Raw genomic sequence first — 114,357 nt, forward strand, 5'->3', positions numbered from 1 at the left:
ACGCTGGAGCGCCTCTCGGACGCCCAGCGCCACGGCCGCCGCGTCCTCGCGGTGATCCGCGGCTCGGCGATCAACCAGGACGGCGCCAGCAACGGCATGACCGCGCCCAGCGGGCCCGCCCAGGAGCGGGTCATCCAGCAGGCGCTCGCCGACGCCCAGCTCGACACCCTCGACGTGGACGTCGTCGAGGCGCACGGCACCGGCACGACCCTCGGCGACCCGATCGAGGCGCAGGCCCTGCTCGCCACCTACGGCCGGGCCCGCGGCGGCGACCGGCCGGTCTGGCTGGGATCGGTCAAGTCGAACATCGGCCACACCCAGGCCGCGGCCGGCGTCGCCGGGGTGATCAAGATGGTCAAGGCCCTGGAGCACCGCCGCCTGCCGCGCACGTTGCACGTGGAGGAGCCGACGCCGCACGTGGACTGGGCGTCCGGCGGGGTGCGCGTCCTGACCGAGCCCGTCGAGCTGCCCGCCGACCGGCCGGTGCGGGCGGGCGTCTCCAGCTTCGGCGTCAGCGGCACGAACGCGCACGTCATCCTGGAGAGCGCCCCCGACCCCGCGGAGTCCGTGAAGCTCGCGGAGCGCCCCGACCCCGCGGAGTCCGTGAAGCACGCGGAGCCCCCCGGCGCCGGGCCGATCGTGTGGGCCTTCTCCGCCAAGACCGCCTCCGCGCTGCGCGCCCAGGCCGGCCGGCTGCGCGAGCACGCGAGCCGCGTCACGGGCGCGGACCTCGCCGCCACCGGACGGGCGCTGGCGGGCCGGGCGAGGTTCGCGCACCGCGCCGTGGTCGTCGCCGCGGACCGCGAGGAGCTGACCGCCGCGCTGGAGGCCGTCTCCGCCGGGACCCCCCACGCCGCCGCCGTCACGGGCGAGGCGCCGGCCGAGGCCCGGCCGGTGTTCCTGTTCCCCGGCCAGGGCACCCAGTGGGCCGGCATGGCCGTGGACCTGCTCGACTCCAGCGACGTGTTCCGCGCCCGGCTGCGCGAGTGCGACGCGGCGCTGCGGCCGTACACCGGCTGGGCGGTCGAGGACGTGCTGCGCGGCACCGGCGGCGCGCCCGAGCTGGAGGGCACCGACGTCATCCAGCCGGTCCTGTTCGCCGTCATGGTGTCGCTGGCCGCGCTGTGGCGCTCGTACGGCGTCCACCCCGGCGCCGTCGTGGGTCACTCGCAGGGCGAGATCGCGGCGGCCTGCGTCGCGGGCGCCCTGTCGCTGGACGACGCCGCGAGGATCGTCGCCCTGCGCAGCCGCGCCCTGACCGGGCTGAGCGGCACCGGCGGCATGCTCGCCGTCGCGCTGCCCGCCGCCCAGGCCGGGGAGCGGATCGCGCCGTGGGCGGGACGGCTGTGGGTGGCCGTGCACAGCGGCCCCGCCTCCTGCGTGGTGGCGGGCGAGGCCGGCGCGCTCGACGAGTTCGCCGCGGCCTGCGGTGACGCCGTACGGGTGCGCCGCATCGCGGTGGACTACGCCTCGCACACCCCGCACGTGGAGGCGCTGCGCGACGAGCTGCTGGCCACGCTCGACGGCGTACGGCCGCGCCCCACCGAGACCGTCTTCTGCTCCTCGCTGGCCGGCGCGGTCGTCGAGCCGGCCCGCCTGACCACCCGCTACTGGTACGACAACCTGCGCAACCCGGTGCTGTTCGAGGAGGCGATCCGCTCGTTCACCGGGACGCCGCTGTTCGTCGAGGTCAGCCCGCACCCCGTGCTCGGCGGCGACACCGGCGACATCTGCGACGACGCCGGGGTCAGTGCGGGCGTCTGCGCGACCCTGCGCCGCGGCGCGGGCGACCGGAGCCGCTTCCTCGCCGCCCTCGGCCAGGCGTGGGTGCTGGGCGCCGACGTCGCCTGGTCCGACGCGCTCGGCCCCGCGCCGCACCCGCGCGTGGACCCGCCCACGTACCCGTTCGAGCGGCGCCGGTTCTGGCTCGGCGACCGCGAGCGGGCCGGCCGTGTCGCCGGTGCGGGCATCGACGACGCCCGGCACCCGCTGCTGACGGCGGTCGTGCCGGTGGCGGACGACGGCTGGGTGCTGACCGGCCGGCTCTCGCTCAGCGGCGCGCCGTGGCTCGCCGACCACGCGGTGCAGGGCGGCGTCCTGCTGCCGGGCGCGGCGTTCGTGGAGCTCGCGCTGGAGGGCGGCGTCCACGCCGGGGCGTCCGTGCTGGAGGAGCTGGTCATCGAGGCGCCGCTCCTCCTGGCGGAGTCCGGGGCCGTCACCGTGCAGGTCACCGTGGAGCGTCCCGACGCCGACGGCCGCCGCGCCGTGGCCGTGTACTCCCGTACCGCCTCGTCGGACGGGGACGGCTGGCGGCGGCACGCCTCGGGCGTGCTCGCCGACTCCGCGCCCGAGCCCGGCTCCGCGTCGTGGGCGGCCGTGTGGCCGCCTGCCGGTGCGGTGCCGGTGGAGGTGGAGGGTGGTTATGAGCGGCTGGCGGAGCGTGGTTACGAGTACGGGGCGGCGTTCCAGGGGTTGCGGGGGTTGTGGCGGCGCGGGGACGAGCTGTTCGCCGAGGTGACGGCCCCCGAGGGCGTCGAGGTGGCCGGGTACGGGATCCATCCGGCCGTCCTGGACGCCGCCTTCCACCCGCTCGTGCTGGCCGCCGACGGCGACGAGCTGCGGCTGCCGTTCGCCTTCGGCGGGGTCCGGCTGCACGCCACGGAGGCGTCGGCGCTCCGGGTCCGGGTGTCCGGCTCCGGGGACGACGCGGTCGTCGAGGCCGCGGACGCGGCGGGCGAGCCGGTGCTCTCCATCGACGCGCTGCGCGTCCGCGCCGCCGCCGCCCGGCCCGCCTCCTCGTCCTCGCCCGTGTCGTACGGGGTGGAGTGGGTGGAGGCTCCGGCTGGTGGGGTCACCGGTGTGGTGCCGTCGGTGGTGTGGTGCGTGTCCGAGGGTTCGGATGTGCCGTCGGCGGTGCGTGCTCTGACGGGGCGGGTGCTGGAGGCGGTGGCCGGTCAGGCTGCTGAGCTGGTGGTGTTCGCGACGCGGCCGGGTGATGTGGCGGCGGGTGCGGTGTGGGGGTTGGTGCGGTCGGCGCAGTCGGAGCAGCCGGACCGGTTCGTGCTGGCCGAGGTGGAGGAGGGGTTCTCGGACTGGGCGCGCGTGGTGGCGGTCGGTGAGCCGCAGGTGCGGGTGGCGGGGGACAAGGTGCTGGTGCCCCGCCTGGCTCGCCGCGGTCAGGAGACGGCGTCCCACCTGGAGCAGATCGCGGGTGCAGTGCTGGTGACGGGTGGCACCGGCGGGCTCGGTGCTTTGGTGGCGCGGCGGCTGGTGGAGCGGCATGGGGTGCGGGAGCTGGTGCTGGTCTCGCGCCGCGGTCCGGATGCTCCGGGAGCCGGTGAACTGGTGGCGGAGCTGACGGCGTTGGGCGCCTCGGCACGGGTGGCGGCTTGCGACGTGGCCGACCGTGAGGCGGTGGGTGCTCTCCTGGAGGGGGTGCCGTCGCTGGCTGGGGTGGTGCACACGGCCGGAGTGCTGGACGACTCGGTGGTCGAGGGGCTGACGCCGGAGCGGATGGACACGGTTCTGGCTCCGAAGGCGGACGCGGCCTGGCATCTGCACGAGCTGAGCGGGGATGTCTCCCTGTTCGTGCTGTTCTCGTCGCTGGCGGGGGTGCTGGGGAACGCGGGTCAGGGCAACTACGCCGCGGCCAACGCCTTCCTGGACGCCCTGGCCGAGCACCGGCGCGGGCTGGGTCTTCCGGCGGTGTCCATCGCCTGGGGACTCTGGGACACCGACTCCGGGATGACCGGCGGCCTCACCGCCGCCGACCACGCCCGCCTCGCCAGGGCCGGCGTCGCCCCGCTGACCGCCGAGCAGGGCCTGGAGCTGTTCGACTGCGCCCTGACGGGAACCGAGGCCCGGGTGGTCGCCGCCCGCTGGGACAACGCCGGGCTCCGGGCCCGCGCCGAGGCCGGGAACCTGCCGTCCGTGCTGCGCGGCCTCGTCCGGGCGCCCCGCCGTACCGCCGGGAACGCCGCCGCCGCCACCGGAGGACCCGCGGCGCTCGTCCAGCGCCTCGCGGCCCTGCCCCGCACCGACGCGCAGCGGCTGCTCACCGACACCGTACGCGCCCACGTCGCGGCCGTCCTCGCCCACGGTAGCGCCGATCACATCGAGGTGGACCGGGCCTTCAACCAGCTCGGCTTCGACTCGCTCACGGCCGTCGAGCTGCGTAACCGGCTCAACGCCGACACCGGCCTGCGCCTGCCGCCGACGCTCGTCTTCGACCACCCGACCGTCAGCACGCTGAGCGACTACCTCTTCCGCACCCTCGCACCCCCGTCGCCGTCCCCCGAGGACACGCTGCGCACCACCCTCGACCGGGTCGAGGACATGATCGCCGCGGCGAACGGCGAGGGTGAGGCCCTGCGCGAGCGGTTCGTGTCGCTCCTGCAGGCCACCCTCGACCGGCTCGGCGCCGGGCCCAACGCCGCCGGCGACGTCATCGAGAAGATCGACTCGGCTTCGGACGAGGAGATCTTCGCCCTCATCGACAACGAACTGTGACCCCGTGACGCCCACGACCGGAAAGGCACGCCCGATGGGGACCGAGGACAAGCTCCGCGCCTACCTCAAGCGCGCCACCGTCGAACTCGCCCAGGCCCGCCACCGCCTCACCGAGGCCGAGGAGCGCCGCCACGAACCCATCGCGGTCATCGGCATGGCCTGCCGCTACCCCGGCGGCGACACGGTCGAGGACTTCTGGCGCCTGCTGCGCGACAGCGCGAACGTCGTGCGCGAGGTGCCCGCCTCCCGCTGGGACCTCGACGCCTACTACGACCCCGACCCGCGCGCGCCGGGCGCCATGTACACCAGGTACGGCACGTTCCTGGACGACGTCACCGGCTGGGACGCCGAGTTCTTCGGCCTGTCGCCGCGCGAGGCGCTGCGCATGGACCCCCACCAGCGGCTGCTGCTGGAGCTGGCCTGGGAGGGCCTGGAGAACTCCGGCATCGCGCCCGCCCGGCTGGCTGGCAGCCGCACCGGCGTGATGGTCGGCTACATGGACACCCTCCAGTACGGCCGGCTGCAGATGGAGCGGCAGGGCGCCGACGCCGTCTCCGACCCGTACCTGGGCCAGGGCGCGGTGTCGAGCGTGGCGGCCGGGCGGATCGCCTACCAGCTCGACCTCATCGGCCCCACGATGACGATCGACACGGCCTGCTCCTCGTCGCTCATCGCCGTCCACCTGGCCATGGAGAGCCTGCGCCGCGGCGAGTGCGAGCTCGCCATAGCGGCGGGCGCGTCGCTGACCCTGCACCCCACCACGTACGTCCAGGCGTGCGCGGGGCTGATGATGAGCGCCGACGGCCGGTGCAAGACGTTCGACGAGCGGGCCGACGGCTACGTCATGGGCGAGGGCGGCGGCCTGGTCGTGCTGGAGCCGCTGTCCAGGGCCGTCGCGAACGGCCGCCGCATCCGCGCCGTCCTGCGCGGCTCGGCGGTCAACCAGGACGGCCGCAGCAACGGGCTCACCGCGCCCAGCCGCAAGGCGCAGGCCGACGTCATCACCCGGGCGCTCGCGGCGGCCCGGGTCGCCCCCGACGACGTCGACTACGTCGAGGCGCACGGCTCGGGCACCCACCTGGGCGACGCCATCGAGCTGTCCGCGCTGCACGACGTCTTCGGCGGTCGCGGGCCCGGCCGGCCGCTGCGGGTCGGCGCCGTCAAGACCAACATCGGCCACACCCAGGCCGCGGCCGGCATCGCCGGGCTGATCAAGACGACGCTCATCCTGGAGAACGGGCTCATCCCGCCCAACCTGCACATGAGCACCCCGGCGGCGGCCATCCCCGAGGACGGCAGCGTCCAGCCGGTCACCGAGCCCGTTCCGCTGCCGCGCGAGGACCGGCCCCGGCTCATGGGGGTCAGCTCGTTCGGCCTGTCGGGCACGAACGCCCACGTCGTCGTCGAGGCCGCCCCGGACAGCCAGGCTCCGGCGCCCGCCCTGCCGATCCCGGAGAGCGCGCTGCCGTCCTCTTCCTCGGAGACCGGCTCTCCCGCGGCCGCGTACGTGCTGCCCGTGTCGGCGGCCACCCGGGAGGCGCTGGGCGAGCAGGCCGGACGGCTCGCGGAGTGGCTCGGCGAGCGGCCCGAGACGCCGCTCGCCGACCTCGCCCGCACCCTCCAGGCCGGACGCGCCGAGCTGGACCACCGCCGCGCCCTCGTCTGCACCGGCACCGGCGAGGCGCTGGAGCGGCTGCGCGCCGCCGCCCGGCAGGGCGACGGGCACCGCGTCAAGGGCCGCCCCCGCGTCGCGTTCCTGCTCCAGGGGGTCGGCGACCAGTACGCGGGCCTCGGCAGGGAGCTGTACGCCAGGGAGCCCGTGTACGCGCAGGCCGTGGACACCTGCGTCGAGCTGGTGGCCCGGCGCTCCGGCGTGGACCTGCGCCCGCTGTTCTTCCCGGCCGGCGACACCGCCGCCGAGCCCGCCCAGGCCGACCTGGCCGCGCTGCTCGGCCGCCGCCCCACCGGCGCGGGCGACGCGCCGCCGCCGGAGCACGACCCGCTGGACCAGGCCGCCATCGCGCACCCGTTCCTGTTCACCGTCGAGTACGCCCTGGCCAGGCTGCTCCAGCACTGGGGCGTCACCCCCGACGTGCTCATCGGCTACAGCCTCGGCGAGTACGTCGCCGCCTGCCTGGCCGGCGTCTTCACCCTGGAGGACGCGCTGCACGTGGTCGTCGAGCGGGCCCACCTCATCAGCGCCGTCCCCGCGGGCCGCATGGTCGCGGTCGCCGCCCCGGAGGACCGGATCACCGCCACGCTGTCCGGCGCCGGGATCGAGGTGGACGTGGCCGCCCGCAACGGCCCGGCGATGACCGTCCTGAGCGGTCTGCCCGGAGACATCGAGGCGGCCACCGCCGCGCTGACCGCGGCCGGCCTCGCCTGCCGTCCGCTGCGCTCGGCGCACGCCTTCCACTCCACGCTGCTCCAGCCGGCCCGCGAGAAGCTCGCCGCGGTGCTGGAGGCGGTGCCGCGCCGCGCTCCGGCCATCACGATCGTCTCGAACCTCACCGGGCGGCCGCTCACCGCCGAGCAGGCGACCGGCACCTCGTACTGGGCCGACCAACTCGTCAGCACGGTGCGCTTCGCGGACGGCGTGCGCCACTGTGTGGAGCAGGACGTGGCGGCGTTCGTGGAGCTCGGGCCGGGGCAGACGCTCGGCGGCCTGGTCCGGCAGAACCTCACCGGCGGCGCCGCCACGGCGGTGCTCGGCACGCTGCCGCCGCGCTGGAGCGCGGGGGAGCGCCGCGACCCGCACCACGAGCTGCTGGCCGCCTGCGCCGCCCTGTGGGAGCTCGGGGCCCCCGTCGCGTGGGACCTCACCCGCCCCGGCGACGGCCGGGTGCTCAGCCTGCCCACGTACCCGTTCCAGCGCACCCGCTTCTGGCCCGACCTCGCGACCTCGGCCCCGCAGCGACCCACCGTCTCCGAGGAGGGCGTGGCGGGCCCGGACGGGGACCACGTGTTCGTCCCGGCCTGGCGTCAGGACCCGGCGCGGGCCGCCCTCCCGGAGTCCGTGCGGCTGCCCGGCCCGCTCGTCGTCTTCGCCGACTCCGGCGGCGTCGGCACGGCCCTGGCCGACCTGGCGGAAACGGCGGGAACGCGGGTCGTGGAGGTCCGCCCCCGGCCCTCCACCGCCGATCCGGCCGCCGGGCCGGTCCGCGACGGCAGGCGGCTCACCATCGACCCGGACGCGCCCGCGCACCACGCCGAGGTGTTCGCCGGGCTCGGCGACGGACCCGTCCACGTGGCGTACCTGTGGGGCCTGACCCCGGACGCGCCGGGCACTTCTCCCGGGGTCTTCGCGGGGGACGCGGAGCTGCGCGCCGCCGTGGAGCACGGCTTCACCGGGCTCCTCCTGGCCGTCCAGGCGCTCGGCGACCTGCCCGGCCGCCAGGGCGTACGGCTGCTGACCGTCACCGCAGGCGCCACCGAGATCCTCGGCGGCGACACCTCCGCGCCCCACCAGGCGCTCGCCCACGGCCTCGGCCGCGCGGTGCGGCACGAGTACCCCGGCCTGACCTGGAGCGGCGTCGACCTCGACCCCGAGCCCGACGGGCGGGCGGCGGCGCGGCTGGCCCACGAGCTGATGGCCGAGCCGCCCGACGGCAAGGACCCCGGCGCCCGCGACCCGCTGACGGGCTGGCGGCGCGGCCGCCGCTGGATCCGCGAATGGGCGCAGGTCCCCGACCCGGACGGCCCCACGAGCGCGGAAACGGTGTGGAGAGCCGACGGGGCGTACCTCATCACCGGCGGCACCCGCGGCCTCGGCATGGCGCTCGCCAAGCACCTCGTGCGCTCCGGCGTCCGCCGCCTCGCCCTCGTCGGCCGCACCCCCATCCCGAGAGACGCCGGCATCCCGCGAGAGGCCGGCATCTCCAGCGAGACCGGCATCCCGCGAGAGGCCGGCATCTCCAGCGAGACCGGTCCCGGAGAGCAGGCGGGGGAGGCCGGCGACCGGGTGGCGGCCACACTGCGGGACGTGGCCGAGCTGGAGGCGGCCGGCGCCGAGGTGCTGCTGCTCACCGCCGACACCGGCGTCCCCGCCGAGCTGCGCGCCGCCCTGGCCCGCGCCCGCGAGCGCTTCGGCCGGCTGCACGGCGTCGTCCACGCCGCCGGCCTGCCCGCGGGCGGCCTGACGCAGCGCCGCACGGTCGCCGACGCCACCGCCGTGCTCGCCCCCAAGGTCCTCGCCATGGGCCCGCTGGCCGAGCTGGTCGGCCCGGACACGCCCGCCGGCGAGCGGCCCGAGCTGCTCGTCCTCTACTCCTCCGCCGTCACCGCGTTCGGCGGCATCGGCGAGGCCGACTACTGCGCCGCCAACACCGTCCTCGACGCGTACGGGCAGGCGCTGGCCGCCACCGCCCCCTCGACCCGGGTCGTCTCCGTGGCCTGGGGCCCGTGGCGGCACGACGTGTGGCAGGCCGAGAACCTCAAGAGCACCGGCGGCCTCGCCGAGCGGGTGGCCGCCTACCGCGCCGCCCACGGCTTCACCGACGAGGCGGGCTGCGCGCTGCTCGACCGCGTCGTGGCCGGCGGCCACGGCGGCGTCATGGCCGTGCGGCAGCCGCTGCGCGCCGTGCTGGACGCCTGGTCGAGCATGCTCGACCTGGACGACCTCGTCGGCGCCGCAGCGGCGGCCGGACCGAAGGGCGAGCGGTTCCCGCGGCCGCGGTTGCGCGCCGACTACGTACCGCCCCGCTCGGACGCCGAGACGCGCATGGCCGACCTGTGGGGCGCCTTCCTCGGCATCGACGCGGTCGGCGTCCACGACCCGTTCTTCGACCTCGGCGGCAACTCACTGGTCGGCATGGCGATGGTGCTCGCCATCGAGAAGGAGCTCGGCCGGCCGGTGCCCCCCGCGCTGCTCTTCGAGCACGCGACCGTCGCGGAGTTCACGGCGGCGCTCGCCGCGGCCGGGGGCGACGGCGACGGCAGCGGCGGGAGCGGCCAGGAGGCGCTGGCCGGCAGTTCGGCACGGGGGGAACGGCGGCGCAGGGCCCGTTCCGGCAACCGGAGATGAGGACGATTGACGTGATCGACGACATCGACGAGATCGACGGCGAGAGCTCCGGCACCGACATCGCGATCGTCGGCATGTCGGGGCGCTTCCCGGGAGCGTCCGACGTGGCGGGGCTGTGGTCCGCGATCCGGTCCGGCCGGTCCGGCATCACCCGGTTCACCGACGACGAGCTGCGCGCCGCCGGCGTCCCCGAGGAGCTGATCGCCGACCCGTCGTACGTGAAGGCGAGCCCGGTGATCGACGGCGTCGAGCTGTTCGACGCGGGCTTCTTCGGGATCGGCCCGAAGGAGGCGCAGATCCTCGACCCGCAGCACCGGCTGTTCCTGGAGCACGGCTGGACGGCGCTGGAGGACGCCGGGTGCGACCCGACGCGCTTCGACGGGGCCGTCGGCGTGTTCGCCGGCTGCGCGCACAGCTCGTACATGCAGAACAACCTGCTCCCCAGCGGCATCGGCGCCGTCATGGGCGAGCTGGCGGTCGGGCTGGCCAACGACAAGGACTCCCTCACCACCCGCGTCGCGCACACGCTCGGCCTGTCCGGCCCCAGCTACGGCGTGCAGAGTTACTGCTCGACGTCGCTGGTGGCCGTGTGCGCCGCCGCGACCAGCCTGGCGAGCTTCGAGTGCGACCTGGCCCTCGCGGGCGGCGTCGCCGTGAACGTGCCGCACCGCGTCGGCTACCTCTACCAGCAGGGCGGCATCGCCCCGCCCGACGGCGAGTGCCGCGCGTTCGACGCGGGCGGCCTCGGCGCGCCGCTCGGCAGCGGCGTCGGCGTGGTCGCGCTGCGGCGGCTGGAGGACGCGCTGGCCGACGGCGACCAGATCTACGCCGTGCTGCGCGGCTGGGCCGTCAACAACGACGCCGGGCGCAAGGTCGGCTTCACCGCCCCCGGCGTGCAGGGACAGGCCGCGGTCATGGCGGAGGCGCTGGCGAGCGCCGGGCTGACCCCCGCCGACATCGACTACGTCGAGGCGCACGGCACCGGCACCGCGCTCGGCGACGCGGCGGAGCTGGCGGCGCTCCAGCAGGTGTTCCGGGACGAGTCCGTCCTCATCGGCTCCGTCAAGACGAACCTCGGCCACCTTGACCGCGCCGCCGGCGTCACCAACCTCATCAAGGTCGCGCTCTCCCTGCGCCACGACGAGATCCCGCCGACCGTCAACCTGACCGACCCCAACCCGCAGCTCGCCTCCGGCCAGGCCCGGCTGGAGATCGTCACCGGGCTGCGCCGCTGGCCGCGCGAGGCGGGCCGGACCCGCCGCGCCGGGGTGAGCGCGTTCGGCATCGGCGGCACGAACGCGCACGTGGTGGTCGAGGAGGCGCCGCTGGTGCCGCGCACCGAGGAGCCGCCGCGCCCCGAGCTGCTCGTCTGGTCCGCCCGTACGGCCTCCGCCGCCGACGCGATGACGGAACGCCTGGCCGCGCACCTGGCCGCCGACGGCGCCACGCACCGGCTGGCCGACGTCGCCCACACGCTGCAGACCGGGCGGCAGGTGTTCGCCCACCGGCGGATGGCGGTGGCCTCCTCCACGGCCGAGGCGGCCGGGCGGATCAGGTCCGGGGCGGTGCTCGGCGGCGCCGGGAGCCGCGCCGACCGGCCCGTCGCCTTCCTCGTCGCCGGGACCGGTGAGCAGTACCCGGGGATGGCCGCCGAGCTGTACGAGAGCGAGCCGGTGTTCCGGGCGGCGCTCGACAAGTGCCGCGCCGAGCTGCGGCGCCGGACGGGCGGCGAGGACCCGCTCGCCGAGATGGTCGGGCCGCGGCGGGGCGGCGAGGGGGACGCGCTCGGCCGGTTGCTCGGCCGCGCCTCCGCGCCCGCCGCGGCGCCCCCCACCCGGATGCTCCAGCCCGCGCTGTTCGCCGTCGAGTACGCGCTGGCGCGGCTCGTCCAGTCGTGGGGCGTCGAGCCGGCCGCGCTGGCCGGCTACAGCCTCGGCGAGTACGTCGCGGCGTGCCTGGCCGGGGTGATGTCCCTGGAGTCGGCCGTCGCGCTGGTCGCCCACCGGGCCGCCCTCATCGACGAGCTGCCGCCGGGCGAGATGTGCGCGGTGCCGCTGGCCGCCGCCGACCTGCGGGAGCGCCTGAGCGGCGTGACCGGGGTGGACGTCGCCGCCGTCAGCGGCCCCGAGCTGACCGTGCTGGCCGGCGAGCCGGCCGCGATGGCCGCGGCCAGGGCGCTGCTGGAGGCCGACGGTGTGCCGTCCCGTCCGCTGGCGACGAGCCACGCCTTCCACTCCCGGATGATGGAGCCGCTGCGGGAGCGGCTGACCACCTGGATCGCCGGGAACATCACGCTCCACGCGCCCCGCGTCCCCGTCATCTCCAACGTCACCGGCGAGGTCGCCACCGCCGCGCAGCTCACCGACCCGGCGTACTGGGCCGAGCACATGTGCGCGACCGTGCGCTTCGACGACGTCCTGGGCACGCTGCTGCGACTGGACGGCGACGCGGCGCTGCTGGAGATCGGGCCGGGCCAGTCGCTGGGCGCGATGGCGCGCGGCCACCGCGACTGCCCGCCGGACCGCTGGCCGCTCGTCGTCGCCACACTGCCGGGGGCGGACGACCCGCGCCCGGCGGGGGAGGTGCTGGCGGAGGCGGCCGGGCGGCTGTGGCTGGCCGGGGTGCCGATCGACTGGTCCGGCTACCGGCAGGACCGGCCGGTGGCCAAGGTGGGGCTGCCGACGTACCCGTTCGAGCGGGAGCGCTACTGGATCGACCCGCCGTCCCAGGCGTCCGCTCCGGCGGCCGTGGGGGTCGCGGCCGGTCGGCGGACGTCCGAGGGCGGCGTCACCCCGCAGGGCCTGATCGGCGCCAGGCCGTCCTTCGATGCCGATGTCGCCGGGGTTGCCCGTGTCGCGGGTGTCGGTGGCGAGGTCCCGGCCGGGCGGCCGCACGTCGAGCTGCTGGCCCCGGAGTGGATCCGGGTGGAGGCCCCCGAGAGCGGGGCACCCGCCACGGTGGGACGCTGCGTGCTCGTCGCGAGTGGCGCGGCCGGTCAGACGGTCGCGGGTGGCGCGGGAGGCGAGGCGGTCGCGGGTGACGCGGACGGCCGGGGCACCGAGGCCGCCGCCGCTGGTGCGGACGCTCAGGTGGCCGAGGCGCTGGCGCGGTCGTTACGCGCGCACGGCGTGGACGTCGTGACGGTCACCGGGCGGGACGACCCCGCGGCGCTCACCCGAGGCCCGGACGCCTCCGCCCCGGCCACGGTCGTGGACCTCCGCCTCCTCGCGCCGGCATCGGGCACCTCGGGGGCCGGGGACGGGCTGGTGCCCGTGGCGCGGCTGCTGGCGGCGATCGGCGAGCGGGGCGGGGACGGGACCCGGGTCCTGCTGGTCACGCGCGGCGCTCAGGCGGCGGCGGACGGAGAGGTCCCCGACGCCGCGCACGCGGCCGCGGCCACCCTGCCGATGGTCGCCAACCAGGAGTACCTCAGCCTCGACTGCGCCGCCGTGGACCTCGACCCGGACGCCGACGCCCAGGCCGTGGCCGCCGCGCTGAACGGCGAGATCCTGAACCCGTCCGGCGAGGTCTTCGTCGCCTACCGCGACGGCGCCCGTCTCCTCCGCGCCTTCACCCCGGCCGAGCCCCCCGCCCCCGAACCGCCCGCTGCCGCGACCGGGCGGACGTACCTGGTCACCGGCGGGCTGGGCGACGTGGGACTGATCGTCGCCGAGCACCTGGCTCGCGCCGGCGCCGCCCGGCTGGTCCTCACCAGCCGCGCCGGCCTCCCCGCCGAGCCGGGGGACCCGCGCCGCGAGGCGGTCGAGCGCATACGCGCCCTGGGCGCCGAGGTGCTCACCCCCGCCGTGGACGTGACGGACGCCTCCGCCATGCGCGCCACGCTCGCCGGCCTCGCCGACGACGGCGCGTACCGGCTGGACGGGGTGGTGCACGCCGCGGCCGACACGCGGCCCGGCGGCTTCCGGCCGCTGCGCGACCTCGACGACGAGGCCGTCGCCCGCCACTTCGCCGCCAAGGTGACCGGCGCCCAGGTGCTGGAGCAGGTGCTGGGCGAGCTGCCGGCCGGCCGGGCGCCGCGCTTCTGCCTCGTCTTCTCCTCCACCTCGGCGGTCCTCGGCGGCATCACGTTCGGCAGCTACGCCGCCGCCAACGCCGCCCTGACCGCGCTCGCCCACCGCGGTAACTCCGCCTGGGCGGAGGGCCGTACCCCCACCCGGTGGGTGGCGGCGAGCTGGGACACCTGGGCCGTCACCCTCGACCGGCTGGAGGGCGGTATGGGCGCGGCGATGGCCGCGCACTCGATGAGCGCGGCGGAGTCGCTGGCGGCCTTCGACCGGCTGACGGCCGCGACGCGGCCCGGGCTGGTGGTCGCGGCGGGCGGGCTGGACGACCGGCTGCCCCGCTCCGTGCCCGCCGCGACGGCCCTGCTCGCCGGGTCCGCCCCGGGGGCCGACGAGGAGGGGCCGTCCGGCGACCGGTTTCCGCGCCCCGAGCTTCCCCAGCCCTACACCCCGCCGCAGTCGCCGGTGGAGCACGCGCTCGCGGGGCTCTGGTCCGAGGTGCTGGGCGTCGAGCCGGTCGGCACCCGGGACAACTTCTTCGACCTCGGCGGCAACTCGCTGGTGGCGCTGCAGATGCTCGCCCTGGTGAAGCAGCGGTTCGGGGTGGCGGTGCCCACCGTGGCGCTGTTCGAGGCGCCGACGGTCGGCACCCTGGCCGTCATCCTGGACGAACGCGGCGCCACGGCAACGGCGACGGCGACGGCACCGAGCGTCATCGAACCCGCGCCCCTGCCCGCCGTCCGCGTCGTCGGCGAGCGGGCCCGAACCGCCACCGACGACGACCGCCGCATCGCGATCATCGGCATGGCCGGGCGCTTCCCCGGCGCCCCCGACGTGGCCACGTTCTGGCGCAACCTCAGCGACGGCGTCGAGTCCATCAGCTTCTTCTCCGAGGAGGAGCTGCTGGCCGCCGGGGCCGACCCCGGGCAGATCAAGGACCCCGCGTACGTGCCGGCCCGGCCCGTCCTGGACGACGTCAGCGGCTTCGACGCGGCCTTCTTCGGCATGAGCCCCCGCATGGCCGCCATCACCGACCCGCAGCAGCGCGCCTTCCTGGAGGTGTGCTGGGAGGCGCTCGAACAGGGCGGCTACGCGGCGCCGGCGCACCGGGGCCGGGTGGGCGTGTTCGGCGGCGCCAACATCAGCACGTACCTGCTGCGGATGACCGACCACCTGCTCGGCGGCGGCCAGAAGGAGTTCAGCGGGTTCGAGGTCATCATGGGCAACGACAAGGACGCCCTCACCACGACCGTGTCCTACCTGTTCGACCTGTACGGCCCGAGCGTCGCGGTGCAGACGTTCTGCTCCACGTCGCTGGTGGCCGCGCACCTGGCCGTGCAGAGCCTGCGGGCCGGCGACTGCGAGCTGGCGCTCGCGGGCGGCGTGTCGATCCGCGTCCCGGACCGGGTCGGCCACCTGTACGGGCCGGGCGGCCAGGAGTCGCCCGACGGCCACGTGCGCGCCTTCGACGCCGCCGCCAAGGGCAGCATGTTCGGCGACGGCGCCGCCGCGGTGCTGCTGAAGCGGCTGCCCGACGCGATCCGCGACGGCGACCACGTGTGGGCCGTCATCCGCGGCTCGGCCATGAACAACGACGGCGCCCTCAAGGTCGGCTACACGGCGCCCAGCGTTGTCGGCCAGTCCCGGGTGATCGCCGACGCGATGGCCGACGCGGGCGTCACCGGCGAGGACATCAGCTACGTCGAGGCGCACGGCACCGCCACCGAGCTGGGCGACCCCATCGAGGTGGCCGCCCTGACCCGGGCCTTCGGCGCGACGCGGGAGCGGCGGTACTGCCCGATCGGTTCGGTCAAGACCAACGTCGGCCACCTCGACCGGGCGGCCGGGGCGAGCGGCCTCATCAAGACCTCGCTCGCGGCGCATCACGGGGTCATCCCGGCGAGCCTGCACTACACCAGCCCCAACCCGGAGATCGACTTCGACGGCAGCCCCTTCTACGTCAACGCCGAGCTGTCCCCCTGGCGCACCCGCGACGGCAGGCCGCGCATCGCGGGGCTCAACTCGCTGGGGATGGGCGGCACGAACGTGCACATGGTCGTCGAGGAGCCTCCCGCCCGTGACGCGGGCGCCGCGGGGACCGGGCGCCGGTACGAGGTGGTGGCGGTCTCGGCCCGTACGGCCGCGGCGGCGGACGAGGCGTGCCGGCGGCTCGGCCGGCACCTCGGCGCCGAGCCCGGCACGCGGCTGGCGGACGTCGCGTACACGCTCCAGGTGGGGCGCAAGACGTTCGAGCACCGCAGGGCGGTCGTGGCGGGCGACGTCGCGACGGCCGCCGCGGCGCTCGACGGGCGGCGGGCCGACGACCTGCTCGGCCGGGTGGAGACTGTGCAGGGCCGGCAGGTGGCGTTCCTGTTCGCGGGCGTCGGCGAGCAGTACCCGGGCCTGGCGGGCGACCTCTACCGGCACGAGCCGGCCTTCCGCGCCGCGCTGGACGAGTGCCTGGCCCACCTGGCCGGTGCGCTGGACGGCGTCGTGGACCCGGCCGAGCTGATCGACCTGCTGACCGGTGAGCGCGGCGAGAGCGGCGGCCTGGCCGCGCTCCTCGGCCGGGCCGTCCCCTCGGGGAACGGGCGGGAGGCGGCGCTGCGGCGGACCGAGGTGGTGCAGCCCGCGCTGTTCGCCGTCGAGTACGCGCTGGCCCGCACGCTCATGGCCTGGGGTCTGCAGCCGCGGCTCATGCTCGGCTACAGCCTCGGCGAGTACGTCGCCGCCTGCCTGTCGGGCGTGCTGTCCCTGCCCGACGCCGTCGCCCTGGTCGCGCACCGGGCCCGGCTCATCGCCCGGATGCCCGCCGGCTCGATGCTGGCCGTCTCGCTGCCGCCCGACCGGCTGCGCACCCGCTTCCGGCTGGACGGGCGCGGCCTCGACGTGGCCGCCGTCAACGGCCCGCAGGTCACCGTCGTCGCCGGCCCCGTCGAGGACGTCGAACGGCTGGCGAAGGACCTGCGCGCCGCCGAGGTGCCGTGCCGGCCGCTGGAGACCACCCACGCCTTCCACTCCCGCATGCTGGAGCCGCTGGCCGAGGAGCTGACCCGCTGGGTCGCGGCCAACGTCCGGCTCAACCCGCCGGCCCTGCCGTACGTGTCGAACCTGACCGGCGCCGTCGCGGACGCCGCGCTCGTGCAGGACCCCGGCTACTGGGCGCGGCACATGTGCGGCACGGTCCGCTTCGCCGACGGCATCGGCACGCTGCTGGCCGACCCCGGCCTCGCGGTGGTGGAGATCGGGCCGGGCCAGTCGCTCGGCGCGATGGTGCGCGGCGCGGGCTGCCCGCCGGAGCGGTGGCCGCTCGTCACGCACACGCTGCCCGCCGCGGGGGACACGCGGCCCGGCGACGAGGCGCTGGCCGGCGCCCTGGCCCGGCTGTGGCTGTGCGGCGTCACCCTCGACTGGGACGCCTACCACGGCCGCACCCCGGAGGGCTCTCGGGAGGGACTGCCCGGGCGGGTGCCGCTGCCGACGTACCCGTTCCAGCGGCAGCGCTACTGGATCGACCCGCCCGCCGGAGCGCGCGGACCGGCCGGCGAGCCCGCGGCCGAGGCGCCCGCCGACCTGTTCGAGGCGATCACGAGCCTGCCCAAGCTGCCCGAGGAGCAGTGGCTGTACCTGCCGGTGTGGCGGCAGACCGCGCCCCCCGCGGCCGCGGAGCGGCAGCCCGGGTCGTGGCTGGTGTTCACCCGCGACGGGCTCGCCGACGAGGCCGCCGACCGGCTGCGCGCCGCCGTCGCCCCCACGGGCGCGGCAGTGACGGTGGTACGGCCGGGCGACGCCTACGCCGCGACCGCCGACGGCTACACGATCCGGCCGGGCGACGTGGCCGACTCCCTGGCCCTGCTGCGCGACCTGCGCCTCACCGGCCGCCCCCTGGACCGCGTCGTCCACCTCTGGACCCTGGACGCCCCGGGCACCCCGGGCGCGGACGCCTCAAGCGCTCCTGCGCAGGCCGTGGACCTCGGTCTGCGCACGCTCGTGGCGCTCGCCCGCGCCGCCGGCGAGTCCGGCATCGGGGCCTGGTCGCTGGACGTGGCCGTCGCCGGGACCCAGCCGGTGCTCGGCGACGAGGTCGCCGACCCGTACGGCGCGACGCTGCTCGGCCCGTGCGCGGTGATCCCGCTGGAGTACCCCGGCGTGACCACCCGCCTCGTCGACCTGCCCGCCGCACCCGGGACGCGCGACCTGGACGGCCTGGCCGCCGAGCTGGCCCGCCCGCAGACCGACCGGACCGTGGCGCTGCGCCGGGGCCGCCGCTGGATCCCCGGCTACGACCCCCTCCCCGCACCGCCCCCGCTGACCGACCCCCTGCGGGAGGGCGGCGTGTACCTGGTCACCGGCGGCCTCGGCGGCATCGCCCTGGGCCTGGCCGAGCACCTGGTCCGCGCCTGCCGGGCGCGGCTGGTGCTGCTGGCCCGCCACGGCCTGCCGCCCCGCGCCGACTGGGCCGGCATCCTGTCGGGCGACACCCACGCCGGGGAGACCACCCGGCGGCGGGTCCGGGCCGTCGCGGAGCTGGAGGCGCTGGGCGGCGAGGTCGAGATCGTCACCGGGGACGTCTCCCGGCCCGAGGACGTGCGCCGCGCCGTGGACACGGCCGTCGCCCGGTTCGGGGCCCTGCACGGCGTCCTGCACGCGGCCGGCGTCCCCGCCATGGGCCTCATGCAGTTCAAGCGCCCCGAGGAGCTGGACGAGGTGCTGGCGCCCAAGCTCGCCGGCACCCTGGCCCTCGCCGAGGCGCTGCGCCTCGGCCGGCCGGACGAGGCGGAGCTGGACTTCCTCGTGCTGTTCTCCTCGATCACCTCGGCCACCGGCGGCGGCCCCGGCCAGGTCGACTACTGCGCCGCCAACGCCTTCCTCGACGCCTACGCCCACCGGCTCGCCGCGACGGGCCGGCGCGTGGTGTCGGTCGGCTGGGGCGAGTGGACGTGGAACGCCTGGGAGGCCGGGCTCGCCGGGTACGAGGAGGCGCTGCGCGACTTCTTCCGGCAGAACCGGGCCCGCGTCGGCATCGCGTTCGACGACGGCTGGCGCTCGCTGCTGCGCGCCCTGGCCACCGGCGAGCCGAGGGTCGTCGTCTCCACCCAGGACTTCCCGACGCTGGTGCGCGGCAGCAGCGAGTTCACCGTGGACGTGGTGACCTCCCCGGCGATGGGCGGCGCGAGCGGCGAGCGGCACCCGAGGCCCGAGCTGCTCACCGCCTACCAGGAGCCGGACGGCCACGCCGAGGAGACCATCGCCGCCATCTGGGGCGAGTCGCTGCGCCTCGACCGGGTCGGGGTGCTGGACAACTTCTTCGAGCTCGGCGGCAACTCGCTGCTCGGCGTCGCCATCGTGGCCGCCGTGCGGCGCGCGTTCGAGCTGGACGAGCTGCCGCCGCACGTCCTGTACGAGGCGCCGACCGTGGCCGCGCTCGGCCGGACCGTCGAGGCGCTGGCCTCGGGCGCGGCCCCGGCCCTGGCCGGCTCGGGCGGCGGCAGCCAGGTGCGCGCGCAGCTGCGCCGCTCGGGCCTGGAGGCGTCGGCGGCGCGCAGGCGAGGACGGTGATGGCCGCCCATGACCCGCGACCCCTACCCGGTGCCGGACGACTTCAGGACGGAACCCCTACCGGCGGCCGGACGACTTCCGGACGGCGGATCCTACGAGAAAGCCCACAGAGCGATGCGAGAGACCAACGATGAGCGGAACGGAGCGGACATGACCCTTATCGGCGTGATCGGCGCTGGCGTCATGGGAGTCGGGGTCGCCCAGAACCTCGCCCAGACGGGACACGACGTGGTGCTGGTCGACAAGGACGAGCGGATCCTGGCGGACGCGCTGGCCACCGTCGCCCGCAACACCCGCATGAGCCGGCTCATGGGCGGCCCCGCCCTCGACCCGGACGAGGTGCTGGCCAGGATCTCCACGGCCGTCGGCGCGGCGGGCGCGGCCAAGGCCGACCTGGTCATCGAGAACGTCACCGAGAACTGGGACGTCAAGCGCGAGGTGTACGAGACCCTGGATCGCGAGTGCGGCCCGGACACCGTCTTCGTCGTCAACACCTCCGCCATCCCCATCACCAAGGTCGGCGCCGTCACCAAGCGCCCCGACAAGGTGATCGGCGTCCATTTCATGAACCCCGTCCCGGCCAAGCCCGCCGTGGAGCTCATCCCCGGCTTCCACACCTCGCCGGACACGATCCAGCGCACCCGCGACCTGCTCACCGCCATGGGTAAGAAGTCGGTGGACGTCAAGGACTCCTGCGGCTTCATCTCCAACCGGGTGCTCATGCTCACCGTCAACGAGGCCGCCTACCTCGTCCACGAGGGTGTGGCCGACGCCGAGTCGGTGGACGAGGTCTTCCGGAGCTGCTTCGGCCACCCGATGGGCCCGCTGGAGACGGCCGACCTGATCGGCGTCGACACGATCCTCTACAGCGTCGAGGTGCTCTACGAGCACTACGCCGACAGCAAGTACCGCCCCTGCCCGCTGCTGAAGCAGATGACCGACGCCGGGCTGCACGGCCGCAAGTCCGGCCGCGGCTTCTACACCTACGCCCAGTAACGATCCGAAGGAGCATCGCATGACCGACACCAAGGGCCAGATCCTCGGCTTCGTCCGCGACCGGTACCCGCAGGCCGAGATCACCGAGTCGCAGGACATCTTCGCGCTCGGCTTCGTCAACTCGCTGTTCGCGATGGAGCTGGTGATGTTCGTCGAGAAGACGTTCGGCGTCACCATCCCCAACGAGGAGCTGCGGATCGACAACTTCCGCACCGCGAACTCCATGTCCGAGCTGGTGACCCGGCTCCTGGCCGAGCCGGCCGTCGCGTGACCGTCACCGGCGTGGCGCCGCCCGCCGCCGCTCCGCCGGTCCCGGCCGCCGGCACGGCGCGGGTGACCGACCGGCGCTCCGCGCGGGCGTTCGTCGACACCCACGTGGCGCCGTACGCCGACGCCTACGACCGGGCGGGACGCGTGCCGGAGGAGCTGCTGCGGCGGGTGGCGGAGGCGGGCCTGTGGGCGCCGTTCCTGCCGCCCGGGGCGGGCGGGACCGGCATGGACTGGGTGACGCTCGGCGAGGTCCACGAGGAGGTGGGCCGCGGCTGCTCCTCGCTGCGCAGCCTGCTCACGGTCCACACCATGGCGGCGTGGACGGTGCAGCGCTGGGGCAGCCCGGAGCAGCGCGAGCGGTGGGCGCCCGCCTTCGCCGCCGGGGAGCGGCTGGGCGCGTTCTGCCTGTCCGAGCCGGGCGCCGGCAGCGACACCTCGGGCATCACCACGACCGCCGCCGAGTCCGGCGGCGGCTGGGCGCTGAACGGCGTCAAGAAGTGGACGACCGGCGGCCAGCGGGCGGACGTGTTCCTCGTCTTCGCCCGCACCGAGGCCAGCATCGGCGCGTTCCTCGTGCCGAGGGACACGCCCGGCGTGGAGGTGCGGCCGATCGACGACATGCTCGGCACCCGCGCGTCCATGCTCGCCGAGATCAGCTTCACCGACGTGGTCCTCGACAAGGACGCGCTGCTCGGCCCGAGCGGTTTCACCGCCGGCATGGTGCTCACCGGCACCCTCGACCTCGGCCGCTACAGCGTGGCGGCCGGGTCGGTCGGCATCGTCCAGGCGTGCCTGGAGGCGTCGGCCGCCTACGCCGCGAGCCGCGAGGTGGGCGGCACGCCGCTGGCGAGGTTGCCACTCATCCAGGCCAAGCTCTCCGACATGGTGACCGACGCGCGGGCGGCCCGGCTGCTGCTGGCCGAGGCCGGCCGCCTCAAGGACGCCGGCGAGGCGTCCACGATCATGGCGACGTGGGTCGCGAAGTACTTCGCCTCCACCGCCGCCGCCCGGCACGCCTCCGAGGCCGTGCAGATCCACGGCGCCAACGGGTGCAGCACCGACTACCCCGTGGCGCGCTACTACAGGGACGCCAAGGTGATGGAGATCATCGAAGGCAGCAACGAGATCCAGCGGACGACCATCGCTGGCCAGGCCGATCGGGAGAGGACCGGATGAGCGTCACCGCCGAGACCCCGGACGCCGGCGTCGCCCTGCTTCCCCGCAAGCCGGCGCGGGGCCGCATCAAGTGCATCGTGTGGGACCTCGACAACACCCTCTGGAACGGCGTGCTGCTGGAGGACGGCGAGGTGCACGTCCGCCCGGCCGTCGTCGAGCGCATCCACGAGCTGGACCGCAAGGGCATCCTGCACTCCGTGGCCAGCAAGAACGACCGCGACACCGCGCTGGCCCAGCTGCGCGCCCTCGGCCTGGAGGAGATGTTCCTCCACCCGCAGATCGGGTGGAACCCCAAGTCGGAGTCGATCCGCAGCATCGCCAAGGCGCTCAACCTCGGCCTGGACGCGTTCGCGTTCGTCGACGACCAGGAGTTCGAGCGGGCCGAGGTGGCGCACGGCGTGCCGGAGGTCACCTGCGTCGACATCCTCGACCTGGAGGAGGCGCTGGGCCGGCCGGAGTTCCAGCCCCGGTTCGTCACCGACGAGTCGGCGCAGCGGCGCCACATGTACCGGGGGCAGATCGCCCGCGACGAGCTGGAGCAGGACTTCGTCGGCACCAACGAGGAGTTCCTGGCGAGCCTGGAGATGGACTTCACCATCGCCCCGGCCGCCCGCGAGGACCTCCAGCGGGCCGAGGAGCTCACAGTCCGCACCAACCAGCTCAACTCGACCGGCCGCACGTACTCCTACGACGAGCTGGACGAGCTGCGCGAGTCGGACGACCACCTCCTGCTGGTCGCCTCGCTCACCGACAAGTTCGGCAGCTACGGCAAGATCGGGCTGGCGCTGGTGGAGAAGGGCGCCGACGCCTGGCGGCTCAACATGATGCTCATGTCGTGCCGGGTGATGTCGCGCGGGGTCGGCATGGTGCTGCTCAACCACATCATGCGGCTGGCCGCCGCGGAGGGTGCGGCGCTGCGCGCCGACTTCGTCGAGACCGGGCGCAACCGCATGATGCAGGTGACGTACGCGTTCGCCGGCTTCAGGGAGGTGGAACGGGACGGGGCGCACGTGGTGCTGGAGGCCGACCTGAGCGCGGTGCAACCGCCCCCGCCGTACGTGCGGCTCGAAGTGAGGACGACATGACCGTCGGCGAGCTGGTGAGCGACGAGGCGCTGGCCCGCTGGCTGCCGTTCCGGGGGCTGACCGGGACCGAGCCGGGCGCGCTGCCGATGTACTGCCTGCCGCACGCGGGCGGCGCCGCGTCGGCGTTCCGGGTGTGGCAGCGCAAGCTGCCGGGCGTCGCCGTGCAGCCGGTGCAGCCGCCCGGCCGGGAGAGCCGCCACAAGGAGCCGCCGTACCTGCGGATGGCGCCGCTCGTGTCGGACCTCGCCGACGTGGTGCTCGCCGACGTGGAGCTGTCGGCGGCCGGCCGCAGGTACACCCTGTACGGCCACAGCCTGGGCGCCATCGTGGCGTTCGAGCTGGTCAGGGAGATCCGGCGGCGCGGCGGCCCGGAGCCGGTGCACCTGTTCGTGTCCGGCTCCGACGCCCCGCACGTCACGTACGAGTCGGGGCCGCCGGTCGGCGGCATGAGCAGGCCCGAGCTGGTGGCGCTGCTGCGCGGGCTCGGCGGCACCCCGGAGTGGCTGCTGAACGACCCCGAGGCGCTGGACATGGTGCTGCCGTCGGTGCAGGCCGACTTCACCGTCAAGGAGACGTACGTCTACCAGGAGGAGCCGCCGCTGGACGTGCCGATCTCGGCGCTGTGCGGGGAGACCGACCCGCGGGTGTCGCCGGTGAAGCTGGCCAGGTGGGTGGACCAGACGGCCCGCGAGTTCCTGCTGCACGGGTTCGACGGCGGGCACTTCGCGGTGTTCGAGCAGGCCCAGCGGACCCATCGCATCCTGGCGGAGGCGCTGCGGCCGTGGGTGTGACGGCTCGTCCGGTGACGGTGCGGGAGTGGCTGCCACTCCCGCACCGTCCGCGTGTGGAGCCCCTCGCGGGGGCCGAGGTGTGGAAGGCGCGGCTCGACCGGCCGGTGCGCGACGGGTGGCGGGGCTGGCTGTCGGCCGCCGAGCGGGAGCGTGCGGCGGGCTTCGCCGACGCGGGGGAGCGCCGCCGGTACGTGGTGGCGCACGCCGCGCTGCGGTCCGTGCTGGGCGGGCTGTGCGGCGTGCCGCCCGCAGACGTCCGGATCACCGCCGAGAAGTCCGGCCGGCCGTGCCTGGAGGACCACGACGGCGTCGACTTCAACCTGTCGCACTCCGGCGAGTGGGCGCTGGTCGCCGTCGCCCCGCCCGGCACGCGCGTCGGCGTGGACGTCGAGCGGATCCGCGCCGACCTCGACCACGTGGAGCTGGCCCGGCGCATGTACCAGCCGGAGGAGGCCGAGCGGGTGCGCGAGCGCGGCCTCGCGGAGTACTTCCGGCTGTGGACCGCCAAGGAGGCGTACGTCAAGGCCACCGGCGCCGGGCTGGCCGGCCTGCGCGGCTGCCTGGTCACGGACACGGTGACGGGCTGCTGGGTCACTGACATGGGAGAGGGGAGCGCGACGGTCTCGTCGCGCTCCCCCGACCAGGAGGCGTGGCCGGTGCGGTTCCTCGACGTGGCCCCCGGCTACGCCGCCGCCCTCGTCACGACCGCTTGGACACCGGCACCACGTACCGGGTGAACACCAGGTCCCGCAGCACGTCGTCGCCGCCCTCGACGATCGAGACGTACCTCATGTCGCGGGCCAGCTTGCCGATGACCGACTCGTGCGTGTACCCCAGCCCGCCGAACATCTCCGACGCCGTCGAGGCGATCTGCCAGCCGGTCTGCCCGCAGAACATCTTCGTCGTCAGCGCCTGCTTCAGCGTGCCCGTGCGCAGGAACTCCTCGCCCGCGTCCGGCCGGGCCGCGATCGCGTCGTACGCCCGCGCCGCGGCCAGGCACTGGTTGGTCATGACCTCGATCTGCATCTCGAACTGCCCCAGTCGGGAGGCGAACACCGCGTTGGCCGTCAGCGGCGCCCCCTTCACCGACTTGGCCTTGCCGTAGTCCATGCACACGTCGCGGATGCGGCGGGCGACGCCGAGCGCCGTGGTGGCGATGAGGATGCGGCTGGCGTTCAGCCCCACCTCCAGCAGGCGCAGCCCGTTGCCGCGCAGCACGTTGGCCGCCGGCACGCGCACGCCCGACAGCGACACCTGGTAGGTGGCCGACGAGCGCAGCCCGATGACCTCCCACCGCTTGTCCACGGTGACGCCCGGGGTGTCGCGCGGGACGAGCACCGCCAGGTAGCCCGACGGGTCCTCCTGGCTGCGCGCGATCACCACGAGGAACTGCGCGAAGCCCGTGTTCGTGGAGAACGCCTTCTGCCCGTCGAGGACGACCGTGTCGCCCTCGACCCGGGCCGTCGTCGTCATGCGGGCCAGCTCGCTGCCCGCCGCGTGCTCGCTGCCCAGCGTGGCGGCGAAGCCGTTCTCCGCCACCAGCCGGCCGAGATGCCGCTCCTTCAGCTCCTCCGAGCCGTACCAGGTCACCATGCTCGTCGTCAGGATCGGGATGAACAGCGTGAACGCCACGCCGGCGTCGTGGTAGGCCAGCTCACTGGTGATGCGGACGCTCTCCTCCAGGCCGAGGCCGAGCCCGCCGTGCTCCTTGGGCAGCCACCAGTTGGCCAGCCCCGTCCCGGCGAAGCGCTCGTACAGGGGCAGCGGCGCCTCGGCCAGCGAGTCGAGGTAGGCGTCGTTGCCGGTCAGCTCGCGCCGGGCGAAGCCCTGGACCGCGCGCAGGTACTCGGGCTGCTTCATCGGCTCACTCCTGCTCGTCGCGCGCGTCGAGCAGCTCGGCGAGCTGGCGCACCGTCGGGCACTCCAGCAGGCCGGTGACCGGCACGGACGCGTTGAGTTGCTTGCGGACCCGGGTGGTGAGCTCGATCGCCAGCAGCGAGTGGCCGCCGAGCTCGAAGAAGTTGTCCAGCGCGCCGATCGGCTCGATGCCGAGCACCCGCGACCAGATCGCGGCCAGCGTCGCCTCGGTGCCCTCGCGCGGCTCGACGTAGGCGTTGTTCAGCTCCGGCCGCGGGTGGCGCTCCTGGTCGTCGTCATCGTCGCCGGCCTCGTGGATGTCGCCGGTGACCCACTGCGCCAGCCGCGCCTCCAGCGGGCCGGTCGAGATGACGAAGTGCCCGGCCCGGTCGGCCGCCGACAGCGCCCGCTCGAACACGCCCACACCCTCGGCCGGGGTCATCGCGTAGTCGATGACCGCGCCGCTGTGCCCGGCCACCCGGTCGGGGTCGATGTTCCAGGTGTCCCAGTCGACGGTCACCCACCGCCCCGCGCCGGCCGTGCGGGCCGCGCGGACGTAGGCGTCCAGCGCCGCGTTGGCCGCCGCGTACGGGGCGAGCGTCATGCCGCCCAGCACCGACGCGATGGACGACAGCGTGATGCGCCGGTCGGGGCACTGCTCGCCGAGGACCTTCTGCAGCACGTGGAAGCCGGTCACCTTGGCCGCCAGGTGCGCGTCGCACTGCTGCCGGTCCATCAGGTGCGCGAAGTTGAAGTACGCGCCGTCCTGCACGCCCGCGCCGTGGACCACCACGTCGATCGCGCCGAAGCGGGCCACCGCCTCCGTCACGACCGCGCGCATCGCCTCCTCGTCGGCCACGTCGGCCGACAGGGCGAGCACCGTCGCGCCGCGCGCCTCCAGGTCGCGGACGTTGGCGATGTGGCGGGCCGTGCGGTGCGCCCCGGGCGGCACGTCCGCGAGGAAGGCGTCCCACTCCTCGCGCGGCGGCAGCGCCGAGCGGGCCGTGAGCACCAGCCGGCAGCCGTACGTGCTCGCCAGGTGCCGGGCGAGCACCAGGCCGACGTCGCCGAGACCGCCGGTGATGAGCACGGTGTCGCCGTCGCGGAACCCGCGCTCCTCGGGGGCGGGCTCGTCCACCGGGTACTGCCGGTAGTCCCGCAGCCACGTCTCGCCCGCGCGCAGCGCCACCGGCCCCTCGTGCGGGCAGACCGCGGCCGCCAGCACCTGCTCGGCCAGCGCCGCCGGGTCCCGGCCCGGCTCGCCGCCGTCCACATCGACGCTGCGGCAGCGCAGCCGCGGGTTCTCCTGCTGGAGGCTCGGCGCGAGGGCGGCGAGCGTGGAGTGCTCCGGGTGGCGCAGGTCGGCGCCGGAGACGCCCACCGCGTACGAGGTGAGCAGCACCAGCTCGGCCCGCGGCGCCGAGCCCGTGTTGTCCACCAGCTCCCGCGCCAGCGACAGCGCCGAGTAGAAGCCGCGGGCCTGCTCGGCCGTGAAGTGCTCCACCGGGTCGGCGCCCGGCGCGGCCTCGGGGCTCGCCAGGCTGAAGCCGTGGACGATCGCGCGCGGCGCGGCCACCAGGGAGTAGAACAGCTCGGCCACGTCGTCGGCCTTGCCCGGCCGGATCGTGAAGTCGCCGCGGTCGTCCTGGCCGAACCGGTCGCCGGCGCGCACCGCCGTCACCTCGGCGCCGGCCCGCGTGAGCCGCTCCACCAGCGCCTCGCCGCGCTCGTCGCCGGAGAGCACCAGCCACGGGCCCGCCAGGCGCAGCCGCTCGTCCAGGCCCGCGAGGGGCAGCGGGTGCGGCCGCCAGGTCGGCAGGTACGTCCAGTGCCGCAGGTCGAAGTCCTTGCCGGGGCCCTGCCGCTGGGCCTGGGCCTGCGCCGCCGGGTTCGGCTTGATCCAGAACCGGCGGCGCTGGAACGGGTAGGTCGGCAGCTCCACGCGGCGGCCTTCGCCGCCGTGCAGCGCCGGCCAGTCGATCGCCGCGCCCGCCAGCCACAGCCGCGCCACCGCGGCCAGCAGCCACTCGGCGGCCGGGGCGTCGCCGTCCGGCGCGACCACGACCTCCTCGACGGCCTGACCGGCGCCCTCGCCCTTCAGCACGTGGACGCCCACCCCGGCGAGCCCGTCGGCCAGCGCGCCCAGCGCCTGCTCCCGGTCCCCGCCCGCCGCGGACACCGGCGCACCGGCCGACGGCGAAGCGACCTTCGCCGGGCTTGACGGGGAGGCGGCCCTCGCGGCGCCCGACGGGGACGCGCCCGGCCGCAGGACGGCGTCCACGGCCGCCCGCAGCTCCGCCCACCAGGCGTCCGGCACACCGGAGTCCGGGACGCTCAGCCGCACCTTCGGGTTGCGCCGCTGCGTCTTGCCGCCGATCCACCGCGACGGGTCGCCCAGCGCGGCCACCGCGTCGTCCCGGTCACGGCACACCACCGCGCGCCGCAGCGCGAAGCCGCCCCGCGACACCTGCAGCGTGAACGCCACGTCGGCGAGATCGTCGCCGCCCTCCTCCGCGAGCTCCGCCAGCTCCGCGAGCTCCGCGAGGTGCGCCCGCAGCCGCTCGCCCACGTCCGTGAGCGCCTGCTCGTCGGCCGCCGAGAACACCAGCAGGTGCGGCCCCGGACGCGCCGGACGGTCCGGTCGCGGCGGCGCCTGCTCCAGGACGACGTGCGCGTTCGTGCCGCCCAGCCCGAACGAGCTGACGCCCGCCCGGCGCGGATGCGGCCCCGCCGTCCACGGCCGGTGCTCCTTCAGCACCGTGAACCGGTCCTGCGCGCTGGCCAGGGCGGGGTTCGGCGTCTCGTAGTCGGGGGTGCCCGGCAGCAGCTCGTGCCTGAGCGTCATGGCGGCCCGCATCAGCCCGGTCACGCCGGAGGCGCGGTCGAGGTGGCCCAGGCTCGGCTTCAGCGAGCCCAGCACGCACGGCGTCTCCCGCGTCTGCGCGAACACCCGGTTCATCGCCGCCAGCTCGATCGAGTCGCCCAGCATCGTGCCGGTGGCGTGGCACTCCACGTAGCCGACCGTGTCCGGTTTGACCCCGGCCACGCCCAGCGCCGACTCGATCACCTCGGCCTGGCCGTCCACGCCCGGCGCGGTGTAGCCGGCCCGCAGCCGGCCGTCGTTGTTGGCCGCCGACCCCAGGATGACCGCGTGGATCACGTCGCCGTCGACCAGCGCGTCGGACATGCGCTTGAGCGCCACCACGCCGGCGCCGCTGCCCATCACCGTGCCGCTCGCCTCGGCGTCGAAGCTGCGCACCCGTCCGTCGGGCGACATGATGCCGCCCTGCTCGTACAGGTAGCCGGACGGTTGCGGCAGCGGCGTGAACGCGCCGCCCGCCACGGCGATGTCGCACTCGTACGTCAGCAGGCTCTGGCATGCCAGGTGCACCGACACGAGCGAGGTCGAGCAGAACGTCTGCACCGACACCGCCGGCCCGCGCAGCCCCAGCTTGTACGACACCAGCGACGCCAGCGAGTCGCGCTCGTTGCCCACGGCCATGAGCAGCGCCCCGCCCGGCTGAGCGGTGAGGTGCTGGATGTTCTGCACGATGTAGTCGGGGAACCCGCAGCCGCCGAAGACGGCCACCTGGCCGGGCACGTCGGTCGGGCAGTAGCCGGCCGCCTCCAGCGCCTCCCACGAGCACTCCAGGAACAACCGGTGCTGCGGGTCCATCGTCTCGGCCTCGCGCGGGTTGATGCCGAAGACGGTCGCGTCGAAGCGGTCGAGGCCGTCGAGCGGGCCGCCGACGCGCACGTACCGGGGGTCGGCGAGCCGGCCGGGCTCGACCCCGGCCTCCCGCAGCTCCTCGTCGGTGATCGCGCGCAGGCCCTTCACGCCGGCGAGCAGGTTCCTCCACAGCTCGCCGACGCTCGCGGCGCCCGGGAAGCGCCCGGACATGCCGATCAGCGCGACCGCGGAGTCGTAGTCGGTTCCGTTGTCGGTCATGAGGCCCTTCCTCTGAGCATGGTGCGGCGCTGGGCGATGCGGGAGCGCTGCTGGTCACGGGCGTCGGCCGGTTGCTCCTCGGGCTCCTGGCCGGCGCGGGCCGCCTCCGCCAGGGAGGCGATGGTGGGCGCCTGGTAGAGGATGTGCGGCGGCAGGTAGGCCAGCTCCAGCGCCCGCCTGACCTCGGCGATGATCTCCATGCCGAGCAGCGAGTTGCCGCCGAGCTCGAAGAAGTTGTCGTGCACGCCGACCTGCTCCAGGCCGAGCGCCTCGGCCCACACGCCGGCGATGGTCTCCTCGGTGGGCGTCTGCGGCTCGACGTACGCGGTGGACAGGTCGGGCCGGGGGTGCCGGCCGAAGGCGTCGCGGATCTTCTTGACCGTGGCCTGGTGGCTCTCGATCGACGACCTCCGGCTCATCGCGACGAGCGGCGCGAAGTCCTGCGTGGAGGCCACCACGTGCCGCTCGCCGCTGGCCAGCACCCGCAGCAGCGTCTGCCAGCCCTGGTCGAAGGTGAGGCCGAAGTTCTCCCGGTACCACGTGAAGTACTGCTTGGAGCCCTCGTCGTAGTTCTCCAGGCCGTCGGTCCAGCCGTTCCACGTCCACTCGCACCAGTCGACCGAGGTGACGTGGACGCCGGGCAGCTCGTCGCTCAGCGCGAACGCGTCGAGGAAGGCGTTGGCGGCGCAGTAGTCGACCTGGCCGGCGCCGCCGCCCGTCGCCGAGGTGGTGGAGGAGTAGAGGGCGAGGAAGTCGACCGGCACGTCCCGCAGCACCTCGGCCAGGGCCAGGGTGCCGCCGACCTTGGGGGCGAGGACGCGTTCGACGTCGGCGGCGGTCTTGAACTGCATGAGGCCGACCGCGGGCACGCCCGCGCAGTGCAGGACGCCGTTCAGCTCGCCGTACCGGTCGAGCGCGGCGTCCACCGCCCGGCGCGCGTCCTCGACGCGCGACACGTCGCCCGCGACGGTGACGACCTCGGCGCCGGCCGCCTCCAGCCGGAGCAGCCCTTCCAGGCGGCGGCGCACCTCGGCGGCCGTGCCGTCGGAGGCGAGGATCGCGTTCCACTGGTCGCGGGGCGGCACGGGGGTACGGCCGAGCAGCACGAGCCGGGCCTGGAACTGCTCGGCCAGCCGCTCGGCCATGGCCAGGCCGATGCCGCCGAGCCCGCCGGTGACGATGTACGCGCCGCCGGGCCTGACCCGGGCGACCGGGGGGTTCTGTTCGATGACGGAGGCGTCGAGGGCCTCGTAGTCGGGGATCCAGCGCCCGCCGCCGCGCAGGGCGACGACCTGGTCGGCCGGTTCGGCCCGCAGCTCGGCGAGCAGCGCCCCGCCGGACAGCCCGTCCGGCTCCACGTCGATGAGGCGGGTGGTGACGCGCGGGTACTCGACGGGGATCAGCCGGGTCGGGCCGAGCAGCGTGCCCCGCGCCGACGCCACCCGGTCGCCGGGGTGGACCTTCTGGCTGCCGGTGGTGACGATGTCCAGCGACCAGCCCGGCAGGCCCAGGTCGCCCGCGGCCTTGGCCAGGCCGACCAGCGTGTGCAGGCCGCGCTGGAGGCAGTCGGGCGTGGACTGGCCCGGGTCGGCGCACCACAGGTGGACGATCCGGTCGGGCACCCGGTCGGTGGCGGCCAGCTCGCGCAGCGCGGCCAGCGCGTCCTCGGGGGAGCCGGGCCGTACGGTCAGCCCGTCCGGGCCGGCGGAGAACGCCTCGCCGGGACGGACGGTCACGACCTCACGGCCGGTGTCGCGCAGGTGCGCGAGCAGCGGCGCGGCGACCGCGTCGGCGGCCCCGCCGGAGGTGTAGAGCAGCCAGCGGGCGGCCTCGTCCTCGCGGGGCGGCCGGAGCGTGGTCTGCCGCCAGACCGGGGTGTGGATCCAGCGGGTGTCGGGCAGCCGCGGGTACGCCCTGGCGATGCTGGTCGGGTCGCTCTCGTCGAACACCGGCGTGCCGCCGGAGGAGCCGAGGGCCGACTCGTCGATCTCCAGCCAGTACTCCTGGTGCTCGAACGGGTAGGACGGCAGCGGCACGCGGCCGGGGGCCCAGCCGGTGTCCTCGTGCAGGGCCGCCCAGTCGACGGCGACGCCGGTCAGCCAGAGCCGGCCGACGGCGGTGGCGAGCGCCGCGCCCGCGTCCTGCGGGTCGTTGGCGCCGGGCAGCGTGGTGACGATGAGCGGCCACTGCGCGCGGTCGCACGCCGGGTGGCCGCGGGTCAGCGCGCCCAGCGACTGGCCGGGGCCGATCTCGGCGAGCGCGAGGTCGGCGATGCCGAGCACCTTCTCCAGCGCCGCCCCGAACTCGACGGTCTCGCACATGTGCCGCGCCCAGTAGCCCGGGTCGGTGACGACCTCGGCGGTGGCGAGCTCACCGGTGACGTTGCTCAGGTACGGCAGCGCGGGCGGGTTCAGGGTGATGTTGTCGCTGATCCAGGCGGTCAGCTCGGCGGCCACCGGCTGGAGCATCCGCGAGTGGAAGGCGTGCGTGGTCTCCAGCCGCCGGTGGCCGATCTTCAGCTCGCGCAGCGTGGCCATGGCCGCCTCGACGTCCTCGGCCGGGCCGGCGAGGACCGTCTGGGAGCCGGTGCGCACGGCCACGTCCAGCCGCCCGCCGTACAGGTCGCCGAGGACCGTGCGCAGCCGCCGCTCGTCGGCGGAGATCGCCAGCATGGCGCCCTCGGGCTGTGAGGTGATGAGCTTGGCCCGGTAGGCGACCAGCCGCAGCGCGTCGGGCAGCGACAGCACGCCGGCCAGGCACGCCGCCACGTACTCGCCCAGGCTGTAGCCCACCATGATCTCCGGGGTGACGCCCCAGCGGATGAGCTGCCGGGCCAGCGCGTACTCGGCGACGAACACGGCCGGCTGCACCAGGTGCGCCTCGGTCGCGGAGAGCGGCGCGGCGGGCGCGGCGCGGCCCAGCAGCCGGGCCAGGTCGCCGGCACCGGCCCCGGCGCCCCGCTCGGCCGGGGTGAACACGTCCGAGAGCTGCGCCGCCTCGGTCAGCCCGAGCACGGCCAGGCACTCGTTCACGTCGGCCCGGAAACCGGGCTCCTCCGCGTACAGCTCGGCCACCATGCCCGGGTACTGCTCGCCGACCCCGGCGATGAGGAACCCGGTCCGGCGGCCCACGGTCGCGTCGTTGCGGCCCAGCGCCGCCGCCGGGTCGGCGAGGCGGGCCGCGGCCTCCTCCGTGGTGCCCGCGACGACGAACCTGCGGTGGTTGAACACCTTCCGCCCCACCTGCAGCGTGTACGCGACGTCGCCCAGGTCGTCGGCCGTGTCCGTGAGCCGCTCGGCGAGCCGGGCGGCCGAGCGGTCGGCGGCCTCGGCCGAGCGGGCCGAGAAGGGCAGGATCTGCCACCGCCGCGCGCGGGGCCGGCGCGGCTCCGGCTCGGGCGCCTCGGTGACGATGACGTGCGCGTTCGTGCCGCCCATGCCGAGGGAGCTGACCCCCGCGATGCGCGGCCGTTCGGCGGCGCGCGGCCACGGGGTGACGTCGGCGGTGACGCGGAACGGGCTGTTGACGAAGTCGATCTCCGGGTTGGGCGAGCGGTAGTGCAGGGTGCCGGGGATCAGCTCCTTGCGCAGCGACTGCACCACCTTGATCAGGCCGGTGACGCCGGAGGCGCGGTCGAGATGGCCGACGTTCGGCTTGATCGAGCCGAGCACGCAGTACTGCCGGTCCGGGGTGGCGCCGAACGCGCGGGTCAGCGCGGCCACCTCCATCGGGTCGCCGACCTCGGTGGCGGTGCCGTGCGCCTCGACGTACGAGATGTCCGTCGGGTCGACGCCGGCCCGCTTGATCGCGGCGGAGACGCAGCGGCGCTGCCCGTCCACGCTCGGCGCGAGATAGCTGAACTTCATCGCGCCGTCGTTGTTGATGGCCGAGCCGCGGATGACGGCGAGCACGGTGTCGCGGGCGGCCAGCGCGTCGGGCAGCCGCCTCAGCATGACCACGGCGGCGCCGTCGCCGAACATGCTGCCGCGCCCCTCGGCGTCGAACGTGCGCACGTGCCCGTCGGGCGACTCCTGGCCGCCCTCCTCCCACAGGTAGCCGATCCGGTCGGGGATGCGCACCGACACGCCGCCCGCGATCGCCATGTCGCACTCGCCCCGCCGCAGGCTCTCACTGGCCAGGTGGACGGCCACCAGCGAGGTGGAGCAGAACGTCTGCACGGCCACGCTCGGGCCGTCCAGGTCGAAGCGGAAGGAGACGTTCGTGGCCAGCGCGTCCTTGTCGTTGCCGATCATCAGGGCGGAGGTGTCGATGCCCATCTCGAACGCCCTGAGCCGGGTCAGCAGGTAGCCGCTGATGTTCATGCCGGCGAACACGCCCACGCTGCCCCGGCCCTCGGATGTCGCGTACCCGGCGGACTCCAGGGCCTCCCAGACGCACTCCAGGAAGATGCGCTGCTGCGGGTCGGCGAGCGTGGCCTCGCGCGGGTTGTAGCCGAAGAAGCCGGCGTCGAAGCCCCGGATGTCGTCCAGGATGGGCCGCGAGCGGACGTAGTTCGGCTGCTGGAAGGTGGCGGGGCTCACGCCGGCGCTGATCAGCTCGTCGTCGGTGAACCTGGTGAACGACTCGACGCCGGTGCTGATGTTGCGCCAGAACGTCTCGACGTCGGCCGCGCCGGGGAAGCGGCCGGACATGCCGATGATCGCTATGTCGGCCTCGCCCGCTGGATGGTGCTGGTCCATCAACATGCCCCTCTTCACTGGAGTTGCCTTGCCGTTCGCTTCATGGGGGCCGCCTCGTGTCACATGGGCCCGCCGCGGCCCCAGCCGCGGGCGAGCCGGCGGGCGGCGAACGCGCCGGCCACCAGGCCGATCGCCAGCAGGACCGCGGCGGGCGGCACCGCGCCCGCCGCGTCGCCGCGTACCGCGGCCTGCATCATGCTCAGCGCCCAGTAGCCGGGCGAGACGTGGGCGGTGAGCTGCGCCCACTCCGGCATGATGCTGAGCGGCACCAGCGCGCCGCCCAGGGAGCTGAGCGTGAGCGCGCCCACGTCCGAGATGACGCTGAGCTCGCCGTGGCTGCGCACCACCGTGGCCAGCAGCGCGCCGATCGCCAGCAGCGCGAACGCCCAGATCATGATGGCCAGCAGCACGTACACCGGGTTGGGCGGCACGGGCAGGCCGATGGCCAGGCAGCCGTAGACCAGCAGGACCGTCTGCTGGACGACCATCACCACGAACAGCGGCAGCGTCTTGCCGACGAGCAGCTCCGCGGCCCCGGCCCTGCTCACCTTCAGCCGGTCCCAGGTGCGCCAGGTGCGCTCCGACAGGATCGAGTTGCCGACCAGGGAGATGGCGAACACCGAGAACATCACCATCAGGCCCGTCGCGACCTGGGCGGCGCCGCCGTCCACCGCCCGCACGTAGAGCGGCTTGAGCACCAGCATCAGCACCATCGGCATGACGATGTAGCTGATCATCTGCCCCGGGTCGCGCAGGCGCAGGGTGGCGTTGTGCCGGGCCAGCGCGCCGATCCGGTACGCGGCGTCGAGCAGGCGCGAGGTGCGGGCCGGGGCGCCGGCCGGGCGGGTGGAGTCGCGGGGCGCGGAGTCAAGGAGCATCGTGGACCGCCAGGGAGCGATAGAGGTCGTCCAGGGACGGGTTGCGCACGTCCACCGCGCTGATCGGGCGGTCGATGCGGCGCAGCAGATCGATCAGGGTGACGGTGGGCTCGGAGGTGGAGACGCTGACCTCCTCCCGGTCGGCGAGGGTCACGCGCACCTCGCCCGGCAGGTCCTTCAGCAGTTCCTCGCCGGTGCCGCGGGCGATGACCCGGCCGCCGCGCGCCACGGCGATCGTGGCCTGCAGCTCGGTCAGCTCGGGCAGGTAGTGGGTGGTGTAGACGACGGCCGCGCCCTCGCCGGCGCGCTGCTTGACCACGTCGAGCATGGCCTGCCGGGTCTCCAGGTCGGCGCCCGCGGTCGGCTCGTCGAGCAGCAGGAGGGCCGGGCGGTGGACGAGCGCGCTCGCCGCCTGGGTGCGGCGCTGCTGGCCGCCGGAGAGCTTGCCGGCCCGCCGGTCCATGATGCCGCCGAGGCGCAGCACGGTGCTCAGGTCCTCGACGGCCTCGCGCAGCGCGGCCCGCCGCAGGCCGGCGAGCCTTCCGTACAGCTCCAGGTGCTCGCGGACGGTGGCCGACGGGTACAGGGCGATGTGCTGCGGCGCGACGCCCACCTCGCCGCGGGTGGCCGAGGGCGGCCTGCCGTCGATGGTCACGTGACCGCCGTCCGGGCGGATCAGGTACGACACGATCTCGACGAAGGTCGACTTGCCCGCGCCGTTGTGCCCGACGAGCCCGACGATCTCGCCGGCGGCCACGTTCAGACTGAACCCGTCCAGGGCCTGGATGGTGCCGTACCGTTTGACGAGATCGGTTGCGACCAGCAACGTGTCACCTCCTCAGCCACCCCACAATTGATGGAGTTAGGCGGATAAGTGCGGCAAACCTATGTTCCCTTGCACGATAGCGACGGATATCGCGGCGCCTGATGGCCAGTAATGACCGGCAAAACCGGCCAATTACCAGACGCTTCGCGTATTCCATTTGACGTTCTAATCTGACTGATATGCACGCAGGCTCGTTGATCGCGGCCGGACTCGACTGCGACATCTTCCAGGCTGGGCCCGGTAAGATCATCCGGCGCGCCCGCGAGGGCCGCAGCCTCGAACGCGAGGCGTCGGTCATGAGGCACGCCTGGCGCAACGGCTTCCCCGTGCCCCGGGTCTTCGACGCCGACGGTCCCGACATCCTCATGGAGCACGTCGAGGGGACGAGCATGCGGCAGGAGGCGGCCGAGCGGCCGGAGCGGATGCCCGAGCACGGGCGGCTGCTCGGCGAGCTGCTGCGGCGGCTCGCGGCCGTGCGCGCGCCCGGCTGGCTCCAGGCCGCCGACGGCTGCCCCGGCAACCGGCTGCTCCACCTCGACCTGCACCCGGCCAACGTCCTGCTCACCGCCGACGGGCCCCGGGTCATCGACTGGGCCAACGCCGCGCGCGGCGCGTCCGGCGCGGACACCGCCTGCACCTGGCTCATCCTGGCCGCCGCGCCCGTGGACGACCCGGCCGTGGCGGCGGGGCGCGAGGGGCTGCTGGCGGGGTTCCGCGACGCCGCCGACGTCGAGGCCGCGCGGCCGTACCTGCGGGTGACCGGTGAGCGACGGCGCGCGGACGGCAACGTCACCGCCGAGGAGCGGGCGGCGATCGATCGCTTCCTGACCCGCGAGGCCCCCGAGCCCGCGGGGGAGTAGACGGGCAGCACGACAGGCGACACCCGGGAAGGCGGGGACGATGGACGAGCGGCGCGAGGCATGGACCTCCGACGGCGACCATGAGCGCGGCTTACGGACCTCCGACGGTGACCGGGAGCGGGGGGTGCGGTCCTCCGACGGCGGCCGGGAGCGTGGCGTGCGGGCCTCCGACGGCGATCGGGAGGCGGCCGCCGAGCGGCTGCGCGTGGCGGTGGAGGAGGGCTGTCTCGACCTGGGGGAGTTCGACGAGCGGATCGGGCTCGCGTACCAGTCGGTGACCCGCGGCGACCTGGCCGAACTGCTCGCCGACCTCCCGGACGCGTCCGCGTCCACGTCCGCATCCGTGCCCGCCCCCGCGGGCCGCCCGCCCGGACGGGCTCCCTTACCCACCCTGCTCAAGGTCCTGTGGGGCATCTGGAGCGTGGCCCTGGTGGTGAGCGTCGTGAGCTGGGTCGTGGAGGCCGTGTCCGACCCGTGCCCGGTGGACTTCTCGCCCGGCGGGCTGGTGGGGCCCGGGATCGTCCTGCTCATCGCGACGGTGGTCACCCGCCGCCGCGCCACCCCTCCTCAGACGGGCTGACCCTTGACCGAACGCCACCCCACCGCGGCTTCCGGCTCCTTCCCGGCCTCCCGCGCCCCCTCGGGGCTCGGCTCCTTCCCGGCATCGCGCGCCCCCTCGGGGCTCGGCTCGTTCCCGGCTTCCGACGCCCCCTCGGGGCTCGGCGCCGCGCGGCCGTCCGGCTCACGCCGGGCTCGCGCGGCGCGACCGGCTCCGGCGCCGCGTCCCGACCCGGCGCCGCGCCCCGTGCCGGCTCCTCGCCCCGCCCCGGCGCCGCGGCTCACGCCGCTGTCCGGCCCCGCGCCCGCCTCCCCGCCCCTTCCGCGTCCGCGCACGGCTTCGGAGGCGCCGCGCGTCCTCGATGCGGTACGCGGTCCCGAGGGGCAGCTCGCGCCAGCCCCCGGGGCGGCGTCCCGAGGCGAGGGCACCGGGCGGCGGGCGGAGTTGGACTTCGTGCGGGTGCTCGTGGTGGTCGGCCTCGTGCTGTTCCATTCGTCGCTCGTCTTCGACGCCAGCGACGACTTTTACGTGAAAAATCCGGAAACCACTGGTATAACCACAATTTTCGCTGGATTCGGCGTTTTATGGGCGATGCCGCTGCTGTTCCTCATCGCCGGTTTCGGCGCCTGGCACTCGCTCCGCCGTCGCGGCCCCGGAGGGTTCGCCCTGGAGCGGCTGCGCCGCATCGGCGTCCCCCTCGTCTTCGGCACGACCGTGCTCGTGCCCGTGCCGCAGTGGCTGCGGCTGCGCGCCGACCCGGCGTACCACGAGTCGTACCTGGAGTTCCTGCCGCGCTTCTTCCACATCCGGGTGGAGCCGTGGGAGTTCCCGTTCGTGCTCCAGGGCGACAGCTTCGAGACGGGTCACCTGTGGTTCCTCCTCCTGCTGCTCACGTTCGCGCTCATGCTCGCGCCCGTGGCGCGCTGGTTCCCGGCCTCGCGGGCGCGCGCGCTCGGCGAGAGGCTGGCGGCGGTCGGGCGGCGGCGCGGCGCGGCGCTGCTGCCCGCCCTTCCGCTGGCGCTGGTCAGCGCCGTGCTGGGGCTGGAGGAGGAGTACGCCGGCTGGAGCCGCTGGGCGTACCTGCTGTTCTTCTGCTACGGCGTGGTGCTCGCCTCGGACGGGCGGCTGCGGGACGCGCTGCGCCGCGACACGCGCGCGGCCGTGGTGTGCGGGCTGCTGCTGCCGGCGGTGGGGCTGCCGTTGTTCCTGGTCGCGGAGGGTGACGCGTTCACGGAGCTGACCCCGATGGCGATGACGGCGCGCGCCCTGTACGGGGCGGCGGGCTGGTGCTGGCTCGTGGTGATCATGTCTCTCCTCCAGCGCCGCCGCCCGGCCTCCGGGGACGTGACGTCCGGCGGCGGGTCGGGGCGGCGGCTGTACGCCTACCTGTCGGAGGGGGTGCTGCCCCTGTACGTGCTGCACCAGCCGATCGTGGTCGTGGTGGCGTTCTGGGTGGTGCGCTGGCCGGTGCCGGGGCCGGTCAAGTTCGTGGCGATCGTGCTGGTGTCGCTGGTGCTGATTCTGGCGGCGTACGACCTGCTGGTGCGGCGGGCGGAGGTGACGCGCTTCCTGTTCGGCATGCGCCCGGCCCGCCGCCGCGCGAGCCGGCCGTCATAGGGGCCCCGGCTCCGCCGATCGGAGCGGCCTGCCGGTGGCGTACCGGTAGGACGAGGCGACGACCGTCTTGGCCACCTCCAGCTCGCCGGCTGTGCGAGGGCCGTAGAGCATCACCACGTTGACGGTCGGCGAGTACAGCGGATGCCGCTCGCCCCAGCCCTTGGCGACGAGTTCGTCCTGGTCCTCCCGCGACAGGGCGACGTGCAGGCTGCCGTCGCGGTGGATGTGGGCGAACTCGGCCACCAGGCGCGGGGGCAGCAGCACCGCGCCCTGGGGCGGACGGGCATCGCGGGCCAGGAAGAAGGCGGTGGATCCGGGCTCGGAGATCTCGCTGGGCCTGATCTCGGTGGACGGGAGCGCGGTGGCCATCCACCGCTCGAGCTGCCGGCGGATCTCGTCGGGGCTGTTCTGGGTGAGCTGGACGTGGGGCACCGAGGGGCCGGTGCGCGGGCGGTCGCCCGCGCGGGCGGGCAGGGTCATGACGGTCATCGGAAGGCTCCTCTCCGGGAAAACCGGCGGCGGCTCGGGGAAAACCGGCGGCGGCTCCGGGAAAGCCGGCGGCGGCGGACGAGGTCAGCCTGCTCGTCCGGGCCCGCCGTGCTCACCGTCCGTTCGAGCTGTTCCGGGCTGCCCGGACGAGCAGGGCCCCACCGGGTCAGGGGCGCTTAGCATGCGAGGCGTGGAGCTGTCCGATCCCCGTGCCGTGCTGGCCGCCGTGACCTCGGTGCTCCGGGCGCCGATCGGCGGCATCCTGGAGCCCCTGTCCGAGGTCCTGGCCGAGTTCCTGCCGCACCGGGCGCTGGCGATGCTCACCGGTGACTGCGCCAGGCATCCCCTGAGAACCCATGGCGAACAGCCGCTGGCCGGCCGGATCACCAGCGGCGAGCTGGCCCGCGCCGGCGCGGGCGTCGAGGTGGGCGAGCCATGGTTCGGCCACGCGCGGCTGGCGGGGGAGTCGCGCCTCGCGCTGATCGTCGCCTCCCGTCCGGCCGGTACGTCCGGCGCGCTCCTGGCCGTCGTGACGGACGGCGACGGCGTTCCCGGCCCGATGGCCCGTGACCTGGTCCGGCTGCTGTGGGAGCTGCTCGCGGGCCACGTGTCCGACCGGGGCGCGCGGTTGCCTCCCGCCGACCTCGCCGGCAGCCGGGTGGCGGCCGGTGAGCGAGCGCGGGTCATCGCCGAGCTGACCGACGCCCACGCCGCCACGCTCGCGTCGCTGCTGGCGACGTTGCGCAGCCGTACGCTCGGTGACGCCGCCGCCCGCGCCGCGGCCACGGACCTGGCGGTGTCGGCGCTGATCGAGCTGCGCGCCACCGGAGACCTCGACCGGTCGCTCAGCGAGCAGAGCGCCGGCGCGGCCTTCGACCGGCTCGCCGGCCGGCTCGCTCCCCTCACCCGGCACAGCGAGGTGGCTCTGGAACTGGTCGGCCCGCGCGCGGCGGAGCGCTCCATCCCGGCGGACGTCGCCCACGCCGCGCAGGCCGTCGTGCGCGGCTGCGTGGTGTCCATGCTCGAACACGAGGGCGTGCGCAGGATTCGCGCCGCCTGGGAGCTGGAGGAGGCGGCGCTGCGGGTCGTGGTCCGGGACGACGGACCTGGCGTGGCGACGGCCGACGACCCGCCCATGCGCCGTCTCACCGAACTGGCCACCGCCCTGGGCGGTCGCCTCACGCTCGACGCCGTCCCGGGCTGGGGCACCACCGTGACCGCCGCGCTGCCGCTCGCGCCGGCCGTCGCGGCCGGGCGCGCGCAGGGGCCGCTGAGCGCGCTCAGGCCCCGGGAACTGGACGTGCTGGAACGGCTCGCGCGGGGCCTGCGCAACCGCCGGATCGCCGAGGAGCTGAGGATCAGTGAGCACACCGTGAAGTTCCACGTGGCCAACATCCTCGACAAGCTGGGCGTCACGACCCGTACCGAGGCCGCCGCCCTCGCCCACGCCTCCGGCTTCCCCTCCGTCGCCTGATCGCCGACGGCCTCGGCCCCAGCCGCCCCTCAGGGGGCGACGGAGCGCACCCGAGCGCCGTCGGTCCCCAGCGGTTCCGCCAGCGCCGGGTGCACGCGTCCCGGATCGACCGTGATGATCGTGTACGCGGCGACCCCGGCCCGCACGAACGGGTCGCCGGCCGCGACCCGCTCCACGGCCGCCCGCTCGCCCCGCGCCAGGATGACGCCGCCGTCGTCCGACGGCACGGTCTGTCCCGACAGCAGGAAGATGCCCTCGCGGTGATGCCGTTCGAGGTAGGTCACGTGCGCGGCGACGTGCGGGGCGGCGTCGTCCTCGGTGCCGAGGTAGCGCAGGACCAGCAGGTGCAGCATGGTGTTCCCCTCTGACTCAGGTGGCTCGGGGGCGGCTCAGGGTGGACATGCCCCACAGCTCGGCGATGCGCCCGTCCCGTACGTGGAAGATCTCCAGCATCGCGGGCGGCGGCTGCCCGTCGCCGTCCGGTACGCCGCGCAGCGTGCTGCGCACGGCGACCCGGTCGCCGTCCACGAGCATGTCCTCGACCTCGGCCCTGATGCCGGGGAACCTGGCGCGCATCCCCGACCAGGCTCGCTTGACGCTCTCGGCGCCGACCGTGCCCAGCGGGTGGCTGACGAAGTCCGCCGCGAAGATCTCGTCGGCGGCGCTCACGTCCCCGGTGTTGAACGCCTCGTACATCCGCCGCGCGACGGCGCGCACCTGATCGGTCATCTCAGCCACTCCTGTCGTCGTACGTCCGGACGTTGGCGCGCAGCCGGGCCAGCACCCGCAGGACCGTCTCCTGGTCCCGTGGAGGGATGCCGTCGAGGAGCCGCGCCTGGTAGAGCCGGTGCGCGTCGGCGAGCCCGGCGGCCGTGCGCTCGCCCGCCGGGGTGAGGCGGGCGAGCGTGTAGCGGTTGTCCCCGGGGTCGAGGCGGCGGGCCACCAGCCCGTCGGCCTCGAACTCCTTGACCAGCCGCGTGACGCTCGCCCCGTCGAGCCCCAGGAAGCGCCGCAGGTCGCTGTGGCTGGTCTCGCCGTGGCGCCACAGCCGCATCAGGATCTGGAGCCGGGGCCGGCTCATGCCCACGTGGTCGGCGAACGCCTGGCGCACCTCCGCGTAGGCGCCAGTCAGCTCACGGAAGAACACGTCGTCCGGGGTGTCGTCGCTCTCCGCCATCGGCCGGCCCTCCCTTGGTGTCGCCAACTATTGTCAGCGTCAAGGGTTGCGATGTCAAAGAGAAATCAGCGGCGGGCGAGCCGGGCGCGCAGGCCGAGCAGGACGTCCAGCAGCAGGAACGCGGCCGGCGAGATCCCGGCAGCGGCACGAACAGGCCGGCCGCCACCGTCAGCGCCGCCGGCGGGACCAGCGCCCCGAGAGGGACGCCCTTCCAGGCCCCGCGCCGGTACGGCCGGCCGAAGCCGCGCGTGGGACGCCGCTGCGACCACATGAGGTAGCCGTACCCGATGAGGAGCATCAGCCCGGCGGCCAGGGCGGCCAGCACGATCTGGTTGGCCAGGCCGAACAGCCGGCCCATGTGCGCGTCGATCCCCCAGCTGGCCGGCTTGGCCGCGCACCGTGAGCCCTGGCACCGTGAGCCCTGGCCCCCGCGAGACCCTTGGTCGTGATGGCCCGGTGGGTCGGCTTCAGCCCGGGTCGGCGGCGAAGGCGAAGGCTGCGGCCCGGTCCCGCAGCAGGCCGGCGAGCTCGGGAGAATCGATCACCTCGAAGGGCCATCGCACCCAGAGCAGGCCGCCGGCGAGGACTTCGAGACGGACGTCGGCGATGCGCCAGTATGTCGCTGCCTGACCGGTGGGGGTCGTCGCCGGGGCGAAGTCGGTGGCGAAGCCACCCATGTACGCCTGTACCTGTTCGATCGGCGCGTGGATCAGGATCGTCGCTGTATGTTTGCGAGGCGGAGCCCCGAGCCGGCTGGTGACGAACGCAACCGGGTCGCCTCCGGGGACCTCCTGCGGCTCGAAGCGCACGCCCGTCGCTGATGCCCGCGTGATCCGATCGACGCGCAACACCCGCCAGCCACGGTCGAGGTCGCGGCACACGAGGAACCACCGGGTCTGCCGGGGCACCAGGGCGGCAGGCTCGACGTGGCGCGGGGACTCCCGTCCGGTGTCGGCACCCTCGGTGCTCATCACGAGCAGCTGGACCCGCTCCGCATCCCGGCACGCCAGCGCCAGGACTGCCAGCACGTCGGCGTTCATCGGAGCCGGATACGCGCCGGCCACCGCGTTCGGTGTGCCGCCGAGGGCGATCGAGGAGCGCAGCGCCCGTACCCGCCGACGCACCGCCGAGGGCATCACCTGCTCCATTTTGGCCAGGGCGGTGAGCGCGACCTCGCCCCCGCCGGCAGCGCCGTTGGCAGCCGACGAGGCGAGGGCGGCGGCCACGGCGAGCGCCTCATCCGGGGTGAACACCAGCGGCGGCAGGTCGCTGCCCGTGGACAGTCGGTAGCCGCCATCGGGACCGCGACGTGCCTCGATGTGATAGCCGAGGCCCCGCAGCCGCTCCACGTCCCGCCGGAGTGTGCGGCCGTCGACGCCGAGGCGGTCGGCGAGCTCGCGGCCGGTCCAGGACCGGCGGGCTTGCAGCAGCTCCAGCAGGCGCAGCGCCCGCTCGGTCGTGGTCTGGTCCGACATACTCGTCAAGCTAGCCGAAATGCGGGCAGAAAATGACCTAAACCGTCCCTAGGTTGGAGTTCGAGCCGGACCGACCGGCACTACTTACCTAAGGTGCGCCATCTTGACCATCCTTGTCACCGGCGCGACCGGCGCTGTCGGTCGTCACCTTGTCACGACCCTGCTCGCCCGCGGCGCCGCCGTACGCGCGCTGAGCCGCAAGCCCGATGACGCGGACCTGCCGGCCGGGGCCGAGGTCGTCGCCGGCGACCTGGCCGACGCCACCACGCTCGGGTCGCAGGTGTTCGACGGTGTCGATCGCGCCTTCGTCTTCCCCGCTCAGGGTGTCGAGGCGTTCGTCACCGCGGCCAGCGCGCATGGCGTCCACCGCTTCACCGTGCTGTCCTCCCTTGCTGCCGCGAAGGAGTTCCCGCGTGACCACGGGTCGGCGAGCCAGCTTCACCACAGCGCGGTCGAGGCCGCCGTGACCGGCCGCACCGATACCTGGACGATCCTGCGGCCCGGCACCTTCGCCAACAACCTGCTCTCCTGGGCCTGGCAGATCCGCTCCGGCGCACCGATCCGGGCGCCGTACCTGGCATCGGCACAGGCCCCGATCCACGAGTACGACGTCGCCGAGGCCGCCGCCGAGACCCTGCTCTCCGACGAGCATCTGGGTGAGGCGATTCCGCTCACCGGCCCGCAAGCTCTGACCCGCTCCGAGCAGGTGGCGATCATCGGCGAGGCCCTGGGGCGGGAGATCCCGCTGGTGGAGATCGCACCCGAGGAGTTCCGCACCGAGACCGCACAGTTCATCCCCGAGCCGGTGATGAAGATGCTGCTCGACTACTGGCACGACACCCTCACCGTCCCCGACGTCCCGCGTCCCGTCACCGTGGTGACCGGGCGGCCGGGCCGTACTCTGGCGGAGTGGGCCGCCGACCACCGGGCCGACTTCGAGGCCGCCTGACGGGGCCGGGCAGAGCCGAAGTTGCACGGTCCCGTACGGGTGCCGTGGTAGCGGACGTGGTCAGACTATGCGGGTGCGGAGGGTGCGGCCTCGGACCTCCCAGTGGACCCTTCTGCCGCCCGGCGGCCAGGCACCGCTGGTGAACGCGGTGATAGCAGGTCCGCGGACTCGCTCACCGTCGCATCCGCAGCCAGGTGCCTCTTGACGAAGTAGACGACCGCCTGAAAGTCGTTGGACCGTGCGGGCATCCCCTCACGGTAGCGGCGGGCAGCGACAAGGTGCCGATGCAGCGACCCGACCGTCCGCGAAGGGCGGCGAGCTGTTCGTCACCGGCGAGGTGGCCTACTGCACGGACGGGGACAAGATCTACAAGCTCGACCCGTGGTCGTTCACGGCGAGGACCGTCGTCGAGGGGCTGGCGCGGCAGTGGTTCGGCGGGGAGCCCGAGCTGGCGCTGGATCCCTCGCGTCGCGCCCTGTACGGGGTGCGCGGCCGCAACCTGGTCCGCGTCGCCATCTCGGGCCGCCCCGGACGCCTCCCCCGCGCCGCCTCACGGCGCGGTGTCGAGGGCCAGGTACTTGGTGGACACGTACTCGCCGATGCCTTCGAAGCCGCCCTCACGCCCCAGCCCCGACTGCTTGATCCCGCCGAACGGGGCCGCCGCGTTGGACACCAGGCCGCGGTTCACGCCGACCATGCCGGCCTCCAGGCGTTCGGAGACGCGCAGGGCGCGGGCGAGCGAGCCGGTGTACAGGTAGACGACGAGACCGTACGGGGTGGCGTTGGCCAGCGCCAGCGCCGCGTCCTCGCCGGCGAAGGGGGTGACGGGCGCGACCGGGCCGAAGATCTCCTCCTGGTGGATCCGCGCCTCGGCCGGGACGCCGGTCAGGACGGTGGCCGGGTAGAACGGGCCTTCGGCGTGCCCGCCGGCGAGCACCCGCGCCCCGTGGGCGACGGCGTCGTCGACCAGTCCGGCGACGCGCCGCCGCTGCCTGGCGTTGATGAGGGGCCCCAGTTCGGACGCCGGATCGGTGCCGGGGCCGAGCCGCACCCGCTTCATCCGTTCGGCGAGCCGCCCGGCGAACTCCTCCGCGACCGGTTCCTCGACCAGGAAGCGGTTGGCCGCGACGCACGACTGGCCGCCGTTGCGCAGCTTGGCCAGCACGGCGCCGTCCACGGCCGCGTTCAGGTCGGCGTCGGCGAAGACAAGGAACGGGGCGTTGCCGCCGAGCTCCATCGAGGTGCGCAGCACGTTGCCCGACGCCTGGGCGAGCAGGAGCCGGCCCACCTCCGTGGAGCCGGTGAAGGACAGCTTGCGCAGGCGGGGGTCGGCCAGCAGCCGCTCGACGAGGGGCGCCGGCCGGCTGGTGGGCAGCGCGTTCACCACGCCGGCGGGCACTCCGGCGTCCGCGAGCACCTGGACCAGCAGCAGGCACGACAGCGGGGTGTCCTCGGCGGGCTTGAGCAGCGCCGTGCAGCCCGCGGCCAAGGCCGGACCCACCTTCCTGGTGATCATCGCGAGGGGGAAGTTCCACGGCGAGACGAGCAGGCAGGGGCCGACCGGCTGCCGGGCGGTCACGATGCGGAAGTCGCCGCCCGGGCTCACCCGGTACTCGCCGGAGATCCGTACGGACTCCTCGGCGAACCACTGGAGGAAGTCGGCCGCGTAGCCGACCTCGGCGCGCGACTCGGCCAGCGGCTTGCCCATCTCGCGGGTGATGAGCAGCGCGAACTCCTCGCCCCGCGAGACCAGCCCGTCGTGGGCGCGGCGCAGGACGGCGGCCCGCTCGCGGGGCGGCGTCGCGGCCCACGCGTCCTGGGCGGCGACTGCCGCGTCCAGCGCCGCGAGGGCGTCGGCCGGGCCGGCGTCGGCCACCTCGGCCAGCGTCTGTCCCGTGGCGGGGTCCGTCACGGGAAAGCGCCGGTCGGTGTCGCGCCACTCGCCGCCGATGAAGCAGCCTGTCGGAGTCATGATCCCTCCATCGCGCCGACGATCAGGTCGCGCAGCTCGTCCTCGCCGGGAAGGCGCGGGGTGTTGGCGGTGACGGGGTCGGCGAGGGCGACCGCGGCCAGGCCGGCGGCCATGTCGGGCGTGCAGCCGAGCTCGGCGAGGGTGGTGCGGGCGCCGACCCGGGCGACGAACTCCCGGACCTCCTCCACCATCGCCCGGCCGTCGGCCCGGCCCAGCCCCAGGTCGAGGGCGATGTCGGCGTACTGCTCGGCGCACGCCGGCAGGTTGAACTCCAGCACCGCTCCGAGCACGGAGGCGAGCGCGAGGCCGTGCGGGGCGCCGGTGCGGGCGGTGACGGCGTGCGCGATGCCGTGGACGAGCCCGAGGCCGGAGATGCTGAGCGCCCGCCCCGCCAGGTGGGAGCCGAGCAGCAGGTTCCCCCGGGCCTCCAGGTCCGCGCCGTCCTTCACGGCGTCGGGCAGCCGGCGGTGGACGAGCCGCACGGCGTGGTGGGCGTACGCCTCCGAGACCGGGTTGCGGCCGCGGGCGGTGAGCGACTCGATGCCGTGGACGAGGGCGTCCACGCCGGTCGCGGCGGTGGCCCGCGGCGGCAGGCCGGTGGTGAGCTCGGGGTCGAGGATGGAGGTCACCGGCTGGGTGGTGCCGTTGCCCAGGTAGATCTTGCAGGCGGCGGCGGGGTCCTCGATCACGCCGAAGCCGTTGGTCTCGGCTCCGGTGCCCGCCGTGGTGGGCACGGCGACGATCGGCAGCCCGGCGTTCAGGCCCGGCGCGCGGTAGTCGAGTGCGGCCACCTCGACGCCGGGGTTGGCGGCCGCGAGCGCGACGGCCTTGGCCGCGTCCAGGCTGGACCCGCCGCCGAGCGCGACGATCGCGGCGTCCCCGAAGGCGGTCGCGGCGCCTGCGGCGGCCGCGATGGTGGTGGTGGAGGGGTTGGGCTCGACCTCGGCGAAGACGCCCGCGCCGGGCAGCAGGGCGAGCACCCGGTCGAGGATGCCGGCGGCGCCGATGCCGGGGTCGGTCACGACGAAGGCGCGGGTGCGGCCGGTGGCGGCGACCGCGCCGGGCAGTTCGCGCAGCGCCCCTTCGCCGAAGTGGACGAGGCCGGTGGGGGTGATGGTGAAGGTCATCGGGCTCCTCCGGTACGCAGTTCGACTCCGGCCAGCTCCTCGTACAGCCGCATCGGGCTCATCTCGCCGGCCAGGTCCCCGTAGCGGGCGCGTCCGCGCCGGTAGATCTGCTCCACGAGGGCGGACAGCTCGACGGGCACGCCCACGTCACGGCCCACGTCCACGGCCAGGCCGAGGTCCTTGCAGGCCAGCGCCATCGCGAAGGAGTCGTCGTAGTCGCCCTCGCGCAGCACGCCGAGCACGTCGCGCTCCAGGAAGGTGCTGGCGGCCGGGCTGGCGACCAGGGACGTGCGGAGCGTCTCCAGGTCCACGCCGGCCTTCACGCCCATGGTGAGGACCTCGGTGCTCGCCACGAGATGCGTGAACCAGAGCAGGTTGATCATGAGTTTCACGGTGTAGCCGGCGCCCTCGGGGCCGACGTGGAAGATCCTCTCCGGGTCTCCCATGGCCTCCAGGATCGGGCGGTGCCGCTGGTAGAGCTCGGCGGGGCCGCCGACGAAGATCTGCAGGGTTCCGGCCTGTGCCCCCCTGGCCATGCCGCTGACGGGCGCGTCCAGCTTGGGGACCTGGAAGCGGCGGGCGGTCTCGGGGGCCGAGGTGGACATGTCGATCCAGGTCGCGCCGGGCGGGAGGGTGACCTGTCCCATGACGGCCTCGACCTGGCGCGGGCCGGGGAGCATGGTGATGAGGACGTCCGACGCGGCGGCGGCGCACGCGGCCGCCGAGTCCGCCCAGGTGGCGCCCTGGCTCACGTGCCCGGCCGCGGCTTCCTGGCGCGTGTCGTGGACGGTCACGTCGTAGCCGGCCTTGAGCAGGTTGCGGGCCATCGGGCCGCCCATGTTGCCGAGGCCGATGAAACCGATGGTCATAGCTGGATCCAAGTCGTCTTGAGAGCGGAATAGGCGTCGAGGGCGTGCAGGCTCTTGTCCCGCCCGGTGCCGGTGTCCTTGAAGCCGCCGAACGGGGTGATGACGTCGCTGGCGTCGAAGGTGTTGACCCACACGGTGCCGGCGCGCAGCCGCCGGGCCACGCGATGGGCCCGGGTCACGTCGCTGGTCCACACGGCGGCGGCCAGGCCGTACCGGGTGTCGTTGGCCAGCCGGACGGCTTCCTCCTCGCCGGAGCAGGTGATCACGCACAGGACGGGGCCGAAGATCTCCTCCTGGGCGACGCGCATGTCGTTGCGCACGCCGTCGAAGATCGTGGGCTGGACGTAGAGGCCGTCGGAGTCGCCTCCGGCGACCAGTTCGGCGCCCTCGGCGCGGCCCAGCTCGATGTAGCCGAGCACCCGCTCGGCCTGGGAACGGTCCACGAGCGGGCCCATGGTGGTGTCCGGGTCGAGCGGATCGCCCACGGTGAAGCGCACCTTGAGCACGGCGTCGAGCAGCTCGTCCTTGACCCGTTCGGAGACGATGAGGCGGGAGCCAGCGTTGCAGGTCTGGCCGGCGTTGTAGAAGATGCCCCAGGCGATCGCCGAGGCGGCGGCCTCGATGTCGGCGACGTCGTCGAGGACCACCTGGGGCGACTTGCCGCCCGCCTCGATGGAGACGGCCTTGCCGTTGGACTCGGCCGCGTAGCCGAGGAAGAGCCGGGCCACCTCGGGGGAGCCGGTGAAGGCGATCTTGTCCACGTCGGGGTGCCGGCCGAGCGCGGCTCCGGCGGTCGCGCCGTACCCGGTCACCACGTTGAGCACGCCGTCCGGGATTCCGGCCTCGGCGGCCAGGCGAGCCATGAGCAGCGCGGACAGGGGTGACTGCTCGGCCGGCTTGAGCACCACGCTGTTGCCCATGGCCAGGGCGGGCGCGATCTTCCAGGACGAGATGATCATCGGGTAGTTCCACGGGACGACCGCGCCGACCACGCCCAGCGGCTCCCGGGTGACCAGGGCCAGCGCGTCGGGACCGGCCGGGGCGACCTCGTCGTAGGTCTTGTCGACGGCCTCGCCGTACCACTGCAGGCAGGTCGCCGCCCCCTCCACGTCGACGCGCCGCGACTCGCCGATCGGCTTGCCCACGTCGAGAGTCTCCAGCCGGGCCAGCTCCTCGCGATGCTCGCGCAGGAGATCGGCGAAGCGGAGCATGACGCGCTTGCGCTCGCGCGGCGGCAGGTTGCGCCAGCGGCCGTCGTCGAAGGCCCGGCGCGCCGCCCGGACGGCGCGGTCGACGTCCTCGGCCCCGCCGGCGGCCACCGGGGCGAGCACGGCTCCGTCGCGGGGGCTGACGTCGTCGAAGGTCTCGCCCGAGGCGGCCTCGACGTACGCGCCGTCGATGAACATCAGATTCTCCATCGTCGCACCGCCTCCTCGTCCAGGATCGCGCCGAGGCCGGGGGCGTCCGGCACCTCGACGTACCCGTCGGGCGTGATGTCCACGGGACGGGTGAGCATGAAGTCGCGCCGCTCCGGGGTCCAGCCGGGCGGGTCGTAGGGGAACTCGAAGTACGGCCCGCCGCCCACGCCCGCGGCGACGTGCAGGTTGGCCAGCACGCCGACGCCGTTGGTCCAGCTGTGCGGGGTGAACATGCGGTGCCGCAGGTGGGCGAGCTCCGCGAGCGTGCGGGCCCGGTGCATGCCGACGGCCAGCACCACGTCCATCTGGTAGACGTCCAGGGCGTCGTGTTCGAGGTAGCTCAGCAGGTCGCTGGTGGAGGGCAGCATCTCACCGGCCGCGATCCGCACCCCGGTCTCGGCGCGGAGCGTGCGCAGGCCGGCCATGTCCTGGTACGGCAGCGGCTCCTCCACCCAGAAGACGCCCAGCTCGCCCAGCCGTTCGACGGTCCGGCGGACGGCGGCGAAGTCCAGGGCCGGCTCGACGTCGCCGGCCATGCGCCACGCCTGGTTGAGGTCCACCATGATCTCGAAGTCGGGGCCGAGCGCGTCCCTGACCAGGGCGACCGTCTCGATACCCTGCTCCAGGCCGGCGCGGTCGATCCGGATCTTCATGGCGGCGAAGCCGCGCTCGCGGGCCGCCAGCGCGGACTCCACCCGTTCGGCGGGGCTCTTCAGCTCGCCGCTGGAGGCGTAGGCGCGCACCCGCTTGTGCACGTTGCCGAACAGGGTGGCCACCGGCAGCCCGGCGACCTTGCCGACGATGTCCCACAGGGCGACCTCCAGCGGCCAGTAGCGGCCGGCGTGGAAGTTCATCGTCTCGATCGTGCGGACGTGGCGGATGATGTCGAGCGGGTCCGTACCAAGGAAGAGGTGTTCGAACGCCTCGAAGCCGTCCATCGTGTCGCCCGAGCCGACGCCGGTGACGCCCTCGTCGGTCTCGACGCGCACGATGGTCGCGTCGAAGTGGCGGCGCGGCACGGGATCCCAGGCCGCGCGGAAGGGCGGGTCGAGATCGAGCCTGAGCCGGTCCAGCCGGATGTCGGTGATCTTCATGGGGTGTAGAAGGGGTTGGCGGGGCTGTGGCGGGCGGCCAGCACCTCGTCCCGGGCGGGCGGGGCGTCGACCAGGGCGTTGCGCGTGGCGGCGCGGTTGTTGGCGTAGACGGCGTCGGCGTCCTCGGCCGCGGGGTTGACCCACACGGCGGCGATGAGCACCTGGTCCTCGTCGACGGCTCCCTCGGCGAGGGCGTCGGCGACGCCGGCGGCCACGCCCGCCTGGGCCGCTCCCCAGGTCAGCGTGCCGTGCCCGTCATCGGTGATCGCGGCCTTGTTGACGAACAACGTCAGGGGCCTGACCGGCAGGCCGGGCCGCAGCACGGCCACGAACGGGGTGTGCCCCTGGCTGGGGGTGGCCAGCGCGGTCGCCCAGGCGGTGCCCACGGGGCCCTCGCGCTCGCCGAGCACGGTGTTCACGTGGGCGGCCTCGGCGCCCTCGCCGACGAAGCTCTCGCCGATGCGCGTCACTTGAGCAGTCCTTCCTTGTCGAGCCAGTCCTGGGCTACGTCCGACGGGTCCTCGCCGTCCACGTCGACCTGCGCGTTGAGGTCCTGCATGACCTCCGTGGTCAGCTTGCGGGTGAGCGGCGCCAGGACTTCGGCGATCTTCGGGCTCTTGGCCAGGGTGTCGGTCTTGACCGTCGGGGCGCCCTGGTAGACGGGGAAGAACTTCTTGTCGTCCTGCAGCGCCGTCAGCCCGAGCGCCTTGACGCGGCCGTCGGTGGTGAAGACCTCGCCGAAGGTGCAGGTCTGTCCCTTGTCGGTCTCGGTGTAGATGACGCCGGTGTCGAGCAGCTTGACGTTGTCCTTCGGCACGTTCACGCCGTACGCCTTGAGCAGGCCGGGCAGGCCGTCGTTGCGGGCGGCGAACTCGCTCTCCACGCAGATCGTGGCCTGCGCGGGCGGTACCTTGGCCAGGTCCGACAGCTTGGTGACGCCCAGTTCGGCGGCCTTCTCGTCGCTCAGCGCGAGCGCGTAGGTGTTGTTGAACGGCGCGGCCGGCAGCCAGGTGATCCCGTTCTTCTCCTTGTCCGCCTTGGCCACGGCGTCGTACTGCCGGGCGGCGTCGACGATCGGCTCGTCGTTGCCCAGGTAGGTGATCCAGGCGGTGCCCGTGTACTCCCAGTAGAGCTGGATCTCGCCCGCCTCCAGGGCCTTGCGGGTGTTGGCCGAGCCCTTGATCTCCTTGGTCTCGACCGTGGCGCCGGCCGCCTGGAGCAGGTCGGCGGTGAGGTGGGCCAGGATGTTCTGCTCGGCGAAGTCCTTGGCGCCGATGACCAGCTTCACGCCGTCGAGGGGCGCGCCCCCCGCGGCCGCCGGTGCGGCCTCCCGCGATGCGGAGCCGCAGGCGCTGAGGACCAGCAGCGCGCCCGCGGCCAGGGCCAGGGGTTTGAACATGAGCTTCTCCACTCGGGTACGAGGGGTGGTGGGTGAGATCAGATGCCGTGCGGGCGGACGTACTTCTCGGCCAGCCCGGCGAGCCAGTCCAGTGCGAGGGCGATGACGGCGGTCAGGACGCCGCCCGTGACGAGGATCGAGGTGCGCTGCAGCTTGATGCCGGCGACGATGATGTCGCCGAGCCCGCCCGCGTTGATGAACGTCGCCACCGTCGCGATGCCGACGCAGATGACGATCGTGGTGCGCAGCCCGGCCATGACCACGGGCACGGCCAGGGGCAGCTCCAGCCGGCGGAGGATCTGGCCGCGGCTCATGCCCATGCCCCGGCCCGCCTCCAGCAGCGCGGTGTCGACCTGCTGGATGCCGGCGATCGTGTTGCGCAGGACGGGCAGGGTGGCGTGCAGGACGAGGGTGACGACGGCGATCCTCGTCCCGATGCCGAACAGGATCGACAGCAGCACCAGCACGCCGAGTGCGGGCGCGGCCTGGCCGGCGTTGGCGGCGGCCATCACCCACGGCGCCAGCCGCCGTGCGAAGGGCCGGGTGAGCAGCACGCCGAGCGGAATCGCGATCACCACGACGAGGGAGGCGGACACGGCGGTCACCGTCAGGTGGGTCAGCGCGGCGTCGCGGATGAAGGCGGCGCTGAGCACCCTGGCCTCCATGCTGTCGAGCTGCCGCGTGGAGACCCACAGGTAGAGCAGGACCAGCGTCGCCGCGAGCACGGCAGGGGTCGCGAAGCTGTGGCCGCGGCCCTTGCGGGTGGCCGCGCCGAAGGCGCCGCCGAGCGTCTCAACGGCCATGCTCGTCCTCCAGCAGCGCGCAGATCATCGCGAAGTCCACGGTCCTGTCGCCGACGGCGACCCTGGAGGTGCCCCGGCGGACCATGAGGTCGAGGGCGTCGCGCGCGCTGCCGCCCCGTTCGAGGACGGGCAGGCCGTCGCGCTCGTCGAGCGGTTCGCCCGGCAGCCGTACGGCGGGGATGAGCGCCAGTCTCTTGATCGCCGTGGCGGATCCGGCGAAGCTCGCGACGTAGTCGTCGGCGGGCGCGGCGAGGATGCGGGCGGGGGTGTCGTACTGCGCCACGCGCGAGCGCTCCTTGAGCACCGCGATGCGGTCGCCCAGCTTGACGGCCTCGTCGAAGTCGTGGGTGACGAAGACGATCGTCTTGCGCAGTTCGGCCTGCAGGCGCAGGAACTCCTTCTGCAGGCGCTCGCGGGTGATGGGGTCGGTGGCGCCGAACGGCTCGTCCATCAGCATCACCGGCGGGTCGGCGGCCAGAGCCCGCGCCACGCCGACCCGCTGCTGCTGGCCGCCGGACAGCTGCCGGGGGTAGCGGTCGCGGTAGGCGGCGGGGTCGAGGCCGACCAGGTCGAGCAGCTCGTCGGCGCGCCGGCGGCTCCGGTCGCGGTTCCAGCCGAGCAGGCCCGGCACGAGCTGGATGTTCTCGGAGATCGTCATGTGCGGGAACAGGCCGATCTGCTGGATCACGTAGCCGATGTGGCGGCGCAGCTCGTTCGGCTCGATGCTCATCACGTCGGCGCCGCCGAGCAGGATCTGCCCGGACGTGGGCTCGATCAGCCGATTGATCATCTTCATCGTGGTGGTCTTGCCGCAGCCGGACGGCCCGACGAAGACCACCAGCTCACCGGCCGCGATGTCGAGGCTGACCGCGTCGACGGCCGGCTGGGGCTGGCCCTCGTACTGTTTGGTGACGTCGACGAGCTTGATGTCAGACACGGAGCCCCCTCGGGGTGGTGACGCGGCGGAGGCCGACGAAGGCCAGGTCGAAGGCCAGGGCGAGCAGCACGACCCCGGCGGTGCCGGCGACGGCCTTGTTCAGCGCGTTGGCCGAGCCGAGCCCGGCCAGGCCGGAGAGGATCTCGTTGCCCAGCCCGGGACCGGCGACGTAGGCGGCGATCGTGGCGATGGCGAACAGCATCTGGGTGGAGACGCGCACGCCGGTGAGGATGATCGGCCAGGCCAGCGGGAGCTGGATGCGCCACATCGTCTGGCGGCCGGTCAGCCCCATGCCCCGGGCGGACTCCAGGATCGCGGGGTCCACGCCGCGCAGCCCCGCGACGGTGTTACGGATGATCGGCAGCAGTGAGTAGACGACCAGGGCCACGACCGTGGGCGCCCAGCCGAGGCCGAGCAACGGGATCAGCAGGGCCAGCAACGCGAGCGAGGGGATGGTGAGCAGGGCCGCGGAGACCGAGATCGCCGCCCCGCTCGCTCGCGCGCTGCGCCATGTCAGAACGCCGACGAGCACCCCGATCGCGGTGGCGAGCAGGACGGACAGCGCCACCACGGCGGCATGCTGGACGGCCTGCTCCAGCAGATCGTCCCACCGGCGTTCCAGGTATCTGGAAAAGTCCATTTCCCCTCCTGGTTGGTGTCGCCGACGTTAAATGTGTGCCAACCTTGATTGCAACACCTGTTGCTCATATGGCACCTAGGAGAGGGATGTCCCGGACGAACTCCTCCGGCCTGCGCCGCGACCTCGAGCTCCTCGACGCGCTCGCGACCCACGGAGAACTGGGCGTGACACGCGTGGCCCAGCTCGTGGGCCGGGAGAAGACGCAGGTATCCAGGGCGCTGGCGTCACTGGCCGACGAGGGCCTGGTCGAGCGCGACCCCGACACGCAGGGCTACCGGCTGGGGTGGCGGCTCTACGCGCTGGCGGCCCGCACCGGTGAGGCGCGCCTGGTCGCCACCGCGGGGCCGTACCTGCGCAGACTCGTGGGCCAGATCCACGAGACCGCGCACCTGTGCGTGCTGCGCGGTGGTGACGTCCTCACCCTACTCAGCGAATCCCCTGCTCACGCCTTCCGCGGGGTGGGCTGGGAGGGCGTCAGTGTCGCCGTTCCGGCGACCTCCGCCGGGCGGGTGCTCATCTCGGACTGGGAACCGTCGGTGATCCGCGACTGGTTCCCCTCGGAACGCCTGGCCACGGCCAGAGCCGTACGGCTGGCGGACACCGACGCGCTGCTGGAGGAGATCGGGCACATCAGGGCCCGGGGTTACGCGACGGTGGACGAGGAGTTCGAGGTGGGCGTGGTGGGCTGTTCGGCCCCGGTACGGGATTTCCGTGGCCGGATCGTGGCGGCCATCAACGTGGCGGCTCCCAAGGGGCGTCTCGGTGACAAGCTGGACGCGGCGGGACGGCTCACCGCGAAGGTCGCCGCCGAGCTGACCGCCCGCCTCGCCTGCCCGCCGTCCTCATGACGCGCGCCGCCGGGCGCGGCCGCGATGGCGCACCACCCGCGCGCGCTCCCCGGCGGGCAGCGGCGGGCCGTCCGGGTCGTGGGCGGTAACTCCTACAACGATGGCTGACCACAACGTCTCGAGGCACCCGCCGCCGGCGGGCCCGCTCCTGCTCGCGCTCGCGCATCGCCGCTGCCGCCCGGGGCGAGAGCCCTGGCACCGCGAGCCCTGGCGGACGGGACGGGCGCCGCTTCCGCACCGTGGAAGCCGCGCCCGTCCCGTCACCGGTCCGCTCCTTTCTCGGCTGTACGCCCGAACCGAACGCCCGAAGACACGACCCCGGGGGACCGCCGCCTCGCCCGAGAGGTCGCCGGGCCCCATTGGCGGGATCGTCTTCGCGTGGAGATACGGCCACGATCGCGTCCCGGCTCAATCCAGGAGAAATTTCCCGAGAAACCTCACTCCGGCGGGGCCGGGAGGCGCTCCAAGCGGTTGCGCACCCCCTCGAAGTGCGCTTGGACCGCGGCCGTGGCCGCCGCCCGGTCGCCGGCCGTGACCGCCGTCAGGATGTCGCGGTGCCGCCTGGCCACGTCCTCGGGCGTCTCGTCGGGTGTGCCGAGCTGGTCGCGGAGCTGGTGGTAGACGTCCCAGAACGCGCCGAGGAGCTGGCTGACCAGCGGGTTGCCGAGCGGCCGGTAGAGCAGGTCGTGGAAGAGCCGGTCGGTCTCCGGCGGGACCTCGCCGACCTCGGCCTCGGCCTCCATGCGTGCCATCACCTCGGTCACTGGCCCGAGGTCGGCCGCCGCGCCGAGGTCGATGAGGCGCAGCACCAGACCGCTCTCCAGCACCTCGCGGATGTCGGTCAGGTGGCCGAGGTGGTTGCGCCCGTCCTGGAGCGTGATGCGGCTGTGGAAGGCCAGCTCGTCCACCAGCCCGGCCAGCGACATGCGCCCGACGAACATGCCGAAGCCGTGACGGATCTCCACGATGCCCACGGCCTGGAGCGCCTTCAGCGCCTCCCGTACGGAGTTGCGGCTGATGGCCAGCTCCTCCATCAGCTCCGACTCGGTCGGCAGCGGGTCGCCCGCGACCAGCCCACGCCTGAGAATCAGGTCCTTGACGCCCTCCTGGGCCTCCACGGCCCGGCTGAGCCGGGAGCGCGGGACAGTCGTCATGAAAAATCCCTCTCTGGTAGGCGCTTAGGTAACATTCCGGAAATCTCCTGTTGACCTCAAGCGGCTCCCGCCTCTAGCGTCCACGTTACCCACAACATAGGACATGGGATGTCCCACGTTCTACCCATCGAGCCGCATCCAGCAAAGTGCGCGCTCACCTGTACCTCCAGGAGGCATCCGTGAGCCCTGACCTCAGCCGCCGCGACTTCCTGCGTTACAGCGGGGCAACGGGGGCCGCGGCGTTCGTCGCGGCCACCCTCTCCGCCTGTTCGGGAGGCCCGGCCTCCACCGGCTCGGTCGGGGCGGGCTCGAACAAGGATCTCATCACCGCCGTCATCGGGTACGGCAACGACCAGAGCTGGGACCCCACCCAGACCGCCTCCGCCTTCGCCATGGCCGGCATCACCCACATCTACGAGGGCCTGCTCGACACCGACCCGATCACCCGCGAGCCGTACCCGGCGCTGGCGACCGCGCTGCCGTCCGACCTGAACGCGACGAGCTGGAAGTTCACCCTGCGCGACGGCGCCAAGTGGCACGACGGGCAGCCCGTCACCGCCGACGACGTCGTCTTCACCTACCAGCGCGTCCTCGACCCCGAGGCCAACGTCCTCGTCGGCAACTTCTTCCGCTCCTGGCTCCAGGAGGTCAAGAAGATCGACGACAGGACCGTCGAGCTGGTCTTCAAGTTCGCCTTCCCCGACGCCGCCCCCCGGCTCACCATCGCCAAGATCATGCCCAAGCACGTCTTCGGCCAGCCCGGTGCCTGGGACGCGGCCAAGGGCGGCAAGGCCGTCGGCTCCGGCCCGTACAAGATGACCGCGCACAACCCCAAGTCCAACACCACCTTCGAGGCGTTCGACGGCTACAACGGCCCCCGCCCGGCCGCCGCCAAGAAGATGAACTGGCTGAGCATCGTCGACGCCTCCGCCCGCGTCGCCAAGATCTCCGGCGCCTCCGCCGAGGCGCAGATCGCCGACAACATCCCGTACGCCAACGTGGACCAGCTCAAGCAGCAGGGCCGCACGGTCGAGGGCGGCGCCGGCATGAACCACCTGTTCCTCATGTTCAACACCGGCGCCAAGCCGTTCGACGACGTCCGCGTCCGCCAGGCGCTGCACTACGCCATCGACAAGAAGAAGCTCATCGACGTGGCGCTCAAGGGCCACGGCACCGCCTCCAGCTCGTTCCTCAACGAGGGCCACCCCGACCACAAGCGGGCCGCGGTCGTCTACGACTACGACCCCGACAAGGCCAAGGCGCTGCTCAAGGAGGCCGGCGTCGCCAACCTGACGATCAACCTCATGTCGGTGAACGTGAGCTGGCTCGTGGACTGCCTGCCCACCATCGCCGCCTCCTGGGAGGCCATCGGCGTCAAGACCACGCTGGAGCCGCAGGACACCGCCGCCCTGTTCGCCAAGATGGACCAGTTCCAGGACTACCAGGTGGTCGCCGCCGCCTCGAACCCCAACCAGTTCGGCATGGACGCCGACCTGATCATGCGCTACAACTACGTCTCCGGCGGCCTGTGGATGAAGTACAGCCACTTCGAGGGCAGCAAGGCGGCCAAGGCGCTGTTCCCCCTGATGGACGAGGCCACCAAGGAGCCCGACAAGGCGAAGAAGAGCGAGCTGCTGCACAAGTACCTCGACCTGATCGCCGAGCAGGCCGTCGTCTACCCGGTCGTCCACACCGAGCTGATGACCGCCTGGGACCCCAAGAAGCTCACCGGTGTGCGCGCCCAGCCGTACCCGGGGATCAACCTCCTCCAGACCAAGCGCGTCTGAGCCGCCATGGTCCTCATCGCCCGCCTGCTCGCCCGGCGCGTCCTCATCCTGGTGCCCCTGGTGCTGGGGGTCGTCGCGTTCGTGTTCATCGTGATGCGCTTCTCCAACAACAAGCCGGAGTACGCGTACTTCCAGGGCGCGAACCCGACCCCCGAGCAGATCCACCAGTTCCAGCTCGAGAACGGCCTGCTCGACCCGCTGCCGCTGCGCTACCTGCGCTTCGTCGCCGACCTGGCGCGCGGCGACATGGGCACCAGCGTGCTCACCCGCAAGCCGGTCATCGAGTCGGTGACGACGGCGCTGCCGCTGACGCTCCAGCTCACGTTCCTCGGCCTGGCCGTGGCCGTCGTGCTGGGGCTGGTCTTCGGCGTGACCGGCGCGCTGTTCCGCGACCGCTGGCCGGACCAGGTCATCCGCGTCGTGTCGCTGGTGGGCGTCGCGGCGCCGGCGTTCTGGCTGGCGCTGCTGCTGATCCAGTGGCTGGCGGTCGGCGAGGGCCTGTTCCCGACCGGCGGCTACATCAACCCCGCCGACTCCTTCACCGGCTGGCTGCGCTCGATGACGCTGCCCGCCCTGTCGCTGTCGCTGCCGGTCGCCGCCCAGCTCACCCGCGTCATCCGCACCTCCATGGTCGAGGAGCTGGACCGCGACTACGTGCGCACGGCCATCGGCAGCGGCCTGCCGCCCGTCGTCGTGGTCGGCCGCAACGTGCTGCGCAACGCGCTCATCAACCCGCTGACCGTGCTCGGCCTGCGCATCGGCTACCTCATCGGCGGCACCGTCGTCATCGAGCAGATCTACGGCCTGCCCGGCATGGGCCAGCTCATGATCAACGCGGTGCGCGACGGCGACCCGGCCGTGGTGCAGGGCGTCGTGCTGACGATCGCGGTCGGCTTCATGGTCGTCAACCTCGCCGTCGACATCCTCTACCTGCTCGTCAACCCCCGCCTGAGGAGCGCCGCATGAGACGTGCCCTGGGGGAGCGCCTGTCCAGGCCCGGCATCGGCTTCCGCCGGCTGCGCCCGCTGTCGTGGGCGGCCGTCGCCGTCATCGCGCTCGTCGTGCTCGCCGCCCTGTTCGCGCCCTGGATCGCGCCCCACTCCCCGTACGTCCAGGAGGCCGCCGGCGGCGGCCCGTCCGCCGCGCACTGGATGGGCCTCGACAGCGCCAACCGCGACATCCTGTCCCGGCTGCTGTACGGGGCGCGCTGGTCGCTGATCATCGGCCTCGGCGCGACCGGCCTCGCGCTGGTCGCCGGCGCGCTCGTCGGCGCCGTCGCGGCCACCTCCCGCCGGGCCGTGGACGAGACGCTCATGCGGGTGCTCGACGTCATCATGGCCTTCCCGGGCATCGCGCTGGCCGCCGTGCTGGTCGCCGTGTTCGGCGGCAGCATCCCCGTGCTGGTCATGGCCATCGCGTTCCTCTACATGCCGTCCGTGGCCCGCGTCGTGCGGGCCAACGTGCTCGCCCAGTACGGCGAGGACTACGTCGCGGCCGAGCGCGTCATCGGCGCCCGCACCCCGCACATCCTGCTGCGGCACGTGGCGGTCAACTGCGCGGCGCCCGTGCTGGTGTTCTGCACCGTCATGGTGGCCGACGCGATCGTGCTGGAGGCGTCGCTGTCGTTCATCGGCGCCGGCGTCCGCCCGCCGAACCCGTCGTGGGGCAGCGTCATCGCCGACGGCAAGAACCTCGTGCTGCTCGGCGGCTGGTGGGCCACGGTCTTCCCCGGCCTGCTCATCCTCGTCACCGTGCTGGCCCTGAACATCCTGTCCGAGGGCGTCTCCGACGCCTGGGCCGCCCCCGCCGCCACGCGGGCGGCGCCCGTCGCCGACGACCCCGTCGAGCGCGCCGAGCCCGGCTCCGGCGAGCCCGTCGAGCTGCCCGGCCTGGCCGAGGCCGCCCGCCGCCTCGCCGAGCGGGCCCGCCCGCTGCCCTCCGGCCCGCCCATCCTGTCGGTGGAACGGCTGCGCATCGGCTTCACCGAGGGCGTGGACATCGTGGACGGCATCGCCTTCGACGTACGGCCCGGCGAGGTGCTCGGCCTGGTCGGCGAGTCGGGATGCGGCAAGTCGCTGACCGCCCTGACCATCATGGGCCTGCAGCCCCGCGAGGCCCGCGTCAGCGGCCACGTCCGCTTCGACCAGAAGGAACTGCTCGCCCTGCCGCGCAAGGCCCGCCGCCGGCTGCTCGGCCACGACATGGCGATGATCTACCAGGACGCCCTGTCGTCCCTGAACCCCGCCATGACCATCAAGGCCCAGCTCCGGCAGGTCACCCGCCGCGGCGGCCGGCGCACCCCCGCCGAGCTGCTGGAGCTGGTCGGCCTCGACGCCGGCCGTACCCTGTCGGCCTACCCCCACGAGCTGTCCGGCGGGCAGCGGCAGCGGGTGCTCATCGCGATGGCGCTGTCGCGCGAGCCGAAGCTGATCGTCGCCGACGAGCCCACCACCGCGCTCGACGTGACCGTGCAGGCCCAGGTCATCGAGCTGCTGCTGCGGCTGCGCGAGGAGCTGGGGTTCGCGCTGATCCTCGTCTCCCACGACCTCGCGCTCGTCGCCGACGTCACCGACCGGGTCGTCGTCATGTACGGCGGGCAGATCGTCGAGACCGGCGCCACGCCCGCCCTCGTCGGCGCGCCCGCCCACCACTACGCCCGCGGGCTGCTCGGCTCCGTGCTGTCGCTGGAGTCGGGCGCCGAGCGGCTCACCCAGATCCGCGGCGTCGTCCCGCCGCCCTCGGGCTTCCCCGCCGGATGCCGCTTCGCCGACCGGTGCCCGATGGCCGGCGCCAGGTGCTGGACCGACGCGCCGCCGCTGGAGGGCGACGCGCACCGGCACGCGTACGCCTGCCACCATCCGGCGACCGGACAGCCGGCCGACCTGGAGACCGCGGGGAGTGACCAGCGTGCTTGAGCTCAACGACGTCCACGTCGTCCACAAGGCGCGCACCGGCGGGCTGTTCTCCCGCGACCGCGTCCACGCCCTGACCGGCGCGAGCCTGACCGTCGCCCCCGGCGAGACCGTGGGCGTGGTGGGGGAGTCCGGCTGCGGCAAGTCCACCCTGGCCCGGGTCCTCGTCGGGCTGCAACGGCCCACGTCCGGCACCGTGTCCCTGAACGGCCGCGACCTGTGGGCCATGAGCGACGCCGAGCGCCGCGCCGCCGTCGGGACCGGCGTCGGCATGGTGTTCCAGGACCCGTCCACGGCGCTCAACCGGCGGCTGCCCGTCCGGCAGGTCCTGCGCGACCCGCTCGACGTCCACCGGCGCGGCACCCCCGCCGAGCGCGACGCCCGCGTCCGCGAACTCCTCGGCCTCGTCGGGCTGCCCGCCTCCGTCGCCGACGCCCTGCCCGGCCGGCTGTCCGGCGGCCAGCGCCAGCGCGTCGCCGTCGCCCGGGCCCTCGCGCTGGAGCCCGCCCTGCTCGTCGCCGACGAGCCGACCAGCGCCCTCGACGTCTCCGTCCGGGCCCAGATCCTCAACCTGCTGCTCGACCTCAAGGACCGGCTCGGCCTGGCCATGGTGTTCGTCTCCCACGACATCCAGACGGTCAGGCGCATGAGCGACCGGGTGGTCAGCATGTACCTGGGACGGATCGTGGAGCAGGCGCCGGCCCGGGCCGTGCCCCGCGGCGCCCGCCACCCGTACACCCGGGCCCTGTTCTCCGCGACGCCCGGCCTGATCTCGCCCATCACGCCGATCCCGCTGACCGGAGCCGTGCCCTCGGCCACCCGGCCGCCGAGCGGGTGCCCGTTCCGTACCCGCTGCTGGCGCGCGGACGACACGTGCGCGGCGGCCTGGCCCGAGGCCACCCCCGACGGCGACGACCACCTCTTCCACTGCCACCACCCGGTGGCGGCGGGAGCGACCGACCTCGACCTGATCCAGGAGCGCTCGTGACGATGCCCGACCCCGCCGGACCCGCCTCGACCCCCGCCGCCGGCGGGCCGAGCGCCCTGACGGGGGTGATCCCGCCGGTGTGCACCCCGATGACCCCCGACCACGAGGTGGACACCCGCTCCCTCACCCGGCTCGTCGACCACCTGCTGGCCGGAGGCGTGGACGCGCTGTTCGTGCTCGGCTCGTCGTCCGAGGTGGCCTACCTGCCCGACGCCCACCGGCGCGCGGTGCTGGACACCGTCGTGGGGCACGTGGCCGGGCAGGTGCCGGTGCTCGCCGGGGTCATCGACATGACCACGCCCCGGGTCCTCGACCACGCCCGGACCGCGCTGGACGCGGGCGTGTCGGGGCTGGTCGCCACGGCGCCCTTCTACACGCGTACGCACCCGGAGGAGATCCGCACCCACTTCCGGCTCATCGCCGCGCGGACCGGCCTGCCGCTGTACGCCTACGACCTGCCGGTGTCGGTCCACACCAAGCTCCCGGCCGCGCTGCTGCTGGAGCTGGCCGCCGAGGGCGTGCTGGCCGGGGTCAAGGACTCCAGCGGCGACGACGGCGGCCTGCGCGAGGTCATCCTGGGCCGGGTCCCCGGCTTCAGCGTGCTGACCGGGTCGGAGGTGACGGTCGACTCGGCCCTGTGGATGGGCGCGGACGGGGTCGTACCGGGCCTGGGCAACGTGGACCCCCACGGCTACGTCCGGCTGGCCGCCTGCGCGGGCCGCGGCGAGTGGGAGGCGGCGCGGCAGGAACAGGAGCGACTGGTACGGCTCTTCGAGATCGTCCGGGTGGGGGGCGCGCGCATGGGCGGCAGCTCGTCGGGGCTGGGCGCCTTCAAGGCGGCGCTGTACCTCCGGGGGATCATCGACTGCCCGGTGACGGCGCCCCCGCAGGTGCCGCTGAACGACGACGAGATCGCTAGCGTGGGCAAGCACCTGGCGGCGGCCGGACTGCTCTGACCGCATTCCCGAAGGTCGCAGGCTTCAAAAGCAAGGTCCTCCCCAGGGCGCGCTTCGCGCGACGGGGCTCGGGCTGTGACAGTGGGGGAGCCGAGCTCCCCCACACCCCCTGGCCGGGGGCCTCCGGCCCCCGGACCCCCGAGCGCCGGCCACTTCGACGGCGGACGGCGGGTCGCTGACGGCGTCACTGAACCCGAGAGTCGGCTGGGGAACGGCAGAGTAAGGGGGCAAGCGGGAGCTGAAGCTTTCAGAGAGCCGGCCCGACTGAGCACACCGAGAGCCGGGCGGCGCTGACCGGATCGTTCCGCAGCCTGACCGGTTCACGCCTTCAGTCCTGGCCCCGCACCGCTCCACCCTTGAGGGGTGAACAACGCACTCGTCGTCATCGACGTCCAGGAGTCCTTCCGGCAGTTGCCGGACTGGGAGTTCGTGTCGCAGCCGGACATCGTCGGACAGGTCAACCGCCTGGTCACCGCAGCCCGTGACCAGGGCGACCTGGTGGTGTGGGTGCTCGGCTCCCGGCCGGGGTCCGGCACCGTGTTCGATCCGGCGCAGGGGCACGTCCGCCTGATGGACGGGCTCGAGTCGCACCCGGGCGAGCCGCTCATCACCAAGACCGCGCACAATGCCTTCACCACCACGAACCTGCACCAGATCCTCACCAGTCGGGGCATCCGGCAGTTGACCGTGTGCGGCATCCGTACCGAGCAGTGCTGCGAAACCACCACCCGGATCGCCTCCGACCTCGGCTTCGACGTCGTCTTCGCCACCGACGCCACAGCGACCACCCCCATCCCGCACCGCGACGCGCGGCAGGACCTGCCGTTCTCGCGGCTGGTGAGCGACCCGCGGACGCTGGGCGTCGCCGAGATCGTCGCGCGCACCGAGTACGCGCTCGCGGGCCGGTTCGCCGCCATCCGCACCGTCGACGAACTGGTCGGGGCATAGGCTCGGCGGCTATGCCCCGGGTCGTCTTCCTGCTCATCCCACGAGTGCACCTGCTCGACGTGGCCGGGCCGGCCCAGGTCTTCTCCACGGCGGCCGACCTCGGCCACGAGCACGCCCTGTCGTACGTGGCCGAGGACACGCCCGTCGCCACCGTGCAAGGAGTGCCCCTGCACGCCGAGCGGGCATGGCCCGACCTGGAGCCGGACGATCTCGTCATCGTGCCGGGCTGGCGCGGCCCGACCCGCATGGCCGGCGCGGACACCTTGCACCGGCTGCGCGAGCATCACGCGGCCGGCGGCACCGTGGCGGGCATCTGCGCGGGCGCCGACGCACTCGGCCGGGCCGGCCTGCTCGACGGCCGCCGCTGTACGACCCACCACGCGACCCAGGACGAGCTCGCCCGCCTCTATCCGAGGGCCGAGGTCGTGCGCGACGCGCTCTACGTCGAGGACGAGCGGGTGGTGACCTCGGCGGGTGTGGCCAGCGGCATCGACGTGGCGCTCCACCTGCTGAGCACCAGGCGCGGGCCGTACGCCGCCAGCCAGGTGGCCCGCGCCATGGTGGTGTACGGCCGCCGTCAGGGAGCCTCGCCACAGATCAGCGCGCTGCTCCGGCACCGCGGTCACAATGACGACACCGTGCATCGCCTTCAGGACCTGATCGACGCGCGTTTCACCCAACGGCTCACGCTCTCGACGCTGGCCGACGCCGTCGGGTGCAGCGAACGGACGGTCACCCGGCTCTTCCGGCATGCCACCGGCCTCACGCCTCTGGCCTACCAGACCGCTCTGCGGCTGGAACGGGCCGAACACCTCCTCGGGCAGGGCGCGACGACCGAGACGGCCGCCCGTGAGGCCGGCTTCGGCGACCCACGGATGCTGCGTCGCCTGCGCGCCCGCATGTAGGAGGCCTTTGAGAGCTCAGTCGTCGCGGTGCCCGGGATCGCCGGTGCCGCGTGCGGCCGCGATCACCCGCATCAGCGCCTTGTGCAGGTCCTGCAGCTCCTCCAGGCTCATGCCGAGCCGGGCCACGATCGCCGGCGGGATCTTCTCCGCCTCCGCCCGCAACGCCCGGCCGGCCGGGGTGAGGGTCACGCACAGCGCCCGCTCGTCCTTGCTGTCGCGTTCGCGGTTGATGTAGCCGAGGGCCTGGAGCCGTTTGAGCAGGGGCGACAGCGTGCCCGGGTCGAGCTGGAGCAGTTCGCCCAGCTCCTTGACCGACAGGGGTTCGTACTGCCAGAGGGCGAGCATCGCCAGGTACTGCGGGTGGGTCAGCCCGAAGGGCTGCAGCAGTGGGCGGTACAGGCCGATCACGCTCCGTGAGGCGATGCTGAGCGCGAAGCACACCTGCCGGTCCAGGGCCAGCAGGTCTGTGGGGTCTGTCACAGGCTCCATCTGTGGCGCCTCCGGGCACGCATGGTAACTTAGTTGGTGTACAAACTATTATCGCCCCAACAGATACCGCGCAAACCGTGTGGAGGGACGCCGCCGTGTTCTATCGCAAGCCGCTGGAGGAGCGCATCGCCGAGCGCCAGGCCCAGATGCGGCCCCTGAAGGAGGGCAAGCACTTCGAGCACGGTCCGGCCAAGTTCATCTTCATCACGCTGATCGTCGTGGTCGTGCTCATGCACACCGTCGGGCTGGCCATCGCCATGCACTTCGCCTGAGGAAGGCGGCTCGCACGCGGCGACGCCGACCCGGCCCCGTGAAAGGAAAATGGCAAGGAGCGGAAATGATTCCCCTTGCCATTTTCACTGTATAGCACAACTGGGGGCTTGCGGCAAGACCCGGGTCGTCCCGCAGAATGCACCAGCCGGAGCCAGGACCAGGCCCGGCGGAACGGGGGACTCGTGATCGACGTGATCATCGCCGGCGGTGGGCCGACCGGTCTGATGCTGGCAAGTGAGCTGCGGCTGCACGGTGTGCGCACGCTCGTCCTGGAGAAGGAGGCGGCGCCGGCCCCCTACGTCCGCGCGCTCGGCCTGCACGTGCGCAGCATCGAGGTGATGGACCAGCGGGGCCTGCTGGAGCGGTTCCTCGCGAACGGCAGGCAGTTCCCGGTCGGCGGCTCCTTCGCCGGCATCGACAAGCCCATGCCCGAGGGGCTGGACACCGCGCATCCCTACGTCCTCGCCATTCCGCAGACCACCACCGACCGCCTGCTGGCCGAGCGCGCCGCCGAGCTGGGGGCGGAGATCCGGCGCGGCTGCGAGCTGGTCGGGCTGGCCCAGGACGAGCACGGGGTGACCGCCGAGCTGGCCGACGGCACGTCCCTGCGCTCGCGATGGCTCGTGGGCTGCGACGGCGGCCGCAGCACCGTGCGCAAGCTGCTCGGCGTCGGCTTCCCCGGCGAGCCGACCCGGGTCGAGACGCTGCTGGGCGAGATGGAGGTGACCGCGCCGCCGGAGACGGTGGCCGCCGTGGTGGCCGAGATCCGCGCCACCCAGAAGCGGTTCGGCCTCGGGCCCATGGGGGACGGGGTGTACCGCGTCCTCGTGCCCGCGGCGGGGGTGGCCGGGGACCGCTCGGCCCCGCCGGCGTTCGAGGAGTTCAAGCAGCAGCTCCGGGCGATCGCCGGCACCGACTTCGGCGTGCACTCGCCGCGCTGGCTCTCCCGCTTCGGCGACGCCACCCGGCAGGCCGAGCGCTACCGGACCGGCCGGGTGCTGCTGGCCGGCGACGCGGCGCACATCCACCCGCCGGTCGGCGGGCAGGGGCTCAACCTGGGCATCCAGGACGCGTTCAACCTCGGCTGGAAGCTGGCGGCCGAGGTCGCCGGCTGGGCGCCGGACGGACTGCTGGACAGCTACCACTCCGAACGCCACCCGGTGGCCGCCGACGTGCTGGACAGCACCCGCGCGCAGATGGAGCTCCTGTCGCCCGAGCCGGGCGTCCAGGCGGTGCGCCGGCTGCTGGCGGAGCTGATGCGCTTCGACGACGTGAGCAGGTACCTGACCGAGAAGATCATCGCGATCGGGGTCCGCTACGACTTCGGCGCGGGGCACGAACTGCTCGGCCGGCGGATGCGCGACCTCGATCTGAAGCGGGGCCGCCTCTACGAGCTGACGCACGCCGGCCGCGGGCTGCTGCTCGACCAGACCGGCCGGCTCTCGGCCGCGGGATGGGCGGACCGGGTCGACCACGTCGTCGACGGCAGCGAGGAGCTGGACGTGCCCGCCGCGCTGCTGCGGCCCGACGGCCACGTCGCGTGGGTCGGCGAGGACCAGCGAGACCTGCTCGACCACATGTCCCGGTGGTTCGGCGCCCCCGTCGCCTCCTGACGCCACGAGGTTCGTGGACGTCCTGGTCCCCGCCGCGGGGCGACACAGCGGTGTCGCCCCGCGGTGACCGACGGCGGCTCCCGTGCGCCTTCGGCCGACAATGTGGAAGCAGGCGCGGTCAGGACACCTTGACGCCAGCGATGATCTTGTCGAGGTCGCCGAGGTGCGGCCGGCCGGCCATCACGGTGACGACGACTCCCTCGCGCTCCACCCAGCCGGTGTAGCGCCCGGCGCCGAGCGCGCCGTCGCCGAGCTTGGTCAGCACCTGGCGACCGCCGATCGTCCTCGTCTTCACGCCACTCGTGAAGGTCCCCAGGGTGACGGGGAGCTTCTTCAGGTCCGCGAGTTCGCGGGCTCCCGGCCAGCACACCACGCGCACCCACAGGAACCGGCGCTTGAGGTCGATCTCGCTTCGGTCATCCGTCCACTGGTAGCCGTACTCGGTGACGCCGTGGTGCTTCTGAGCGACGACCTGGCCGTGGGTGAAGCCCTTGGGGATGTACCCGACGTGGACTCCCTTGAGGGCGGTGGCGCCCTTCGCGGGCTTGTCCTCCTTGGCGTCGTAGGAGCGCTTGATCTCGGCCTTGCTCGGGGCAGGGCACCCGGTCGCGGTCATGGCGGCCGCCGCGTGGGCCGACGGGGCGTGGAGTGTCGCCGCCGCCACGAGGGACACGGCGGCCAGCGTCAGAGTCTTGTTGATCGCTTTCATGTAGGAGTTGGATGCACCAGGGGCGGCTGAGGTTCGCCGGGGAGAGCGAGTCGCGGGTCATCGGCCGAGGAAGGCCAGGAGCCGCCGGTGGGCGGGGGCGTCGCCGGCCACCGGGACCGCGGGGCCGAACATGCCGGGGCGGCGGAAGGCGTCGAAGTCCATGCCGCGCATGACCGTGAGCAGCTCGCCGCACAGCTCGTCGTCGGCGAGGTGTTCCTGGCCGGTGGCGAGCGCCAGGTCGACGCCGTGCACGAGGACCTCGGTGAGGTGGATGAGCGCGGCCATCGGCCCCGGCACCTCGCCGAACCCCAGCCGCACGGTGGTGGCCAGGGCGTCCGGGCGGTGCCAGGCGGCGCGGTCGAGGCCGGCCGCGACGGCGTAGGCGGCCCGCGGGTCGGCGCCGAGCCAGTCGTCCTCGTGCGCGCCGCCGGCGTCGGTGCCGGTGAGCTCGGCGGCGAAGATCCGCATGCCGCCGACCAGATGGTTGAGCTCGGTACGCACGTCCCACCCGGGGCACGGGGAGGCGGCGGTGAGCCGGTCGTGGGCGATGCCCCCGACGACGGCGGCGGTCATGTCGAGGGCGCGGTCGATCTGGTCGATCACGGTGGTCATGGCGGGGTCCTCCGATGGGTGCGGGTCAGGGTGCTGCTCAGAGAGCCGGGGACCGGCGGGTCAGGGTGCTGCTCGGAGAGCCGGGGCCCGGCGCGTCAGGGCGTCGTCGAGCCAGTCGTAGACGCGGGCGAAGGCCAGGCGCTGGGCACCGGACTGGCAGTGGGCGTCGGCGCCCTGGCCCGCGGTGAACCCCAGCAGCGTCCTGGGGCAGGTCAGGTGCTCGTACAGCTGCTCGGGCTGGCCCCGGAAGAAGCCGTCGTCGGCGCCCGCGCACACCAGCGTGGGGCAGGAGATCTTCTCGGCGACGCCGTCGCGCAGGTGGTAGTCGAGGTAGGCGGCGCCGAACGCGCGCGGGGTGGTGACGTTCAGGGCGAACATGCCGTGCTCGACGGCCCAGCGCAGCATCGGGCTGCCGGCCATGGCCTCCGCCAGCATCGCGTCCAGCTCCGGGTCGTGGTCGGCGCGCAGCCGGCGCTCGGCCTCCGCGCGCGGCAGCGGGATGCCGGCGGTGGCGATGTCCCCGAGGTCGTAGACGCCGTCCAGGCAGACGAGCGCGGCGACGCGGTCGTCGAAGGCGGCGGCGCGCGGCGCGAGCAGCCCGCCCATGCTCGCGCCGAGCAGGGCGACGCGGGACGGGTCCACCTCGGGACGCGTCACGGCGTGATCGATGACGGGGCCGACGACCTTCTCCCAGTCGGGACGGAACCCGAGGCCCTGGCGGTGCCGGGTGCCGGGCTGGCCGGGGCCGTCGAAGGCGAGGACGGTGTGGCCGCGCTCGGCCGCCGCCGCGGCGCCGAAGAAGTGCATCTCCTCCACGGTGCCGTCGAAGCCGTTGAACATGACCACGGTCGGTCGGGCGGTTCCGGAGTCGTCGGCCCGGTACAGGTAGCCGGGCAGGACGGTGCCCTCGTACGGGATCTCGACGGGCTCGACGGCCGGGGTGAACAGCGCGGCGGCCTCGCGGAAGCAGGCGACCGAGGCGTCGTAGGCGTGCCGGATGCGCGGGTCGGCGGGGTCGCCGTGCAGGAAGAACTCGGCGGAGCGGTAGTAGTTCGACGCCCGCAGGAAGGCGTCGCGGGCGCTGACCCGGTGCCCGCCCTCCAGGGCCGCCCGGCCCTTGCCGGCCACGCTGTCGGCGGTGGCCAGCCACGCGTCGTGCCAGCTGTCGTAGTCGCCGGGGATGATCCGCTCGCACGTGGTGACGACCTCGCCGAAGTCGGCGCCGCCGTACGCGATGTGCCCGAAGCTGCGCAGGGTCTCGTACCAGAAGCTCGGGTTGCCGGGGAAGAGAAGAGGCTCCATGTCCACTCCTAAAGCAGTCGGTGGCTGCGTTTAGGACTGTAGGACGGCGCGGTACGTAAACGCAAGTCAGAGCTGCGTTAAGGTGGGAGGCATGGTGGAACAGCAGCGAGCCCGGCGACCCGGCGGGCGCAGCGCCCGCGTCCGCGCGGCGGTGCACCAGGCGGTCACCGACCTGGTCGCCGAACGCGGCTACGGCAGCTTCACCGTCGGCGACGTCGCCGCCCGCGCGGGCGTGGCCGACACGAGCGTCTACCGCCGCTGGGGCACTCTGGAGACGCTGCTCATGGACGTGGCGATCACGCGGCTCACCACGGCCTCTCCCGTCCCCGACACGGGGAGCCTGGAGCAGGACCTGCGGGTCTACGCCGCCGGCGTGGTCCGCGACGTCGCCGGCCCGGACGGGATGGCCGCGCTGCGGCTGGTCATCGCCCTGGCGACGGCGGGGGAGGACGGGGTCAAGGCGCGCGACGCGTTCCTGGCCGAGCGCGGACGCCAACTGCAGGGCATGCTCGACCGCGCCCGGGAGCGGGGCGAGCAGCCGCCGGAGGTCCTGGACATCCTCGACCACCTGCTGGCCCCGGTGTACGTGCGCGGCCTGTTCGGCGTGGGCCCGCTCACCCCTGCCTACGCCGACACGCTGGTCGACCGCCTGCTGGCCCTGCGCCGGGAGCCCTAGGCGTGCGGCCCTGCGCCGACAGCCCTAGGCGTGCCAGAGGGCGGCGAGCTGCCGGGCGGCCAGCCGGGACGGCACCGCCCGCAGCAGCGTGTCGCGCAGCCACGCGCTGATCCCGGTGCGGGACGTCATCCGCGACTGCCGGGCCGCCGCCAGCAGGATGCGGTTGGCGCGCGGGCGACGTTCGGCGTCGTAGCGCAGCAGCCGCTCGGCCGCCTCCGCCGGCCCGGCGCCGCTCAGGTGGCGGGTCAGCGCGGCCGCGTCCTCGAACGCCTGGCTGGAGCCCTGGCCGAGGTCGGGCGACATGGCGTGCGCGGCGTCGCCGAGCAGCGCGATCCGGCCGGCCGCGTACGAGGGGAGGGGCTCGGCCAGGCGGGCGATCGGGTCGACGTGGATGTCGGCGGGCGGCGTGGCCTCGATCAGCGCCGTGACGAGGGGATGCCAGTCGGCCATCAGGGCCAGCATCTGCCGGCGGGCCTCCTCCGCACCGGGCGGCGTACCGCGCAGGAGGGAGTCGGTGAACCAGTACAGGCGGTCGTCGCCGATGGGGAACAGCCCGAACATCGCCCCGTTGCGCCGGTCGACGAGCTGGCTGAGGAGCAGGTCCGGCTCCAGGCCGGGAGGCCGGGGCAGCATGCCGCGCAGGTCCATCCGGCCGGTCCGCCGTAACCCGGGGTGGCCGGGGAAGAGCCGCGCGCGCAGCACGCTGCCGCTGCCGTCGGCCGCGATGACGGCGTCGGCTCGCGCGACGGGCTCGCCGGCGCTGATCACGGTCACGCCGGCGGGGTCGGGGTCCAGGCGCTCGACCGGGGTCGCGGTCCGCACGAGGGCGGCCGGCAGCGGGGCGCGCAGGATCCTGTGCAGCTCCGCGCGGTCGATCATGGCGGGCGTCCCCATCTCCCGCTTCACCTGCGCCATGTCGGTGATCAGCAGCGGCCGTCCATGCCGGTCGCGCAGCCCTCCGTGGGTCGCGTGCATGACCCGCCGGCGGACGTTCTCGCCCAGCTCCAGCGTGTCCAGCGCGCGGAGCCCGTTGGGCATGACCACGATCCCCGTGCCCTTCTCCCTGAGCTCGGCGCCTCGTTCGAAGAGCGTCACCTCGTGGCCCTGGCGATGCAGCCCCACCGCCGCCGCCACTCCTCCGAGCCCGGCTCCGACCACCGCGATCCTCATGGGACCTCCCGCATTCACTACGATCGTACTAGTACGGGTATTGGTAACATGGGCGCATGCCGCCCACGAATCCGGCCCGCCGCCAAGCCCTCGCCGACGCCGCCATCGACCTGCTGGCGTCCTCAGGCGTGCACGGGCTGACCCACCGGGCGGTGGAGAAGGCGGCGGACCTGCCGCCGGGCACGGCCTCCAACTACTTCCGCAGCCGGGAGGCGCTCCTGGTGGCCGCCGCCGAGCGCGTCATCGAGCTGCACCACGCCGACACCGAGCGGGCCCTCGAACGGCCCGCGACGCTGGCCGACATGCTCACGGAGTCGCTGTTCACCGCGGCGACCACCCTGCGCCGCCGCTATCTGGCGATCTTCGAGCTGCAGATGGAGGGCGCCCGCCGGCCGGTGCTCGCCGCCGCGCTGGCGGGCCTGCAGGACGCGGCGATCCGCGTCACGGCCGGGCACCACGACCAGCTCGGCCTCGCCATCCCGCGCGAGCGGATCCCGGCCATGATCACTCTCTACGGGGGCGCGCTGTTCACCCTGGTCAGCGGGCCGCCGGGCAGCGTCACCAGGGACGTCGTACGTGACGTGGTTCAGGTCATCGTGCACGGCTGCACGGGACACTCCGAGCAGCGGCCGTGACCCGCCGGCCCGGCCACGCCGTGGCGGGAGAGCTCCAGCAGCTCCCGGTGTGACCTCTGCATGCCCTCGGGCAGCTCGTCCGGCGGGAACCAGCCCGCCTCCAGCACCTCGAAGCGGTCGATCGTGAGGTCGCCGCCGACGAGGACGGCCTCGTAGGCCACCTCCGCCCGCAGCCGGTAGCCGCTGACCAGCCGCACGAGCCGGCCGACCCGGACGGTCAGGCCGGTCTCCTCGCGGACCTCCCGCACGACGGTGTCCTCGAACGCCTCCGACCTGTTCGCGTAACCGGTGGGGAACCCCCACTGGCGGCCTTCCGGCCACAGCCGGTGCCTGAGGAGGAGCAGGCGGCCCTCGCCGTCCCGGACGATGCCCGTGACGCCGACCATGAACGTGGCGTGCTTCAGCCACATGAGGCGCCACTGCAGGCGTCCTCCCAGCGACCTCCACAGGCGCGCGACCAGCTTCATGGCTCGCCTCTCCTTCACGGCCCCCTCCTTCACGGCTCTCCCCTCCGGACGGCGCGGACCCGCCGCCGGGCCCGCTCGTCCCGGTCCGGCATAGTGGTGAACGGCCGCCTTCCGGCGCCGTCCCCCTTCGCAGCAAGGCTTCCAGAGAACGGAGACGCTCGGTGCCCCGTGACGTCAAGATCCCCGGCCCCGACCACCCGATCACGGTCGCGGCGACCTCCGCCCACGTCGTCGTCCGCGTCGGCGAGCGGGTCGTCGCCGACACCACCCGCCCCCTGGTCCTGTCCGAGGCTGCCTACCCTCCGGTGCACTACGTCCCGATCGAGGACGTCGATCCCGAGCTGATCCGCCGCAGCGACACGCGTACGTACTGCCCGTACAAGGGCGAGGCGTCCTACTACAGCGTCGTCACCCCCGAGGGCGAGGTGGGCGACGCCATCTGGACGTACGAGGAGCCCTACGAGGCGGTCGGCGAGATCAAGGGCCACGTCGCCTTCTACCCCGACCGCGTCCACATCACGATCGACCCGTCCTGAGCGGACGTCGAGGAAGCGCTTCTTCCTCAATGCCTCGTAGCGTTCCCGTCGCAAGGCCCGGCCGCAGGCACGACGAAGGGACCCCCATGCCGCGAGGATCCGCCACCCCGCCCCCGTCCGGCGAGGAGATCATGACGTTCGAGGACGCCGCCCAGTGGGAGGCGTGGCTGGCCGAGCACCACGAGACGCCCGGCGGCGTCTGGCTGCGGATCGCCAAGAAGGGCTCGGGCGAGGTGTCGGTGACGCGGGGCGAGGCCCTCGACGTCGCGCTCTGCTACGGCTGGATCGACAGCCACACCCGGTCGTGCGACGAGGCGTCCTACCTGCAGAGGTTCTCGCCGCGCCGCGCCCGGAGCGTCTGGTCGAAGGTGAACGTGGCCAAGGTCGAGGAGCTCGTCGCCGCCGGGCGCATGCGTCCGCCGGGCCTGGCCGCGGTGCTGGCGGCCCAGGCCGACGGGCGCTGGGAGGCCGCGTACGAGTCGCCGAGGAACGCCACAGTCCCCGAGGACCTGGCCGAGGCGCTGGAGCGGGACGAGCGGGCGAAGGCGTTCTTCGACACCCTCGGCAAGAGCGACCGGTACCTGGTCATCCTGCGGCTCATGACGGCGCGGACACCGCGGACGCGCGCGGCCCGGCTGGGCCGGATGATCGCCGGCCTGGCGGCGGGGGAGAAGGTGCGCTGAGGCGCGGGAAAAAACATCGAGGGGTCGTGTCCATCCGGCCGGGGGCCGTTCGTGGTGATGGTGTGCGGCGGCCCGCCGTACGACGACTCCACCCGAGAGGGGATCACCGTGAAGTACATGCTGCTGATCAACGCCGGCGCCTCCGCCCAGGACGACGACGCCTGCACCGTCGAGGACTGGATGGCCTACGACCAGGCCGTGCGGGAGGCGGGCGTCTGGGTGTCGGGCGAGTCGCTGGCCGACCTGGTGACCGCGACGACCGTGCGGGTGAGCAAGGACGGCAAGCGGAGCGTGACCGACGGGCCGTACGCCGAGACGCGGGAGGTCCTGGGCGGCTTCTACGTGATCGACGTGCCGGACCTCGACGTAGCGCTCGACTGGGCCGCCCGCTGCCCCGGCGCGCGCGGCGGCGGGTCGGTCGTGGTCCGCCCGGTCGCCGACTTCGGCGCGTGAGAGGACGCGGATGCGTGAGGGGCGGGCGATCGCGGATGCGTGAGGGGCGCGTGGTCTCCGATGCGTGAGATCGAGGCGGTCTTCCGGGAGGAGCGCGGCCGGCTGCTGGCCGCGCTCGTCCGCCGCTTCGGCGATCTCGACCTCGCCGAGGAGGTCACCTCGGACGCCGTCGAGGCGGCGCTGAAGCACTGGCCGGTCGAGGGCGTGCCGCCCAAGCCGGGCGCGTGGCTGATGACGACGGCGCGGCGCAAGGCGGTCGACCGGCTCAGGCGCGACCGGGCCCTGGCCGCCAGGCTGGCCATCCTCCAGGTGGAGGCCGAGCGGACCGCGTACGCCCCGCCCGCCGACGCGCACGACGACCTGCGCGACCTGCCGGACGAGCGGCTGCGGCTGTTCTTCACCTGCGCCCACCCCGCGCTGCCCGCCGAGGACCGGGGGGCGCTGATGCTGCGCTGCCTGGCGGGCCTGAGCACGCCGGAGGTGGCGCGGGCCTACCTGGTGCCGGTCGAGACGATGGCCAAGCGGATCGTCCGGGCGAAGAAGAAGATCCGTGAGGCGCGCATCCCGTTCCGCGTGCCCGGAGCCGACGAGCTGCCGGAGCGGCTGCCCGGCGTGCTCCAGGCGATCTACTCGATCTTCACCGAGGGGTACGCGGCCAGCTCCGGTCCCGCCCTGCAACGGCCGGACCTGGCCGAGGAGGCGATCCGGCTGGCGCGGATCCTGCGCCGGCTGCTGCCCGCCGAGCGGGAGGTCGCCGGGCTGCTCGCGCTGTCGCTGCTGGTCCACGCGCGCCGCGACGCCCGTACCGGTCCCGGCGGCGAACCGGTGCTGCTGGACGAGCAGGATCGCGGCCGCTGGGACCGGACCATGATCGAGGAAGGGGCGGCGCTGGTGGTCGTCGCGCTGAGCGGCGGCCCGCCCGGTGTGTACGGCGTGCAGGCGGCGATCGCGGCGCTCCACGACGAGGCGGCCGACCTGGCCACGACCGACTGGCCGCAGGTCGTGGCCCTGTACGACGTGCTGCTGGCGCTGGACCCGTCCCCGGTGGTCGCGCTGAACCGGGCGGCGGCCGTGGCCATGCGCGACGGGCCGGAGGCGGGGCTGGCGCTGCTGGAGGAACTGGCCGGCGAGGCGCGGCTGCGCGGGTACCACCCGTACCTGGCGGCGCGCGCCGACCTGCTGCACCGGCTCGGCCGCCGCTCCGAGGCGGCCGCCGCCTACCGCGCGGCCCTGGAGGCGGCGGGGAGCGAGCCCGAACGCGCACACCTGCGGCGCCGCCTGGCCGCCGCCGAGGAAGGCCGATGAACGGGTGATTCGTCGCGGCGGGCGGGAAGGGAGCGGCCGGTCCGGCGGTTGGTTCAGGCGACACGTTATGGCCATGCTTTGAAGAGGAGCCCCTCATGACCGCCCCCGAAGGCACCCCGTCGCCCGTCCGCCAGCTCCGTCTCGTCGTCGAGGCCGAGGACTACGAGGCCGCGCTCGCGTTCTACCGCGACGTGCTGGGGCTCCCCGAGCAGGCCGCGTTCTCCAGCGACGGGGGCGCCCGGGTCGCGATCCTCGACGCCGGCCGGGCCACCCTGGAGATCGCGAACCCGGCCCAGAAGCGGTACATCGACGAGGTCGAGGTGGGACGGCAGGTGGCGCCCACGATCCGGGTCGCGTTCGAGGTGGACGACGCGCAGGCCACCACGGACCGGCTGGTGGCGGCCGGGGCCGAGCAGGTCGCGCCGCCCACCCTCACCCCGTGGCAGTCCCTGAACGCGCGGCTCGACGCGCCGGCTGACCTGCACATCACGGTCTTCCAGGAGACGCTCAGCCTGGAGGAGCGCGAGGCGCTCGACGGTTTCGGCACCGAGGGCGGCGAGTAACCCCGTCCCCTGGCGGTCGGCCTCGATCGGTAAGGCGGCTTGCAGATTTTCGGTAAGGCGGCTTACGATCTCCGGGTGTCTCCCCATGACCTGGCTCCCTCCGTGACCGCTGACCTCGTCGCCCGGTTCGGCCCGGCCCTCGGAGTCGAGGAGGCCCGGGTCCACTGGGGCCGGTTGACGCGTGCCGCCCAGGACGGCGCCACCACGCTGATCACCCGGGAGCGCTGGGAGTGGGCCGCGCTGATCCCGGTCACCGGGGTGTCCGGGCCGCTGACCGGCCTGGCGGCCCTGCCGCTGTCCACGGCCCGCCGCAAGCTCGGCGACCTCGTACGGCTGGCCACCCTCCCGTACGAGGACGGCCCGCTGCTGCTCACCCGCCACCGCACCCCGGTGGCGGCCCTGGTCGCCGCCCGGACCCTGGCCGGCCAGGACGCCCGCCGGCACCGGCTCGTTCTGGAGGATCTGCTGCCTGACGGCCACACCGTCGTGCTGAGCCGCCTCCAGGGGGTCTTCTCGGCTGTCGTACGGGACCCCGACGGCGCCGCCGTGGCCGAAGGGAGCGGCGAGTCCATCGACGCGGCGCTGCGACGCCTGCGCCGCGCGGGGGAATGACGCCGCAGGGGACAACGCCGCCCGGAGGAGCCACGTGGGGAGGCGCGGACCGCGGTGCCGGCCCGCGCCCCGGCCTACGAGGCGTTCTCGTCACCGCACAGTGCCTGCCGGTGGAAGGCCGCCATCGCGCCGTCGATGGCGTGTGGCTGCGGCTCACCGGAAGAATCCGGCTTGTTCCACCGCGCGAGGTTCACCGCGACGGACATCTGCCGCTTGCCGTCCGCGCTGCTCCACGACGCCGTTCCGGCGCCCCAGACGGAGCCTTCGTGGCCCCAGAAGGTGCCGCAACCCGTGGACATGACCTGCAGGCCCAGACCGTAGTCGATCTTCTCGCCGGTCTGGGAGTAGACCTTGACCGTGCGCTGCATCTGCGCCAGCGACGACGGCTTGACGATCTCGCCGGCGAGCAGCCTGCCGTAGAAGCGGTTGAGATCCTCCATGGTCGAGACCAGGGCGGCACCGGTGCCCACCCAGGACATGTCGTACACGCTGTAGTCGCGCGGCGGGTCGAGCAGGCCGAGCATCGACTCGTACATCCGGGGGTGCGGCCCCTTGATGCGCGGCCCGCTCGGGAACGAGGTGTGCCGGAGCCCGGCGCGCTCGATGACGTTCTCGGTGATGTACTTCTCGGCTGGGGTGCCGGTCACCCGCTCCAGGAGCAGGCCGAGGATGAGGTAGTTGGCGTTGGTGTACGTCCCCGGGGTTTCTCCGGGAGCGCCGGCGGCGGGCGCCTTGAGCGCCATGTCGATCAGCTCCGCCGGGCTGAACCGCCTGAACCGGTTGTCGTCCAGACTCTTGGGCGACATGTCCGACACGGAGGGGAACTTCGCAAGGGACGGGAACGCGTAGGGCAGGTACTCCGGAAGGCCGCTGGTGTGGTTGAGCAGCATCTTCACCGTGATCTTCTTGCCGCGTTCGCCCGGCACCAGCTTCGGCAGGTAGCGGCTGATCGGGTCGTCCAGCCGGATCCGGCCCTTCTCCACCTGCTGCATGACCGCGGCGGCGGTGAACGTCTTGGTGACGCTGCCGACCCGCTGCAGCATGCCGGGCTTGACAGGACGGCCGGTCTCGAGGTCGGCGACCCCGGAGGCACCGCGCCACACCCGCCCGGAATCGCGCACCTCGGCGTACACGCCCGGCACTCCCGCGCGGTGGACCTCGTCCAGCGCGGACTTCAGCGACGCGGGATCGAGAGTGCTCGGCGGGCTCGTGTCGGCGGCCGGCACGACCCCCGTCTCCCCGGCCGCGGGACCCGCTGTCACCATTCCCGCCAAGGCACTCAGCGCGGCCACGCTCGCACAGGTCACCAGCCGAATCCTCACGGCATCCGTCCTTCATGATCAATCACTGCGACGGGACTCCGCCCGCGCGACTCCGACATCGCGTGCCCCCTGATGTACCGACCGGGGACCCTCACGATCGGCAATCATCGCCGGGCCGCCGCCCGGGGGGCGTCCGTCGGGCGAAGTCATCTGCCGCTACCGCCGCGAGAGCTCCGGCCCGCCGGACTACGACGTGAGGAGTAGCCCGCGGGAAGGAACGGATGCCGCGGGGCTTCCCTCGGGCGGGGCGAATTCGTCGGACGGAGGCGAAGGGGAACGGCTAGTTCGGGGTGCCCGCGGCGTACAGCACGTCGCGCAGCCCCGGGAGCGTCGCCTCGCGGTCGGCGTGCCAGACGAGGCGGAGGCTGAGGCCGGGTGCCGGGAACGCGAGCCGCGCGAGCGTGCCCGCCCCCAGCGCGGCCGACACCGCGAACCCCGGCAGCAGCGCGATCCCGAGCCCCTGCTCCGCCCAGGCACGCATCACCTGCACCCCGCCCACCTGGAGCCGTTCCGGACCGGGACCGATCAGCCGGTCGGCGGCCATGAGGAACGAGCAGCTCGGCGCGTTCACCAGCAGCCGCTCGCCCGCCAGGTCGTCCGGGGACACCTCGGACCGGCCGAGCAGCGGATGGCCGGGCGCGGCGACCAGCACGAGAGGCACGGAGTCCACGTCGAGGAACGTCAGCGGCGCGGGCGGCGGCGCGAAGCCCAGGCCGCCGAGGGCCTCGCCCGTGTCGAGGAGCAGCGCCGCCTCCAGCCGTCCGGCGATCACGTCGGCGAGCAGGTCGTCGCGGCTCACGCTGGGCAGCACCTCCACGCGCAGGCCGGGACGCCGCTCCGCCAGCCTGGCCAGGACGCGTGGCACGCAGGCGGCCACGATCGTCTCCAGCGCACCCAGCCGGACGTCCTCCGGCTGCCCGGCCACCTCGCGGCGCGCCTGCTCCGCCTGGTCGAGCAGGCGCCGCGCCCAGCCCTGCAGCCGCCGCCCGGCCCCGGTCAGGACCATCCCCCTCGGCGTCCGGTCGAACAGCGCCACGCCGAGGGACTTCTCCAGGACGCGGATCTGCTCGGAGACGCTGGACGGGGCGAGGTCCAGGGCGTTGGCGGCGTCCGTCACCGTCCGGTGCCGCACGACCGCCTCGAAGGTCCGCAACTGACGCAACTCCACGCCCATGCCAACCAGCCCGGCCGCTGACGGCATTCCGCCGCGCGTGCATGCAACTTGCATGCTAGTGTGGAGGCATGGCGATCATCCAGATCAGAGACGTCCCGGAGTCCACTGAACGGACGCTCAAAGCGCGCGCCGAGCGCGTGGGCAAGTCTCTGGCGGCGTATCTCCGTGACCTCCTGAACGAAGAGGCCGCCCACCCCACGCCCGACGAGGTGATGGCCAAGATCGCCGCCGACGAGCCGGTGCCGTACGACCCCGACTTCGTGCGCGAGACGTTGCGCGAGGGACGCCGGTGAGCCTGGTCGTCGACGCCTCGATCGTGTTCCGCCTGCTGGCGAACGTGAAAGGCGACGATCTGCTCCGCAGGCGGCTGGCCCGCACTGTGCACGCGCCGGCCCTGATCGATGTCGAGATCGCCTCGGTGGTGCGCGGTCATGTGATCACCGGCAAGCCTGAGAAGCGCATCTCCGCCGGGCGGGGCCACCTCATGCTGGACCGGTTCGCCGAGCTCAAGATCGTGCGGCATCCCATGCTGCCGCTCCAGCCCCGGGTGCTGGAACTGCGCCACAGCCTCACCACCTACGACGGGATGTACGTGGCGCTCGCCGAACTGCTGGGCGTGCCGCTGCTCACCGATGACGCGAAGTTCGCCGGCTCGACGGGGCACCGGGCGGAGATCCACCACTACCCGCCGCCCTCCGACGACTAGCGTTCGGAAAATCCGAACGCTGCCTGCGGTCCGGCCGGTGGAGGGAGCGTGGGGGCGGGACCGACAGTGGGCCGCATGACTTCTTCCCCTGCGCTCTCCCTTGAGCTGCCGAGCCGTCGCGGGCGGGCCGCGGCGCTGCTCGGCGTGTCGCTCGGGTACTTCATGGTGCTCCTCGACATGACGGTGCTCTCCGTCGCCGAGCCCGACCTGGCCGCGTCGCTGCGCACCTCGATCGCCGGCCTCCAGTGGGCCACCACCGGCTACACCGTCGTGTTCGGCGCGCTGCTGCTGTCCGGCGGCGCGGTCGCCGACCGTTACGGGGCCGACCGGGTGTTCCGCGCCGGTGTGGCGGTGTTCGCGCTCGGCTCGCTGCTGTCGGCCCTCGCTCCCGGGCTGGGGGTGCTGGTCGGGTTGCGCGCGGTGCTGGGCGCCGCGGGGGCGGCCTGCGTGCCCGCCTCGATGGCCGTCATCGCGCGGCTCTACCCCGACCCCGGCGAGCGGACCCGGGCGGTGGCGGCCTGGGCGGCCATCAGCGGCGCGGCCGTCGCCGCGGGCCCCGTCGCCGGAGGCGCGCTCGTCGACCTGGCCGGATGGCGGGCGATCTTCCTGGTGAACGTGCCGATCGGCGTGCTGGTGCTGGCGCTGACCGCCGGGCGGGGACCGCGGGCGTCCCGCGGCGCCGCGGCTTCCGGCGAGGCGGGACGCCACGGACTCGCGGCTTCCGGCGAAGAGGGACGCCACGGACTCGCGGCTTCCGGCGAAGGGGCCCGGCGAGGGGAGCGGCGGATCGACTGGGCGGCTCAGCTCGCCGCCTGCGCGGTGCTCGCGCTGCTGACCGACGCGCTCATCGCGGCGGGCTCGCGCTCCTGGGCGCACGCCGCCGGAGCAGTGGTGGTGACGGCTCTGGCGGCCCGCGGGTTCGCCGTCCTCGAACGGCGCAGCGACGCCCCCGTGCTGAACCGGGCGCTCCTCGGCAGCGGCGGCGTGCGGGCCGGCCTGGCCGCCGGGGCGGCGGTGAGCTTCATCCTGAACGGCGGCCTGTTCGTGCTGCCGCTGCTGCTCCAGCAGGGCCGCCACCTGAGCGCGGTGGCCAGCGGCCTTGCGTTCCTGCCGCTCACCCTGCCGTTCGTGGTCAACCCGCCGCTGACCGGCCGGATCGTCGCCCGGGTCGGCCCGCGCCCCCCGATCCTGGCCGGGCTGGCGCTGCTCGCCGCGGGCGGCGGCGGGCTGGCGTGGGCGGTCGGCGCCGGCGCCGGGTACGGGTGGCTGGCCGTGGGGCTGCTGCTCACCGGGACCGGGGTCTCGCTCGTGCTGCCCGCACTGGCGGCCGCCGTCATCGCCGCCGCGCCCGCCGGCACGGCCGGCGCGGCCGGAGGGCTGCTCAACGCCGTGCGCCAGACCGGGGCCACGCTCGGGGTCGCCGTCATGGGGGCCTGCGCCGGGCTCGGGACGGTGACCGGCACCGCGCTGTCGCTCGTCGTGGCGGCCGGGCTGTGCGGGCTCGCCGCGGCCTGGTTCGCCCTGCGCAGCGCGCCCCGCAGCTCCCGCGCCGAGGCTTCGCGCTGAAGGTCGGCGTCGCGGTCCCGCGCCGGGTTCCTCGCTGGGGCGACCGTGGCTACGGGGCGGCGACCAGGCTCATCAGCCGCTCCCAGGCCGGGGAGGACGCGGTGAGGTGGGCGTCGAGCAGGGCGCGCGTGCCCGGCCCGACGTCCTCGTGCTCCTGCTGCCGGGCCGCCCACGCCTTCATGTCGGCGGCCAGCCGGACGAGCCGCGGATCGCGGGGGTCCCAGTCGAACGCCTCGTCGCAGGTCAGGTAGAGGCGCATCAGCTCGGCGTCGTCGAAGGAGGCGTTCTTCACGGCGAGCAGCTCGGGAAGCAGCTCCGGCGACTGCGCCGCCATCATGATCCACATGTCGCGCTCGATGCGGATCGTCCGCTCGCTGACGCCGAGGGCGCGCAGCCGTTCGAGGACGGCGACGACCTCCGCGGGCAGGAACAGCCGCTCGCCCCCGACCAGCTCGGCGATGCGCCGCCGCTGCCGGGTCAGGTCACGGATCCGCGCGCGCAGGTCGTCGTCGATGGCGGCGACGGCCTCGGCGAACTCCTCCTGCCCGGCGTGGAGGAGCTCGTCGATGCGGGCCAGCGGCACGCCGGCGTCGGCCATGGTCTTGATCCGGATCAGGTCGACGACCGCGGCGGCGTCGTAGCGGCGGTAGCCGGAGGAGTCACGCTCGGGCTCGGCGAGCAGACCGCAGTGATGGTAGTGACGGACCGCGCGGACCGTCACCCCGGCATGGGCGGCGAGCTGGCCAATGGTGAGCAATGAGAGCCCCTTCAGCACACGCGTTGCCAGAGATCGCGGACGCCCTGGACGACGGCGTCCGGTTCGTCCGTGCAGATCGTACTGTGGCGGGCGTTCTCCAGCACGCGGTGCTCGCCCCCGGGCACCGACGCGGCCAGGGCCTCGCCGAGGCGGACCTTGCCGTCGCTCATCGCGGTCAGGGTCCGCTTCGGCATCATGAGCCTCATCGCGGGATCGACGCCGAGCGCGGTGAACGCGATGAGCGGCCTGCCCGGAACGGGCCCCGCGGCCTTGATCTCGGCGGCCAGCGCTGGCATGTCGCCGCGTTCCTGGGCGCCGGCCCGCTGCGACTCGACGGTGAGGTGGCGGGCCAGCAGCGCCTCGCGGACCTCGCGCGGCCAGGTGGCCAGCATCTTCCTGTACTGGCCGCGCGCGAGGAGGGTGACGAGGCGCAGCATCAGGGTGCCCGGCACCGGCTGGGGCTTCAGGCGCAGGCGCTCGTCGCCCATGTGGACGTCCCAGTCCTCGTTGAACGCGTCGAGGTGGACGACCCCGGCCACCTCGCCGGGGAAGAGCTGGAGGAAGCGCCGCGCGTAGGCGCCGCCGAGGGAGTGCGCCACCAGCACGTACGGTCCCGGCACGTCCGCGGCCCGCAACAGGTCCCGCAGCTCGGTCGCGACGTCGGCGGCGGTGCGGGGCAGCTCGGCCGGGCCGCTCCAGCCCGTGCCGGCGCGGTCGTAGAGGACGGAGGTGGTGAACGCGGAGACGCGCTCATGGATGTTGAGGTAGTCCAGCCCGAAGGCGCTGGCGCCGGGCAGGAACACCACGGCCGGCCCGCCCGCGCCCGAGCGGTGGAGGAACAGCCGGCGGCCGTCGACCTGGTGGAAGTGCCCCAGCGGGGGCTGCTGCGAAGTGCTCATGAGGTGATGGTGCAACCCTGACGCAGGGTCAAGGTCAAGCCGCGGATCCGGCGGGCGTCCGGGCTCACTAGGATCGCGCGCATGGAAGATCGACTCACGGCCGGGCAGGGTCCGCTGTGCCTTCTCACGGGCGCGCCGGGCGCGGGCAAGACGTACCTGATGCCGTACCTGCTGGGCGCGGCCGGCGGACTGGTCGTCATGGACATGGACGAGATCCTGGAGGACGGCGCGCTGCTCGGCGTGCCTGTCGCCGAGCCGGAGGCCGCCCCGGTGTGGCCCGCCTACGACCGGCTGTGGGGGCGGATCGTCACCATGGTGCGCCGGGTCGGGCATCCCGTGCTGCTGCTCTGCCCCGTTCCGGACGCGGAGGAGCTGGCGCCGGGCGCGAGGTGGGACGGGCCGCTCCGGTGGGCGCTGCTGGACTGCCCCGACGACGTCCGGCGGCGACGGCTGGAGGCGCGCGGCTACGGGGAGGAGGAGATCGAGGACGCGCTGGCCGACGCCCGGCAGGGGCGCGCGCTGATTCCGGAGACGTTCGGGTCCGGAGGCTCGCGCGACGGGGGAGCGGCCGGGGACCCCGCCGCGCTGGCGGGCCGCGTGCTGGCCTGGGCGCGAGGTGAGGACGTGACGCCGAGGTGATGGCTCATGCCGCCACCAAGCTGACGGCGCATGACGCCGAGGTGGCGGCGCATCAGGTGGCTCAAGGGTGTCATGTCCGTTAGCTGGGGTTCCGTGGGGTATCGGCGGCGTTGGGTGGGCTTGGAGGGGGCATAAGTGAGATTGATGAGGAAGCTGGGGATTGTCGGGATCGTGGGCTTGGGCCTGCTGGTGGCAGGCACCGCCTTCGCCCAGACACGTCCGGTCCCCCCGGTCGTGTCCCGGAAGCCCGTGCCGGCGCGTCCGGTCGCTTCCGACACGTGCTCCTCCGGCGACCTGGAGCTCCGCTTCGGCCGGATCGACCCAGGCGCGGGCAACCGGTACGTCCCGCTGACCTTCACCAACATCTCCGGCGCCCCTTGTGTCGTGTCCGGCCATCCCGGCGTCGCCCTGCTCGACGCGGACGGCGCGGCGCTCGCGGTGACCGTGCGGCACGTGGACGGGCCCGGCGCGGTGGCGACGCTGAAGACCGGCGGGAGCGCGCGGTCCGTCCTGCACTGGACGGTCGTGGAGCCCGGCTGCGTCAGCCCGGCCGGACTGCGCGCCACGCCCCCGGACGGGGGGACGGGCGTGACGCTCCCGCTCCCCGAGGGCAGGGTGTGCGGCGGCGTGGACGTCACCCCGATCGGCTGACGTCGGCTCCCCTCCCATGGAGGTCCTCAGGGACCTAGGCTCGACATGGAAGGGATGCCGTCATGGACATCAACATCATTCTCACCGTGATCGCCTTCTTCGTCATCCTGGTGGTCCTCAGCAGCCTGCGGGTGGTCAACCAGGTCGAACGGGGCATCATCTTCCGCTTCGGCCGGGCCCAGAAGGAGATCCGGCAACCCGGGCTGACGGTGCTCATCCCGTTCGCGGACCGGATGAAGAAGGTCAACATCCAGATCGTCACGATGCCCGTGCCCACGCAGGAGGGCATCACCCGTGACAACGTCTCCGTCCGCGTGGACGCGGTCGCCTACTTCCGGGTCAAGGACCCGATGCGGGCGGCCATCGAGGTGCAGGACTACGTGCACGCGGTGGAGCAGGTGGCGCAGACCTCGCTGCGGTCGATCATCGGCAAGAGCGAGCTGGACGACCTGCTCACCAACCGCGAGGAGCTGAACCGCGGCCTCGCCCTGATGATCGACAGCCCCGCGCTCGGCTGGGGCATCCACATCGACCGGGTCGAGATCAAGGACGTCCAGCTCCCGGACACCATGAAGCGCTCCATGTCGCGCCAGGCCGAGGCCGAGCGCGAGCGGCGGGCGCGGGTGATCGTCGCGGACGGCGAGCTGCGGGCCGCCCAGAAGCTCGCCGACGCCTCCGGCATCATGTCGCAGACGCCGGGCGCGTTGCAGCTTCGCCTGCTGCAGACCGTGGTGGAGGTCGCCGCCGAGAAGAACTCCACTCTGATCATGCCGCTGCCGGTCGAGCTGCTGCGCTTCTTCGACCGGGCCGCGCAGGCCGCCCCCCAGGCCGCCGAACAGACGGCCGAACAGGGCGGGGAAGCGCCGGCGGCGGAAGGGCCGTCCGGGCCCGGGGAGCTCGAAGGGGGCGATCAGCCGAGCCTGGAGCAGGCGCCCGCCGAGGAGACGCCCGCGCTGACGGAGGCCGTCACACGAGAGGCCGTCGCACAGGAGACCGCCGCACGCGAGAAGGCCGTCGCACAGGAAACCGCCGCACGCGAGAAGGCCGTCGTGCCGGAGCCCGCGGCCTCGGAGTCGCGCGACGCGCACCCGAACGGCCACCCGCTCACGTGACGCCCTCCTGCGGGGCGGCGAACGCCGCCGGGTTGTTGCGGGCCGCCGCGGCACGGCTGCGGCGCCCGTAGGCGATGGTCCAGGTGACCAGCGCGGCGGTGACGGCGATCGGCAGCACCGTGGAGATCGTGACCATCGCCGCGGTGGACAGCACGTACGACAGGGCGAAGCGGACGACCGCCTCGGCCAGGTAGACGACGCCCCAGACGACGGTGAGGATCCGCTGCACCCGGCGGAAGCCCGCGTACTGCCAGAGATCGTTCCACCGGGCCAGCCCCTCGTCGGTGCCGTCCGTGCCGAACTTGCGGCCGAAGTAGAACATCAGGGGCCGGGGCGTCAGCAGGGAGCCGAGCAGCACCAGCCCGAACAGCCCGGTCACCGCGGACTCCTTGACCAGCGCCAGCCGCTCGTCCTGGAACACCAGCGAGCCGAGCACGCCGAGGCCGACGACGATCAGCGCGAGCACGCCGAAGTCGTCGAGGCGGCGCCGGATCAGCAGGATGCCGAGCACCTCGACGGCCGGCCAGACCGCCGAGACGGCCAGCGCCGCGACGTCGGACATGCCGCGGTCGGTCAGCAGCGTGTACGTCAGCCAGGGCAGGACGACGTTGAACGCGATCGTCGGGCCCCAGTTCAGGGCAACGGCCCGTAACTTCGCCAACGGACCCTCCTCATTCCGTCGAAACAAGATCACGTTCTTGATGTGTCGAATAGACTCACGAACGTGAAACAAAACGTATCACCGCCTCGCTTGACCGCAAGACCCTCCCGGGGACGTTCGGTCTCGCTGGTGCCGTTCCTGTTCGGGGCGGCGGGCCGGGAGGAGCTGTCCGGCACGACGCTGACCAGGCTGCTGGGTGACCTCGGCCTGACCGAGGCCGCGGCCCGCGCGCTCATCGCCCGCATGCGCAAGGAGGGTTACCTGACCGGCGAGCGGCGCGGCGGCGGCACGCGCTACCGGATGGCCGGCGACCTGGCCGCCGGCTTCGTCCGGATCCGGCAGGGCTCCGCGGCCGCCGTCCCGGAGTGGGACGGGCGCTTCCACGCGCTGCTCTACCAGGTGCCGGAGGGACAGCGCGCCTACCGCGACGCGCTGCGCCGGGCCGCGCTGCTCACCGGGTACGGGCTGCTCCAGCAGGGGGTGCTGATCGCGGTCACCGACCGCTCCGCCGGGCTCGGGTCGCTGCTCACCCCGCCGGAGGGGGTGCGGCTGCACCGGGCCACGCTCGCCATGGAAGCGGACGAGGCCGCCCGCGCCGCGTACGACGCCTGGGGTCTCGGGGCGCTCAGCGACCTGTACGACCGGCAGGCCGAGGTCCTGGAGGCGGCGGTGCGCTCGGCGCCCGACCGGCCCGCGGCCGACGCGGAGGCGCTGCGGACGTTGAGCCGCCTGCTGGGCAGGACCATGGTCGACACCCTGCGCGCGCCCCAGCTACCGGAGCCGCTGCGACCGGCCGGGTGGTCACTGCCCCGGCTGCAGGCCGCGATCGCTCAGGTCATGCGGGTCTACGGCCCGCCGGCGGTCGCGTACGTACACCGGGTCCTCGGCGACGAGTGACGAGCGCCGGAGTGCCGAGCGGCGAGCGCCGAGCGGCAAGCGGCGAGTGACCAGTGGCGAGCGGCGAGCGGCGAGCGACGCGCGGGGAAGGCCCGGCCAGGGCGGCTACCTGCTGACGCCGTCCGCCGCGCGCCGCTGCACCAGGTGCAGGTCGGCGGAGCGGGGCAGGCTCTCCCAGTCGCCCTGCGAGGTGACCGCGAACGCGCCCGCCGCGCAGGCCGTGCGCAGCCGTTCGTCCGGGTCGCAGCCCGACAGCCACCCGGCTAGCCAGCCCGCCGCGAACGCGTCGCCCGCCCCGACGGGGTCCACCTCCGTCACCCGGTACGGCTCCGCGTGCCGTACGACGTCGCCGGACAGCTCCAGGGCGCCCGCCGAGCCCGCCTTGACCAGCACGTGCCGTGGGCCGAGCGCGGCCAGGGCGCGGGCCAGGTCGGCGGGCTCCTCGACGTCGGCGATCAGCCGGCCCTCGGGGCCGGTCACGAACAGCGCGTCCACGTCCGCGACCGCCTCGCGCAGCCACGCCCCGGCCTCGGCGGGCGACCAGAGCGCGGCCCGGTAGTTGACGTCGAGCGACACCAGCACGCCCGCCGCGCGGGCCAGCGTCATCGCGTGCCGGACGGCCTCGCGGGCGGAGGCAGACAGGGCGGGCGTGATGGCGGAGACGTGCAGGACGCGGGCCCCCGTGACGAGCTCCGGGTCCAGGTCGCCGGGCGTCAGGCGGGAGCCGGCGCTGCCCGCGCGGTAGTAGCGGACGTCGACCAGCTCGGCCGTGCGCCTGCCCTTGATCATCAGCCCGGTCGGTGCGGCGGGATCGGTGATGACGCGGGCGTCCACGCCCTCGCCCAGCAGCGTGGCGCGGATCAGGTCGCCGAACTCGTCCGCGCCCACCCGGCCGACCCAGGTCGCCCGGTGCCCGAGCCGGGAGACGCCGATCGCGACGTTGGACTCCGCCCCGCCCATGCCGAGGTCGAAGTCGCGGGCGAAGCGGAGGGGGCCGGTGCGGCGGGCGGTGAACAGCGCCATGCTCTCGCCGAACGTCACCAGGTCGGTCGGTGTGGTCATCAGGTCGTCGCACCCAGCTTTCCGGAGATCCGTGCCGCCGCGGCGGCCACCCGCGGGCCCAGCTCGCGCACCCGCGCGGCGGTGACGCGCGAGGTGAGCCCGGAGACCGAGATGGCGGCGACCACGGTCCCGGTGTGGTTGAAGACGGGCGCGCCGACGCAGCGCACCTCGGGCTCGTTCTCGCGGTCGTCCACCGCGTAGCCGCGCCGCCGGACGCCGGCCAGCTCGCGCCGCAGCCGGTCGGGGTCGGTGATGGTGTGCCGGGTACGGGCCTCCAGCTCCAGCCCCTCGACCGGGTCGCCGGGCTGGAACGCCAGGATCGCCTTGCCCACGGCCGTGCAGTGCGCGGGCCCGCGGCTGCCGATGCGCGAGGCCATGCGGACGTTCGTCTCGTTCTCCACCTTGTCGACGTAGACGACGTGCGGCGGGTCGGGGACGGCGAGGTGGACGGTCTCCCGCGCCTCGGTCATCAGCCGGTGCGACTCCTCGGCGGCCACGGCGCGCAGGTCGAGCGTGGCGAGGTACGCCTGGCCGAGGCGGAGCGTGCCGTGGCCGAGCCGGTAGACGCCGCTCCGGTGGTCGCGTTCGAGCAGCCGGGCCTCGATGAGCGGCGCGGTCAGCCGCAGCACGGTGCTCTTGGACAGGCCCACGCCCTCCGCGAGCCGGGTCAGCGTGAGGCCGCTGTTGTCGCGGACGTGGTCGAGCACGGCCAGCGCCCGGCGCAGCGAGGTCGACTGGTTCCGCTCCGGCACGCCGCCACCCTACGGTCAGTGCCGCCCGGAGTTCAGCACATGCAGCACATCGTTGTGCTATGCAGAACGGATGGAGGGTCCGTCGAGGACCGCGACCCGGTGCGCGTCACCCGGCGCCAGGAACTCCAGCAGCCGCCGCGCCTCCGCCTCCGCCTCGTCCAGGCGGGCGGTCGGCTCCCACCGGTGCAGGGTGAGCGTGGTGACGCCCCTGGCCCGGGAGACGGTCCAGTCGCCGGCCGCGAAGCCGTCCACCAGGATGAGGCGCGGCACCACGTTCGTCCCCGTGAACGCGCCGAGCGCGGCCCGGCCCCGTTCGGTGATCACGCGCGTGCGGTCGGCGTGCGACAGGAACAGGTTGTCGAAGTCGTACATGAGGCGGACCGGCGCCGGGACGTCCTCGCCCGGCCGGGTCGCGTCCGGCAGGTCGTAATACGTGCGGCCGTCCTCGTCGCGGAAGCGCACCAGGTCCAGCCCCTCCACGACCTCGGCCAGCCGGGTCAGCCCCGACCAGGTCTGCGCGTCCTTCACCGTCGCCGGGCCGAACGCCGCGAGGTAGCGCGTCACCAGCTCGGCGGCCGTCATCGCGGGCACCTCCGGGCCGCCCAGCCACGTGTCGGCCGGGGCGTGCGCGACCGGGCCGCTGCGGCCCCACAGCCCGCGCGGCGGCACCTGCGCCAGCGGCACGAGCCAGCGCACGCCCTGCCCGAGCGCGTTCGGGTCGTTGTCCGGCCACCGCTCGGCCAGCGCGCGGCCCAGCTCGGCGAACGTCATCGGCCCCTCGCTCAGCAGTGCCCGGCCGGTCGCGGCCAGCTCGTCGAGGTCCACGCCCGCGAGGCGCCGCCCGAACGCCGAGCGGGTCATCCGCTCCGTGACCACCTGGAGGAGGGGCCGCATCGCCAGGCAGTCGCGCGCGCTCACCAGGTGGATCGTCGAGCGCTGCAACGCGACGCGCACCAGGGCCCGCGACTCCAGCAGCCCGGAGGCCACGGCCGGGTCGAAGTCCTCGACGCGGTTCCACAGGCCGGTGTACCAGGTGTGCGGGGTCTGCGCCTGGAGGCCGCCGAGGCGCTCCACCACGTCCACCACCGGCAGGGCGGCGCGGCGCAGCAGGAGCTGCCGGTCGAGGGTGGCCCGGTTGAGGGCGCGGCGGCTGATCAGGGGGTCCATGCCGGCAAAGGTAGAGGCCATCGCGGAAGATCTGCTTCCGCGATGGCCTCCGATGGTGCCCGGGGGAGCCGGTCAGCGGACGGCGGCTCGCGACGCCGTCGTCCCGCCGCCCGGAGCCAGCCACCCGGCCACGACCGCCGGGTCGGCGCCGAGCGCCCGCGTGACCGGCACGCTCACCGTCGTGACGCCCTTGCCGCCGACCTTGACGACGCGGCTGCCCGCCGTGCCCTGGCCGTCGCGGACGAACAGGTGCGCCTCACCGGGACCGGCCGCCCGCAGCGTCACCTTGACCGCCGCCTGGCCGCCCGTGGCGGAGGTGACCCCGCCGCTCTCCGACGCCTTCGCCGCCGGGCCGCCCGCCAGCGGGAGCCCGAGCCGCACCGCCTGCTCCAGCGACTGCGGCGAGTCCAGGCTCGACAGGCCGGTGGCCGGGATCACCGGGTCCGGCGGCGTGGTGGGCCGGCCCGCCGGCGGCTGGTAACCGGGCAGCGTCGCGACGCCCCACCGGTACGGGTCGCCCTGCACGCCGCCCCACGTCGACCAGCCGATCCGGGTCTGGCCGGTCTTGTCCTGGGTGTCGGAGTCGTACACGAGGATGTTCAGCCCGAGGTGGGCGGGATCGACCGCGCCCGGGAGCTGCTCCATCGGGATCGCCAGCTCCACCGCGTACGCGCCGGACGACACCTTGGACGCGATCCGCACGCCCGTGGCGGCCCCCTGGTGGTTGTCCGCGTCGCGCAGCGCGCACGGCGGCCCCTCGGCGGTGACCGGCAGCACGGCCGTCTTGAACGTCGTGGAGGTGTTCTCCGACGTGCCGCGCGGGTCGATCGTCACCTCCACCGCGTCGGTACGCCAGTGCCGCTTGCAGTCGGAGGCGGCCAGCCGGGTGCCGAGCACGTCGTCCTTGACCTGGACGAGCAGGTAGAGGGTGTCGTCGTGCCAGGTCACCTTGGCCGTGCCCGAGCAGTCGGCCGCCGACGCGCAGGCGGTGCCCTCCCACAGGCGCGAGATGTCCAGGGCCGGTCCGGCGTACTCGCCGTCGCCCTCCGCGCCGTCCACGGCGGGCGCCGCGGCGGCCTTCGGGATGACCGCCGTGGGGACGAGCTCCAGGGCCGGCTTGCTCACGCTGGAGCCGTCGCCGCTGGTCGTGGTGATGGTGTAGGCGTAGTCGCCGCCCTCGTTGGACGTCTTGAGCGAGGTGTCGGTGTTGGTGACGGTGAACGTGACCGTCGCCGACGCCCCGGCGGCGAGCCCGCTGTAGGGCGCCTCGGCCCGGTCGGCGGTGAAGCCCTTGGGCAGGTCCAGGCGCACGGTGCCGGACTGCGTCGTGGCGCTCACGTTGGTGACGACCACGCCGACCTGGCGCGAGCCGCCGGACGGCAGCGTGAGCACGGGCGTGACCAGGCCGCGAAGCTGCGGCACGCCGACCTCGGCGGACCACTTCTCGTACTGGCCGACCTGCGGCAGGAGCTGCTGCGTCCCGCGCACGGCCGGGCTGACCTCGACCTGCCGGTCGGTGTAGCCGGAACCGCGCTCGGTCGTGAGCGCCGCGGCGAGCCGCGCCCGCTCGCCGGGAGCCGCGCCCTGCGGCGGGGTCACGGTGAACGTGGCCGTCCCGGTGCGTCCGGGCGCGAGCCGGCCCAGGTCGCCGGAGCCGGTGACCTGCCAGCCGTCGGGCACGCGCAGCGCCGCCGACGAGCGGCCCAGCGGCTCGCGGGGCGGCGCGGTCGCGGTCACCTTGACGCTGAACGCGGTGCCCGGGCGCACGTCGAACGTGGCGGGCCGCACCGTGAGCTGCGTGCCCAGCGGCACCGCGCCGTCGGCCCGGACGAGGGCGCCGTCCAGGACGGCCGTGGGCGCGGCGGCCGCCGCGCTGCCCGGCTCGGGGAAGGGCACCCGCGCGTCCACCTGGGTGAAGAAGTCGCAGCCGAGCTGGGCCGGGTCGGTGGGCACGTCGCCGAAGACGGCCCAGCCCTGTGAGGCGTAGGCGCGCTGGGCCTCGCGCTCGATCGCCGCCCACGTCCGGCCGCCCTGCCGCGCCGAGGGCCGCCCGCTCCAGACGCCGTAGACGTTCTGCGCCGGGTTGGCGGGCCGGAAGGTGGCCGCGCAGTCGGGGCCGGTGCGCGAGGTGCCGCGCGCGCCGCCCTGCAGCAGCCGGGACGGCGCGAACGGCCGCAACCCCTCACGGGTGATCTGCTCGGGGTAGGCCGCCGGGTCGGCCGCGGCGTAGAACGCCTGCACGGCCAGGCGGGCGGCCTGCTGGTGGTTGCCGTGGTTACCGGGGGAGGGCGCCGGGTCCATGGTCAGCAGCACCTCGGGCCGGGTCTGCCGGACGATCCGGACGACCTTCTCCAGCGTGTCGCCGCCCCAGATCTGGTCGGTCAGCGGCGCGCTGACCGTGTAGTAGAAGTCGACGTCGTCGAGGTTGAAGACGTCGCGGACGCCGGCCTTGCCGACGGCCGTGCGCTCCTCGGCCTCGCGGATCAGGCCGAGCGCGGGGCCCTCCTCGGGGCCGACGGCGTTGCCGCCGCCCTCGCCGCGGGTGACGGTGACGACGCCGGTGCGGATCCGGTGGTCCTCGTTCCACTGACCGAGCGTCGAGAGCGTGAACGCCTCGTCGTCGGGGTGGGCGCCGACGAACAGCACGTCGAGGTCGGCGGGCGAGGTCGAGGTCGAGACCGGGGTCGAGACCGGGCTCGTCGCCGGGGTGGTGGCCGAGGCCGGGGCGGGGAGCGCGGGCAGGGCCGCGAGGGCGAGCGAGGCCGCCGCGGCGGCCACCGCCCATCTCCGCGACGTGGGGGGTGAGGGTCTGCGCATGAAACCTCCGGTGATTACTCGCGGACCGCGCCCTGGAGCAGCCCGCGGACGAAGTGACGCTGGAGGAACAGGTAGAAGACCACGACCGGGGTGGCCACGATGACCGACCCGGCCGCGAGGAGCGTGAAACCCGAGGTGTACTGGCCCTGGAAGAAGGCCAGGCCGAGCGGCGCGGTCCGCAGCGACTCGCTGGTCACCATGATCAGCGGGATGAGGAACTCGTTCCACGTCCACATGAAGACCAGCACGGTGAGCGTGACGATCGCGGGCCGGGCCGGCGGCACCAGCACCTGCCACAGCGTGCGCCACGTCGAGGCGCCGTCGATGCGGGCGGCCTCGACGATGGCCCGGCTGCTCGCCCGGAAGTAGGCCCGCATCCAGAACGTGCCGAACGCCACCGACAGCGCCACCTGCGGCAGCGCGACCGACCAGAACGTGTCGATGAGGCCGAGCGTGCGCAGGTCGAAGTAGAGCGGCACCGCGATGGCCTCGCTCGGCATCATGATCCCGAGCATGAACAGGTAGAACAGCACGGTGTGGCCGCGGAAGCGCATGGTGCCGAACGCGTACCCGCTCATGATCGACAGCACGACGCTGACCACGACGACGAACGACGACACGGCCAGACTGCTGCGCAGGTACGTGCCGAAGTGTCCCGCCTCCCAGGCCGCCGCGAAGTTGCCCAGGTGCGGCCCCCACGCCTGCCCGGCCGGGCCGGCGTCGTCGGGGCCGAGCGCGGCGCCGAGGATGGTCACGACGGGGAAGAGCGCGAACGCGGCGAACGCCGACAGGATGACGTAGTTCGCCACCCGCTCCGCACGGGAGATCACGACATCCTCCTCTGGGACCGGCCGGGGACAGCCGTGCTCACGTCGTCCCCTTGTCGGCCAGCCGGTTGATCGCGAACGAGATCGCGAAGATGACCACGGTCAGCGTCACTCCGATCGCCGCCGCCGAGCCGACCTGGCCCAGCCCGAAGGCCCGGTGGTAGACCTCGAACGACGGCACCGACGTCGAGTCGCCGGGCCCGCCGCGCGTGGTGACGTACACCAGGTCGAACGTCCGTAACGCGGCGATCACGGTCAGCGTGAGCGCGACCGCGATCTCCCCGCGCACCGACGGCAGCGTGACCGCGAAGAACTCCCTGACCGCGCCGGCCCCGTCGAGCCGGGCCGCCTCGTACAGCTCCATCGGCACGCGGCTCATCCCGGCCAGCAGCAGCACGGTCACCAGGCCGCTCTCGAACCAGGTGCCCACGACGCCGACCGCCGGCAGCGCGAACGTGTGGTCGCCCAGCCAGCCCCGGGTGAGCCCGTCGAGGCCGAGCGCGCCGAGCAGCGCGTTCAGGGTGCCGTCGGGCGCGTACACGCGCCGCCAGGCGACGGCCACCACGACCATGGCCACCACCTGCGGCAGGAACACCACGGTCCGGAAGAACCCGAGCCCGCGCACCTTGGCGTGGTTGAGGATCGCCGCCAGCGTCAGCCCGATCGCCAGCGGGATCACCGCGTAGAACACGATGAGCACCAGCGCGTGGCCGAAACCCGCCCGCAGCCGCTCGTCCGACAGGATCGCGGTGTAGTTGTCCAGGCCCGCCCACCGGCCGAGGGTGAGACCGTCCCAGTCGTAGAGGGAGATCTGCACCGCGCGGCCGATGGGGTAGAGCAGGAACACCGCGTAGACGACGAACGCCGGCAGCAGGTACAGGTAGGCGACGCGGCCGGGCTCCCCCGGAGGTCGGCCCATGCTCACCCGTTGCTCTCGGCGAAGGTCTTGTAGTCCTTCTCCAGCGTGTCCAGGAACTCCTTCGGCGTGGCCTTCTTGGCCAGCAGGTCCTGCAGCGCCGCGCCGAGCGTGTCGGCGAAGGTCGGGGTGGCGTAGTCGAGGTACGGCACCAGCCCGTCGTCCTTGGTCGCGGCGCCGAACGCGGTGAAGACGTCCTGCTGCGGCCCGGCCTGCACGGACTGCTGCGCCGTGTCGGCGACCGGCAGGTTGCCGGTGGAGGTGAGCACCTTCATGGCGTCGGCGTTGGTGATGAAGTCGATGTAGGCCGCCGCCGCGTCGGGGTGCGGGCTCTTCGCCGTGATCGCGAACGGCAGGCCGGTGCCGCCGGTCGTGACGGGCGGGGCGCCGGCCGCGGCGCCGGGCGGCAGCATGAACCCGAGGTCCTTGCCGAGCGCCTTCTCCAGGTCGGCCAGCAGCCAGGTGCCCGCGATGAGGAAGACGCCCTTCCCCTTGCCGAACGCCTGCCAGGCCGGGTCGTAGCCCTGCCCGTTGAAGCCCGGCTCGAAGTAGCCCTTGTCCACCCAGCCGACCAGTTCCTCGGCGGCCTTGACGTTCTCGGGCGTGGTCCAGGAGGCGCCCTTGCGGCCGAAGGCGAGCGTGGAGATCTGCTCGGCGGGCACGTGGCGGCCCTGCACGGTGCCGAACACGTGGATGGCGGGCCACTTGTCGAGGTTGCCGAGCTGCATCGGCACCTCGCCCCCGGCCTTGGCCTTCTCCAGCGCCGCCTGGAAGTCGGCCCACGTCTTCGGCGGTTCGAGGCCGAGCTTGGTGAGTTTCGCCCGGTTGTAGAAGACGCCGACGACCTCGCCGACCTGGGGCAGGCCGTACAGGTTGCCCTCGCCGAACACCTTGCCGTCGGCGCTGTAGCGGGAGTAGCGCAGCACCGTGTCGGGGTAGCGGGTCTTCCAGCCGTACGCCTCGGCGTAGGCGTCCAGCGGCAGGAGCTGGCCGGCCTTGACGAACTGGCCCATCGACGAGCGCCCGTTGTTGGCCTCCACCACGTCCGGCGGCTCGTTGCCGCTCAGCGCCAGGCGCAGCGTGGTGTTGAGGTCGTCGAACGAGCGCGACACGCGCTTGAGTTTGATGTTGGGGTACTTGGCCTCGAACGCGGCGTTGAGCTGCTTCATCTGGGCGGCCTGACCGCCCCGCACCTCCTGGTCCCAGACGGTGAGCGTCACGTCGCCGAGGGAGGCGGCGTCGGTGCGCACCGCCGAGGCGGCGGTCTTCGCCGGGGAGGGCGCGGGCGGGGCCGACGACCCGGGCGCGCACGCGGTGGCGGCGAGGGCCAGGACGCCGGCGGCGAGCACGGCGAACGTCCGCGGACCGCGGGGGCTACGGCCCATGATCATGGTGTTACTCCTTCTGGGCGGGCACGCGCTGCGCGGCCGGTACCTCGGGCTCGGTGGGGACCGCCGGGGCGGGCGGCTCAAGGTCGGCGTGCCGGGCGATCGTGGCGGCGGCCCGGCGCACCGCGCCCACCGGCACGGTCGGCACGAGCCGGTCGAGGAAGGCGTAGCGGCGGGCCAGCGAGTCGCCGTAGGCGCCGCCCCGCCCGGCCGCGCCGCGCACCTCGTGCCACCAGTCGGCGATGTCGCCCCAGCCCGGCGCGGCCAGCGACCCGCCGAACTGCTGGACGGCCAGCCCGGCGCACACCCCGGCGAAGGCCAGCCGGTCGGCCAGCGGCCACCCGGACAGCGTGCCGAGCACGATGCCCGCGCCGAAGACGTCGCCCGCGCCGGTCGGGTCCAGCGCGCGCACCCGGGGGGCGGGCACGTACGCCTCCTCGCCGGTCGTCGAGTCGATGGCCATGGCGCCGTTCGGGCCGTCGGTGACGACGGCCAGCGGCACCTTGTCGGCGAGGACGTAGAGGGCGTCGCGCGGGTTGTCGGTGCCGGTGTAGGCCATCGCCTCGACCGCGTTCGGCATGAACGCGTGGCAGACGGCGAGCTGGTCGAGCACCGAGGGCGACCAGGCGCCCGACGGGTCCCAGCCCACGTCGGCGAAGATCATGGCGCCGTCGCGCTGGGCCAGCTCGGCCCAGTTGCACGTGGCGCCGGGCGGCGCGCCGAGCGGCTCCTCCGTGGAGAGCGTCACGATCACCGCCCGGGACCGGGGCGGTTTGCCGATCATCTCCGAGGCCGACATGGGCGCGGGATGGCCGTGGGTCACCATGCTCCGGTCGCGGTCGACGGCCATGGAGACCGTCACCGGCGTGTGCCACTGGTCGAAGCGCCGCGACTTGGACAGGTCCACGGCTTCCTGCTCGGCCAGCGTGCGCCAGCAGAAGTCGCCGTAGTCGTCGTCGCCGAACGCGGCGGCCAGCGACGTGCGCAGGCCCAGCCGGCTGGTGGCGATGGCGAGGTTGGCGATGCCCCCGGGGCAGGAGCCCATGCCATCGGCCCACGTCTCGGTGCCGGCGGCGGGCATGGCGGGCAGACCGGTGAACACGATGTCGAGGAACACGGTGCCCGCGAGGAAGACGTCGAACTGCGGGGCCTCGGGGCTTCGCAGATCGGCGAGAGGGTCGTAGGCCTGGGCAGACACGGGTAAGAGACCTCCTCGACAGTACGAGATGTGCGCAATCTTGCACGTTTACTCGCGGACATCAAGTGTTTCGTGTGAGCAATTGGTAGAAGATGCTCGTTCATGCGCGCGTTTGACTGTTAGAATCCGATCGTGCTCCAGCACCTCAGGCATGCGGAGATCATGCGCCGAGTCCGGCTCTCGGGGGCGACCAGCGTCCGTGACCTGGCGGCCCAGTTGGGCGTGAGCCCGTCCACCATCCGCCGCGACCTGGAGGTGCTCGACCGCGACGGCACGCTCAGGCGTGTGCGCGGCGGCGCCCTGGCCGGCGCCGACGCCGACACCGACCGGCCCTTCGCCGAGGTGGCGGGCGTGGACGAGCAGGACAAGGAGGCCGTGGCGGCGCGCGCCGCGCGGCTCGTCGGCGACGGCGACGTCGTCCTGCTCGACATCGGCACGACCACCATGCGGCTGGCCTGCCGCCTGCGCGGTCGCCGCGTCACCGTGGTCACCTCCAGCCTCGCCGTCCTCGACGTGCTGCGCGACGACCCGGTGGTCGAGCTGCTGCTGCTCGGCGGCATGCTGCGCCGGCCGTACCACTCGCTGGTGGGCGTGCTCACCGAGGAGGCGCTCGGGCAGGTCTGCGCCGACCGGGTGTTCCTGGGGGCGAGCGGGGTCCGCGCGGACGGCCAGCTCGTCGACACGACGCTCGCCGAGGTGCCGCTGAAGCGCGCCATGATCGCCGCCGCGGGCCAGGTGGTCCTGCTCGTGGACCGGCACAAGTTCCCCGGGACGGGCGCCCTGCGGGTGTGCGGTCCCGAGGACATCGACGTGCTCGTCACGAACGAGGGCGCCGACGCGTCCACGCTGCGCGCCTGCGCGGACGCCGGCGTCGAGGTCCTGCTCGCGTGAGCGCCGGAGCGAGGTCCGGCGGTGAGGAGATCGGATGAGACTGGCCGTTCTGGGAGGCGGGGGCTTCCGGGTCCCGCTGGTGTACGGCGCGCTGCTGCGCGACGCCGCCAAGCCCCGCGTGGAGGAGGTGGTGCTGTACGACGTGTCGCCCGAGCGGCTGGAGGCCATCGGCCACGTCCTTGAGCAGCTCGCCGCGGGCCACGACGACCCTCCCGTGGTGCGCGTCACCACCGACCTCGACACCGCGCTGCGCGGGGCCGACTTCGTCTTCTCCGCGATCCGGGTCGGCGGCCTGGCCGGCCGCACCGCCGACGAGCGGGTCGCACTCGACCTCGGGGTGCTCGGCCAGGAGACCACCGGGCCGGGCGGCGTCGCCTACGGCCTGCGCACGATCCCGGTCGCGGTGCGCGTGGCCGAGCGGATCGCCGCCCTCGCCCCCGGCGCGTGGGTCATCAACTTCACCAACCCCGCCGGCATGGTCACCGAGGCCATGCGCCGGGTGCTGGGCGAGCGGGTGATCGGCATCTGCGACTCGCCGATCGGCCTGGTCCGGCGGGCCGCCTCCGCCCTCGGGCTCGACCCGGCCCGCGTGTCGCCCGACTACGTGGGGCTCAACCACCTCGGCTGGCTGCGCGGGCTGTCGCACCAGGGCCGCGACGTGCTGCCCGAGCTGCTCGCCGACGACGGGGCGCTGCGGCAGGTGGAGGAGGCGCGGATCTTCGGCGCCGACTGGGTGCGCACCCTGGGCGCGCTGCCCAACGAGTACCTGTACTACTACTACTTCACCCGCGAGGCCATCGCCGCGACCTCGGGCCGCACCCGCGGCGAGTCGCTGCTCGGCCAGCAGGACCGCTTCTACGCGGCGGTCCGCGAGCGGCCCGGCCAGGCGCTGGCCGAGTGGACGAGGGCGCGCAGGGAGCGCGACGAGTCGTACATGGCCGAGGCCCGCGACGTCACCGAGGCCGGCGAGCGCGACGCCGCCGACCTGGAGGCGGGCGGGTACGAGGGCATCGCGCTCGCGCTCATGGCGGCCATCGCCCGCGGCGAGCCCACCAGCATGATCCTCAACGTGCGCAACGGCGCGGCCGTGCCCGGGCTGCCCGCGGACGCGGTGGTCGAGATCCCGTGCGCGGTGGACGGCTCGGGGGTCAGGCCGCTGGCCACCCGGCCGCTGCCCGGCCGCTTCCTCGGGCTGGTCCAGCAGGTGAAGGCGGTGGAGCAGACGGCCATCGAGGCCGCCCTGTCGGGCTCGTCGCGGCTGGCGGTCGAGGCGTTCGCGCTGCACCCGCTGGTCGACTCGGTGAGCACGGCCCGCAGGCTGCTCGACGGCTACCGGGCCCGCGTCCCGCAGCTCGCCGAGGTGCTGGACGGCGGCCTGCTCTAGCGGGCGGCAGGGGGACGCGTCACAAGAGAGCCACAAGTGGCCTCCAAGACGCGTCCCTCATGATGGCTCCCTTTCCGACAGAGAAAGTGAGCCCTGATGAAACGGACAGCGTTGCTGCTGGGCGTGGTCATGCTCAGCGGGCTGCTGGCCACACCCGCCACCGCCGCGCCCGGCCCCGTCACGGCGGCGCAGCGGGCCGGAGGAGCCTCCGCCGCCGCGCCGCTCGTCACGACCGCCGTGGCCAAGGTCAAGGCCGTCCCCGCCCGGCAGTCGATCGCCTGCCCCACCACCGTCGCCTTCTCCGCCGTCGTGGCGGCCAAGGGCCGGGGCACCGTCCGCTACCGGTGGGTGCGCGGCGACGGGAGCAAGGGGGCCGTCAAGAGCTTCCGCGTCGCCGGCAGGCGCAGCGTCGTCGTCAAGGACCGCCAGACCTTCGACCGCACCGCGTCCGGATGGCAGGCCGTCGAGATCCTCGGCCGGCGCGGGCTGTCCGGCAAGGCCCGCTTCAGCGTCACCTGCGCCGGACCGGTCAAGGTCTACGACGTCGCCACCCCGCTGCCGGCCGAGCCGGACCGGCCGCTGGTCGCGGCGGCCGACGTGGACGTCCGCCCGGCGTCCTACACGGGCGCCTGCCCCACGAACGTCGTCTTCACCGCCACCGTCCAGGTGTCGCGCACCCCGGCCAGCGTGTCGTACCAGTGGATCGACTCCGCCACGGGCGAGGGCCGTCCGCAGACGCTCACGTTCGCCGCGGGCGGCCCGCGTGTCCGGCAGGTCGTCCTCCCGCTGAGCGTGGGCTCCTCCACCGGCGGCTGGAAGGCCGTCCACCTGCTCGGCCCGAACGGCCACGACTCGGCCCGCGCCGCCTACCGGGTGACCTGCCGGCGCACCCCGCCGACCGGCCCGTCGCCGACCCCCTCCACCACGCCCACATCGACCCCCTCGACCACTCCCACCTCGACCCCCTCGACCACTCCCACCTCGACGCCCTCGACCACTCCCACGTCGACGCCCACCACGACGACGACGCCGACCCAGCCGCCCGCCCAGCGCCCGGCGACGCAGATCACCGCGGTCACCCCCGGAGACTACGAGGGCTCCTGCGCCGAGCCCGTGGCCTACCAGGCGGCCGGTCGCGTCACCCTGCCCGCGGGCGCGGCGCAGCAGGTCACGTACTGGTGGACGCTCGACGGCACGGCGTGGCAGCGCCAGAGCGTCGACTTCCCGGCGAGCGCCCAGCCGCGTTCGCAGGAGGTCAGCGCCGGATGGAGTCTCGGCTCCACCGACACCGGCGCCCACACGCTCGCCCTCCTCGCCGAGGGCGCCACGGCCACCGGCACACGCGCGTTCACCTTCACCTGCGGCGCCGACCCGGGCGCCGCCGACCTGAAGCTGAAGTACGTGCTGACGTCCCAGTACAAGGGCGTCTGCGACGGCTCCTTCCCGCTGCACGCGAGGGCCCTCCTGTCCACGGACCGCGAGGCCGAGGTCAGGTACCGCTTCGTCGTGGACGGCAAGCCCGGCGACACCAGGACCGAGCTGCTCAAGCCGGGCGTCCAGCAGACGATCAGCGACGTCTGGTACAGCAGGGCCACCGCGAGCGGGTCCGGCGTCGTCCGCCTGGAGGTGCTGAACCACAACAGGATCGTCAAGGAGAACCCCTACACCTGGACCTGCGTGCCCAAGAACCCCGCGCCCGGCACGGTGGACCTCGTCTCGATCACCACCACGCCCTACTTCGGCGACTGCGTCGAGGCGCCGTACGTGACCGCTCACGGCGCGTTCCGGGCGGCTCCCGGAACCGCGATCACCTGGCGGTGGGTCATCGACGGCCGGCCGGACTCCGAGCACACGGCCACCGTCGAGGCGGGCGGCCTGCTCCAGGTGCAGTCGGCGTACTGGCACCGGACCACGAAGACCGGCGGGACGGTCCGCCTGGAGGTGCTGAACCACAACAAGCCGTCCGCCGAGGAGCCCTACCCGGTCACCTGCAAGAACTAGCCGGTCAGCCGAAGGCCAGCCGCTCGCGGCGCCGGTAGCCGGGCCGGGTCAGCGCCAGGAACATCCTGGACGAGCGGCCCGACCCGGCCAGGATCCGCTCGGTCTCCTCGCCGGTGGCGTGCCGGTCCAGCCACGGCACCCGGAACGCCATCTGCCGCACAGGGACCTGACCGGCGACCCGCCTCTCGGCGCGCGCCCAGGCCGCGGGCGGCACCCGTTCCGTGATGATCGGGAACAGTTCGGCCTCCTCACCGGCGATGTGCTCGGCGAGGAGGTCGAGCACCGGCTTCAGCTCGCGTCCGAGGCGGGCCAGATCGCCGTCCACGGCCGCGCGGCAGCGCTCCATCAGCGGGCCGAGCGCCTCGTGCCCGCCGGCGTAGGGGGACAGGTCGAAGGCGTCGCCCGCGGCGCGGGCGACGAGCGGCCACAGGGCCTCGTCCCCGTGGACGTGATGGTGGATGGCCGACAGCAGCGACCTGGTGTACCAGCGGGTCGCGGCCTCCCGGGCGGCGGAGACGGCTCCGGCCTCGGGCAGGAGCTCGGTCAGGCGGCCCAGGTCGGCGAGCATGGCCCGGTGGGCGACGTACGACGCGGTGAGGTCGGGCGACGCGGTGAGGCCGGGGGAGGCGGTGAGGTCGCGCGACGCGGTGAGGCCGGGCAGCGCCGCGGGGCCGGGGCCGCGCCTCTCGCCCGTCCTGGACGGCCCGTCGCCGAGCGGACGGCCCGGGGAGACGGCAGGACGGTCCGGGGAGACGGCGGGACGGTCCGGGGAGACGGCGGGACGGTCCGATGAGACGGCCGGGCCGCCGCGGTTGTCCGCCACGGCCGCGTCCCTTGTGGCAGGGGCGCCCGGCGCGGGGCCGCGTTCGGCGTCCCAGGCGCGTAAGCGGGGCCAGGCGCGGGCGAGCGCGGCGCTGGCCGGCTCGACGCGTTCGCCGCTGACGGCCACGAGCGTCCCCGCCTCGGCCGGGACGGGCCGCACCGCCACGCTCGGCCGCACGAGCAGCCCGGCCTCGGTGAGCCGGTCGAGCACCCCGTGCTCGTCGCGGCACACGGTGTCCCCGTCGATCAGGCGCAGCAGCAGCACGGGAGCCTCGTCCCGCTGGAGCGGCGTCAGCGACGCGTAGACCCGCTCGGCCACCTCGCCCAGCGACGGCGGCCCCGCCAGCCCCTCGGGCGCCCCCAGCGTGTACGGCGGCTCCGGGAAGTCCCCCAGGAGCTCCTCCGACGACGGGCGGTCCGCCGGGTCCTTGGCCAGGGCACGCCCGACCAGGGAGCGCAGCGGCTCCGGCAGCGCGTCCAGGTCGGGGTCCACGGCCAGCAGCCGGTGCATCACGCCGCCCAGGCTCTCCCCGCGGAACGGGTCGTGCCCCGTGGCGGCGAACAGCATCACCCCGCCCCAGGCGAACACGTCCGCCTCCGGCCCCGGCCGCCGCCCGGTGAAGACCTCGGGCGCCAGGTACGTGCAGGTGCCGACCGCGCCCGGGACCGTCACACCGGCGTCGATCACGGTGGGCCCGTCGGGGGAGAGCAGCACGTTCTCGGGCCGCAGGTCGCGATGGGCGATCCCCACGGCGTGCAGGGTGCGCAGCGCCGCCGCCATGCCCGCCGCCAGCGCGGCCAGCTCCCCGCCGGCGTACGGCCCGTGCCGCTGCACCGCCTCCCGCAGGTCGGGCCCCTCGACGAACTCGCTCACGATGTACGGCACCGCGCCGTCCATCCCGACGCCCACCACCCGGGCCAGATGCCGCGGCGAGACCCGCCACACGGCGTCGGAGAGCTGGCCGTCGACCTCGCCCCGGGGCACCTTGACCGCGAAGCGGCGTCCTTCGTCGTCGTAGGCGTCGTAGACCACGCCCCGCCCGCCGGCACCCAGCCGTCCGGCCAGCCAGTAGCCGCCGAGACTCGTGGGGTCGCCCGGCACCAAGCGCATCGTCACTGATGCTTAGATGCGGCCGGGGCGGGTTTGGTTGTGCCCGTTCGGGGTGTTCCGCGGCCGGGTGCCGGTTCGGTGGGGGCACCGGGTGGAGAAGGGGACGTCACAGGCCCTCCGCGCGCCTCGGAGGACCCGTGCGTCATGATCATTATGCCAGCGTCCCGGACGGGGACGGCCACACCGTGGTCAGCCGCCGTCACGCGCGGCTGATCCCAGCGCCCGCAGCGTGCCCTCGGCCACCTCCTCGGGCGTCGCCGTGCTCACGTCGAAGGTGATGTCGGCCACCTCGCGGAAGAACGGCTCGCGCCGCGCCCGCATCACCGACGGCGCGAAGTCGGGCCGGTGGGCGCCGGAACGCATCCGCTGGGCCAGGACCGCGTCGGGCGCGTCCACCCACACCACGAACGCCCCGCGCAGCGCCTCCCGCACCCGGGGGTCCTCGACGGCGCTGGCCGCCGCGGTGATCACCTTGGGCGGGCCGGCGAGCTCGGCCAGGACGTGCTCGGCCTCCCGCCGGTGCAGCACGTCCGCGCCCTCGCTCGCCGCGATCTGCGCCGCCGTGGCTCCGTACCGCTCGCGCAGGAACGGGTCGCTGTCGCTCAGCGGCAGGTCAAGGGCCTTGCTGATGAGGCGTCCCGCGGACGTCTTGCCCGCGCCCATAAGCCCGACCATCACTACTGGTTTGTTTTTTGCCATGTGGATAGAGGTTCCTCTTGTCAAGGAGGTACTAATGACCATCGCCGGAAGCATCATCCTCATCATGCTTGGCGCGATCCTCACCTGGGCCGTCGAGTTCGACCTCGCCGGTCTCGACATCAACGTCGTCGGCGTCATCCTCATGCTCGGCGGTCTGATCGGGCTCCTGTTCGGCATCTACCGGATCCAGGTGACCCGCCGGGCGGTCGGCCCGATCGACGAGCCGGTGACCCGCCACGAGATCTACGAGGAGCCCGAGGCGCGCCGCACCACCGTGTACGAGGAGCGCCGCCGCTACGACGAGCCCCCGCTGTAACCCCCACCACGACGCCACGCGTGGGACGAAGCCATCGCAGGAGGTGAACCGACATGCCCGCCAAGGACGAACTGCCGTCGACGATCCGGCGCTCGCCCAAGAAGGCGCAGGACACGTGGATGAAGGCGCACGACTCGGCCGTGCAGACGTACGGCGAGGGACGCCGCGCCCACATGACGGCCTTCGCGGCGCTGAAGCACTCGTTCGAGAAGGTCGGCGACCACTGGGAGCCCAAGTCCGGGAAGGGACCCTCGGACCAGGGCGCCAAGGACCGCTCCGGCCGCACGGCCGAGGGCGTGGACGCCAACGCCAGCAAGGAGCACCTGCAGAAGGTGGCTTCCCAGCTCGGCGTCACCGGCCGGTCGAAGATGACCAAGCAGGAGCTGGTCGACGCCATCAAGAAGGCCAACCGCCGGGCCACCGCCAAGGCCCGCGGTTAGTCCGTCCGAGCTCGTCAGGCCCGCCAGGCTCGCCCGGCGGGCCTTCGTCTGCGCCCCGGCGTCTTCATCGAGACTTCAGAGCAGGCGGAGACTTCAGAGCAGGCGCTTGACCGCCTCGACGATGGCGCGCCGGTCGATGCGGGCGTCGGCGAGCTGCTCCGCCGGCGTGGCCGAGCCCGGCAGCCCCCGCACGGCCAGCTTCACCACCCGCGGCCCCAGCTCGCTCACCGCGTCCGTCACCGCGTCGCCGAGCCCGCCCTCCGGCCGGTGGTCCTCGACGGTGATGAGGTTGCCGGTCGTGGTGGCGGCGGCGGTCAGGGCGGCCTTGTCGACGGGCTTGACGGAGTAGAGGTCGATGACGCCCACGGGGATGCCGCCGGCGGCCAGCTCGTCGGCCGCCGCCAGCGCCTCGTGCACGGTCACCCCGGCGGCGACGATCGTGGCCCGGTCGGCCGGCGTGTGGCGCAGCACCCGCGAGCCGCCCACGGGGAAGCGCTCGCCGGGCTTGTAGATGACGGGCGTGTCGCCGCGGGTCGTCCGCAGGTAGGACACGCCGGAGATGCCGGCCATCTCGGCGGTCAGGGCCGCCGCCTGGTTGGCGTCGCAGGGGTAGAGCACCGTGCTGCCGTACACGGAGCGCAGCATCGCCAGGTCCTCCAGCCCCATCTGGGAGGGGCCGTCCTCGCCGATCGCCACGCCCGCGTGCGAGCCGACGAGCCTGATCGACGCCTGGCTCACGGCGGCCATCCGGATGAAGTCGTGCGCCCGGGTCAGGAACGCCGCGAACGTCGCCGCGTACGGCACGAAGCCGCGCGCCTGCATGCCGACGGCGGCGGCGACGAGCTGCTGCTCGGCGATGTACAGCTCGAAGAAGCGGTCGGGGAACGCCTTGGCGAACTCCTGGGTCTTGGTGGAGTCGGCCACCTCGCCGTCCAGCGCGACCACGTCGCCGCGGGCCGCGCCGAGGGCGGCCAGCGCCTCGCCGTACCCGGTGCGGGTGGCGACGCGGGTGCCCGGCTCGTACTCGGGCAGCGTCAGCGGACCGTCGTCGAACCGGTACGGCTGCGGCATGAACTCCGGCCGGTGAACGTCCACGGTGAGGGTGCGCACGCCGCCCAGCTCGGCGACGGCCGTGTCCGGGTCCTTCAGCGCCTTGCCGTGGGCGCCCTCGCGGTTCTCCACCTCGACGACGCCCTCGCCCTTGCGGGTCTTGGCCAGGATGACGGTGGGCCGCCTGCGGGTGTTGCACGCGTCGCCCAGCGCGAAGTCGATCTGCCCGGGGTCGTGGCCGTCGATCTCGACGGTGTGCCAGCCGAACGCGCCGAACCTGCGCGCGTACGCCCCGGTGTCCCAGCCGTGCCGGGTGGGACCGCGCTGGCCGAGCCGGTTCACGTCCACGATGAGCGTCAGGTTGGCCAGTCCCTCGTCGCCGGCGTGCTCGGCGGCCTCCCACACGGAGCCCTCGGCCAGCTCGCTGTCACCGCACAGCACCCACACCCGGTACGGCAGGCGCTCCAGCCGCCCGGCCATCGCCATGCCCACGCCGACCGGCAGCCCCTGCCCCAGCGACCCGGTCGCCACGTCCACCCAGGGCAGGCGCGGGGTCGGGTGCCCCTCCAGCCGGCTGCCCCGCTTCCTGAAGGACAGCAGCTCCTCGTCGGTGATGGCGCCCGCCGCCTTGAACAGGGCGTACAACAGCGGCGAGGCGTGCCCCTTGGAGAAGATCAGATGGTCGTTGGCCGGGTTGTCGGGGTGCTCGAAGTCGTAGCGCAGGTGACAGGCGAACAGCACCGCCATCAGGTCCGCGGCCGACATCGACGAGGTGGGATGGCCCGATCCCGCGGCGGCCGAGCTGCGCACGGAGTCCACGCGCAGCTGGCCGGCCAGTTCGGTCAGGTAGTGCAGGTCGCGTTCGGGCATGGTCAAGGCCTCCTCTGGTCGTCCGCCGCCTACCCCTTCTCGGCCGCTTAACGCGGGGGCGCGCGCTCGCGGAGGCCCTGACCGGTCAGCGCGAGCGCCGCAGGAGCGCCACGGCCGCGGCGGCCCCCGCCGCGAGGCCGAGCAGGACCGGCCGGCGGTGCTGGGACAGCCAGAGCTGCGGGCTGCGCGCGTGCGAGCGCCCGTCGAAGCTGCCGTGGGCGCCGTAGTCCTGGTCCTCGTCGGCCGGCTCCCACAGGTTGGCCACGCCGGTCGGCGTCTTGTCGTCCGTGACCTGGGACTTCGTTCCCGTACGAGCCAGGTAGCGGTCCACCAGGGCCGGGGCGATCCGCTGCGCGACGAGCGTCGCGGCGGTGGTCGAGCCGACCCAGTACTCCTTGCGCTCCGGGTGCTCGGCCGCGTAGACGATGCCGTTCGCGGCGACCTCGGGCTGGTAGATGGGCGGCACCGGCTGCGGGTGGCGGCGCAGCTTGGACAGCACCCAGTCGAACTGCGGCGTGTTGACCGCGGGGAGCTGCACCATGGTGATCCTGATGTCGCTGCCCTCGCTCATCAGCTCGGTGCGCACCGACTCGGTGAAGCCCTTGACGGCGTGCTTGGCGCCGCAGTACGCCGACTGCAACGGGATGCCGCGGTACGACAGGGCAGAGCCGGTCTGCACGATCGTGCCCCGGCCCCTGGGCCGCATCAGGTCGAGGGCGACGCGGGTGCCCCACACGTAGCCGAGGTAGGTGACGGCGGTGGTGCGCTCGAACTCCTCGGGGGTGATGTCGGTGAACTTGGCGAAGACCGACGAGAACGCCACGTTGATCCACACGTCGATCGGGCCCATGTCGGCCTCGACCTGCTCGGCCGCCCGCCGGAGCTGCTCGTAGTCGGCCACGTCGGCCTCGAACACCTTCCCGCTGCCGCCGGCCACGCCCACGTCCACGGCGGCGGCGCCGAGCCCGGTCGTGCCGCGGGCGATGAGCGCGACCTTCGCGCCCTTCGCGCCCAGCTCACGGACCACGGCCCGGCCCACGCCGCCGCTGGCGCCGGTCACCACGACCACCTTGCCGCGCAGGTCGTGGGGGCGCAGCCCCTCGGCCGTCTCGGCGACGGCCCCGGCGAGGGACCCCGTCGGGGTCCCGGAGCTCACGTCGGTTCGCTGCGGAGTCATGCTCACCCTGCCTCTCCCACGTTCCTGCGCTTCTGCCGCCGTACGGCGAGCACCATGTCGATGACCGTGACCACGGCGACGACGACCGCGATGCCCGTCAGCACCGGGAAATGCCCGATCAGGCCCAGCACCGCCATCGCGAAACAGAAGACGAGGATGAACGACCCCGCCCTGATGTGGACCACGTCTCTCGGCGTCGCCGGCACCATGGGTTTGCCCGTCGCCGAGCGTTCCTCCCACTGGTTGTTCTCAGACATGGGTCCTCACCTGCCCGTGCCGTTTGGGGCCTAACGTTCGGGGTAGCCGCGCTGCCGTGCCCGAGCTGCATCCCAGTGACCGCACCGAGGCGGGGATCACACGCCGGCGCCGCGGGCGGGGCTTCAGCTACCACCACGCCGACGGCGCGCCCGTGGACGCCGAGACGCTGGCGCGGATCAAGGCGCTCGCCATCCCGCCGGCGTGGACGGACGTGTGGATCTGCGCCTCGCCGCACGGTCACCTGCAGGCCGTGGGCACCGACTCCGCGGGACGCCTCCAGTACCGCTACCACGACCTGTGGCGCCAGCAGCAGGACCGGATCAAGTTCGACCGGGTGCTGGAGCTGGCCGACCGGCTGCCCGGCTTCCGCAAGGCGGTGGACGAGGGGCTGCGCGGCAGGGGCCTGACCCGGGAGCGGGTGCTGGCCGCCGCCGCGCGGATGCTGGACGTCGGCTTCTTCCGCGTGGGCGGCGAGAGCTACGACACCTACGGCCTGGCCACCCTGCGGATGGAGCACGTGGCGTGCACCCGCGGCGCCATCACCTGCCGCTACCCGGCCAAGGGCGACATCCAGCGGGAGGTGGCGATCGCCGACTCCGACGTGTGCTCGGTGATCAGGGCGCTCAAGCGCCGCCATCCCGAGGGGGAGCTGCTGCGATACCGACAGTGGGGCCGCTGGGTCGACGTGCGCAGCGACGACATCAACGACTACCTGCGCGAGACGATCGGCGACGACTTCACCGCCAAGGACTTCCGCACCTGGCACGCGACCGTGCTGGCCGCCGTCGGCCTCGCGGTGTCCACCCACGCCGGGGAGGGCGCCGGCGGCGCGAAGCGCAAGGCGCCCGGGAAGAGCGGGAAAGCGCCCGGGAAGAAGGAGAAGGGGCCCGGGAAGACGGCGCGCAAGCGCGCGGTCGCCCGGGTGATGCGCGAGGTGTCGGAGTACCTGGGCAACACGCCGACGGTCGCGCGGGAGTCGTACGTGGACCCGCGCGTGGTCGAGGCGTACGAGCGGGGCAGCACGATCGCGCCGGTGCTGACGGAGCTGGGCGCCGAGGCGGACTTCGGCCAGCTCGCCACCCACGGCGCCGTGGAGCGCGCCGTTATCGACCTGATACGCGCCGTTTGAGGGATTCTTCCCCGGGCATGCGGCGTCAAGGAAGGAGGAACCCATGGAAGCTCCGCAGTACGTCGCGGCCCGCATCCAGCAGGCGCTGGCCGAGGACGCGCGGACCCACGAGCTCGGCATCCACGTCGACGTCAGAGGCGACCAACTGTTCCTGCGCGGCCAGGTGAGCGGGAACGACCAGCGTGTGCGGCTCGGCGAGGTGGCGCACGAGGCCGCCCCGGACCTGAAGATGCACAACGAGATCAAGGTCGTCGTCGTCAACGAGCCGGGGGAGGATGAGCACCTTGACTGAAGTGCGCATAGCGGCCGTCGGCGACATCCACCTGGGCGAGGACGTCCGGGGTGAGTACCGCAAACGCCTGGAGGGCATCGAGGAGCGCGCCGACGTCCTCATGCTGGCCGGCGACCTCACCCGGCACGGCACCCTGGAGGAGGGCCGGGTGGTCGCCGACGAACTGCGCGACCTGCCGATCCCGGTCGTCGCGGTGCTCGGCAACCACGACTACCACTCCGACCTCCAGCACGAGATCGCCGGTGAGCTGCGCGACGCCGGGGTGATGGTGCTGGACGACGACGGCGTGGTCGTCGAGTGCGGCGGCACCAAGCTGGGCGTCGTCGGCGGCAAGGGCTTCGGCGGCGGGTTCGCCGGCAAGTGCGCGAGCGAGTTCGGCGAGCGCGAGATCAAGGACTTCGTGGCGCACACCCGGTACATCGCCGAGAGCTGGAAGATGGCGCTGAAGGAGACGCAGGCCGACCGGCGGGTCGTCCTGTCGCACTACTCCCCGATCAAGGAGACCCTCGAGGGCGAGCCCCTGGAGATCTACCCCTTCCTCGGCAGCTACCTGCTGGCCGAGGCCGTGGACACGGCCGGGGCCGACCTCATCCTGCACGGCCACGCCCACAAGGGCACGGAGAAGGGCCTCACCCCCGGCGGCATCCGGGTCCGCAACGTGGCGCTGCCCGTGCTGGGCAAGGCGTACGCGGTGTACTGCCTGGAATGCGGCGAATAACGCCATACGCCCAGAAATACCGAGAGGGCGGTCGCTCCGGATGGGAGCGGCCGCCCTCTCGGTGGTGCTGCTAAACGATAGATGATCTTTTTCTGCTGGTTTTCTGTCGGTTCGATGACATTTCAGCTCACGCCGCATAAAGCGGCGAAGCGGGTAACACGCGATGACACAGCCTGACGGTTTGGTCCACCGGGCCGGCGTCCACCGGCCCGGTGGGGGTCGAAGGGGGCGTTCGCGGCGCCCCTAGACATTGAAGATGCTGACACCGCCGGGGCCCACGAGGAAGCCGAGGACGATCAGGACGATCCCCCAGAGGAGATCGCGACGGGCCAGAATCACATAGATCCCGGCGATGACGAGAACGACCGCGATGATCCACAGCAAAGTAGCCATGGCCCGCTACTGCCCGTGCCGAAGGACATTTAACATCCTTTCCCGATACGTGACATGTTTTCCCGGGTCGCGGCGGGAAGTGGAGGTTCATGACCGCTTTCGGATACTTCCTTTCCTGCGAAGAACACGGCCCCCAGGAACTCGTCCGGCAGGCCAAGGCGGCCGAGCGGGCCGGGTTCGAGGCGTTGTGGATCTCCGACCACTTCCATCCCTGGATCGACGAGCAGGGGCAGAGCCCGTTCGTCTGGACCGTGATCGGCGCGATCGCCGAGGCCACGTCCCTGCCCATCACCACGGCCGTCACCTGCCCCCTGATGCGCGTCCACCCCGTGATCGTGGCCCAGGCGGCGGCCACCTCCGCAGCCCTGTCCGGCGGCCGGTTCAGGCTCGGCGTCGGCACCGGCGAGGCGCTCAACGAGCACGTCGTCGAGTCCCGCTGGCCGCCCGCCGACGAGCGGCTGGAGATGCTGGAGGAGGCCGTCGGGCTGATGCGGGAGCTGTTCACCGGCGAGCAGGTGACGCACCGCGGCACCCACTACCGGGTGGACACCGCCCGCCTCTACACGCTGCCGGACGAGCCGCCGCCCATCTACATGTCCGGCTTCGGGCCCAAGGCGATCGAGCTGGCCGGGCGCATCGCCGACGGCTACATCTCCACCGGGCCGAGCACCGAGATGGTGGAGCAGTTCCACAAGGCGGGCGGCACGGGCAAGCCGGTGCTCGGCGGCCTCAAGGCCTGCTACGCGCGGGACGAGGCCGAGGCGCGCAGGACCGTCCACCGGCTGTGGCCCAACCAGGGCATCCAGGGCGAGGCGTCGCAGCTCCTGCCCCTGCCCCGGCACTTCGAGCAGCTCGCCGCATCGGTCACCGAGGAGCAGGCCGTCGGCTCCAGCCCGTGCGGCCCCGACGTGGAGAAGCACGTCCAGGCGATCCAGGCGTACGTGGACGCGGGCTTCGACGAGGTGTACGTCAACCAGATCGGGCCCGAGCAGGACGCGTTCTTCGACTTCTACGCCCGTGAGGTCCTGCCGCGCCTGCGCTGAACCGCCCGGCGCGGGGGAGACGCGCCCGCGCCGGACGGCCCCGCCCGGACGAGGTCAGGACGCCGAGCGCATCAGCCTGGCGTAGGCGAGCTGCAGCCAGTCGGAGACCGCCACCGCGGTCATCGTCGCCCCGACCAGCCGCGTGAACCGGGGCGCGAACACCAGGCCGGCGGCGTAGGCCGTGGCCGTCCACTGCGCCAGGCAGAACGGGCACGACACCAGCTCGCCGACGGAGTTGCGCGGCTCCTCCTTCAGCTCCGCGGGCCCCGAGGCCCCCTCGAACCGGGTGAACGGCGCGCGGAGCGGGCTCGTCACCGGGTCCTTGGCGATCAGCCGCGACACCTTGTGGGTGCAGCCCGCCATCAGCGCGAGATCCAGCACGCCCACCTGCTCCGGCCCCTTGCGCCCGGTCAGTGCCGCCAGGCCCGCCGCCGCGGCGACCGCCCCGCCGTAGACGGTGAGGATGCGCAGGTAGCCGCGCAGCGGCCGGTCGTGCTCGCCCTGGTACTCGCGTTCGGTCTTCTCCAGGAAGTCGGTCATAGGGCCTGGCGCTACCCCCGCTCCCCGGCTCTAGTCGCGTCGCGGACACCGCCGCGCCGCGCGATTCGACGTCTAGCCGGGGACCGCGGGGGTAGCCCGATCACATGAGCAGCCACAGTCATGAAGTCACCGACGCGATCCTCGACACGCTCAAACGCGCCAGCTCGGGGTTGAAGGACGCGGGCGTGAAGTTCGCGCTCGCCGGTGGATGCGCCGCCTACGCCCGGGGGGCCGCGCCATCACTGCACGACGTGGACTTCGTGCTCACCGAGCACGACGTGCCGGCCGCCCTGGAGGCGCTGCGCGGCCTCGGCTTCGAGACGGCCAAGCCGCCGGAGGACTGGCTGGTCAAGGCGTACGACGAAGGACGCCTGGTGGACCTGATCTTCCGCATCTCCGACCGGCCGATCACCGCCGAGCTGATCGCGCGGGCCGAGCAGATGAAGGCCTCCGCCGTGATCGTGCCGGTGCTGGAGGCGACGGACCTGGTGATCTCCTGGCTGATGCCGTTGTCGGAGCACGCCTGCGACTACGGCGCCCTGCTGCCGCAGGTGCGGGCGCTGCGCGAGCAGGTGGACTGGCAGCGGGTGGCGACGGTGACCGCCGACTCCCCGTACGCGGCCACCTTCCTGACCTTGCTGGAACGCCTCGGCGTGCTGGACGCGCCGGTCGAGCCCAAGGGCGACCCCTCCTGGCCCTGACCCCGGCCCGGCTCCGGCCTCCCGGAGCCGGCCCCGTCCCGGTCCCCGGGACGACGAAGGGCCGCACCCCGAGGGGTGCGGCCCTTCGCCTTGGCCAGGTCAGTGCGTCCAGCGGCCGTAGTAGTCGCCCACCGACGTCCGGTACTCGGGCTCCTTGAAGCGGCCCTCGTCGAACTCCGGAGCGTTCTTGATCTCTTCCTTGGTGCGCGAGACGTGCACCTCGCGCTCCTGCGGGTCGATCCGGGTGACGACACTCGCCGGCAGCATGACCTTCTTACCGAAGATCCACGGACCGGTGTCGACGACGATGTAGCTCTCGCCGACCTCGTACGTGGCCTCGTCGACGGAACCGATCTTTCCGTCGGTGGCGTGGACGTGGTACCCGGTGATGTCCAGCGCCTGGCCGCGGTCGTAGACGTCAGGGCGATAGTCCCAGAGCTGCATTGAGCTCACGTCCTTTCCTTCTTCCGTCTCGTACGTTGGCCTCCTCCGACTACCCGGGGAGCGACAGGTAAACCTCCGGCAAAGACATGAGGCTTCTTCGCCCGCTACGATCCGCCACAACGATCGGAGGAGAGCCCGGATGAGCGAGTGGCCGCGGGAGGAGTGGGCGCCGCCCGGCGTCGATCCGTCCACGCCCAGCATCGCCCGCGTCCACGACGCCCTCCTCGGCGGCATGGAGAACTTCGCCGCCGACCGGTCCGTCGCCCGGCGGCTGAAGGAGGCCGTTCCCGAGATGGTGGACCTGGTCTGGTGCGACCGGGCGTTCGTCGGCCGGGTCGTCGACTTCCTCGTCCGCGAGGCCGGGATCCGGCAGATCGTCGACCTCGGCGCCGGCCTGCCCACCGTCGAGAACACCCACGAGGTCGCCCAGTTCGCCGACCCCTCGACCCGCGTCGTCTACGTGGACGTCGA

Annotated in this window: 99 protein-coding genes (2 of these 99 running past the window's edge); 50 read left to right on the forward strand and 49 right to left on the reverse strand. The window is 73.8% G+C overall.

The window, feature by feature from the left end:
- The 9 genes from HD595_RS25525 to HD595_RS46870 form a co-directional block, all read left to right on the forward strand.
- On the forward strand, positions 1-4,509 hold the 3' portion of the coding sequence (locus tag HD595_RS25525) for a type I polyketide synthase (protein WP_253773173.1). Its footprint begins 831 nt before the window's first position; only the last 4,509 of its 5,340 coding nucleotides appear in the window; the start codon falls outside the window, past its left edge; the stop codon is at positions 4,507-4,509.
- A 34-nt stretch (positions 4,510-4,543) separates the two neighbouring features.
- A complete protein-coding gene (locus HD595_RS25530) occupies positions 4,544-9,532 on the forward strand; it encodes a type I polyketide synthase (RefSeq protein ID WP_253773175.1) in 4,989 nt (1,662 codons plus the stop codon).
- A gap of 11 nt (positions 9,533-9,543) precedes the next feature.
- Positions 9,544-19,113, forward strand: coding sequence for a type I polyketide synthase (locus HD595_RS25535; protein WP_253773177.1), 9,570 nt, complete (start codon positions 9,544-9,546; stop codon positions 19,111-19,113).
- A 150-nt stretch (positions 19,114-19,263) separates the two neighbouring features.
- Entirely contained in the window at positions 19,264-20,109 is an 846-nt protein-coding gene (locus HD595_RS25540; protein WP_253773179.1) for a 3-hydroxyacyl-CoA dehydrogenase family protein, read from the forward strand.
- A gap of 19 nt (positions 20,110-20,128) precedes the next feature.
- Positions 20,129-20,380, forward strand: a complete 252-nt coding sequence (locus HD595_RS25545; RefSeq protein WP_253773180.1) for an acyl carrier protein — start codon at positions 20,129-20,131, stop codon at positions 20,378-20,380.
- Complete coding sequence (locus tag HD595_RS46865) at positions 20,377-21,555, forward strand: acyl-CoA dehydrogenase family protein (RefSeq protein WP_253773182.1); 1,179 nt, start codon at positions 20,377-20,379, stop codon at positions 21,553-21,555. Before HD595_RS25545 ends, HD595_RS46865 begins: the two co-directional genes overlap by 4 nt.
- Positions 21,552-22,640: an HAD-IIIC family phosphatase gene (locus HD595_RS25555; RefSeq protein WP_253773184.1), complete on the forward strand. Its 1,089-nt coding sequence runs from the start codon at positions 21,552-21,554 to the stop codon at positions 22,638-22,640. The genes HD595_RS46865 and HD595_RS25555 overlap by 4 nt, the downstream gene beginning before the upstream one ends.
- Positions 22,637-23,431 carry a thioesterase II family protein gene (locus HD595_RS25560; RefSeq protein ID WP_253773187.1) on the forward strand — a complete coding sequence of 265 codons (795 nt, stop codon included), beginning with the start codon at positions 22,637-22,639 and terminating at the stop codon, positions 23,429-23,431. Before HD595_RS25555 ends, HD595_RS25560 begins: the two co-directional genes overlap by 4 nt.
- Before the next feature lie 53 nt (positions 23,432-23,484).
- Positions 23,485-24,168 (forward strand): 4'-phosphopantetheinyl transferase family protein, encoded by a 684-nt coding sequence (locus HD595_RS46870; protein ID WP_253773189.1) that lies wholly within the window; start codon positions 23,485-23,487, stop codon positions 24,166-24,168.
- Here the strand turns inward: HD595_RS46870 and HD595_RS25570 are convergent.
- The 5 genes from HD595_RS25570 to HD595_RS25590 are packed head-to-tail and all read right to left on the reverse strand — an operon-like array spanning position 24,131 to position 35,641.
- Positions 24,131-25,291, reverse strand: a complete 1,161-nt coding sequence (locus tag HD595_RS25570) for an acyl-CoA dehydrogenase family protein (protein WP_253773191.1) — start codon at positions 25,289-25,291, stop codon at positions 24,131-24,133. The two genes, HD595_RS46870 and HD595_RS25570, sit on opposite strands and share 38 nt — an antisense overlap.
- A gap of 4 nt (positions 25,292-25,295) precedes the next feature.
- Positions 25,296-29,237, reverse strand: coding sequence for an SDR family NAD(P)-dependent oxidoreductase (locus HD595_RS25575; RefSeq protein WP_253773193.1), 3,942 nt, complete (start codon positions 29,235-29,237; stop codon positions 25,296-25,298).
- Positions 29,234-33,943, reverse strand: a complete 4,710-nt coding sequence (locus HD595_RS25580; protein WP_253773195.1) for a type I polyketide synthase — start codon at positions 33,941-33,943, stop codon at positions 29,234-29,236. Before HD595_RS25580 ends, HD595_RS25575 begins: the two co-directional genes overlap by 4 nt.
- 53 nt (positions 33,944-33,996) lie before the next feature.
- Complete coding sequence (locus HD595_RS25585; protein WP_253773197.1) at positions 33,997-34,815, reverse strand: ABC transporter permease; 819 nt, start codon at positions 34,813-34,815, stop codon at positions 33,997-33,999.
- Entirely contained in the window at positions 34,805-35,641 is an 837-nt protein-coding gene (locus tag HD595_RS25590) for an ABC transporter ATP-binding protein (RefSeq protein WP_253773199.1), read from the reverse strand. Before HD595_RS25590 ends, HD595_RS25585 begins: the two co-directional genes overlap by 11 nt.
- Positions 35,642-35,820: 179 nt before the next feature.
- Here HD595_RS25590 and HD595_RS25595 point away from each other — a divergent pair, with 179 nt between their 5' ends.
- From HD595_RS25595 to HD595_RS25605, 3 genes are all read left to right on the forward strand, one after another.
- Positions 35,821-36,501 (forward strand): phosphotransferase, encoded by a 681-nt coding sequence (locus HD595_RS25595; protein ID WP_253773202.1) that lies wholly within the window; start codon positions 35,821-35,823, stop codon positions 36,499-36,501.
- Between the two features lie 40 nt (positions 36,502-36,541).
- On the forward strand, positions 36,542-37,081 hold the full coding sequence (locus tag HD595_RS25600; protein WP_253773204.1) for a DUF1707 SHOCT-like domain-containing protein: 540 nt from the start codon (positions 36,542-36,544) through the stop codon (positions 37,079-37,081).
- Positions 37,082-37,504: 423 nt separating this feature from the next.
- A complete protein-coding gene (locus HD595_RS25605) occupies positions 37,505-38,677 on the forward strand; it encodes an acyltransferase family protein (protein ID WP_301309597.1) in 1,173 nt (390 codons plus the stop codon).
- Here HD595_RS25605 and HD595_RS25610 read toward each other — a convergent pair.
- Complete coding sequence (locus HD595_RS25610) at positions 38,672-39,166, reverse strand: luciferase domain-containing protein (RefSeq protein WP_253773208.1); 495 nt, start codon at positions 39,164-39,166, stop codon at positions 38,672-38,674. The two genes, HD595_RS25605 and HD595_RS25610, sit on opposite strands and share 6 nt — an antisense overlap.
- Before the next feature lie 190 nt (positions 39,167-39,356).
- Between HD595_RS25610 and HD595_RS46070 the strand changes: the two genes are divergently transcribed.
- A complete protein-coding gene (locus HD595_RS46070) occupies positions 39,357-40,640 on the forward strand; it encodes a helix-turn-helix transcriptional regulator (RefSeq protein WP_308211233.1) in 1,284 nt (427 codons plus the stop codon).
- A gap of 29 nt (positions 40,641-40,669) precedes the next feature.
- Here HD595_RS46070 and HD595_RS25620 read toward each other — a convergent pair whose 3' ends face one another.
- The 5 genes from HD595_RS25620 to HD595_RS25640 are packed head-to-tail and all read right to left on the reverse strand — an operon-like array spanning position 40,670 to position 43,292.
- The gene (locus tag HD595_RS25620) at positions 40,670-40,993 is read right to left on the reverse strand and encodes a YciI family protein (protein WP_253773210.1); all 324 of its coding nucleotides are present in this window, start codon (positions 40,991-40,993) and stop codon (positions 40,670-40,672) included.
- 16 nt (positions 40,994-41,009) lie between these two features.
- A complete protein-coding gene (locus HD595_RS25625; RefSeq protein WP_253773212.1) occupies positions 41,010-41,369 on the reverse strand; it encodes an ester cyclase in 360 nt (119 codons plus the stop codon).
- 1 nt (position 41,370) lies between these two features.
- On the reverse strand, positions 41,371-41,817 hold the full coding sequence (locus tag HD595_RS25630) for a MarR family winged helix-turn-helix transcriptional regulator (RefSeq protein ID WP_253773214.1): 447 nt from the start codon (positions 41,815-41,817) through the stop codon (positions 41,371-41,373).
- On the reverse strand, positions 41,774-42,355 hold the full coding sequence (locus tag HD595_RS25635) for a PepSY domain-containing protein (protein ID WP_253781312.1): 582 nt from the start codon (positions 42,353-42,355) through the stop codon (positions 41,774-41,776). The genes HD595_RS25630 and HD595_RS25635 overlap by 44 nt, the downstream gene beginning before the upstream one ends.
- Positions 42,285-43,292, reverse strand: a complete 1,008-nt coding sequence (locus HD595_RS25640; protein ID WP_253773216.1) for a helix-turn-helix transcriptional regulator — start codon at positions 43,290-43,292, stop codon at positions 42,285-42,287. Before HD595_RS25640 ends, HD595_RS25635 begins: the two co-directional genes overlap by 71 nt.
- Before the next feature lie 103 nt (positions 43,293-43,395).
- Between HD595_RS25640 and HD595_RS25645 the strand changes: the two genes are divergently transcribed.
- Complete coding sequence (locus HD595_RS25645; protein WP_253773218.1) at positions 43,396-44,241, forward strand: SDR family oxidoreductase; 846 nt, start codon at positions 43,396-43,398, stop codon at positions 44,239-44,241.
- Positions 44,242-44,791: 550 nt separating this feature from the next.
- On the opposite strand, the gene HD595_RS25650 is transcribed toward HD595_RS25645, so the two are convergent.
- The 10 genes from HD595_RS25650 to HD595_RS25695 are packed head-to-tail and all read right to left on the reverse strand — an operon-like array spanning position 44,792 to position 54,500.
- A complete protein-coding gene (locus HD595_RS25650; RefSeq protein ID WP_253773220.1) occupies positions 44,792-46,213 on the reverse strand; it encodes an NAD-dependent succinate-semialdehyde dehydrogenase in 1,422 nt (473 codons plus the stop codon).
- Positions 46,210-47,340, reverse strand: a complete 1,131-nt coding sequence (locus tag HD595_RS25655; RefSeq protein WP_253773222.1) for an iron-containing alcohol dehydrogenase — start codon at positions 47,338-47,340, stop codon at positions 46,210-46,212. The genes HD595_RS25650 and HD595_RS25655 overlap by 4 nt, the downstream gene beginning before the upstream one ends.
- A complete protein-coding gene (locus HD595_RS25660) occupies positions 47,337-48,209 on the reverse strand; it encodes an NAD(P)-dependent oxidoreductase (RefSeq protein ID WP_253773224.1) in 873 nt (290 codons plus the stop codon). The genes HD595_RS25655 and HD595_RS25660 overlap by 4 nt, the downstream gene beginning before the upstream one ends.
- Positions 48,206-49,627, reverse strand: a complete 1,422-nt coding sequence (locus HD595_RS25665) for an aldehyde dehydrogenase (RefSeq protein ID WP_253773226.1) — start codon at positions 49,625-49,627, stop codon at positions 48,206-48,208. Before HD595_RS25665 ends, HD595_RS25660 begins: the two co-directional genes overlap by 4 nt.
- Entirely contained in the window at positions 49,615-50,721 is a 1,107-nt protein-coding gene (locus HD595_RS25670) for a mandelate racemase/muconate lactonizing enzyme family protein (protein ID WP_253773228.1), read from the reverse strand. The genes HD595_RS25665 and HD595_RS25670 overlap by 13 nt, the downstream gene beginning before the upstream one ends.
- A complete protein-coding gene (gene fae, locus HD595_RS25675) occupies positions 50,718-51,191 on the reverse strand; it encodes a formaldehyde-activating enzyme (RefSeq protein ID WP_253773230.1) in 474 nt (157 codons plus the stop codon). The genes HD595_RS25670 and fae overlap by 4 nt, the downstream gene beginning before the upstream one ends.
- Positions 51,188-52,120 carry a glycine betaine ABC transporter substrate-binding protein gene (locus tag HD595_RS25680; RefSeq protein ID WP_253773232.1) on the reverse strand — a complete coding sequence of 311 codons (933 nt, stop codon included), beginning with the start codon at positions 52,118-52,120 and terminating at the stop codon, positions 51,188-51,190. The genes fae and HD595_RS25680 overlap by 4 nt, the downstream gene beginning before the upstream one ends.
- Before the next feature lie 38 nt (positions 52,121-52,158).
- A complete protein-coding gene (locus HD595_RS25685; protein ID WP_253773235.1) occupies positions 52,159-52,923 on the reverse strand; it encodes an ABC transporter permease in 765 nt (254 codons plus the stop codon).
- On the reverse strand, positions 52,913-53,860 hold the full coding sequence (locus HD595_RS25690) for an ABC transporter ATP-binding protein (RefSeq protein ID WP_253773237.1): 948 nt from the start codon (positions 53,858-53,860) through the stop codon (positions 52,913-52,915). The genes HD595_RS25685 and HD595_RS25690 overlap by 11 nt, the downstream gene beginning before the upstream one ends.
- Positions 53,853-54,500 carry an ABC transporter permease gene (locus tag HD595_RS25695; RefSeq protein WP_253773239.1) on the reverse strand — a complete coding sequence of 216 codons (648 nt, stop codon included), beginning with the start codon at positions 54,498-54,500 and terminating at the stop codon, positions 53,853-53,855. The genes HD595_RS25690 and HD595_RS25695 overlap by 8 nt, the downstream gene beginning before the upstream one ends.
- A gap of 86 nt (positions 54,501-54,586) precedes the next feature.
- Between HD595_RS25695 and HD595_RS25700 the strand changes: the two genes are divergently transcribed.
- Positions 54,587-55,348: an IclR family transcriptional regulator gene (locus HD595_RS25700; RefSeq protein ID WP_253773241.1), complete on the forward strand. Its 762-nt coding sequence runs from the start codon at positions 54,587-54,589 to the stop codon at positions 55,346-55,348.
- 437 nt (positions 55,349-55,785) lie between these two features.
- Here the strand turns inward: HD595_RS25700 and HD595_RS25705 are convergent, their stop codons facing one another.
- Positions 55,786-56,502, reverse strand: a complete 717-nt coding sequence (locus tag HD595_RS25705) for a FadR/GntR family transcriptional regulator (RefSeq protein ID WP_253773243.1) — start codon at positions 56,500-56,502, stop codon at positions 55,786-55,788.
- Positions 56,503-56,681: 179 nt separating this feature from the next.
- Here HD595_RS25705 and HD595_RS25710 point away from each other — a divergent pair, with 179 nt between their 5' ends.
- The 7 genes from HD595_RS25710 to HD595_RS25740 all read left to right on the forward strand — a co-directional run bounded on the left by HD595_RS25710 (position 56,682) and on the right by HD595_RS25740 (position 64,998).
- On the forward strand, positions 56,682-58,289 hold the full coding sequence (locus tag HD595_RS25710; RefSeq protein ID WP_253773245.1) for an ABC transporter substrate-binding protein: 1,608 nt from the start codon (positions 56,682-56,684) through the stop codon (positions 58,287-58,289).
- A gap of 6 nt (positions 58,290-58,295) precedes the next feature.
- The gene (locus tag HD595_RS25715) at positions 58,296-59,255 is read left to right on the forward strand and encodes an ABC transporter permease (RefSeq protein WP_253773247.1); all 960 of its coding nucleotides are present in this window, start codon (positions 58,296-58,298) and stop codon (positions 59,253-59,255) included.
- Positions 59,252-61,204 (forward strand): dipeptide/oligopeptide/nickel ABC transporter permease/ATP-binding protein, encoded by a 1,953-nt coding sequence (locus HD595_RS25720; RefSeq protein ID WP_253773249.1) that lies wholly within the window; start codon positions 59,252-59,254, stop codon positions 61,202-61,204. Before HD595_RS25715 ends, HD595_RS25720 begins: the two co-directional genes overlap by 4 nt.
- On the forward strand, positions 61,197-62,189 hold the full coding sequence (locus tag HD595_RS25725) for an oligopeptide/dipeptide ABC transporter ATP-binding protein (protein WP_308211234.1): 993 nt from the start codon (positions 61,197-61,199) through the stop codon (positions 62,187-62,189). Before HD595_RS25720 ends, HD595_RS25725 begins: the two co-directional genes overlap by 8 nt.
- 2 nt (positions 62,190-62,191) lie before the next feature.
- On the forward strand, positions 62,192-63,145 hold the full coding sequence (locus HD595_RS25730; protein ID WP_253781313.1) for a dihydrodipicolinate synthase family protein: 954 nt from the start codon (positions 62,192-62,194) through the stop codon (positions 63,143-63,145).
- A gap of 363 nt (positions 63,146-63,508) precedes the next feature.
- Positions 63,509-64,093, forward strand: coding sequence for a cysteine hydrolase family protein (locus tag HD595_RS25735; RefSeq protein WP_253773251.1), 585 nt, complete (start codon positions 63,509-63,511; stop codon positions 64,091-64,093).
- Positions 64,094-64,104: 11 nt separating this feature from the next.
- Entirely contained in the window at positions 64,105-64,998 is an 894-nt protein-coding gene (locus HD595_RS25740) for a GlxA family transcriptional regulator (protein WP_253773252.1), read from the forward strand.
- 15 nt (positions 64,999-65,013) lie between these two features.
- On the opposite strand, the gene HD595_RS25745 is transcribed toward HD595_RS25740, so the two are convergent.
- A complete protein-coding gene (locus HD595_RS25745; RefSeq protein ID WP_253773254.1) occupies positions 65,014-65,478 on the reverse strand; it encodes a MarR family winged helix-turn-helix transcriptional regulator in 465 nt (154 codons plus the stop codon).
- A 104-nt stretch (positions 65,479-65,582) separates the two neighbouring features.
- Here HD595_RS25745 and HD595_RS25750 point away from each other — a divergent pair, with 104 nt between their 5' ends.
- Positions 65,583-65,759, forward strand: coding sequence for a hypothetical protein (locus tag HD595_RS25750; protein WP_175593797.1), 177 nt, complete (start codon positions 65,583-65,585; stop codon positions 65,757-65,759).
- A gap of 183 nt (positions 65,760-65,942) precedes the next feature.
- Positions 65,943-67,373, forward strand: a complete 1,431-nt coding sequence (gene rox / locus HD595_RS25755) for a rifampin monooxygenase (protein ID WP_253773256.1) — start codon at positions 65,943-65,945, stop codon at positions 67,371-67,373.
- A 118-nt stretch (positions 67,374-67,491) separates the two neighbouring features.
- Here rox and HD595_RS25760 read toward each other — a convergent pair whose 3' ends face one another.
- Genes HD595_RS25760 through HD595_RS25770 form a run of 3 tightly spaced genes read right to left on the reverse strand, consistent with a single transcriptional unit; the run spans position 67,492 to position 69,996 of the window.
- The gene (locus HD595_RS25760) at positions 67,492-68,082 is read right to left on the reverse strand and encodes a hypothetical protein (protein WP_253773258.1); all 591 of its coding nucleotides are present in this window, start codon (positions 68,080-68,082) and stop codon (positions 67,492-67,494) included.
- Between the two features lie 57 nt (positions 68,083-68,139).
- Positions 68,140-68,694, reverse strand: coding sequence for a TIGR03086 family metal-binding protein (locus tag HD595_RS25765; RefSeq protein WP_253773260.1), 555 nt, complete (start codon positions 68,692-68,694; stop codon positions 68,140-68,142).
- Positions 68,695-68,754: 60 nt separating this feature from the next.
- Complete coding sequence (locus HD595_RS25770; RefSeq protein ID WP_253773262.1) at positions 68,755-69,996, reverse strand: alpha/beta hydrolase family protein; 1,242 nt, start codon at positions 69,994-69,996, stop codon at positions 68,755-68,757.
- 91 nt (positions 69,997-70,087) lie between these two features.
- Here HD595_RS25770 and HD595_RS25775 point away from each other — a divergent pair, with 91 nt between their 5' ends.
- Positions 70,088-70,672, forward strand: coding sequence for a TetR/AcrR family transcriptional regulator (locus tag HD595_RS25775; RefSeq protein ID WP_253773265.1), 585 nt, complete (start codon positions 70,088-70,090; stop codon positions 70,670-70,672).
- Positions 70,673-70,696: 24 nt separating this feature from the next.
- Here HD595_RS25775 and HD595_RS25780 read toward each other — a convergent pair whose 3' ends face one another.
- Positions 70,697-71,842 (reverse strand): FAD-dependent oxidoreductase, encoded by a 1,146-nt coding sequence (locus HD595_RS25780; RefSeq protein ID WP_253773267.1) that lies wholly within the window; start codon positions 71,840-71,842, stop codon positions 70,697-70,699.
- 56 nt (positions 71,843-71,898) lie between these two features.
- Here HD595_RS25780 and HD595_RS25785 point away from each other — a divergent pair, with 56 nt between their 5' ends.
- Positions 71,899-72,477: a TetR/AcrR family transcriptional regulator gene (locus HD595_RS25785; protein WP_253773269.1), complete on the forward strand. Its 579-nt coding sequence runs from the start codon at positions 71,899-71,901 to the stop codon at positions 72,475-72,477.
- Here HD595_RS25785 and HD595_RS25790 read toward each other — a convergent pair.
- Positions 72,429-72,962 carry an NUDIX domain-containing protein gene (locus HD595_RS25790; RefSeq protein ID WP_253773271.1) on the reverse strand — a complete coding sequence of 178 codons (534 nt, stop codon included), beginning with the start codon at positions 72,960-72,962 and terminating at the stop codon, positions 72,429-72,431. The two genes, HD595_RS25785 and HD595_RS25790, sit on opposite strands and share 49 nt — an antisense overlap.
- Before the next feature lie 143 nt (positions 72,963-73,105).
- On the opposite strand from HD595_RS25790, the gene HD595_RS25795 reads away from it, so the two are divergent.
- The 6 genes from HD595_RS25795 (at position 73,106) to HD595_RS25820 (ending at position 77,096) form a co-directional block, all read left to right on the forward strand.
- Positions 73,106-73,480 (forward strand): DUF427 domain-containing protein, encoded by a 375-nt coding sequence (locus HD595_RS25795; protein WP_253773273.1) that lies wholly within the window; start codon positions 73,106-73,108, stop codon positions 73,478-73,480.
- A gap of 86 nt (positions 73,481-73,566) precedes the next feature.
- A complete protein-coding gene (locus HD595_RS25800; protein WP_253773275.1) occupies positions 73,567-74,163 on the forward strand; it encodes a YdeI/OmpD-associated family protein in 597 nt (198 codons plus the stop codon).
- A 57-nt stretch (positions 74,164-74,220) separates the two neighbouring features.
- Positions 74,221-74,616: a YciI family protein gene (locus HD595_RS25805; protein WP_253781314.1), complete on the forward strand. Its 396-nt coding sequence runs from the start codon at positions 74,221-74,223 to the stop codon at positions 74,614-74,616.
- Between the two features lie 60 nt (positions 74,617-74,676).
- Positions 74,677-75,921: an RNA polymerase sigma factor gene (locus HD595_RS25810; protein ID WP_253773276.1), complete on the forward strand. Its 1,245-nt coding sequence runs from the start codon at positions 74,677-74,679 to the stop codon at positions 75,919-75,921.
- Positions 75,922-76,016: 95 nt separating this feature from the next.
- Positions 76,017-76,484 (forward strand): VOC family protein, encoded by a 468-nt coding sequence (locus tag HD595_RS25815; protein ID WP_253773278.1) that lies wholly within the window; start codon positions 76,017-76,019, stop codon positions 76,482-76,484.
- A 102-nt stretch (positions 76,485-76,586) separates the two neighbouring features.
- On the forward strand, positions 76,587-77,096 hold the full coding sequence (locus HD595_RS25820) for a type II toxin-antitoxin system Phd/YefM family antitoxin (RefSeq protein WP_253773281.1): 510 nt from the start codon (positions 76,587-76,589) through the stop codon (positions 77,094-77,096).
- Positions 77,097-77,170: 74 nt separating this feature from the next.
- On the opposite strand, the gene HD595_RS25825 is transcribed toward HD595_RS25820, so the two are convergent.
- Both HD595_RS25825 and HD595_RS25830 read right to left on the reverse strand, forming a co-directional pair.
- The gene (locus tag HD595_RS25825; protein ID WP_253773283.1) at positions 77,171-78,418 is read right to left on the reverse strand and encodes a serine hydrolase domain-containing protein; all 1,248 of its coding nucleotides are present in this window, start codon (positions 78,416-78,418) and stop codon (positions 77,171-77,173) included.
- A gap of 280 nt (positions 78,419-78,698) precedes the next feature.
- Positions 78,699-79,592: a LysR family transcriptional regulator gene (locus tag HD595_RS25830; RefSeq protein WP_253773285.1), complete on the reverse strand. Its 894-nt coding sequence runs from the start codon at positions 79,590-79,592 to the stop codon at positions 78,699-78,701.
- Positions 79,593-79,660: 68 nt separating this feature from the next.
- On the opposite strand from HD595_RS25830, the gene HD595_RS25835 reads away from it, so the two are divergent.
- The 3 genes from HD595_RS25835 to HD595_RS25845 all read left to right on the forward strand — a co-directional run bounded on the left by HD595_RS25835 (position 79,661) and on the right by HD595_RS25845 (position 81,864).
- Positions 79,661-79,885: a FitA-like ribbon-helix-helix domain-containing protein gene (locus HD595_RS25835; protein ID WP_253773287.1), complete on the forward strand. Its 225-nt coding sequence runs from the start codon at positions 79,661-79,663 to the stop codon at positions 79,883-79,885.
- Positions 79,882-80,298: a type II toxin-antitoxin system VapC family toxin gene (locus HD595_RS25840; protein WP_253773289.1), complete on the forward strand. Its 417-nt coding sequence runs from the start codon at positions 79,882-79,884 to the stop codon at positions 80,296-80,298. Before HD595_RS25835 ends, HD595_RS25840 begins: the two co-directional genes overlap by 4 nt.
- 75 nt (positions 80,299-80,373) lie before the next feature.
- Entirely contained in the window at positions 80,374-81,864 is a 1,491-nt protein-coding gene (locus tag HD595_RS25845) for an MFS transporter (RefSeq protein ID WP_253773291.1), read from the forward strand.
- Between the two features lie 49 nt (positions 81,865-81,913).
- Here HD595_RS25845 and HD595_RS25850 read toward each other — a convergent pair whose 3' ends face one another.
- The gene (locus HD595_RS25850; protein ID WP_253773293.1) at positions 81,914-82,621 is read right to left on the reverse strand and encodes a MerR family transcriptional regulator; all 708 of its coding nucleotides are present in this window, start codon (positions 82,619-82,621) and stop codon (positions 81,914-81,916) included.
- Positions 82,622-82,632: 11 nt separating this feature from the next.
- Positions 82,633-83,520 carry an alpha/beta fold hydrolase gene (locus tag HD595_RS25855; protein ID WP_253773295.1) on the reverse strand — a complete coding sequence of 296 codons (888 nt, stop codon included), beginning with the start codon at positions 83,518-83,520 and terminating at the stop codon, positions 82,633-82,635.
- Between the two features lie 81 nt (positions 83,521-83,601).
- Between HD595_RS25855 and HD595_RS25860 the strand changes: the two genes are divergently transcribed.
- From HD595_RS25860 to HD595_RS25870, 3 genes are all read left to right on the forward strand, one after another.
- Positions 83,602-84,159 (forward strand): AAA family ATPase, encoded by a 558-nt coding sequence (locus HD595_RS25860; protein ID WP_253773297.1) that lies wholly within the window; start codon positions 83,602-83,604, stop codon positions 84,157-84,159.
- A 171-nt stretch (positions 84,160-84,330) separates the two neighbouring features.
- On the forward strand, positions 84,331-84,810 hold the full coding sequence (locus HD595_RS25865; RefSeq protein WP_253773299.1) for a DUF4232 domain-containing protein: 480 nt from the start codon (positions 84,331-84,333) through the stop codon (positions 84,808-84,810).
- A 62-nt stretch (positions 84,811-84,872) separates the two neighbouring features.
- A complete protein-coding gene (locus HD595_RS25870; RefSeq protein WP_253773301.1) occupies positions 84,873-85,922 on the forward strand; it encodes a slipin family protein in 1,050 nt (349 codons plus the stop codon).
- Here the strand turns inward: HD595_RS25870 and HD595_RS25875 are convergent.
- Positions 85,915-86,583 carry a VC0807 family protein gene (locus HD595_RS25875; protein WP_253773303.1) on the reverse strand — a complete coding sequence of 223 codons (669 nt, stop codon included), beginning with the start codon at positions 86,581-86,583 and terminating at the stop codon, positions 85,915-85,917. The two genes, HD595_RS25870 and HD595_RS25875, sit on opposite strands and share 8 nt — an antisense overlap.
- A gap of 90 nt (positions 86,584-86,673) precedes the next feature.
- Here HD595_RS25875 and HD595_RS25880 point away from each other — a divergent pair, with 90 nt between their 5' ends.
- On the forward strand, positions 86,674-87,480 hold the full coding sequence (locus tag HD595_RS25880; protein WP_253773305.1) for a hypothetical protein: 807 nt from the start codon (positions 86,674-86,676) through the stop codon (positions 87,478-87,480).
- A gap of 105 nt (positions 87,481-87,585) precedes the next feature.
- On the opposite strand, the gene HD595_RS25885 is transcribed toward HD595_RS25880, so the two are convergent.
- From HD595_RS25885 to HD595_RS25920, 8 genes are all read right to left on the reverse strand, one after another.
- Complete coding sequence (locus tag HD595_RS25885; RefSeq protein WP_253773307.1) at positions 87,586-88,542, reverse strand: sugar kinase; 957 nt, start codon at positions 88,540-88,542, stop codon at positions 87,586-87,588.
- The gene (locus HD595_RS25890; protein ID WP_253773309.1) at positions 88,542-89,294 is read right to left on the reverse strand and encodes an IclR family transcriptional regulator; all 753 of its coding nucleotides are present in this window, start codon (positions 89,292-89,294) and stop codon (positions 88,542-88,544) included. The genes HD595_RS25885 and HD595_RS25890 overlap by 1 nt, the downstream gene beginning before the upstream one ends.
- Before the next feature lie 57 nt (positions 89,295-89,351).
- On the reverse strand, positions 89,352-90,461 hold the full coding sequence (locus HD595_RS25895; RefSeq protein ID WP_253773311.1) for a winged helix DNA-binding domain-containing protein: 1,110 nt from the start codon (positions 90,459-90,461) through the stop codon (positions 89,352-89,354).
- Positions 90,462-90,533: 72 nt separating this feature from the next.
- Positions 90,534-93,239 carry a sugar-binding protein gene (locus HD595_RS25900; RefSeq protein ID WP_253773314.1) on the reverse strand — a complete coding sequence of 902 codons (2,706 nt, stop codon included), beginning with the start codon at positions 93,237-93,239 and terminating at the stop codon, positions 90,534-90,536.
- Between the two features lie 53 nt (positions 93,240-93,292).
- Entirely contained in the window at positions 93,293-94,108 is an 816-nt protein-coding gene (locus HD595_RS25905) for a carbohydrate ABC transporter permease (protein WP_253773315.1), read from the reverse strand.
- A 37-nt stretch (positions 94,109-94,145) separates the two neighbouring features.
- Positions 94,146-95,024, reverse strand: a complete 879-nt coding sequence (locus HD595_RS25910; protein ID WP_253773317.1) for a carbohydrate ABC transporter permease — start codon at positions 95,022-95,024, stop codon at positions 94,146-94,148.
- A gap of 2 nt (positions 95,025-95,026) precedes the next feature.
- Entirely contained in the window at positions 95,027-96,412 is a 1,386-nt protein-coding gene (locus tag HD595_RS25915) for an extracellular solute-binding protein (RefSeq protein WP_253773319.1), read from the reverse strand.
- A gap of 4 nt (positions 96,413-96,416) precedes the next feature.
- A complete protein-coding gene (locus HD595_RS25920; RefSeq protein WP_253773321.1) occupies positions 96,417-97,607 on the reverse strand; it encodes a carbohydrate kinase family protein in 1,191 nt (396 codons plus the stop codon).
- A gap of 132 nt (positions 97,608-97,739) precedes the next feature.
- Between HD595_RS25920 and HD595_RS25925 the strand changes: the two genes are divergently transcribed.
- The 3 genes from HD595_RS25925 to HD595_RS25935 all read left to right on the forward strand — a co-directional run bounded on the left by HD595_RS25925 (position 97,740) and on the right by HD595_RS25935 (position 101,883).
- Positions 97,740-98,498 (forward strand): DeoR/GlpR family DNA-binding transcription regulator, encoded by a 759-nt coding sequence (locus HD595_RS25925; RefSeq protein ID WP_253773323.1) that lies wholly within the window; start codon positions 97,740-97,742, stop codon positions 98,496-98,498.
- A 34-nt stretch (positions 98,499-98,532) separates the two neighbouring features.
- Positions 98,533-99,882 carry a 6-phospho-beta-glucosidase gene (locus HD595_RS25930; RefSeq protein ID WP_253773325.1) on the forward strand — a complete coding sequence of 450 codons (1,350 nt, stop codon included), beginning with the start codon at positions 98,533-98,535 and terminating at the stop codon, positions 99,880-99,882.
- A gap of 96 nt (positions 99,883-99,978) precedes the next feature.
- Positions 99,979-101,883, forward strand: coding sequence for a hypothetical protein (locus HD595_RS25935; protein ID WP_253773327.1), 1,905 nt, complete (start codon positions 99,979-99,981; stop codon positions 101,881-101,883).
- Between the two features lie 4 nt (positions 101,884-101,887).
- Here the strand turns inward: HD595_RS25935 and HD595_RS25940 are convergent, their stop codons facing one another.
- Positions 101,888-103,816: a protein kinase domain-containing protein gene (locus tag HD595_RS25940; protein WP_253773329.1), complete on the reverse strand. Its 1,929-nt coding sequence runs from the start codon at positions 103,814-103,816 to the stop codon at positions 101,888-101,890.
- A 189-nt stretch (positions 103,817-104,005) separates the two neighbouring features.
- Positions 104,006-104,479, reverse strand: coding sequence for a shikimate kinase (locus HD595_RS25945; protein WP_253773331.1), 474 nt, complete (start codon positions 104,477-104,479; stop codon positions 104,006-104,008).
- A 70-nt stretch (positions 104,480-104,549) separates the two neighbouring features.
- On the opposite strand from HD595_RS25945, the gene HD595_RS25950 reads away from it, so the two are divergent.
- Together HD595_RS25950 and HD595_RS25955 are read left to right on the forward strand one after the other, a co-directional pair.
- Positions 104,550-104,831: a hypothetical protein gene (locus HD595_RS25950; RefSeq protein WP_175593838.1), complete on the forward strand. Its 282-nt coding sequence runs from the start codon at positions 104,550-104,552 to the stop codon at positions 104,829-104,831.
- A gap of 53 nt (positions 104,832-104,884) precedes the next feature.
- Entirely contained in the window at positions 104,885-105,271 is a 387-nt protein-coding gene (locus tag HD595_RS25955; protein WP_253773333.1) for a ChaB family protein, read from the forward strand.
- A gap of 93 nt (positions 105,272-105,364) precedes the next feature.
- Here HD595_RS25955 and HD595_RS25960 read toward each other — a convergent pair whose 3' ends face one another.
- The 3 genes from HD595_RS25960 to HD595_RS25970 all read right to left on the reverse strand — a co-directional run bounded on the left by HD595_RS25960 (position 105,365) and on the right by HD595_RS25970 (position 108,625).
- Positions 105,365-107,191, reverse strand: a complete 1,827-nt coding sequence (locus tag HD595_RS25960) for a transketolase (protein ID WP_253773335.1) — start codon at positions 107,189-107,191, stop codon at positions 105,365-105,367.
- 85 nt (positions 107,192-107,276) lie between these two features.
- Complete coding sequence (locus HD595_RS25965) at positions 107,277-108,368, reverse strand: SDR family oxidoreductase (protein ID WP_253773337.1); 1,092 nt, start codon at positions 108,366-108,368, stop codon at positions 107,277-107,279.
- A gap of 2 nt (positions 108,369-108,370) precedes the next feature.
- Positions 108,371-108,625 carry a hypothetical protein gene (locus tag HD595_RS25970; protein WP_253773339.1) on the reverse strand — a complete coding sequence of 85 codons (255 nt, stop codon included), beginning with the start codon at positions 108,623-108,625 and terminating at the stop codon, positions 108,371-108,373.
- 56 nt (positions 108,626-108,681) lie between these two features.
- Here HD595_RS25970 and HD595_RS25975 point away from each other — a divergent pair, with 56 nt between their 5' ends.
- Genes HD595_RS25975 through HD595_RS25985 form a run of 3 tightly spaced genes read left to right on the forward strand, consistent with a single transcriptional unit; the run spans position 108,682 to position 110,765 of the window.
- Complete coding sequence (locus tag HD595_RS25975; RefSeq protein ID WP_253773341.1) at positions 108,682-109,755, forward strand: DNA topoisomerase IB; 1,074 nt, start codon at positions 108,682-108,684, stop codon at positions 109,753-109,755.
- Positions 109,756-109,798: 43 nt separating this feature from the next.
- Positions 109,799-110,047 (forward strand): BON domain-containing protein, encoded by a 249-nt coding sequence (locus tag HD595_RS25980; RefSeq protein WP_253773343.1) that lies wholly within the window; start codon positions 109,799-109,801, stop codon positions 110,045-110,047.
- A 1-nt stretch (position 110,048) separates the two neighbouring features.
- Positions 110,049-110,765: a metallophosphoesterase family protein gene (locus HD595_RS25985; protein WP_253781316.1), complete on the forward strand. Its 717-nt coding sequence runs from the start codon at positions 110,049-110,051 to the stop codon at positions 110,763-110,765.
- A 243-nt stretch (positions 110,766-111,008) separates the two neighbouring features.
- Here HD595_RS25985 and HD595_RS25990 read toward each other — a convergent pair whose 3' ends face one another.
- A complete protein-coding gene (locus HD595_RS25990) occupies positions 111,009-111,158 on the reverse strand; it encodes a GPGG-motif small membrane protein (RefSeq protein WP_175593845.1) in 150 nt (49 codons plus the stop codon).
- Positions 111,159-111,247: 89 nt separating this feature from the next.
- Here HD595_RS25990 and HD595_RS25995 point away from each other — a divergent pair, with 89 nt between their 5' ends.
- Complete coding sequence (locus tag HD595_RS25995) at positions 111,248-112,201, forward strand: LLM class F420-dependent oxidoreductase (protein ID WP_253773345.1); 954 nt, start codon at positions 111,248-111,250, stop codon at positions 112,199-112,201.
- 54 nt (positions 112,202-112,255) lie between these two features.
- On the opposite strand, the gene HD595_RS26000 is transcribed toward HD595_RS25995, so the two are convergent.
- Entirely contained in the window at positions 112,256-112,741 is a 486-nt protein-coding gene (locus tag HD595_RS26000; RefSeq protein WP_253773347.1) for a DUF1360 domain-containing protein, read from the reverse strand.
- A gap of 104 nt (positions 112,742-112,845) precedes the next feature.
- On the opposite strand from HD595_RS26000, the gene HD595_RS26005 reads away from it, so the two are divergent.
- A complete protein-coding gene (locus tag HD595_RS26005) occupies positions 112,846-113,442 on the forward strand; it encodes a nucleotidyltransferase (protein WP_253773349.1) in 597 nt (198 codons plus the stop codon).
- A gap of 99 nt (positions 113,443-113,541) precedes the next feature.
- On the opposite strand, the gene HD595_RS26010 is transcribed toward HD595_RS26005, so the two are convergent.
- The gene (locus HD595_RS26010; protein ID WP_253781318.1) at positions 113,542-113,886 is read right to left on the reverse strand and encodes a PRC-barrel domain containing protein; all 345 of its coding nucleotides are present in this window, start codon (positions 113,884-113,886) and stop codon (positions 113,542-113,544) included.
- Positions 113,887-114,025: 139 nt separating this feature from the next.
- Here HD595_RS26010 and HD595_RS26015 point away from each other — a divergent pair, with 139 nt between their 5' ends.
- Positions 114,026-114,357: the 5' end (the start) of an SAM-dependent methyltransferase gene (locus tag HD595_RS26015; protein ID WP_253773351.1), read on the forward strand. 484 nt of this gene lie beyond the right edge of the window; the window shows 332 of its 816 coding nt (coding positions 1-332); its start codon is at positions 114,026-114,028; its stop codon lies beyond the right edge, outside the window.

Origin of the sequence: Nonomuraea roseoviolacea subsp. carminata (genome assembly GCF_024172185.1) — a bacterium.
GTDB lineage: Bacteria > Actinomycetota > Actinomycetes > Streptosporangiales > Streptosporangiaceae > Nonomuraea > Nonomuraea roseoviolacea.

Excerpts from the sequence above, each read along its gene's own strand:
- HD595_RS25960 (WP_253773335.1), bottom strand. The coding sequence starts at position 107,191 with ATGCCCGAACGCGACCTGCACTACCTGACCGAACTGGCCGGCCAGCTG.
- HD595_RS26000 (WP_253773347.1), bottom strand. The coding sequence starts at position 112,741 with ATGACCGACTTCCTGGAGAAGACCGAACGCGAGTACCAGGGCGAGCAC.
- HD595_RS25655 (WP_253773222.1), bottom strand. The coding sequence starts at position 47,340 with ATGACCTTCACCATCACCCCCACCGGCCTCGTCCACTTCGGCGAAGGG.
- HD595_RS25700 (WP_253773241.1), top strand. The coding sequence starts at position 54,587 with ATGTCCCGGACGAACTCCTCCGGCCTGCGCCGCGACCTCGAGCTCCTC.
- HD595_RS25585 (WP_253773197.1), bottom strand. The coding sequence starts at position 34,815 with ATGCTCCTTGACTCCGCGCCCCGCGACTCCACCCGCCCGGCCGGCGCC.
- HD595_RS25570 (WP_253773191.1), bottom strand. The coding sequence starts at position 25,291 with ATGAAGCAGCCCGAGTACCTGCGCGCGGTCCAGGGCTTCGCCCGGCGC.
- HD595_RS25855 (WP_253773295.1), bottom strand. The coding sequence starts at position 83,520 with ATGAGCACTTCGCAGCAGCCCCCGCTGGGGCACTTCCACCAGGTCGAC.
- HD595_RS25560 (WP_253773187.1), top strand. The coding sequence starts at position 22,637 with ATGACCGTCGGCGAGCTGGTGAGCGACGAGGCGCTGGCCCGCTGGCTG.
- HD595_RS25885 (WP_253773307.1), bottom strand. The coding sequence starts at position 88,542 with ATGACCACACCGACCGACCTGGTGACGTTCGGCGAGAGCATGGCGCTG.
- HD595_RS25610 (WP_253773208.1), bottom strand. The coding sequence starts at position 39,166 with ATGACCGTCATGACCCTGCCCGCCCGCGCGGGCGACCGCCCGCGCACC.
- HD595_RS25740 (WP_253773252.1), top strand. The coding sequence starts at position 64,105 with ATGCCCCGGGTCGTCTTCCTGCTCATCCCACGAGTGCACCTGCTCGAC.
- HD595_RS25915 (WP_253773319.1), bottom strand. The coding sequence starts at position 96,412 with ATGATCATGGGCCGTAGCCCCCGCGGTCCGCGGACGTTCGCCGTGCTC.
- HD595_RS25780 (WP_253773267.1), bottom strand. The coding sequence starts at position 71,842 with ATGAGGATCGCGGTGGTCGGAGCCGGGCTCGGAGGAGTGGCGGCGGCG.
- HD595_RS25770 (WP_253773262.1), bottom strand. The coding sequence starts at position 69,996 with ATGGAGCCTCTTCTCTTCCCCGGCAACCCGAGCTTCTGGTACGAGACC.
- HD595_RS25765 (WP_253773260.1), bottom strand. The coding sequence starts at position 68,694 with ATGACCACCGTGATCGACCAGATCGACCGCGCCCTCGACATGACCGCC.
- HD595_RS25810 (WP_253773276.1), top strand. The coding sequence starts at position 74,677 with ATGCGTGAGATCGAGGCGGTCTTCCGGGAGGAGCGCGGCCGGCTGCTG.
- HD595_RS25715 (WP_253773247.1), top strand. The coding sequence starts at position 58,296 with ATGGTCCTCATCGCCCGCCTGCTCGCCCGGCGCGTCCTCATCCTGGTG.
- HD595_RS25775 (WP_253773265.1), top strand. The coding sequence starts at position 70,088 with ATGGTGGAACAGCAGCGAGCCCGGCGACCCGGCGGGCGCAGCGCCCGC.
- HD595_RS25640 (WP_253773216.1), bottom strand. The coding sequence starts at position 43,292 with ATGTCGGACCAGACCACGACCGAGCGGGCGCTGCGCCTGCTGGAGCTG.
- HD595_RS25540 (WP_253773179.1), top strand. The coding sequence starts at position 19,264 with ATGACCCTTATCGGCGTGATCGGCGCTGGCGTCATGGGAGTCGGGGTC.
- HD595_RS25935 (WP_253773327.1), top strand. The coding sequence starts at position 99,979 with ATGAAACGGACAGCGTTGCTGCTGGGCGTGGTCATGCTCAGCGGGCTG.
- HD595_RS25705 (WP_253773243.1), bottom strand. The coding sequence starts at position 56,502 with ATGACGACTGTCCCGCGCTCCCGGCTCAGCCGGGCCGTGGAGGCCCAG.
- HD595_RS25665 (WP_253773226.1), bottom strand. The coding sequence starts at position 49,627 with ATGGAGAATCTGATGTTCATCGACGGCGCGTACGTCGAGGCCGCCTCG.
- HD595_RS25595 (WP_253773202.1), top strand. The coding sequence starts at position 35,821 with ATGCACGCAGGCTCGTTGATCGCGGCCGGACTCGACTGCGACATCTTC.
- HD595_RS25660 (WP_253773224.1), bottom strand. The coding sequence starts at position 48,209 with ATGACCATCGGTTTCATCGGCCTCGGCAACATGGGCGGCCCGATGGCC.
- HD595_RS25670 (WP_253773228.1), bottom strand. The coding sequence starts at position 50,721 with ATGAAGATCACCGACATCCGGCTGGACCGGCTCAGGCTCGATCTCGAC.
- HD595_RS25815 (WP_253773278.1), top strand. The coding sequence starts at position 76,017 with ATGACCGCCCCCGAAGGCACCCCGTCGCCCGTCCGCCAGCTCCGTCTC.
- HD595_RS25575 (WP_253773193.1), bottom strand. The coding sequence starts at position 29,237 with ATGACCGACAACGGAACCGACTACGACTCCGCGGTCGCGCTGATCGGC.
- HD595_RS26005 (WP_253773349.1), top strand. The coding sequence starts at position 112,846 with ATGAGCAGCCACAGTCATGAAGTCACCGACGCGATCCTCGACACGCTC.
- HD595_RS25760 (WP_253773258.1), bottom strand. The coding sequence starts at position 68,082 with ATGAAAGCGATCAACAAGACTCTGACGCTGGCCGCCGTGTCCCTCGTG.
- HD595_RS25695 (WP_253773239.1), bottom strand. The coding sequence starts at position 54,500 with ATGGACTTTTCCAGATACCTGGAACGCCGGTGGGACGATCTGCTGGAG.
- HD595_RS25625 (WP_253773212.1), bottom strand. The coding sequence starts at position 41,369 with ATGACCGATCAGGTGCGCGCCGTCGCGCGGCGGATGTACGAGGCGTTC.
- HD595_RS25895 (WP_253773311.1), bottom strand. The coding sequence starts at position 90,461 with ATGGACCCCCTGATCAGCCGCCGCGCCCTCAACCGGGCCACCCTCGAC.
- HD595_RS25600 (WP_253773204.1), top strand. The coding sequence starts at position 36,542 with ATGGACGAGCGGCGCGAGGCATGGACCTCCGACGGCGACCATGAGCGC.
- HD595_RS25650 (WP_253773220.1), bottom strand. The coding sequence starts at position 46,213 with ATGACTCCGACAGGCTGCTTCATCGGCGGCGAGTGGCGCGACACCGAC.
- HD595_RS25870 (WP_253773301.1), top strand. The coding sequence starts at position 84,873 with ATGGACATCAACATCATTCTCACCGTGATCGCCTTCTTCGTCATCCTG.
- HD595_RS25720 (WP_253773249.1), top strand. The coding sequence starts at position 59,252 with ATGAGACGTGCCCTGGGGGAGCGCCTGTCCAGGCCCGGCATCGGCTTC.
- HD595_RS25580 (WP_253773195.1), bottom strand. The coding sequence starts at position 33,943 with ATGTTGATGGACCAGCACCATCCAGCGGGCGAGGCCGACATAGCGATC.
- HD595_RS25685 (WP_253773235.1), bottom strand. The coding sequence starts at position 52,923 with ATGGCCGTTGAGACGCTCGGCGGCGCCTTCGGCGCGGCCACCCGCAAG.
- HD595_RS25970 (WP_253773339.1), bottom strand. The coding sequence starts at position 108,625 with ATGTCTGAGAACAACCAGTGGGAGGAACGCTCGGCGACGGGCAAACCC.
- HD595_RS25555 (WP_253773184.1), top strand. The coding sequence starts at position 21,552 with ATGAGCGTCACCGCCGAGACCCCGGACGCCGGCGTCGCCCTGCTTCCC.
- HD595_RS25545 (WP_253773180.1), top strand. The coding sequence starts at position 20,129 with ATGACCGACACCAAGGGCCAGATCCTCGGCTTCGTCCGCGACCGGTAC.
- HD595_RS25950 (WP_175593838.1), top strand. The coding sequence starts at position 104,550 with ATGACCATCGCCGGAAGCATCATCCTCATCATGCTTGGCGCGATCCTC.
- HD595_RS25995 (WP_253773345.1), top strand. The coding sequence starts at position 111,248 with ATGACCGCTTTCGGATACTTCCTTTCCTGCGAAGAACACGGCCCCCAG.
- HD595_RS25805 (WP_253781314.1), top strand. The coding sequence starts at position 74,221 with ATGGTGTGCGGCGGCCCGCCGTACGACGACTCCACCCGAGAGGGGATC.
- HD595_RS25910 (WP_253773317.1), bottom strand. The coding sequence starts at position 95,024 with ATGGGCCGACCTCCGGGGGAGCCCGGCCGCGTCGCCTACCTGTACCTG.
- HD595_RS25830 (WP_253773285.1), bottom strand. The coding sequence starts at position 79,592 with ATGGGCGTGGAGTTGCGTCAGTTGCGGACCTTCGAGGCGGTCGTGCGG.
- HD595_RS25620 (WP_253773210.1), bottom strand. The coding sequence starts at position 40,993 with ATGCTGCACCTGCTGGTCCTGCGCTACCTCGGCACCGAGGACGACGCC.
- HD595_RS25945 (WP_253773331.1), bottom strand. The coding sequence starts at position 104,479 with ATGGGCGCGGGCAAGACGTCCGCGGGACGCCTCATCAGCAAGGCCCTT.
- HD595_RS25845 (WP_253773291.1), top strand. The coding sequence starts at position 80,374 with ATGACTTCTTCCCCTGCGCTCTCCCTTGAGCTGCCGAGCCGTCGCGGG.
- HD595_RS25835 (WP_253773287.1), top strand. The coding sequence starts at position 79,661 with ATGGCGATCATCCAGATCAGAGACGTCCCGGAGTCCACTGAACGGACG.
- HD595_RS25630 (WP_253773214.1), bottom strand. The coding sequence starts at position 41,817 with ATGGCGGAGAGCGACGACACCCCGGACGACGTGTTCTTCCGTGAGCTG.
- HD595_RS25800 (WP_253773275.1), top strand. The coding sequence starts at position 73,567 with ATGCCGCGAGGATCCGCCACCCCGCCCCCGTCCGGCGAGGAGATCATG.
- HD595_RS25990 (WP_175593845.1), bottom strand. The coding sequence starts at position 111,158 with ATGGCTACTTTGCTGTGGATCATCGCGGTCGTTCTCGTCATCGCCGGG.
- HD595_RS25730 (WP_253781313.1), top strand. The coding sequence starts at position 62,192 with ATGCCCGACCCCGCCGGACCCGCCTCGACCCCCGCCGCCGGCGGGCCG.
- HD595_RS25940 (WP_253773329.1), bottom strand. The coding sequence starts at position 103,816 with ATGCGCTTGGTGCCGGGCGACCCCACGAGTCTCGGCGGCTACTGGCTG.
- HD595_RS25930 (WP_253773325.1), top strand. The coding sequence starts at position 98,533 with ATGAGACTGGCCGTTCTGGGAGGCGGGGGCTTCCGGGTCCCGCTGGTG.
- HD595_RS25955 (WP_253773333.1), top strand. The coding sequence starts at position 104,885 with ATGCCCGCCAAGGACGAACTGCCGTCGACGATCCGGCGCTCGCCCAAG.
- HD595_RS26010 (WP_253781318.1), bottom strand. The coding sequence starts at position 113,886 with ATGCAGCTCTGGGACTATCGCCCTGACGTCTACGACCGCGGCCAGGCG.
- HD595_RS25785 (WP_253773269.1), top strand. The coding sequence starts at position 71,899 with ATGCCGCCCACGAATCCGGCCCGCCGCCAAGCCCTCGCCGACGCCGCC.
- HD595_RS25860 (WP_253773297.1), top strand. The coding sequence starts at position 83,602 with ATGGAAGATCGACTCACGGCCGGGCAGGGTCCGCTGTGCCTTCTCACG.
- HD595_RS25980 (WP_253773343.1), top strand. The coding sequence starts at position 109,799 with ATGGAAGCTCCGCAGTACGTCGCGGCCCGCATCCAGCAGGCGCTGGCC.
- HD595_RS25965 (WP_253773337.1), bottom strand. The coding sequence starts at position 108,368 with ATGACTCCGCAGCGAACCGACGTGAGCTCCGGGACCCCGACGGGGTCC.
- HD595_RS25530 (WP_253773175.1), top strand. The coding sequence starts at position 4,544 with ATGGGGACCGAGGACAAGCTCCGCGCCTACCTCAAGCGCGCCACCGTC.
- HD595_RS25680 (WP_253773232.1), bottom strand. The coding sequence starts at position 52,120 with ATGTTCAAACCCCTGGCCCTGGCCGCGGGCGCGCTGCTGGTCCTCAGC.